Below are 115343 nucleotides of genomic sequence, written 5' to 3' on the forward strand. Positions count from 1 at the left end.
TATCCGAAAAATCAATCCACACCTTTCCTAAATACTCTTTCGGCAATTTGCCGAACTTTACCGCTTCCTTCAGCGTATTTGCCAAGTATAAGGAAGGAACGGTCTGAATTGGCGGAGTCGCATTTAAAATTTGATGGGCTTCCCCCTCCGTAATCATGACCCATGCGGTTCTCCTGATTTCATAATCCCTTCTCAAAAAATCCATGATATCCTCGATACTGTTTTTGGCGATTTGATCACTCATTACAATCAGCTGAATATGGCCCAAATGGATTTTTTCGGCCAATTCCTGCTGCAGGTTGGACAGGGCATCTTTCATCGTATAGCCGTAAGTAACGAGCAGCCAATCCGTATCTCCCGAGTTCGTATCTCCTCCGCCCGGTCCCAGCATGACTTTTCCGGGCACCGCCAACTGTGCCGTCAGTTTATAAATCCTCTGATTTTCCTGTTCCGGAAACTCCCCTTTGCCATGGGTCACTTCCGGCATTTCCGCCGCTTTGCTTTCATCGGCCAAATCGATTGCCAACGCCAAAATGATGGCCCTTTCTTCCAGCTCATAACGGTCCCAGCATCCGCCCAACAATGCGGCGCTCACCAATATAAGAAACATGAAATACTTGTTCATTGCACACGCACCCTTTTTCGAATACGGCCGATGATCAATAAGCCAATTGGAAGGGCGATATAAATAATTAATACGAAAAAGGCGGTGTTGATCCCATAATCATAAATTTCATAAATGTTGTCAGGGATGAGCGCAATCACATATATGAAAGGCACCATGATCGTCGAAATCAGATTGAATTTGTCCGTGCGGAAAATTTCCGCGGTTCCCCGGACAGCCACAAAATAATGGGAAAACAACGTCGTAAAAACGGCGAAAATCCAGGTAATGAGTATAATTGCGTCTATCCTCGATAACACTTCCCCCGGTATTTGGATAATTCGGCTGAGGGAAAGGACGGGCCAATACAATAATTCCAATTCCTGGACTCCAAAAACCCCCAATGTCATGACAATGCAAAAAAGGATGGCCAATCCTCCCAAAAACAGCCCCCAAATCCCGTTTTTCACGCAATTCTCATGGTCCTTTATATAAGGGATCAGCATGGCAACCACAAAATAATTGGTAATCGCCGCCATCATGAGAAAGGCGCCTTTCATAAATTGGAATAAAGAAAGTTCATGGCCGAAAACCGGAAGAAGATGGTACGTCTCCAAATCTTTTATTGAAAAGAGCAGGAAAACCATCGGAATCAATAGAAACGGCAAATAAAAAAAGTGAATGTAAGCAAAAGTGGAAACATTTCGAAAACCGGCCAAAGTGCAAAGAAAGATCATGATGATAATCGAAAATTCGATGGGCGTATTCGGCAATAATCCGCTGGCGAGCACTTCCGCAAATTGCCGCACTTCAAGCCCCATGACAATCATCATCGAAACGATGATCAGGACATTCAATAAGTTTCCTATATATTTTCCCAACAACAACCGGTTGCATCCAATAATTGTATATTCTTTATATTTTTTGCCCAGTTCCGTAATGGCAATCAGGCTAATGGAAGACAAGATTAACCCGACGACACTTGCCAATATCGCCGCTTCCCCTACTTCCGCCACAATGAACCGCGGCAACACCATCAATGGGACACCGATGATTGTGCTTGCAATTATTCCAGCCACCTGAATTGAACTAATGGAATCGGTATGCTTCATCTTTTTTCCCTTTTCCTTTCTTCGAGGAAATTGTAATCTGTATGATCCTCCACCATTTCACCCATGCGGGTCTGATCTTGTGGATAAATATTTTGTGGACGTTTTTTCAATTGATAAAACGGTGCCCGGACAATCGAATCTTTCAAAGCTTTGATATTTAATGGCGCATATGGGGCTATATAAGGGACACCAAAGGATCTTAATGAAAGCATATGGTTGACGACGACCATCAACCCGATTGCAATACCCAACAATCCGAGCGTTCCTGCCAATAGGATGAGTGCGAAACGCAGCATCCGGAACGTGTTGGCCGCATTGTAAGAAGGAACGGCAAAGGAACCGATGGTGGACATGCCGATAATGACCACGGTGATTGGACTGACAAAGCCCGCCTGCACGGCAGCTTGTCCAACGACCAGCACCCCTACGATGGACAAGGCGCCGCCCACCTGTTGCGGCATTCTGACGCTGGCTTCCCTCAACACTTCCATTGACAGTTCCATCATCAATACCTCAAACATGACCGGAAAAGGGATGCTATGCCGGCCGCTGGTAGCAGCCACCACATATTTCGCCGGAATCAATTCCGGATGAAAGGAAATGAAGGTGATATATATGGATGAAAAAGTTAATGAAAATACTAAGGCGATAATGCGGAAAATCCGCACAAAGGATGAAATGACCCAATGCTCATTATAATCTTCCGTTGTTTGATAGAACTGGCTAAACGTGGCGGGAACCACCAATGCGGAAGGACTTCCATTCATTAAAATGGCAACACGTCCTTCCAGAAGATTTCCGACCACTTTTGTCGGCCTTTCCGTATTAATCACTTGCGGGAAAGGGGATTTCGGATTATCTTCAATCATTTGTTCAATGTAGCCGGAATCCAAAATTCCGTCAATCTCAATCGCATCAATTCGTTGCTTCACTTCTTCCACCAATGCCGGATTGGCAATATCTTCTATATAACAAACGGCAACTTTTGTTTTCGTGCGGACGCCTACCTCCGTTTCTTCCACCCGAAATTCCGGAATTGGCAGGCGATACCGCAACAAGGAAATATTGATGGATAATTGTTCGATAAATCCGTCCCTCGGTCCCCGGACAGCCCGTTCCGTATCCGGCTCGTCTATGCTTCTTTTTTCCAGCTGCAGCACATCCAGCTCCAGCGCTTCTAGGCACCCGTCAATGAATACAACCGCTTTCCCTTGCATAATGGCGCAGATGATTTTCGACATATCTTTGACGGTCGTTGTATCGTTATAATACAAAACGTTTTCTATTATATATTGTGGAATCTTGTCTTTGTTTTCTTCCACCATCCGATGTTCTTGCAGCAGCTTGATAATGTCCTGATTGATTTTTTCTTTATCGACCAATGATTGAAAATAGATGATAGCCGATGGAATTTGGTTGAAAAGTTCAAATCTTCGGAAAGAGTAATCCAGATCCTTTTCAAAAATATTTTTCAATAGTTGGATATTGTCTTCAAGGCTGCCGGATATCGGCTTGTTTTTATGCTCATTGACAATCTTGCTTTCCAGGTATCGCAATGTTTGATCCGTATTGTGATTGCTTTTTTTAAAGAACGGCGACAATCACAATCACCTGCCTATCTGTTCCTTTTTTCTTGCTGTTATTATGTTCTGAGAAAAAATTTGCATACATGCATTTTATTTGCTAAAAACGATTTGCTTGATTTCTTATGTAACATATTTTAAGATTTTCTTATTCTTTCCTTCCAATTCAGAAAAAGGGGAATTGCCGATTTGAACACTATGAAAATGGAATCATATAATCGCAATCTCATAGTCAGTATCCTGCTGGCGGCGTCCTTTGTTTCTTTATTGAACCAGACGCTGCTCATTGTCGCTTTGCCATCCATCATGGAGGAGTTTTCCATCACCCCTGGGGAAGCGCAATGGGTGACGACCGGCTTTTTGCTCGCCAATGGAATCATGATTCCGATTACGGCCTTTCTGATTGAAAAGTACAGCAGCAAATGGTTGCTGATTTTTGCCATTGGCATCTTTGCGTCGGGGACATTTGTCGGCGCCGTTACTCCGAATTTTTGGATGCTGATTTTGGCCCGGATTCTCCAGGCGATCGGCGCGGGGATGCTTATGCCATTAATGCAAACGGTCATCTTTTCAATCTTCCCTGTTGAAAAACGGGGGGCGGCAATGGGGGTCAGCGGTCTGGTGATCGGATTTGCTCCGGCTATCGGACCGACCTTGGCCGGTTGGATCATCGACCACTTCTCATGGAGATATTTGTTTTATACCGTTTTACCGTTTACGCTGCTTGTGCTGATTCTCTCCATCTTCTTGATGAAGAACGTGACGAGGCAGAGGGAGAGAAAACTTGACGTTTTGTCGGTCATTTTGTCTTCCTTTGGCTGGGGAGGCATTCTTTACTCGACAAGTTTAGTCGGTTCCTATGGATGGGCAAACCCGAACGTCATGATTTCCATCGTCTTCGGCGCCATATCGTTGTATCTCTTCATCAGCAGACAATTTAAATTGGAACAGCCGATGCTGAATTTCACCGTGTTTCATTCAAAAGAATTTACATTGACGACGATTCTTTCCGTCGTCGTGTTCGGGCTGTTGATCGGGCTTGAAACGATTTTGCCGATTTTCGTGCAAAAAATTCAACACGGCACGGCCCTTACATCCGGTCTGATGCTTTTGCCGGGAGCCGTCATCACCGGAATCATGTCGCCGATTTCCGGCAAACTGTTTGACCGGTTCGGCGCAAAAGGGTTGTCCATCATCGGATTCAGCTGCATGGTGCTTGCGACGATCGGTTATACGCTTATTCATAAAAACACGCCGGTTCCTTTGATTTCTTTCATTTTTGCAATCCAAATGTTCGGATTTTCGCTGATGTCCATGAATCTCATGACTTCCGGCATCAATTCATTGCCGCATGACATGATTGCCCATGGCACGGCGATGCATAACACGATCCGGACAGTCGGCGCCTCCATCTTCACGGCCATGCTCGTTTCCGTGATGAGTTTCGGGAATGTACAGTCTGTTTTGTCCAATGAGGAAATTTATAAAGGCATCAAAATCGCCTTTTTCGTCGCCCTTTGTTTTGCTTTCATCGGATTGTTCCTTTCGTTCTTCCTGACAAAGAAACGGCCTGCAGATGACAAAGATTTGGAAAGCGCTTCCTGACATTTCGGTTATCGTCAAATGAAAAGAGCGAATGGGGAATTTTGAAATTCCCATTCGCCCTTTTTTATTGCTTTTCAAAAATTTCCGGATAAATGGTTTTGGCCAACAATTCAGCGGCTTCCGCGATGCGGGGGCCAGGTCTGTCCAATAAATCCGCCTGCAATTCATAAACCGCCCCGTCTTTGATGGCCTTAATGGACTCCCAGCCTTGTCTGGATTTAATTTCTCCAGCCGGATTATCAACATAGTTTACTGTAGTTATGATCACTTCCGGATTCCGGTTGATGATGTCTTCCTCCGTCACGGAGAACCAGCCTTTTTGATCCGCATAAATGTTTTCAACGCCCGCGGTTTCAATCAACTCCTGCTGGAATGTGCCGGAGCCCATCGTCCAGATGTCCGGAGCTGGCGCGATTTCAAAATACACTCTTTTCTTTTGTATAATCTTGTCGGTTTTTTCTTTCAGCGCTGCCAATTGCCCTTTGATGTTTTCAACAAGTTCTTTTCCTTTATCTTCAACACCCATGGCTTGGGCGATTTGATTGATATCTTTATACACATCCTCAACGGAGCTTGGCGATTGGATGACGAACACTTTCAAGCCCGCCTCTTCCAATTGCTTCACCTGCTCTTCGCCGCCCATTGTATAGGCGAAGATGACATCCGGATTCAGCTCCACGATTCTTTCCACATTAAAGGAAGTCGGGGAACCGACCTTTTCAATATCTTTCACTTTCTCAGGCCAGTTGTCATATTCCGTTACGCCGATGACCTTGTCGCCGACGCCCAATGCAAACAAAATCTCCGTATTGCTCGGCTGCAATGAAATGACCTTTTCAGGCGCTTTTTCGAATTCGATTTCTACGCCCCGGCCATCCACCACCGTATACGATTGTCCGGATTTTTTGTCTTCCGCATCCTTTGTAGCGGCATCTTCTTTGCCGCCGCAACCGGCCAGTACAGCGATTAATAAAAATACTGCCAAGAACCAAATGCGTTTCAATGCAACCCCTCTTTCTATGATTTTTGTGCTTGATATATCAATATTTTTATTTATTTTTTTTTATCAATGCAACCCCTCTTTCTATGATTTTTGTGCCCTTCAAAATAGTATAGAGTGCCAACGAAGAAATTGATCATTTTGGCACTCATGGTGAACATTATACATTACATTCCGGGCATTTTCCATAGATTTCGAATTTATGGGATTCAATGGCATATCCGGGCAGCATCGATTCCAGCATTTCCATCGGGCATAATGATACTTCTTTCACCATTCCGCATTTCATGCATATAAAATGATGGTGGTGGTGATCCACTTCGCAATGCATGCGGAACCGTTTCTCCCCGTTTAATTCCGTTTCTTCCAATATCCCCAGCTCGACAAAGGTTGCCAGATTGCGATAAATCGTGTCATAGCTCATGCCGGGGTAATCTTTTTTCAGCACTTCCAACAAATCGCGGGCAGTCAAATACTTGTCCGTCGCTTCAAACATGGATAAAATGAGCTCCCGTTTATCCGTTTTTTTGTACCCATGGGCTTTCAAGATTTCCCAAGCTTTTTCCCGATTCATTGCTGCGCCCCCTTCTGAACCGCTTTTTTGCATAAGATGACGATGATCAGTATGGCAATGGAAGTAACGACAATTGTACCGCCAGGCGCCAGATCCAGGTAGAATGCGAGGATTAATCCGATAATGACCGCCATTTCCCCGAAAACGACGGAATACACCAGCGTTTCTTTGAATCCTTTTGAAAGCCGCATAGCGCCGGCGACAGGCAAGGTGATGAGGGAGGAAACGAGCAAAATCCCGACAATCCTCATGCTGGCCGCAATTGTCAGCGCCACAATGATCATAAATAAAAAATGGATCATGGTGGCCGGAAGACCGGATGCTTTTGCATATTCTTCATCAAAGGATAGAACAAAAAGTTCTTTATAGAAGATTGTTAAAAATAGCAACACGATGACGGCAATCGCGACGATAATCCACAAATCTTGCCTTGAAACCGCGGATACCGTCCCAAATAGATATCCCATCACATCCGTCGTGAACCCGTTGGCCAGGGAAATGAATACGGCGCTCAATCCGATTCCGCATGACATGATAATCGGGATGGCCAATTCCGAAAAATGTTTATATAAAACTCTTAACCTTTCAATCAGGACGGAACCGAGTATGCTCGCGGCAATCCCGAAATAGATCGGGTTGAAAAAAGCGAGTGCGGCAATATGTTGATTTAATAACAACCCTCCGGTAATTCCCGCCAATGTGACATGCGAAAGGGCATCGGCAATCAATGACATTCTCCGGACAACGATGAATACCCCCAAAAGCGGCGCGATGAAGCCGATGATGATGCCGGAGAGGAACGCATTTTGCAAGAATTCATAATGTAATATCGCTTCGATCATATCCGGTTCTCCTTACACAGCCCGTACGGAATGGCCGTACCATTGGTAAATTTGTTCTTTTGGAAGCAGGTTGTATTCGTCGATGCTTCCATAAAAAAGAATCCGCTGATTCAAAAATGCCACATGGCTGATTTGATTGAAAGGCGCTTCAATATCGTGGGTCACCAAAATAATCGTTAAATGATGTTTCTTATTTAATTCACTCAACATATCATAAAATGATTGAACATGTTTGATATCGACACCGACTGTCGGTTCATCCAGAACCAGAAGTTTCGGCTCGGAAATCAAAGCGCGGGCAATGAACACCCGCTGCTGCTGGCCTCCGGAAAGCTCACCGATCCTGCGGTTGATGAATTTTTCCATGCCAACCGCCTTCAGTGCCTCCATCACTTTCTGCTTCGCATCTTTCGGCATGGGTTTAAAAAGGCCGGCTTTTTTCGTCAGCCCGCTTTGCACCACTTCTTTTACCGTGGCCGGGAAACCCGAGTTGAAGGCATTGGATTTTTGCGAAACATAGCCGATCCATTCGTGATGCTGGAAGTCTGAGATCGGCTCTCCGAAAAGCTTGATCTCGCCTTTCGCTTTCAATAAACCCAAAATTATTTTTAACAACGTGGATTTCCCTGAACCATTCGGTCCTATCAGGGCCAAAAAGTCCCCTTCCTCTACACTTAAGGAAACATTGTTTAATACGGGATTCGATTCATATGTAAATGAAACGTTTTTTAGCTCCACATAAGGTGTTTTCATCATTTCTCTTCTTTCCAATTCAGAATCATTACGATTTACATTCTGTAAGTATACGGGATTTGTTTTTCTTTGTAAAGGTTTCTTGCTTGAAGTTTAGAAAGGATGAGTGGATGAACCATATCATTGAATTTTGGGAGTCTATGTTATCGAAATCCGATAAGGAGATCCGCAAAATGGCGAAGCAATATGGAGTGGATCTGACCATTGAAGAGATCCGCCAGCTTCGCCCATTGGCGCAGCAGGCAAACATTACTTGGCTTGTCACGGGAATTCCCAATTGGGTCTTGAAAGAAGCGGAGCGGATCCTTGGTTACAAGAAATATAAAAAATATAAGAAGATGCTGGACGATTTGAGGTAGGTTTACAGTAGAAAGAGAGCGAATGAAAAGAAGTCATTCGCTCTCTTCTTTTAAGGATGGTCCGCTTTCGGCCGGGTTTGTGGTATGAATCCCCCATCTATCGCCGCTTCTGCTTACGATATCCGCCAAACTTTTGGAATAATCCGCCGTTTTTCATTGAATTTCCGCCAACATTGTGAACATATCCGCCAATCGATAATTGATGGCTGCTTCTGAATCCGATATCCGCCAAATCAGGGGATATCCGCCGATTCCCCCGAAATTTCCGCTAAATTCCGGAATTTATCCGCCAATCCGATTCTTTATTGAACATCCTCCAAACCCAAGCCGCCATACTTCAACCAATCCGCTCCTGAATGGAAACATCAATAATGCTCCACAATCGCTTCCACGGCTTTATCGATATCCTTGATTTTATTTTTCGTTTGGTTTTGCGTCATTACGGCAAAAGCATACATTTTTCCGCTGCTTGCCGTCACATATCCCGCCAACGTGTACACTCCTGAAATATGACCTGTTTTGGCAATCACCCGGTTTTTCAAATGATCCTCCAAGTACCGTTCCCTCAGTGATCCGCCGATTTCCCTGTCCTTTTCTCCACCGAACGGCAGACTGTTGAAAAAGATTGGGAAAAAGGGCTCCTTGCGAACTTTGACCAGCAAATTCGTCAGCTCATTGGCGGTCGTCCGGTTTTTGTGAGAAATGCCCGAACCGTCCTCAAACTGCCAATGTTCCATATTCAGCCCGATGTCTTTTCCGTATTCCCGAATCACTTTCAATCCGTTTTCGAAATCCCCTTTTCCCAATTCTTTTTTCCCCATGGTTTTCACCAAAATGTCCGCGATGCTGTTATTGCTCAATTTCAAAAACGGATTGACGAGATCGGCCAAAGGCATGGATTGTTTCGTGTAAAGCAGCTTTGCGCTTTTTGGAACGGCTTTCCGCCCAATGGACGTGCCCTCGAAAGCGAAACCTTCCTCCTCCAATGTTTTTTTGAACGCAATCAGCGTATTGATGGTCGGATCATGCAACGTGACCCAATCTTTATGGGGAGCGCCCAACGGAATATTGCCCGAAATGACCACTTCGTTCGAATTATATTTGCGGATGATTTCAATCGTGTTTTTTTCTTTTGCGTTCACCGTCTTTGCCTCATTCACAAACACCATGCCGCTATCATTGGGTTCAAATTTGATACGGGGCTTCATTCCGACCGATGTAGGGATGACATGGACGATCATCGTTCCCGCATCATAGTCCCGATCCGGCGACATCGTCAATGCGCTGATCCTTGAAGCATAATAATAGCTTTCGTCCTCTTTGGCCACCCCCGGGGAAAGGGCCTCCCCTTCAAAATAAAAATCATCCCCATATATATTTCCTTTGATGGTGTGCACTCCCAGGAGCTTCAAGATGTCACCGATTTGAGAAAAGTTCCTTTTTTGAAAGGTCGGATCGCCGCTGCCTTTGAAATACAAATCGCCGATAAGTTTATGATCCACAATCTTCCCGTCAACAAATACCGCGGTTTTGAACCGGAAATCCTTCCCCAATGAATGCAATGCACTCGCAGCCGTAAGCAATTTCAAGGTGGATGCCGGCTTCATTGGCGCATCGCCGTTTCTGTCATACAAAATGTCCCCGGTCTCCAGATCGCGGATGGAAACGCTGATGCCGTTTGCGCCCAAATATTGATCGACGGCATCATCAAACGTTTTCGCCTGTATTGGATGAATATAGAAAAAAATAAACAGTATCGTTGATAGCAAGATATTCCTTTTCACCATCACAGCCACCTTCATTCTTTTTTCATTTGCCTCCATTATGCCCAGTTGCGCCTTTTTTTAATTGGAAAGAATCAAAAATTCCGCTATCAAAAATAAAAAGAGCGGGACTTCTCTTTCCCGCTCTTTTTCTCCGCCTCTTAGCCTCGCAATGCTTCAATCCATTCCGGATGAAACTCACCGGTTTTCAACATGTCAATTTCTTCTTTATAAGGCGGCTTTTTATTTTTGGAATCCGGACCTACCCAAGGCGTTTCCAGAATTTTTGGAATGTCTTTGAACGCTTCATGATGGACGATGTAATTTAATACCTCAAACCCAATATGGCCGAAACCGATATTTTCGTGGCGGTCTTTTCTCGCGCCGCGTTCGTTTTTGCTGTCGTTGATATGCACCACTTTGATGCGGCCGATGCCGATGATTTTATCGAATTCCTCCAGCACGCCATCGAAATCTTCCACGATGTTGTAGCCTGCGTCATGAGTATGGCACGTGTCAAAACAAACGGACAGCCGTTCATTATTGGTTACTCCATCAATGATTCTCGCAATCTCTTCAAAGGTTTTTCCGCATTCGGAGCCTTTTCCGGCCATCGTTTCCAGGGCGATTTGCACCGGTGAATCCCCTGACAACACCTCGTTTAAGCCTTCAATTATTTTTTTGATCCCCTTTTCTTCCCCTGCGCCGACATGGGAGCCGGGATGGAGCACGATTTGCGTGGCTCCGATCGCTTCCGTGCGCTCGATTTCCTTTTGCAAAAATTCCACGCCCAACGCGAAGACTTCCGGCTTCACCGTATTGGCAATGTTGATGATGTATGGGGCATGCACGACAATATTGGAAATGCCGTGCTCCTTCATGTGTTTCAGGCCCGCTTCAATATTCAATTCTTCGATGGATTTTCTTCTTGTATTCTGGGGTGCCCCCGTATAAATCATGAACGTCGTCGCCCCGTAAGATGCGGCTTCTTCACTGGCGGCAAGCAGCATTTTCTTGCCGCTCATCGATACATGTGAACCAATTAACATTCTCAATTTCCCTTTCTATCGCTTGCTTTTCTTTTTCAATTTTTTCTTGATTTTTTCCATTTCCATGCGCATTTGCTTCTTATAACCCGGTTTTACCTTTTTCGGTTTCCGCACCAAGGCTTTGGCCACCTTGTCCAATTCGTTGTCCTGCTTCACGCGTTTTTTCCGGGCTTTCCGATCTTTTAATTCAATCCATTCACCGTCTTTGACATCACGGTGTTTGAACGCAACGCCCAGCTTTTCCTCAATGCGGTCCAAATCCTCCTCATCGTCTGGGCCATATAGTGTAATCGCCGTTCCCTCAAGTCTCGCCCGTGCGGTACGGCCAACCCGGTGAACGAAAAATTCCTTGTCTTCAGGGAGCTCATAGTTGATGACGTGGGAAACGCCTTCGATATCAATGCCCCGCGCAGCCAAATCCGTGGCGACGATGTATTGGAATTCCAGGTCGCGGATTTGCTTCATCATTTTCTTGCGTTCCCGCGGCGTCAAATCTCCATGGATTTCCCCCGCATGGATGCCATTGTCTGCCAAAAATGCGGCAACTTCCTCCGCGGTCTTTCTCGTATTGCAGAAGATGACGCAGAGGAACGGATTGATGGCTTGGCAGACCTCGAGCAATTTTTCCTTCCTGTCTTTGGAACGGATCGGCACAAGCAATAATTCAATCCCTTCCGCAACCGGCCTGCGGTCATTGATTTGGATATGCACCGGGGATTCCATATATTTTTTTAGGAAAGGCTGCAATTTTACCGGAATCGTGGCAGAGAAAACATACATTTCCAAATCCTCCGGCATCCGTGCGGCAAACCCGTCGATCTCTTCAATGAATCCCATGTCAAAGGCCAAATCCGCCTCATCGATGACCAAAATGGGGGCCTTATGGACCAAAAGGGCGTTTTCCTTCACCAAATCGTTGATCCGGCCAGGCGTCCCGACCACAATGTGCGGCTGGGTTTTTAATTTTTCCATCAAACGCTGCTTGTCCGTCCCGCCGATCAATAATTTCGCGGTGATTTCCGTACCTTCGATAATTTCTTTCAACCGGTCGAATATTTGGGTCGCCAATTCCCTTGTCGGAGAGGTGATAACCGCCTGCACTTCCTGTTTGTTCACATCGATTCTTTGGACAATCGGCAATAAAAACGCATGGGTCTTTCCCGTCCCGGTATGGGCCTGCCCAATCGCGCTTTTCCCTTCAAGGATGAGCGGTATCATCTCCTTTTGAATCGGCGTCGGCTCCTTGAAGCCGAGCTTTTCAATGGCGTCCATAATAAAGGGGTTGAAATGAAAATCCGTAAAGTTCGACATCTTTCGTACCTCCTAACATACGTAATATTGTAACATTACCGCATAAGAAAGAACAATGATTACAACTTTTAGAGAGAATCGCCCTTATCCTGGGGGAATATAAAAGGACAATGAAGAAAACCGCCCTTACCCGGGTGGAATATAAAAGGACAATGAAAAATATAATGCATAGTACTAAGTCAAGTCTTTCAGCACCGGAGTTGATGATAGCGATTTTTGGAACGGAAAGGAGGAAGGGACATTTTCCAAAATTTAAAAAAAGAAATTGTCGCCATCGAAGTATCCGGCGGAAAACTATTAAACGGCTGCATTGTCGATTCAAGCGACGAACTTATTGTCTTGTATGTGAAAAATAAATTTGTCTATGTTCCCTTTGAACATATTCATTCCTTCTATATAGATACAGAAAATGAGAACAATCTTCAATCTCCTTCAGAAATTCCGGCATTCATTTCAAAAGGAAACGAAAATCTGACATTAAAAAACATCCTTTCCTTGGCGACAGGAATCCATGCGGAACTGATGGTGGCCAAAAACGAACCTTTGCACGGCGTCATCACAAAGGTCCTGGATGATTATATCGTCTTTGAATCGCCCGTCTATAAAAGCATGTTCATCGCCCAGCGCCATTTGAAATGGCTCATTCCTCATTTTCATCAGTTCCCTTATGGCTTGAATGAGCAGGAATTCCTTCATCTATCGTCAAAGAACAGCACAACCTTTCAAAACACCTTCGCCTCCCAAATCGCAAACCTGGCCAATCAGTTCGTCATCCTAAACCTGGGGAAAAACTTTTCCCATATCGGGAGAATCAAAAACGTCAACCACCAGTTGATCACGATTGAAAACGGCAAATCGATTCTCACTTATTTCAATCTCTCCCATATTCAAATCCTCCAATTAGTTTAATAGAAATAAAAAAAGGCTTTCAAGAAAGTTCCCGCCTTCTTAAAAGCCTTTTCTTATTATTTTATTAATGGATTTCCACTTGCTGTTGTTTTAATTCCTCATATTTTGCCACGTCAAATTCCTTTTCCGACTTGGAAATGACGACGGCTGATAATGCATTTCCGATCAGATTTGTAACCGAACGGGCTTCGGACATGAAACGGTCCACCCCGATCAATAGGGCGATTCCTTCAATCGGAATAATCGGAAATGCCGCCAAAGTTGCCGCAAGGGTAATGAATCCGGAGCCAGTAACGCCGGCCGCACCTTTGGAAGTCAGCATCAAGATGGCCAAGATGGTCAGTATTTGCGTCATCGTCAAATCGATTCCGTAAGCTTGCGCGATGAACAAGGATGCCATCGACAAATAAATCGCCGTTCCGTCCAAATTGAAGGAATAGCCAGTCGGCACGACAAGTCCGACCGTTTGCTTGGAGCAGCCGAACCGTTCCAATTTGCGGATCAAAGAAGGCAACGCCGATTCGGAAGAAGATGTACCGATGACGATGAAAATTTCTTCTTTGATATAGGCGATAAATTTAAAAATATTGATGCCATAAAATTTGGCGATGGAACCCAAAATCAAGACGATGAACAAAAACATTGTCGTATAGACTGATGCCATCAGAAGACCCAGATTGGCAAGGGATTTTACACCGAAATTCCCGATCGTGTAGGCCATCGCGCCAAATGCGCCGATCGGTGAAAAAATCATGACCATGCCGACAATTTTGAAAAAGATTTCGGAAACATTTTCAAAGAACGTAATGACAGGCTTGGCTCTTTCTCCGACCGCTGCCGCCGCAAGTCCGAATAACACGGCCGCAAACAACGTCGGCAACAACTCCCCATTTGCCAAAGCGCCAACAAAGTGTTCAGGTATAATGCTCGAAATAAATTCGGCAAATCCATGCCCTGATTCAGCAGCGGCCGATGTATATTTGGAAATGTCGGCATTTTCTGCCGCAGACGTATCAAGCCCTTTCCCCGGCTGGATAATCATTGCAACGACAATCCCGATGGCAAGGGCGAGGGTGGAAACGATTTCAAAATAGAGCAACGCTTTTCCACCGATTTTTCCTACCTTCTTTACATCCCCCATGCTGCCGATTCCAATGACGACTGTCAAGAAAATGATTGGCGCAATCAACATTTTAATTAATTTAATGAACAGATCCGCCAGAATTTTCAATTTTGCGCCAAACTCAGGCCATATGGCACCGACGATGATCCCCAAAATGATTGCGATAATGACTTGAACCGTCAGATTTTTTAAGATTTTCATATCATCATCCCCGTCATAATAGATTTGTTTTTGCTTGAATCTATAATAATAAAAATTATTTGAAAATTAGGGTTTCGTTCATAATAGTTGTTTTGTTTCTTTTGTTCATTCCGAGGAAACCTTCTTTGAACCGTTCGGAATTTCAGCGTTTTTCTTGTTATAACACTGATTTTTTCTTATGAAATTGTTATATAACAAAAATAAAAAAGGCTTCCTTTTTTAAAGGAAACCTTTCATTTTGTTCATTTTGTTCAATAGAAAATTTAATGTACTTTCCCGATTTCTTCCAGCAACATTTTAAAATAATTTCCGTTTATTTTTTTGTTGTATGACTCATAAAGAGGGCTGACCGCTTTCTTCCATTGTCTTTTATTTTCTTCATCCAACTTCATGATTTTTACATCCGGCTCATTGGAAAGCTTCCGCAGATATTCTTCATTGACCTTTTCGGCAAGGGCAAATTGCCAACCCTGCATTTCTTCCAAAGCTTCCAAAATGATTTGTTGGTCCTTTTCTGTCAAACTGTTCCAAAACTCTTCGTTCATCATCACCGCATAAGCCATAATGCCGTGGTTGGACAACGTGATGTAATTTTCCATGGTGTAGAATTTCTTGGAATAGATATTGGAAATTGTGTTTTCCTGTGCGTCAATTAAATGATTCTGGATTTCGTAATATACATCATCAAAATTCAAAGGAACGGGATCTGCATGGAGATATTCAAATTGCTGAGAGATGATGCCGCTGTCCATCGTTCGGACCCGTTTTCCCCGAAAATCTTCCGCGCGGACAATCGGACTGTTGGAAGATATTTGCTTAAAGCCGTTGCTCCAAAAGGTGAGCCCTTTGATATGAAGTTTCGATAAATCCTCCAATAACGCTTCGCTCAGGTCTCCTGTCAAAACGGCTTTCAGCTCCTCATTCGTTTCGATGAGAAAAGGCAAGTCCAATACCTGCCAACTTGGAAGGCGGGATGTCATTTTGGACGTGGTCGGCGCAATCATTTGCACCTCATTGTCCAATAATGCCTCCAGTTCATCATAATCGCTGTGCAAGATGCCGTCCGGAAAAACTTTTACGATGATGCGTCCCCCGCTTTTTTCTTCCACGAGTTCCGCAAACTTTTTGGCCGCCATCCCCTTTGGCGTATTTTCCGCCACGACATGGCTGAAATGGATCACAATTTGGTCGTCCAATCCGACCTGCTCATCATCGTAAGCGATTTTTTCGTTTGAAAACGCTCCTTGCTGGTAGGCGATGAATCCCATAATAAATAGAATCGTCAACACAGCGCAAGCCAAAAAATATTTCATATACGTTTCACCATAATGACATGTAATATAATATGGTTATAGCCATTATGACAAAAAAGCGTCCGGAGGGCAATGAATTGGAAAAAAGAAAATTGTCAATGAACACGAAAATTATGCTCCTGACCTTTTTCATTATTGCCTTCTCCTTTTTTATTGCCGGTACGTTTGTTCTGGGAAGCATGATCAAGGAAAGGGAAAAAGAAATCGGGCAAAGGGCCATGCTGGTGGCAAGGACGGTTGCGAATCTGCCTGAAATCAAAACGGCCCTGTTAAACGATAATTTCCGGGAAGCTTCGAAGAGAATCGATGATATCGTGGATGAAATCCGCACCATCAACCGCGCGGAATATATCGTTGTGATGGACATGGACCGGATCAAATATTCCCATCCATCCAAAAAGCAGATTGGAAGAAAGAGCCGGTCGACCGATTTAAACGCGGCCTTTGCCGAACACTATTATCTTTCCAAAGCAAAAGGAGAAAAAGGAACGACGATTCGGGCATTCGTCCCGATCATGGAGCAAAATAAGCAAATCGGTGTCACGGTTGTCGGCTACTTTCTGCCGACATTCAATGATTTCTTTTCCGAATATTCCAATGAAATTTTCATCACCTTCGCCCTGTCGATGATCTTTAGTACCTTTGGCGCAAAAGCCCTTGGCATGAATATTAAGAAGCAGATTTTCGGCCTTGAGCCCGATGAGATTGCCAAAATGTATGTAGAACGGACGGAAACCTTCAACTCGATGCATGACGGCATTATCGCCATTGATCAGGATATGAAGATCACCATTTTTAATCAAAAAGCTTGCGAAATTTTAGGCGTTGATTTAAAGCCTTCCGAATGCATCGGAAAAAGGATTGAGGAAGTGATTCCGGACACAAGGCTGCCGGAAATCGTCAATACCGAAAAACCTGTGTATGACCAAGAAATTTTTGTCAACAACCACAGCATTTTGAGCAACCGGATTCCCATCGTGGTGGACGGGAAAGTGGTCGGTGCCGTCGCCGTATTCAAAGATCTGACCGCCTTTAAAAAGATGGCGGAAGAATTGACGGGCGTGAAAGCATATGTACAAGCCCTTCGCGTGCAAACCCATGAATACAAAAACAAACTGCATACCATTGCGGGGCTATTGCATTTAGGGCACACCAAACAGGCGTTGGAATACTTGTCGCAAGTTTCAAGCGAGCATGACAATGTCACAAAATTCCTGAATGAACGGATCTGCAATGAAAACATTTCCGGGTTATTATTAGGGAAAATCATCCGGGGCAAAGAATTGGGCATTACCGTGACCATCGACAAGGAAACCCATTTCACCAATTTTCCGGAGAAGCTGGATTACCATGATTTTGTCGTGTTGCTGGGAAATTTGATCGAAAATGCTTTTGATGCGCTAATCGCCGCGGACAGGGAAGATAAAGCAATCCACATCTCGATTGACGACCGGGACGGGGTGCTGGCCATTGAAGTGAGCGACAACGGCATCGGCATGACGGATGAAGTAAAAGCGCGCATTTTCGAAAGGGGCTTCTCCACAAAAGATAATGAAAACCGTGGAATCGGCCTGTTTCTGGTGAAAGAAATTGTGGAAAAAGGAAACGGTGTTATGGAAGTATCATCCGCGCCAGACCAGGGAACGACATTTTTGATTACATTCGATTTATAGGAGGTTTTCATGGCTATAAAAGTTTTATTGATTGAAGATGATCCGATGGTTCGGGAAGTAAACAGGCAGTTTATTGAAAAAGTGGAAGGTTTTAAAGTGATTGCCATGTGCAAAAATGGCGTGGAAGGATTCGAAAAAATCCTTGAATGCAAACCTGATTTGGTATTCATGGATATCTTTATGCCTGAACAGGATGGGATTGCGACTTTAAAAAAAATCCGTTCCAGCAATTTGCCGGTCGATTGCATCGCCGTCACGGCGGCCAATGATATGCAAACCATCCAGCAAATATTGCATTTAGGCGTTTACGATTACATTATGAAGCCATTTACCTTCGAGCGCATGCAGCAAACCTTGTTGAATTATAAAAAATTTAAATTGATCAGTTCGGAATCGCAAATTTTAAACCAGGAAGAATTGGACAACCTGCTCCATCCGCAGACCGGCCATTCCGATGCGGAAACAAAGGACGAACTGTTGCCGGAAGAGCTGCCAAAAGGGTTCAACCGGTCCACCCTAAATAAAGTGATCCACTATCTTCTTGAAGCGGAAAACGGCGCTTCCGCCGATGAAGTGGCAGCAGCCATCGGGGTCGCAAGGGTGACGGCAAGACGGTATTTGGATTTTCTGGAAAAACAAAAAATGGTGAGCGTCGATGCCCATTACGGCGGTGTCGGAAGACCGGTCAACCAATATTTTATCCAGAAGAATAACCTTAAAATGTAGCAATGAAAAAATAAAAAAGGATTTTATATATTAGCGGAATCTAATATATAAAATCCTTTTATTTATTATTCAATTTTAAGGCGGTACCATTGATTATTCCGGCAAAATTTTTGGAACCGGTTTTGGCTCTTTGATCTTTGGAAGAATTTTGTCAAGGGTCACTGAACGTTGAATGACATGGGTCGATGGATCGTTTTTATCAAATTTCTCCAAAAACGAGATGACCTCTTTGACGATCGGCGTCGGTGTCGAAGCGCCCGCCGTCACGGCCACTTTGTCGATATCCATCAGCCACTCAATTTTTAATTCCGATAAATCGGCAATACGGTAAGCCGGTATGCCTGCAATTTCTTCCGACACTTGCTTCAACCGGTTGGTATTGTTGGAGCGCGGATCGCCCACAACAATGAGCAGATCGGCGTCCTTCGCCTGCTGGGCAACCGCTTCCTGGCGCATTTGGGTGGCCATGCAAATTTCTTCATGGACTTCTACATGAGGATATTTTTCTTTTATATAATCCATCAAATGTTTGACGTCCCATTGGCTCATGGTTGTTTGGTTGGTGACAAGCAATTTGTCATTTTGCAGATTCAGATTGTCAATATCTTCTTTATTTTCCACCAAATATACGTGTTCCGGCGCTACACCGATTGCCCCTTCAGGCTCCGGATGGTTTTTTTTCCCGATATATATGATGTCATAGCCTTGACTTACTTTTTCCCGGATCAATTCATGGGTCACCGTCACGTCCGGACATGTTGCATCAATGGCAACAAGGCCTTTTCTTTTTGCAATTTCGCGCACTTCCGGCGATACCCCGTGGGCAGTGAAAATGACCGTCCCTTTATCGACTTTTTCAATGATTTCTTTCCGGTCTTTTCCGTCAAGGGTGATAATCCCTTCTCTTTCAAATGCATCCGTTACGTGTTTATTATGAACAATCATCCCTAAAATGTAGATGGGTCTGGGCAATGTTTTATCCATTGCGGCATTTCGAGCAATGACCATTGCGTCAACCACGCCATAGCAATAGCCGCGTGGACTGATTTTGATGACTTCCATCGTGTCAACTCCTTCTGTTGGTACATAACTTTATTATACCGGAGCTTGACACTGATTACAAAGTTTCTATTTTATATATGGATCAAACGGCGGCTGAAAGATTTTCGGAACGGAAGGCCTCGTTTCATAGGATGGTCTCTGGCTTCTTCCTGTTTGGCCGAATCTTTCGGATCGGGATGATCTTTCCGCTTCTTCCCTTGGTTCATTTCCTTGTGACGGAATCCCTTGGAATCCTTTATATAATTTCCACAATGCCGGCAAATTCCGGAGCATCGGTGCAGCTTGCTGGATATAGGGCTGGAAGCTTTGGGCTGTCGCCAAAAAGCGATTCGCCGTTTCCAAAAGGGTATCCAATCTGGTTGCTCCCTTTGGCATTGGAGGAAAATTGCGTGGAACCGGTGGCGGCAATGGTCCCGGCCGAAAGCCGAATGGCTGCGGCGGTTGAGGGAACTGCGGAGGTGTTGGCGCGAAAAAGTTCGGTCTTATTGGCGGCATCTGGTAATGAAAATGATGTGGTTGCATGGAAATCTCCTTTCTGTTTAATCAATGACGTAAGCTTTCTAAAATAGGATATGCAAGCATTGGAGGAAAGGTACAATACCGGCTGAGGAAGGATGAGGATGCCATTCCTTGCTTGCGAAAAAACACTGCACCCTATTGACAATAATGCCCGGCTATTGGGCCTTTATTCCCCGGTTTGCCATGAGAAAAAAAAATCGGATGAAAACCGCTGACGCTTTCATCCGCTCCTTTTTTCAATTAAATGAAAATAAACGGTTCTGTATTCACTTCCGATTCGATAAATTCAACATCGAATTTCCCTTGGCAGAGGTCTGTCATTTTTTCTTTTACCCCTTTGATCATCACTTTCTCAACATGATGGCCGGGATCGACAATATTCAATCCGATGGCTTGCGCATCCTGTGCCGTATGGTAATACATGTCCCCTGTCACCAGCACGTCGGCCCCTGCCCGTTTGGCGATATGGATATATTTATTCCCGTCACCGCCAAGCACCGCAACTTTGGAAATTTCCTCATCCGGATTCCCTACAATGCGCACCATCGGCACATTTAAGCGTTCTTTCACATACTCGGCAAATTGTCTTAAACTCATCGGCTCCTTCAATGTTCCGATGCGCCCGATGCCATATTCGTTCGTTTCCTGTGCCAGCGTATAAAGATCGTAAGCGGGCTCTTCATATGGATGGGCATTCAACATCGCTTTCAAAATCCGATTTTTCATGGATGCCGGGAAAACGACTTCGATTTTCTCTTCATCGGTTACTTCAATTTCACCTACATCTCCGATATAAGGATTTGCCCCTTCCAAAGGACGGAAACGCCCCTTTCCGTCCGTGGAATAGCTGCATGAATCATAGTTGCCGATTTTTCCCGCCCCTGCTTTTGCGAGAACATAGCGCAGCTCGTCCGCATGATCATCCGGTACGAATACCGCCAGCTTCATTACATTTTCCGAATAGGTTTTCTCCAAAATTTCGCGGTTCTCCAGCTCCAATGCATCGGCAAGCAAATCGTTGACGCCGCCTTCCGCCACATCCAAATTTGTATGGGCCGCATAAACCGCAATATCGTTTTTCAACAGCTTTTCGTATAATTTCCCGCTCGGCGTATCGGTTCTTAAATTTGACAGTTTCCGGAAAATCGGAGGATGGTGAGCAATGATAAGCTGGCATCCCTTTTCAATCGCTTCGTCCGCCACTTCTTCGTTGACATCAAGGGTCACGAGCACCCTGGTCACTTCTTTATTGAGGGTGCCGATGGCAAGGCCGATCGGATCGTTTTCCATGCATGCCAGTTTTTTCGGCGCCCAGCTTTCAAACAGTTGAATAATTTCATTGCCGTTTGGTTTTTTCATGTCTGGATGACCTCCTCGACTAATGCAATTTGGTGAAGGATTTGCCTGCGTTTCTCTTCAATTTCGGGCGTCTGTTCCGCCTTTTCCAATGACTTTAGCACTTGTTTCCAATGCTTCACTTCATGGGTCCATTTTTTCAGGAACACTTCCGACTTTTCCTGGATGAGTTTTTTCCCCATCAAAATTTCCGCTTCCGAAAGCTCCATCGGTCCCCGTTCAAGGACAATAATTTCATAAATCTTTTGATCTTCTTCCACAATCGCTTCATCTAAGATTCTCCATTGATGTTCCAGCGCCCATTCGCGAATGACTTTCGCATGGGTGTTCGGCTGCAGGATGAGCCGGGTAACGGAATTTAATTTATCCGGATTTTTTTCCAAAATCGAGACAATCAGGGGGCCTCCCATTCCTGCGATGGTGATGGCATCCACCTGATCGCCGTCTTCAATCGCTTCCAATCCGTCCGCCAACCTTACCGTGATCAAATGTTCCAGCCCTTCCTCCCTTACTTTCTTGACGGCCGATTGATAAGGCCCTTTTACCACTTCTCCTGCTATGGCCTTTGGCGAGATGCCATTGTGAACCAAATAACATGGCAAATACGCATGGTCTGAACCGATATCCGCCACAATGGCCCCTTTCGGTACAAAGGAAGCGACTTTTTCCAACCGCTTGGAAAGATTTTGTGCATTCATGATGTTCCCGCCTTTTTGTTAATTTCCAGCTCCCATTATATAAAAAAATAAACCCTTAGTCGCCTCTTTTAGCAACTAAGGATTTATGTAATTATTTCAATGAAGTGATGTAGTCAGCAATTTTTTCAGCTTCTTCTTTAGATTTCATTCCTGGAGTCATTGGAGTTCCTTCGATACCGTTTGTAAGAACGTCCACGATACGCTCTTTATCAAGACCAATCAAAGAAGGACCCATGCCGCCTTTCAAATCGGCACCGTGGCAACCGATACAAGTTTGTACAAGCGCTTCATCTCCGCCTGATGCAGTTTCTTCCGTTTTAGTACCCTCATCGCCTTCAGCATTTTCTTTTTGTTTGCCAACACCGTCTAAAGACAGGAAGAAAATAAGTGCGATACCCAATGCCATAATGAGGATATAAGGAACGATTGGGTTGTTTTTCATTTGTTTAACCTCCTTAAAATTCGTCAAAACTCTGATGGTTATAGAATATAGTCAACAACCATTATTGTACTTCATATTTCATAAAACGAAAAGACCTTAACAGCAAGTTTTACATGGAATGTAACAATTTCGACATTTTTTATCAGGCCAATGCTAATAAATATAGCAATATTTCATTGGATTTCATTATTCCCTATCTGAACAAAATTATTTTCAAAAAACAAATTATGTATCAGAAATTACAGAAAGAGCAACAGGTAACCTGCAAGGATCAGAATTCCCAGAACGCCGGAAATCGAGAAATATAACAGCTTCAGTTTGACCCCGGCGACCAGCCACAAAAGGCAATTGGCGATGAGCAAAGCATACAGCATCACGTTATTGTGTTCAAAATAAACGAGGCTTACTTTGACGGAAATCCCCAATATCAATAATGCCGCGGCCACTTGCAATATCGGCGCAATCAAATCCTGCTTCTCGACTAATTTGAAAGCATATACGATCAATAAAACCGTGATGCCTCCCACAATGCCCAAAGCAACCGGGACATAAGAAGTCATGCGGAACAAAAATACCAGTAGGGCAGCCGCTAAAACCATCGTCAACAAGGAGAAAGCCGCCCTTTTCCGTTTTTCCTTTCCCCAGATCGAATTTCCGGAACGGATCTGGTCTTGCAGCCCAACCCCTTCTCCTTCCGTATAGAGGGCCATCAAAAAATCGCAATAATGTTCCGGCAATAGCTTATGCCGTTTCCAAAACAGGATTTCATTTAAAATAATTTCTTTTTTCGGATCATCCATACATAATCTCCAAGATTCTTAAAATTCTTTATTTCCATTGTATATTTTTTTCTAGTTTTCGGCATCGATAGAAAGTAATAAATTTCTATGAAAATTGGTTAAAGTTTTCATATAAAAAGGCACCCAAACAGGGCGCCTTTCCGGATTCAAATCATATCATTATTCAAGGAAATCTTTCAATCGTTTGCTGCGGGATGGATGGCGCAATTTTCTTAAAGCTTTCGCTTCAATTTGACGGATCCGTTCACGGGTTACTCCGAACACTTTGCCGACTTCTTCAAGCGTGCGAGTACGTCCGTCATCTAGGCCGAAACGCAGGCGAAGCACATTCTCTTCGCGGTCAGTCAACGTATCCAGCACATCTTCAAGCTGTTCTTTTAACAATTCATAAGCGGCGTGGTCGGCAGGTGATTGCGCATCATGGTCTTCGATGAAATCGCCTAAATGGGAATCATCCTCTTCGCCAATCGGCGTTTCCAATGATACAGGCTCTTGCGCAATTTTCAGGATTTCCCGGACTTTTTCAGGCGTCAAATCCATTTCTTCCGCAATTTCTTCCGGAGTCGGTTCGCGTCCTAAGTCTTGAAGTAATTGCCGTTGAACGCGGACCAATTTATTGATGGTTTCCACCATATGAACAGGAATACGAATCGTTCTTGCCTGGTCGGCAATGGCGCGCGTAATCGCCTGGCGGATCCACCATGTAGCATAAGTGGAAAATTTAAAGCCTTTACGGTAATCGAACTTTTCAACCGCTTTAATCAATCCCATATTGCCTTCCTGAATCAAATCCAAGAAAAGCATTCCGCGTCCTACATAACGTTTTGCAATGGAAACCACCAATCGCAAGTTGGCTTCCGCGAGTTTCTTGCGGGCTTCTTCATCACCCTGTTCGATCCGCTTAGCCAATTCCAGCTCTTCTTCTGCCGTTAATAAGTCGACGCGTCCGATTTCTTTTAAATACATACGGACAGGGTCGTTGATTTTCACACCAGGAGGAACGCTTAAATCATTTAAATCAAATTCGTCTTCAAGTTCTTCTTCCTGTTTTGCAATCGCTTCGTATTCGAACTCTTCCTTGCCTTCCACCCGAATATCATACTGGCTTTCCAGCTCTTCCGCAAATTGAAAGATATCCTCAGGTTCCAATTCAAACGGTTCGAGTTTTTTGGAAATTTCCTCCATGGAAATTCCTTCGTCCTTCGCTTTTTCCCGAAGCTCATTTTTCGCTTCTTCCAATTTTTTTTCTAAAATTTCTCTTGAACGCTCTGACAAATTGTCCGCCATAAACCTTCCTCCTTTAAAAACCAAATCAATCAAATGGCAGATAAAGTTCTTTTCAGCTCGACTATCCGTTGGACGAGTTCCAACGCTTTCTTATGCTCATGCATCCGTTCGGCTTCCTTGGAATCATGCATGAGTTTTTCGATTTCGAGTTTGATGCGATGTTTTTTCAGCTGTTTCAGGCAATCTTCTATTTCGGCATCTTTAAAATCCGGATCCCGGTCGACCAAAGCAGCTTCCATGACGATCCTCCGAAGCTCGGCATCGTCCAATATTTCCAGAAACCGTTGGTAATCCGGCATGCCATGTTCTTCGTAAAAACCGATCAAACGGACAAATACCGCAATATATTCATCATGTACGAAAGGTTGCGGTTCCTCACTCCGTAAAATGTTGTTCACCACTTCCATATCAAATAACATATGTGAAAGAAGCAGTCTTTCAGCACGTTCTGTCGCATTTAAATTTTTCGGATGAATTTCTTGGCTAACTACTGTATTTTTTTGTTCAGCTCGTTTATAATTTTTAGCAAAGTCAGCATCTAATTTTCTGAATTGTGCATAAATAGCTTCTACGGAAACCTTGGTTTCCTCCGCCAATTCCTTGATGTATAAATCACGTTCAACCGGCGAAGCCCTGCCAACGAGTTGCTCAAGCACTTCCTGGATGTATTGCAAAACATCATTTTCAAATTGGAAATTCTTGTTTCGGCGTGCATACAACATCATGAAAGACATGTAAGTATGCGGTTTTTCGACCATTTGTACAAATGATTCCGGGCCGTATTTTCGGATGTACTCGTCCGGATCCAACTGATCGGGCAGCACAACCACTTCGACATCCATTTGTTCGTTATACAGCAATTCCGCAGCGCGTTTGGCAGCTTCCCAACCGGCATGATCACCGTCGTAACAGATCACTACATTTTGAACTAAGCGTCTTAGCCTTGTGATATGCTCTTTCGTCAAGGAAGTGCCCATTGTTGCCACTGCATTGTCGATTCCGGCTTTTTTTGCAGCAAGTACATCCATGAATCCTTCCATTAAGATGGCCTGACGTTTTTTTCGAATCGGAGCCCTTGCCTTGTCCAGGTTAAAAAGCACTTCGCTTTTCCGAAATATTGGTGATTCAGGACTATTCAAATATTTCGGTTCTGATTCTTTCGCCTCAAGCAGACGGCCTGAAAAACCGATCACCTTTCCAAATTCATCGCAAATCGGAAACATGATCCGTCCCCGAAAGCGATCATAGTAAGTATGGTCCGATTCTCTTTGGATGATGAGTCCGCATTCCGCCATCTCATCGAGGGAAAAACCTTTCCGCTCGAGCAAAACGGCCACCGAATCCCATGCCGGCAAAGAATATCCTATACCATAAGATTCGATATCTTCCTTCGTAAATCCTCTTTTTAGCAAATAATTTAAGGCAATCTCGCCATCTTCCGTGTTCATCAATAAATGATGATAATATTCAGCAACAAATTGATGGGCATTCAACATATTTTCTTCTTTTTGTGAATATCGGCGAAGACGGTTGTCCATACTTTGGTTTTGGATATCCACATGAATCCCGAGCCGTTTCCCCAATTTGGAAACCGCCTCCGGGAAGGATATGTTTTCAATATCCATGACAAAGGTGATGACATTTCCGCCCGCGCCACAGCCAAAGCAATGGAAAATCTGCTTGTCCTCTGAAACCGAAAAAGAAGGTGTATTCTCATTATGGAATGGACACAACCCAAACCAGTTTCGGCCTCGTTTGGTGAGCTGGATATATTCGCCGATGACATCGACTATATCCGACTCTGTTCGGATTTTTTCAATTAACTCTTCCGGGATTTTATTTACCATTCCATCACCAACTTTGTTGCTCCATTACACAATTCGATAAAAATTAAAAAATTCCTCTAAAAAGCGACACAAAAAGTTAATTTTTTTTAAAATAATTGTTAAAGACATTTTTACCACAATTTTGTTATTATAAAACATTATTCAACAAATTTCTATACCCTTTTTTCATTTTTTTAAAAAGCGCAAAAAAACCTCCTGCTCGGAGGGTTTCATGACATATTTTTCAACCGTTCCAACCTTTCGATGATGTCATTCGCTGTTTCCTCAACCGCTTTATTGGTCACATCAATCACTTCGCAGCCCAATTTTTCCACCACTTTATAAAAATAGGCTATCTCCTTTTCAATTCGATCTTTTTTGGCATAAATGGCGTCGTCGCTTAATCCCAAAGCAATCAGCCGCTCTTTCCGGATGGCATGGAGTTTTTCGGGGGAAATGACCAGGCCGAAACACTTTCTCGGATCTACCTGAAATAATTCTTCCGGCGGCTCAACCTCCGGAACGATCGGCACATTGGCCACTTTGTACCGCTTATGGGCCAAATATTGGGAAAGCGGTGTTTTGGATGTCCGCGAAACGCCGATCAGCACCACATCGCTCAGTAAAATTCCCCTTGGGTCCCGTCCGTCGTCATATTTTACGGCAAACTCAATAGCCTCCACTTTTTTGAAATAATCCTCATCCAATTTGTGGACAAGTCCCGGTTCTTCCAACGGCTGTTCATCAAGCTTCCGGCTGAACAACTCAATGACGGGGCCAAGCAAATCGATACAATCGATGTTCAATTGTTGGCATAGGTCCTTCATCAACTGGCGCTTCCGTTTTTCTACAAGAGTAAAAGCGATGATTGCATCCTGCATCACCGCAATTTCGACAATGTTTCTTATATGATCATCGCTTGAAATGTGAGGAAACCTTCTTATAATGACGCCGTCAAAATTGGGCCGAAATTGCGTGGCAGCCGCTTTTACGACCTGTTCGCCAGTCTCGCCAACCGAATCCGATACGACAAAAATTTTTAAGTTTTTCAAATCAGCACCTCTTACAAATCATTGATTTCCGACAATGAAATAAAGGCTTTTGTGATATTTGTCTTTGTCAGACGTCCGACAATCTCCAATCCGTCTTCCCGTTCTTCCACAACCGGCAATGAATCGACTTGCCGCTCAATAAGTTTTTTCGCGGCATGTATAAGCGAATCGTTTTTATGGCAATATACTATATTAGGCATTCTAGTCATGATGATATGAACCGGAATCTTTGTAATCGCCTGCGTTCCAAGGCACGTCCGGAGCAAATCTTTTCTGGACAGCACTCCTTGCAGGCGGGAATGCTCATCCACTACAAATAATGTGCCCACATCTTCCAAAAACATTTGGCAAATCGCATCATAAGCGGTCATATTTTCAGAAACGACGACCGGCAAAGATTGGAAGTCTTTCACTTTTAAATTCATCATGGACTCTGCCACAGAGGCCATGGTTTTTTTGCCCGAATAAAAATACCCGACTCTGGGTCTGGCATCCAAAAAACCTGCCATTGTTAAAATCGCGAGGTCCGGCCGGAGAGTTGCTCTTGTTAAATTCAATTGTTCCGCTATCTTCTCCCCTGTGATTGGACCCTTTTCTTTAACAATCTGCAGAATTTTATCTTGACGTGCATTGAGTTCTATTGGACTCACCGCCTCAATTAGTGTTATACTTTTACTCAAATATTATATACTATTTTTATTACATTTGCTAAGAAAAGTCCTACATGATAAAATAATGTCACAACTAAAACCGACAACAAATCATTAATTTCATATATTCCAGGCGATGACAGGACTATAAGTATCTTTTCAACCAACAGCGAGTAGGGATGGTGAAAGCCTACACGAAAAGAGAAACGGCATCCTGGAGCCTTTTTTCAAAAAAGAGGATTGCATTTCTTTTTGGATGGAATGCAATCAATCGGGGTGGAACCGCGGGTGTCAACAAAGCACTCGTCCCCGGGCGCATTGCCCGGAGACGGGTGCTTTTCTATATTTATAATGATAAAAATATATAAATTGGGAGGAACAAAAATGGCTGTTCAATCAATGGAAACCATCGTGAATTTAGCGAAACAACGCGGATTTGTATTTCCGGGATCTGAAATATACGGAGGCCTTGCCAATACGTGGGATTACGGTCCGCTTGGAGTTGAACTGAAAAACAATGTCAAAAAGGCCTGGTGGAAAAAATTTGTTCAAGAGTCTCCGTACAATGTCGGTCTTGACTCTGCCATATTAATGAACCCGCGCACTTGGGAAGCTTCCGGCCACGTCGGGAATTTCAATGACCCAATGGTCGATTGTAAACAATGCAAAGCCAGACACAGAGCCGACAAATTAATCGAAGAAGCCGCAAAGGAAAAAGGCGACGAAATCATCGTTGACGGCCTGTCTTTCGATAAGATGCAGGAATTGATGAAACAATACGATGTTCACTGCCCGGACTGCGGCGCTCAAGACTTTACGGAAATCCGCCAATTTAATTTGATGTTTAAAACTTTCCAGGGCGTTACGGAAAGCTCCGCAAACGAAATTTATCTGCGTCCGGAAACGGCCCAGGGAATTTTCGTCAACTTCAAGAACGTGCAGCGTTCCATGCGCAAAAAGATTCCATTTGGCATCGCCCAGATCGGCAAATCTTTCCGTAATGAGATTACACCGGGCAACTTCACTTTCCGTACACGGGAATTCGAACAAATGGAACTGGAGTTCTTCTGCAAACCTGGTGAAGATTTAAAATGGCAGGAATATTGGAAGGAATTCTGTAAAAACTGGCTGTTAAGTCTGGGAATGAGTGAAGAAAATATCCGTCTTCGCGACCATTCAAAAGAAGAATTGTCCCACTATTCAGCAGCCACAACGGATATTGAATACAAATTCCCATTCGGTTGGGGAGAACTTTGGGGCATCGCCGACCGGACGGATTTTGACTTGAAACAGCATATGGAATATTCCGGCGAAGATTTCACTTATGTCGATCCTGTTACCAATGAACGCTACATCCCGTATTGCATTGAGCCGTCTGTCGGCGCAGACCGCGTGACGCTTGCGTTTTTATGCGACGCTTATGACGAAGAAGAATTGGAAAACGGGGAAAAACGGACAGTATTGCGTTTCCATCCTGTATTGGCCCCATTCAAGGCCGCGGTCCTTCCTTTATCGAAAAAATTGTCCGAAGAGGCCATCAAAATTTGGGAAGATTTGCGCAAGTATTTCCCTGTTGATTATGACGATACGCAATCCATCGGAAAACGCTACCGGCGCCAGGATGAAATCGGAACGCCATTCTGCATCACGTACGACTTCGATTCAAAAGAAGACGGCAAAGTCACTGTCCGTCATCGCGACACAATGGAGCAGGTGCGCATTCCAATTGAAGAGGTTAAATCCTATATTGAAAAACATTTAGAATTCTAAAAAAAAAAAAGGGGCTGATTAGAAAGCCGGTCTTTCTAATCAGCCCCTCCTTTATTTTCTCCGGGAAGTAGTGCAGTTGCCTTTGCAGCTTTCGGCGATTTCGCAGCTTGCGCAAACCCCTTTTTTGCTTTTCTTGATGGATGAATAAAGCGCCCAAAACGCATAGCCGAAAATAATGACGCCAAGTATGATGCTTACGATCATTGAAAAGCCTTCCTTTCCGTTATTGGCCGATTCCCAACAACCGGCCTCCTTGATAGATAATGAAGGAAATCGTATAGGCCACCATCAGTCCGTAAATGATGGAGAATAACATCCATTTCTTTGAATCCGTTTCCTTTTTAATGGTTGCAACCGTCGCCAAACAAGGCACATAGAGCAAAATGAACACCATGAAACTATATGCGGATAACGGTGTAAAGACTCCGGAAACTATGTGCTGCAAACTTTCTCCGTCCGGCACAAAATAAATGACATTCATCGAAGAAACCACGATTTCTTTGGCAAGGAATCCTGTAAAAAGGCTTGCCGCAGCCTGCCAAGTGCCGAATCCCAAAGGCGCAAACAACGGCGCAATCCATTGGCTGAAGAGGGCCAAGAAACTTTCATCCGCTTCCACATTTGTTCCTGCAGGTCCAACATAGGACAATAGCCATATCACGACCGTTCCGCCTAAAATGAATGTTCCCGCCTTTTTCACAAAACCTTTTCCTTTGTCCCAAGTGCTCCGGAGCAATGTGCGGACTTGGGGAACCCGATATGGAGGCAATTCTATTACAAAAATCGATTCTTCGGTTTTGATAAACAGCGAAAAGATTTTCGCCAAAAGAATTGCAACAACGATGCCAAGAACATAAAGCGAGAGCACAATGAGCGCCTTATGTTGCTCAAAAAAGACGCTGACAAACAAGCTGTAGACCGTCAACCGGGCCGAACAGGACATCATAGGAGTCAAGAGAATCGTCAAAAGCCTTTCTTTCGGATGTTCGATCGTCCTTGCCGCCATAATGCCCGGCACGTTGCAGCCAAAGCCGATGATCAAAGGAATGAACGCTTTCCCGTTCAACCCGACCAGCTCCAAAATCCGGTCCATGATGACCGCAATCCGGGACATGTACCCCGAGTCTTCCAGCAACGAAATAAAGAAAAATAGAATAAAAATTTGCGGTACGAAAACGAGGACTCCTCCGACTCCCCCGATGATTCCTTCGAGAATGAGGCTTTGAATAAACGGCGTGACATGCAATGCCTCCAAAATGATTTCCATGCCCCCTGAAATCGGACCTGAAATTAAACCGTCGAGGAAATCAGACAATGGCGAACCCAGCCAATCAAAGGTCAATTTAAAGATCAAGAACATCAAGCCCAAAAAGGTGATGACGCCGAACACACTGTTTGTCACAATGGCATCAATGATTTCAGTATAGCTCTTTTTATTGACGGATTGCTTCGTCACACAATCAGCCAAAATGGATTGGATGAATTGCTGGCGTCTTTTGAATAAAAACTGGCGGATGGACTTTTCTCCATATCGTTGCTGAATTTTCTTTTCGCAATCCTTGATTAGATAATCTACGAGCGATAAATCCATTATTTCATTCAACTTATTCCGCACAACAAAATTTGCGTCGATCAATTGGATTGCCAGCCATCTTCGGCTGATTTTGCTGTAGCTCGGTAGCAGCCTCATAATTTCTTCAATCAATTTTTCGATTTCCGGACCGTAATCGATTTTAATGGATGAAGTTTTTAATTGGTGTACGGAAAGGTTGTCCAATAAACGATCGCAACCTTTTCCTGTCCGGGCGATGATGGGGATGATGGGTACGCCCAGACGCTCCTCGAGTTTTTCTTGGTCAATGCGGATGCCCTTTGATTTCGCCACATCAATCATGTTCAAGCCGACAATCATTGGTGCCCCGAATTCAAGAAGCTGGATTGTCAGCTGCAAATTTCTTAACAATTGGGAAGCATCCACGATGTTAATGATCCCTTCAAAGGAGCCGTTCATCAAATATTCCGTCGCAACGGCTTCATCTTTGGAAAGCGGGTTGATGGTATAGATGCCGGGCAAATCAATGAGCTGCCCTTTATTATTGGATAAATCCCCCACTTTCTTTTCTACGGTCACGCCGCTCCAGTTGCCGACATAAGCATAGGAATCGGTGAGTATATTGAAGAGGGAGGTTTTTCCTGTATTCGGATTTCCAAATAACGCAAATTCCATCTTATGCTTCCTCCACTTCAATGCATTCGACGTCTTTTTTTCTCAAACTGATCTGTTGGCCGCAAACTTCCAATATATATGGACCGCCAAAAGGCATTTTATGGATGCAAGAAATCTCAACACCTTCAATCACGCCCAAATCCAACAGCCTTTTTTGTACAATCTCGTGCAAGTTTGATAGGTTTTGAATGCGGTATGTTTCCCCCAATTGTCCCTCTGTCAATTTCAATTGGAATTCTCCTCTCAACTGATAATGCGAATCATTAACAATTATATTATAAATGTAATAGTATCGACATAAAATGACAAAAGAACATTTTTTGAATTTTGCAAAGGACAGAAAAAGATTCCATGACCCATCAATCCGCTGCGGAAAACGCTTTGTCCAAGCCGAAAAGCGTATACATTTCAATCTTATTCGTAAATTATATTATATTATTACCGTTTGATATTTTTAAAAAATCTGAATTGTTAGAATTTATGGTGATTATTCATGGAGGCTCCTGTATAATGAAGTTGAGGGGATGGATGTTAGGGGGAATGATCATGTGGATTAGTCAATTGTTACCTTCCAAGAAAGAGGAAAAAATTCAAAAATCCGATGTGTATGACCAATTGCAGGCAATGGTGGGATCCATTTTGAAAAGAGAGGTGCCATCGGGCAATAGCCTCAGCCATTTGCTGTACCATGCAAATGTAAAAATCCAGCAATATCGCCAGGCAGCAGAATATCATCGAAAACGGATCGACATGTCAACGGCCTTGGGCATTTTCCACAAAGAGGCGTACGAATTGGCCATCAAAAAAGGCCGTCATCTCCAGCGTTTGGTGGACAGTTTTATTATGTTAAATATTGAGGATGAACGGGAAAGGATCAACCACCGGATGATGCTTGTGGACGATCGGATTGAAAAACTGTTTATGGAGTTTCAACATCGAGAACAAATCATTCCCGAGATGGAGGAACAGTTTTGGGATACTTTGAAAGAAGATATCATGCCCATTTTATCCGATTTGAATTAGAAGGAAACTTTTGGCGTCTGTTGTTAGACGCCTTTGTCATTTTCCCGATCTTTTTGCAAGGACAGCAAAGCTTCGGATTTTTCCAATTGCTCAATGAAGGAACGGGATTTTAAGCGCATCCCTGTCTGCTCTTCAAAAATCGTGGTGACAATCTTTTTTATGAACCTTTTCGTTTCTTTCTTCAGCTCCAATTTGCCGATTTTTTCAATCGGCACCGTCGCGAACATGCGAATCAATTTCACTTGGGCAGGCGTAAGCCGGATGATGTATGGATCTGTATGGAAGCAGCGGTGGCAAAGAAATCCCCCTTGGGCAAAAGAAAAGGCAAACTCTCCTTCCACCGCTCCACAAGAGGCGCATTGATGCAATATCGGCCTTACCCCGGCATAAGGAAGCAGCTTCCAATCGACAAACAGCGCAATCGCTTCCGGATCATATTCCTCGTCAATGGCATAGAGCGCCTGCCTTAAAACCTCAAACACAAACGGCTCCGGATTCCCTTCTTCAATCAGCCGGTCCACAAGTTCCACTATGTAACTGGCATATGCGGCCCGGATGATATCCGTCTGAATATGCCGCATGGAATGGATCAGCTCGCCTTGCTGCAGCGTCCCCATACCGGTGGTGCGCTGCACAATAAAAATTCCGTGCATAAAGGTTTGGGCAATGGCCGCCAATCTGCTTCTCGGCTTCTTTGCTCCCCGGGCCATGACGGCGATTTTTCCCGCTTCCTTCGTCATTAAAGTGACAATCTTATTGGATTCCCCATAATCCTTTGTTTTTAAAACAATGCCTTCCATTTTGCTGAGCATCATTCGCACTTCCCTTTTTTAGAGGCCTTTTCATCAAATCTGAAAATTTATCTTCCCGCCATTGAAAAAGTAAAATTCGTATAACAAAGAGCGCGCCTTTGTTGGAAAGACCCGCTCCCTCAGGTTAATATTCATCTTCCCGATAGCCGAAGTCACGCAAATAAGTGATTTTGTTCCGCCAATCTTTTTGGACCTTTACCCATAGTTCCAAATACACTTTTGAGCCGAGAAGCATTTCGATATCCCTTCTCGCCAGGGTTCCGATCTCTTTCAGCATGGATCCGCCTTTTCCGATGATAATTCCTTTTTGCGAATCCCTCTCCACCATGATGGTCGCCATCACGTGAACCACGTTTTCATTTTTCTCATCCCGGCGGATTTGGTCAATGACTACCGCAACGGAATGCGGCACTTCTTCCCTTGTCAACAGCAGCACCTTTTCACGGATCAGTTCGGAAATGATGAAGCGTTCCGGATGGTCGGTCACCTGGTCTCTCGGATAATATTGCGGCCCTTCCGGCAAATATTTTTCAATCGTCTCCAGCAGCCGTTCCACATTGTTTCCCTCCAGTGCGGAAATCGGGACGACTTCCGCAAAATCCATCCGGCCGCGGTATTCGTCGATAATTTTTAAAAGATCATCCGGATGGATTTTATCGATTTTGTTGATGACCAAAAAGACAGGCGTATCCGTATCCTGCAGCATTTCCATAATGTATTCGTCGCCTTTTCCGAGTTTCTCCTCCGCATTGACCATGAACAGGATTAAATCCACTTCGCGCAATGTATTTTTTGAAACTTTCACCATAAATTCGCCGAGCTTATGCTTCGGTTTATGGATTCCCGGCGTGTCGATAAAAATCATTTGGCTGTTTTCCCTCGTCAACACGCCTTGGATTTTATTGCGGGTTGTTTGGGGTTTATCGGACATGATGGCGATTTTTTGGCCAATCACGCGATTTAAGAAAGTTGATTTCCCAACATTTGGTCTTCCTATGATGGAAATGAAACCTGATTTGAATCCTTTATTCTCCTGCATCTTCCATATCCTCCGATTTGAATGCATTTGGCAATAATTGTTCTACCGTCGTTTGTGTGATTTTGCCATCCATATTCGCCAAATAAACAGGCATTTCCGGCGGGCAAAATTCCGCCATCACCTGCCTGCAGGCGCCGCATGGGGAGACGGGGGTTTTGGTATCGGCAACGACCAACAGCGCAGCAAATTCCCTTTCCCCTTCCGACACCGCTTTAAAGATGGCCGTTCTTTCCGCGCAGTTCGTAAGCCCGTAACTGGCATTTTCTATATTAGAGCCGGTGAAAATTTTCCCGCTTTTTGTAGCCAATGCGGCTCCGACGGAAAAATTCGAGTAGGGCGCATAGGCCTTTTCTCGGGCGATTTTCGCTTCTTCCAACAATTTTTCCGTTTCCATATGTATGGGAACACACCTCCCTTAGTTATATCCATTTGGGAAGAAAAATGATCAATCCTATAATAACGCTCGCAATCGCGAAGACGAGCACCGCCCCTGCCGCCACATCCTTTGCGGCTTTTGCCATCGGATGGAAGTCCGGCGATGCCATGTCTACAACATATTCAATGGCCGTATTGACCATTTCAAGTCCTATGACAAGGGCAATGGTGATGATTAAAACGAGCCATTCCAACGCGCTTAAACGGGTCCATAAACCGGCAATCACCACGATTACGGCGCTGACCAAATGAAACCGCATATTCCGTTCTTTCGATGCCAGAAGAATGCCTTCAAAGGCAAAGCGGAAGGAACGGAAAAAATTACGCATTCGAATCACGACCCAGTCCGAAAGATGACAGAATTTCTTCCTGTTTTCCAAACATGATCTTCTCTTCTTCCTTCGTCATATGGTCATAACCCAACAAATGCAAAAATCCGTGGACAGCCAAAAAACCGAGTTCCCGTTCAAATGAATGTCCATATTCCTCCGCCTGTTCCCGCGTACGTTCAACGGAAATGATGATGTCGCCGAGCACCCGCGGCATGTCCCCCACAATTTCAATTTCCCCTTCCCCCATTTCCTCCAGGGCAAAGGAAATCACATCTGTCGGCTGATCTTTGCCGCGGTAGTCGCGGTTGATTTCACGAATTTTTTCGTTCGTTACAAAAGTGACGGACACTTCCGCTTCCCCGACATTTTCCAATTTCGCCGCATGTTGCAGCAGGTTTTCGACAAGTTCAATATGTTTTTCGCTTACTTCATTTGTTTCATCCAATAAATCGATTGTTAAACTCATAGTTCCTCCTAAAATATATCATCCAGATGATGAATTGATGTGTCGCGAAATTTTTTGTTCTTGTTTTCGCTCTTCTTTCGGATATTCGATCCGGCTATGAAAGGTGCCGTTCAAAGTTTCACAAAGCACTTTTTCCACAATCTTTAATTCCTTGATGGAAAGATCGCATTCATCAAATTGATTGTCTTCCAGCCGATCTTTGATGATGGAGTGCACTAGGCTTCGGATTTTTTCCGAAGTCGGCTCTTTCATGGAACGGACTGCGGCTTCCACACTGTCCGCGATGCTGATGACTGCAATTTCCTTCGTTTGCGGTTTTGGCCCCGGGTATCGGAAATTCGATTCGTCTTTTAATTTTCCTTCTTCCTTCGCTTTATGCAAGAAATATTTTAACGGACTTGTTCCGTGATGTTGAAGGGCGATATCGATAATTTCCTGCGGCATCCGATGTTTTCTCAAAATTTCCGCGCCATCCGTTGTATGGGCAATGATGATCTCCGCGCTTCGTTCCGGGGGCAGCGAGTCGTGCGGATTGATGCCGGACACTTGGTTTTCGACGAAAAACACAGGTCGTCTCGTTTTCCCGATATCATGATAGTAGCTTCCAACACGGGCAAGCAAGCCATCCGCACCAATCGCCTCGCAGGCCGCTTCCGCCAGGTTGGCCACCATTATACTATGATGATAAGTGCCGGGCGTTTCCGTCAATATTTTCTTTAATAACGGATGGTTCGGATTCGACAGTTCGATTAATTTCATTGTAGACAAAATGCCGAGAGCCGATTCAAAAAACGGCAACAGTCCCATTGTCAATGCCCCGGACAATGTCCCCGAAACAACGGCGGCAGCTCCGTAGAACAACAGCTCCGCAGGATCATAGTGGGATTGGGACATCAATAAATAGACGGCGATAAACAAAACATTCACTGCCACCACAATTCCGCAAGCCTTTAATATATCGGAACGGTTTTTGATGGAATTCATAATATAAAGGCAGGAAAATCCTCCCAGCAAAATGTACAAGGCAATCTCCATCTGCATCACTGCCGAATATCCTTCCTGGAAAACAATTCCCGCGGAGGCCGCCACCATCACCGTCACAAGACTCGCCACTTGCCGGGATGCCAACAGGCTCACCAGCATTGTGGCCAAAGCGGAAGGATAAATAAATGCCACCTGTACATCAAAATCATCCAACAAGCCCGTTATTTCCATCAGCCCGATTGAAAAAAGATAAATGATGACCGTTGCAAGCACTTGCTGGCGTTTCTTCTGCACTTCCGTTTTGCTATGGTCAAACAGAAAATAAAGGAATGCCATTTGCAGCAAAACCAGAATGGCGAGCCCTAAGACCGGTTTGATTGAAGTTTTGTTGTCGGTCATTCCAAGCAACTCCAGCTGGCGGTATTTTTCCCGGTCAATCAGTTCCCCTTCCTGGACAATGATTTGGCCCTGCAAGATGCGGGTCGGCTCCACCGCTTCACGGGCCTGCTGTTTCAGCTCTTCCGTTTTTTCTTTATCCAGTTTTTCCGTTTCAACGATTGCCGCCCTGCCCAGCGTGACATATAAAGGAATGAGCTCTTCATCGATTCCTCCCCCTGAGCGTATTTTGGATTCCAGCCCATCCTGGACGGCGGAAACATTTTCCTTGCGGACAGGCTTCGACAAAGCATCTTGCACAAAGTTTATTAACTTGGTTTGTGCATTGTCCAGCTCTTTTTCATCGGCCGTCAACAACGTCCATAAATGCTCGTCCGTCAACTCGAGGGAATCCTGGCCGTCAGTCACTTCCTTCAATTTCTCTTTCAACTTCCCGATTTGTTCTTCCCTCGATAAATTTTTACCGCCTGCTGAAATATCCTTCCGAACGTCCATTGCAATCTCATAGATTGTTTCAAGAAGCGCTGTCCGGTGTCCGGCAATTTCTTCGTCAAACACATATACCGGTTCAACGGCTTCCTCCGCTTCTTTCCGCTCTTTTTCCGTTTTTTCCACATCTTCCACCGTTTTAACGGCCCGGATTGTTTCGGGTGCCAGTTGAAAGGCTTTGACATCATATGTATCTCCAAGAACATTGCCCAGCATCATGAAAAACTGCAGAGCTCCGGCAATCAATAGGATGACAATCAAAAAGACCCGGAAGCCGAACATATCCAACAAACTTTTCAAATGCTTATCCATAGCGTACCCCCAAAAACTGTATATACCTAGTTTAGCAATTTCTTTTCCGATTTTCATTGATATCATAGATTTTTAAAAAATAAAAATGGGCTGTACCAAAAGCCGATGAACCGGCTTTTCGGACAGTCCCATACCGATTTTCTCATATAAATAGGGCAATTCCAATTAAAAAAACCATAATAATTGCGATGAATCCAATAATAAGACCTACAACGATTGTGAACAGGAGCAGTGTAAAAAATGCTTTCCAGTTTGAAAATTGATGGATTTCGGCAATCGCTGCGATTGAAATGACAATAGCCCAAATGGACGTAACAAATATGGCGAGATTGCTGAGTATTGAAAAGAAAGAAAATCCTTCTCCAGGATATAAAAAGCTGTTTGAATCGATTAAGAACCAAAGAAGATAAATCGGAATTAAAACGATGGACGGCAATGCACTTAAAGCGATCGCTTTAAAAATTTGCTGGTATGTTCCTTTTCCCGCAAACAATTTTCCAAAGAGCCAAATTCCTAAAGCGGAAAAAGCGTTACTGATGACAGCGATGAATGGAGAAGCAATCACCGAGATTAAAATAAGCGCCCAAATAGGGATTTCCGGAAAAATTTCCGGATCATAACTTGAAAAGAATGTGCCGAAATACCCCAAATATAAAATCAAGAATACAAATAAAAGGCTTTTTTCTTGGACTACATAACGGGCCGTTTTCTTGGGATGCATCCAAACGGAGAGAAATGGATTGACTTTCTCGATTGTCGCCGCTTCAATTACTTCGTTCGTTTCCTTTGTTTCATTCATTCAATAACCTCCTAGAAAAATCTTACTCTTTTAGTAAATCATATTATATCCATATAACTCAATAGGAAAAAATAGCCAATTGATGTGAGAAAAATCACACCAATCGGCTCATTTTTCCATCATATTTGGCGGCTTTCCATGTTTATTGCTCTTCTTCTTTGTAGGCTTGAATGATTTTAGAAACAAGCGGATGCCTTACAACATCTCCTGCTTCCAAATACGTAAAATTGATGTCCTTCACATTTTTCAATACCCGTTCGGCGATGATGAGCCCGGATTCCACTTTCTTTGGCAAATCGACCTGGGATTTATCACCGGTGATCACCATTTTGGAACCGAAACCGAGTCGGGTCAAAAACATTTTCATTTGCATCGGGGTTGTATTTTGCGCTTCATCCAAAATGACGAACGCATCATCCAATGTACGGCCCCTCATGTACGCCAACGGAGCGATTTCAATTGTCCCCCGCTCAATCAGGCGCTGCGTATGCTCCGTACCATAAATGTCGTGAAGCGCATCATATAACGGCCGAAGATAGGGATCGACCTTCTCTTTTAAATCCCCCGGCAAAAATCCGAGCGATTCCCCCGCTTCTACAGCCGGCCGTGTCAAAATGATCCGCTTGACCTGTCCATTTTTTAAAGCCTGTGTTGCCAACACGACCGCCAAATACGTTTTTCCTGTTCCCGCAGGTCCAATAGCGAAAACTAATTCATGGGAACGAATGGCCTCTATGTACTGCAATTGACCAATCGTTTTCGCACGGATCGGCTTCCCTGTATAAGTTCTCGCTATTTCCGCATTGTACAATTCGGAAAAATATTCGATGGTGCCCTTATTCACCATTTTAATGGCGCTGACGACATCCCTCAAATCAATGTTGATGCCTTTTCGAATAACTTTTAAAAGCTCTTTCAATAAGGTTGCCGCTTTTTTCTTCTGTTCGGCCTCCCCGATGATCTGGATGGTTTCTCCGCGGGTAATGATGCGGCAGTTGAACGTTTCTTCAATGAGCTTTAAATTTTTATCTCCCATTCCAAGAAGCATCACTGCTTCATTCGGATTTTCCACATGCAACTCTGTCATTTCTTCCGCCATATCTAATCTCCTTGATCAATAGGATATTCTTTCGCAATATTCTCGTTTACCAAAAACAGGACTTTCCCTTTTACTTTATCATCATCGAATGTAACGTGCAAAATATTTTCTTTCTTGATTCTCGTTTTTGGAGGCAGCGATTGCAAAATTTTTTCGTGCAATAGAGGCAAGATAAATGAGTCGATGTGTTGTTCGGAGAGTTCTTGTACAGTTGAGATATAGTTTTGGGTTTTTTTGACTTCGATATAATTTGAAATCCACTTTGGCAATTTGACTTCTTGTAACGATTGTTCTTTCCCCTTCTCTCCATTATTTTTGAATCCAATCGTCCACTTACTTTCAGTAGCAGAAATAAATTGCACTTTTCTCGGAATTTCAAAACTCGTTTCTAGCCAATAGTCGGCAAAAACTTCTCCCTTCGCACCAACGGCCAAATATTCTTCCTCCCCAACCTGAATGACCCCCGATACAAGAACATCCCCTTGGTAAACGGTCATATTCGGCATCACTCTGCGCTCGCCGCTGGTAATGTTGAAATGGGTGATGACTCCGCTTTTAGCGGCAATTAAATGATAGAGCCGGTCACTTTTATTTTTTTTAATTTCCGTAATTGGCGCAAGTTGGGGAACAATGGTGATGCTGCTTCCTTTTTTGATGATATGGACCCAGGATAAGTCGCGGATTTCTTCCATGATGGTTTGTCTAATTTCATGATCCGATACAAGGCGGCGCTTTAACAAGGGCTGATTCAATTTTATTTTTTCCTTGATCACTTTTTCCACTTTTGCCTCGAGTTCAGGCGTTTCCGCTTCCACATCCACATCCCAGACAAACTGTGAGCAAATGATCGGAATCATTACCATCAACGCTAATCCGACGATGGTCCAGCCGGTTTTTTGAAAAATTTTTGATTCCTGCAAATACCGTATTTTCACTTTCAAATGGTATTTTTTCCGCAATTTGCGGACAGCGGCCACATCTCTTTTGGAAATTTCAAATCGCACTTCATCGTCCAAATATTCCAGTTCTTTCACTTTTACGCGATTCTCCTGCAGGCGGCGAATAAATTCATGCACTTTCTCATTGCGGGTTACGCGGATTTCCACAGGACGGCTATCGTATAATTTCATTCTCATTCACCTGACGCTTCATCTCAAAATATTTCAATTCATCAACATGTACTAAAATTTCCTCGTCTTTTAGTACATTGATATGTACTGTGCCAGCCTCGATCGTCACGAGAAAACCTTCATAATAAAACTTGCAGTGATGTTCGGATGCTTCCAAAAATTTGTAGTCACCGATTATACGTAATTGGCGGCAATTCAGCATTTCAATGAAGGGGTCATACTGGAATAATTTTTTCAAAAAAACTGTCCTCCCTTTGAGCAAGTATATGCTCATTAAAGGGAGGACATGAGTTGTTTAACGCTTTTTCGATTTTGGAGGGCCCAAGATTTCCTGTGCAATGACGGCATTCACCAATGCCTCTTTTGATGTCAGGAAGGACAATGGAGACTTTTCCCTGTGCATCGTTTTTTTGGGCAAGACCGTTGTCTCCTTTGGCTGTTCTTTTTTGACGGCTTGCTTGGAAGATGGGCTTGCCGGTTGCTGAACTTCCGGCTGTTTCTCTTTGATTTCGACTTTTTGCACCGTTTCTTTTTTCAGTTCCGCCGCCTCATCTTTCAATTGCTCATAAATTTCCCTTGCGAATTCGTCCAAAGTTTTGATCTCCACTTTCGGCCGGGACTTTTGCGGCCGTATAGGCGGCGTGGACGTTTTTTGCTGCCCTTTTGACTTATTGCTTAGATATGAACCGATAAGCCCAAATATAATGAATAATATTAATGCTTCCAAATATTCACACTCCTTTCCGGAGGAGCATCACCTTATTGCTCTTGCTGATTCTTTGTGACGTTTGCAATGGAATCTCTCATTTTCGTGTCCGCTTCGATGTTTTTATAGTTCATATAATCCATAATGCCCATATTTCCGGAACGCAAAGCTTCCGCAATCGCAAGCGGGATTTGCGCTTCCGCTTCCACCACTTTCGCTTTCATTTCCTGGGTTCTTGCCACCATTTCCTGTTCTTTCGCCACGGCCATCGCACGGCGCTCTTCCGCCTTCGCCTGGGCGATGTTTTTGTCCGCCTGCGCCTGCTCGATTTGAAGTTCGGCACCGATGTTTTTGCCGATATCCACATCGGCAATATCGATGGATAAAATTTCAAATGCAGTTCCGGCATCCAATCCTTTTTTCAATACCGTTTGGGAAATCAAGTCCGGATTCTCCAACACTTTCGAATGGGATTCGCTGGAACCGATTGTGCTGACGATACCTTCCCCTACACGCGCAATCACTGTATCCTCACCGGCACCGCCGACAAGACGGTCCAAGTTGGCGCGCACAGTAATTCTCGCTTTCGCTTTTACTTCAATCCCATTGAGGGCAACCCCTGCAATGAACGGAGTTTCGATGACTTTCGGATTAACGGACATTTGAACCGCTTCCAATACATCGCGTCCTGCCAAGTCGATGGCCGCCGCCCGTTCAAAAGACAGCTCGATGTTAGCGCGATGCGCCGCAATTAACGCATTCACCACCCGATCGACGTTACCGCCGGCCAAGTAATGGGATTCCAATTGGTTGATTGTCACATCCAATCCCGCTTTATGCGCCTTAATCAACGGATTGACAATTCTTCCCGGAATAACGCGGCGCAAGCGCATCCCGATCAACGTCAAAATGCTGACGCGGACACCCGCTGCCAAAGCGCTGATCCACAGGCCAACCGGCACAAATGTAAAGAATACCGCGAGAACAATAATCAATAAAACCAGGCCAATAATCGTCGAGATGAAGACTCCATCCATAAACATCATTCTTTTTCTCCCTCTTTCTCTTTGATTTCTCTTACAACAATGCGCGAGCCTTCCACTTCAATGACTCTCACTTTTTTGTCGGCATCAATATAATTTCCTTCCGAAACCACATCGATTCGTTCATCATTTATCAAAACCGTTCCGGAAGGGCGCAATGGGGTGAGCGTAATTCCTTCTTTCCCGATCAAATCAATGCGGTTGACATTGGATACATAACCTTCTTCCGACGTTGTAGCATCCTTCAATACGAGTTTACTAAAGAGATGCAGGTTCTTTCCGAAAAACTTCACTAATATCACCATTCCTATTATGGCAATCGCCAATGCTATGATAATCGAGTAAGCCATGTGAACGACGCTTTTGCCGGCAAATAAAAGGCTGATGACCATGAGCGCACCGCCTATGACGCCTAAAACACCTCCGGGAACAATAAGCTCGGTGATCAACAAAACAAATCCGATGATAAAGAGAATGAGCGTTTCAAAACCTGCCAATCCGGAAACGATATGGCCGAAGAAAAACAATGTCAATGAAATGATGCCGATTGTTCCCGGCACTCCAAATCCGGGCGAAAACAGTTCGATGGCCAAACCCAGGGCGGCAATCGTCAATAATAGTGTTACCACAACGGGGTTTGTCAAAAACCTTGCGAGCTTATCAAAAAAGGTTTCATGAACCGTCGAAACGTCGCTGCCTTCCAGCCCCGTTTCCGCCAGCAGTTCCTCCAGATTTTGGACTGTACCATCGGAATACTTCACCTGATAGGCTTCATTTGCTGTTAAAGTCAGCAGTTTTCCCTTAGGGCTATTCATTTCGGGCAAATCCGCGCTGGCATCCGCCATCGCCCGGGCATAAAGGGGATTCCGGTTGGCTGACTCTGCTGCTGCCTGCATGTTCTTGATCCATGCGCTATTTGCTTTCTCGCTTGCGGCATTTCCATTCAAATCAATAATTTGCGCCGCCCCCATTGTTGCATTGGGCGTCATATAAATCTCATCCGCATGAAGTGCAAGATATGCCCCGGCCGAAAGAGCCCTGGAGTTAATAAAAGCAATAATTTTTGTCGGTGTTTCATCCATTAATTTGCCGATATCATACGCAACATCCACATAGCCCCCAGGGGTATGTAATTCCAATATGATTGCACGCGCTTTGTTTTCAGTTGCTTCTTGAAAGGAGCGTTTTAAAAATTGCAAAACCCCCTGGTCGATTTCATGGTCGATTGGAATGTGGTATACTTTTTCTTTTGCAAAAGCGCCTGTAGGCCATAAGAAAAATAGAGCCGCAAAAACAAAAATCCACCGCAAAATGCCTGGCTTACCCATGTTCCCCCTCCTTCCCTTCAAAACATTGTTAATAGCTATACGAACAAAGTGTAAAAAATGTTTCAAATTTTTCATATTTCTGCTTATCTATATTGTACCTGAAAATTCTCCGGGATTCCTCATGCATATTTGTCAAACCTTTGTAAAATCTCTTGCGTTGGAACCGGCAAAAATAAAACCCCTGTATTTGAGTTTTCAATCAAATACTGGGGCGTTATTGGCTGAAGTGTATCTTACGCGTGTTACGAACGAAGGGATAATTTAATTAATGGACATTAATTAGACTACCACTTACGTTTACGTGCAGCTTCAGATTTTTTCTTGCGTCTTACGCTTGGTTTTTCATAATATTCGCGTTTTCTGTATTCTTGGATTGTACCGTTTTTAGATACTGTTCGTTTGAAACGGCGAAGAGCATCTTCAAGTGTCTCGTTTTTTCTTACGATCGTTTTAGTCATTCCTTATCCCTCCTTCCGAACACACGTCAATACACGGTAAACATGCGTTTTAATGTGTACCTGAAAAGTATATCGTAATGTAAAATGGAAGTCAATAGTAAAAAACTACAATGTTTCATTTATTATTTTGACGCCGCTGCTTGTACCAATACGTTCCGCACCGGCCTCGATCATTTTCTTCATATCAACAAAACTTCTGATTCCGCCTGAAGCTTTCACGCCAATTTGCTCTCCAACGGTTTTGCGCATCAGCGCCACATCTTCCGCTGTCGCCCCCGCCGTTGAAAAACCGGTAGAGGTTTTAACGAATGCCGCGCCGGCTTCCACCGCCAATTGACATGCTTTAACTTTTTCTTCCTCCGTTAACAGGCAAGTTTCAATAATCACTTTGACCAATCTGCCCGCCGCGGCATCCACCACTTGACGGATCTCTTCCTTCACCCGTTCATAATCACGCGTCTTAAGGAGCCCTATATTGATGACCATGTCGATCTCATCGGCGCCGTTTTCAATTGCCTGTTTTGTTTCAAAAACTTTCGTCTCCGTTGTCGTTGCTCCGAGAGGAAAGCCGACGACCGTGCAAACTTTGACATTCGCACCTTCCAGGAAACGTTTACAGTACTTTACCCAATATGGATTGACGCAAACCGATGCGAATCCATATTTTTTTGCTTCCTCGCATAATTGTTTTATCTGCTCTTTTGTCGCATCCGGCTTGAGCAGAGTATGGTCAATGAATGCAGCATAATTCGTTGCCATCGACAGCGCCCCTTTTTCAGTGATTTATTTTGATCGATTTTTGCTTATGATAACATACGAAATTTTATCATTTTAAGGTGAAAATTGAAAACAGCCAATCCAAACAAAAAGCTGCCGAAGCCACAAACGGCCTTCGGCAGCCACTGGACACAATCCATCATTGCATTTGCTCTTCCAACACGCGCACAAATTGGCCCTCATTGTATGGATAACCGGATTTTGTAATTTTCACTTTCACCAATTTCCCAATCAAATCCGCCGGCCCTTCAAACACTACCCGCAGATAATTGTCCGTATATCCTGACAGCATGTTTGGACCAAACTCTTTTGCGTGTTCTTCCGGAATGACTTCCAAAACATCCCCTTCAAATTGGGAAGCATATTCTTTCGCCAATTGGTCGTTCAATTGAATCAGGCGATGCACCCGCTCATTTTTCACTTCTTCAGGAATTTGGTTTTCCATTCTTGCAGCCGGCGTTCCTGTCCGTTTGGAGTATGGAAACACGTGCAGTTCCGCAAATTTATATTCCTTCACAAAGTTGTACGTTTCCATAAACTCTTCTTCCGTTTCCCCCGGAAACCCGACAATCACATCGGATGTAATCGCGACATTGGGCAACGCTTCTCTGACTTTATTTAATCTTTCCGCAAAGAACGCCATTGTATATTTTCGGCGCATGCGTTTCAATACCGTATCGGAACCGGATTGAAGCGGGATGTGCAAATGGCGGACAATGATATTGGATTCGCGCAAAACATCAATGATTTCGTCTGTAATCTGGGATGCTTCAATGGATGAAATGCGCAACCGTTTGATGCCTTTCACATTCGCTTCAATGTCACGAAGCAGCTGTGCCAGATTGTAATCTTTGAAGTCTTGGCCATAGCCGCCGGTATGGATGCCTGTCAGCACAATTTCCAAATACCCCGCATCCACCAAAGCCTGAGCCTGTTTGATGACCGCCTGCGGATCGCGGGAGCGCATGAGACCCCTTGCCCATGGAATAATGCAGAAGGTGCAGAAGTTGTTGCATCCTTCCTGTATTTTTAATGAAGCGCGGGTACGGTCCGTGAAATACGGGACATCCAATTCTTCAAAGACACGGTTTTTCATAATGTTATGTACGGCATTGATCGGCTGTCTCTCTTTGCGGTACTGTTCAATATAATCAAGCATTTTTGCCCGATCCTGCGTACCGACCACGATGTCCACACCCGGGATTTCCATAATTTCCGCGGGCGATGTTTGCGCATAGCAGCCTGTCACGCAAATGACCGCATCCGGATTTTTGCGGATGGCTCTGCGAATCACTTGACGGGATTTTTTATCCCCTGTATTTGTAACCGTACATGTATTTATCACATAAACGTCTGCTTGCTCTTCAAAATCGACACGTTGATAGCCATGTTGTTTAAACAATTGCCAAATGGCCTCGGTTTCGTAATGGTTGACTTTGCAGCCTAACGTGTGAAATGCCACCGTTTGCAAGGCAGTACACCTCTTTCATTCAAATTCATAGGATATGGCAGAAAGCACATATAAAGGCGCCGTTTCTGCCCGCAAGATTCTTGGGCCTAAAGCAACAGGCATGGCTCCATGTTCCTTCATGGCCTCGATTTCTTTCCTTGAAATTCCGCCTTCTGGCCCAAAAATAAATAAAATCGACTTCGACTCACTATCATACACTTTTTTCAGCTGTTCCGCAAATCTTGTGCGCTTCCCCTTGGCCTCTTCCTCATCAGCCACGAACACTGCATCATAAGATGAAAAGGATTCCAGCAGTTGTCGGAATGAAAGAGGTGGCGAAATCAGCGGGACAAACGTCCGTTGGGACTGTTCCGCCGCTTCCTGCGCAATTTTGGACAATCGTTCGATTTTCCGGCCGCTCTTTTTTTCATCCCATTTCGCAATGGAACGTTCTGCCACAAAAGGGATTAATGCATGCATGCCCAATTCCGTCCCTTTTTGGGCAATGAATTCCAGCTTGTCCCCCTTTGGCAATCCGCAGGCAATATCCACTTGAACGGGCATTTCCGTGGAAGGAACCGTTTCACCCGTTTGTTCCGCGACCACTTCCTGCCCGACGGAAAGAATCGAGCACACATAAGCGGTGCCGTCGTTGACAACAACGATTCGATCCCCTTTTTTCATGCGCATGACTTTCGTGATGTGATGGGCCGGTTCGCCGACAATCGTTATCTGCTTCTGTCCGTTAAAAGGTTCGTTGATAAAATATCGCTGCATTCCGTCCTCCTAAAAGAAGGAGTTGCCTTGCCGACAACTCCGAAAATTATTTTTTCGCAATGATGGATACCCAATCTTCCAACATCAGAACTTCTTCAACGGCAAATCCCGATTTTTCAAGGGCGCTTTTCACTTCTTCTTTTTTTGCCCTGATGATTCCGGAAGTGATAAATGTTCCGCCCGGTTTCAGTACTGCATAGGCATCATCGGTAAACGTCACAATCACTTCAGCCAAAATGTTTGCGACAACAATATCCGCTTCCCTCGTTTCAACCTTATCCAATAAATTTCCTTCATGGACTTCCACAATCTTGTCTACATCATTTAATTTGACGTTCTCGGTTGCCGCCTTGACCGCAATCGGATCCAAATCAAGCGCAATCACTTTACCGGCTCCCAACAGCGCGGCTCCGATGGATAGAACTCCCGAACCGGTGCCTACGTCAATCACGATATCTCCAGGCTTCACCAATTTTTCCAATGCCTGCAGACACATCACGGTCGTTGGATGGGTGCCTGTGCCAAAAGCCATTCCGGGATCCAGTTCAATAATGATTTCATCCGAATTTTTCGGCTCGTAATCTTCCCATGTAGGGACAATGGTGAACCGCTCTGAAACTTTGACCGGATGATAGTATTGCTTCCATGACGTCGCCCAATCCTCTTCGTTCACTTCACAAGTGGTCAATATATTTTTGCCGATATTGATATTGAAATTTTTCAAGTTGGCGATTGCAAGTTTGATCTCCTCGATGGTTTCCGCCAGGAAGCTGGAAGCAGGAAGGTAGGCTTTGACGATCACCCCTTCGGCCGGATAATCGTCCGGATTGAGCTCGTAGATTTCCCCGAATTGATTTTCACGATTTTTCACGATTTCTGATGAATCTTCAATCACCACTCCGCTTGCCCCAGCTTCATGGAAGATATTCGAAACGGCTTCAACCGCTTCATTTGTCGTCAGCACCGATAATTCAGTCCATTTCACTTGCAATCACACTCCAATTTTTCCTCTTCATTCTTTATTTTGATTCACCTTTGAACGTTTTTTTTATCTTGTCAAATAAAGAACTTCCTTGTTCTTCCGGAATATCGCCGCTGATTTCGGCGAATTCACGGAGCAATTGTTTCTGGCGTTCTGTTAAGTTTGTTGGCGTAACCACTATGACATTCACGTATTGGTGTCCCTTGCCGTAGCCATGGATATTTTTTACGCCTTTATCTTTGATTCGGAATTGGGCGCCGGATTGAGTGCCAGGCGGTATTCTAAGTTTCACTTTTCCATAGATTGTCGGAACTTCAATCTCATCACCCAACGCCGCCTGCGGGAAGGTAATTTTCAGATCGTAGTAAATATCGTCGCCTTTTCGTACGAAGTATGGATGTTTGCCAACACTGAAAACAATATATAGATCCCCTGGAGGGCCGCCGTTGATGCCCGGTTCCCCTTGGCCGGCCACGCGCAATTGTTGGCCGTCATCGATACCGGCAGGGATGGTAATTTTAATTTTCTTCCGTTTTTTCACTCTTCCTTTTCCGCCGCAGACCGTACATTTTTCAACAATTATTTTACCAGTTCCGTGGCAGTGGCCACAAGTTCGTCGATTGACAATACGGCCCAATGGTGTGTCAATTGTTTGACTGATTTGTCCTGTACCGTTACATCTGTCGCATGTTTTTGGACTTGTTCCAGGTTTTGCTCCTGTTCCGTGGCATGTTTCACATTCTTCTTCGCGAGGAATTTCAATTTCCGTCTGTTTACCAAATACCGCATCTTCGAAAGAAATGTTCATGCGGAATTGCAAGTCGTCCCCTTTACGCGGTGCATTCGGATCTTTTCTTCGTCTTGAACCGCCAAAGAAACTGTCGAAGATATCTTCAAAGCCGCCGAAACCTCCAAAACCTCCGAAGTCTCCAAAATCGCCGAATCCTCCTCCGCCGCCAAAGCCGCCTTGTCCATTTACGCCGGCATGGCCGAATCGGTCATATTGGGCGCGCTTTTGGTCATCGCTTAACACTTCGTAGGCTTCATTGATTTCTTTGAATTTTTCGGCGGCATCAGGTTCTTTGTTGAGGTCGGGATGGTATTTTTTCGATAATTTCCGATATGCCTTCTTTATTTCATCCTTAGTGGCATCTTTGCTGACGCCAAGGACTTCATAATAATCGCGTTTCATACCTCACACTCGCTCTCTTTTACATAAGGTCTATTTTATCATATATGCTGAAATAATAGTGAAAGTTCTTTCAAACTTTCGATTATGATTTTGTCCTTGCCGCACCGCTTCTTATTAATTCCACATTTTTGGAAGCGTGCGCGAAAACTGCGTAATCTTGAAGTTTGCCAACAATTGTCCCCTATTCATGGAAAAAGTCAAAGACCAATAACGGCTTTGACTTCATCCGAACCATCTATTCAAACAACGAACAGTTCATGAATATGACAAGCCATGTTGATAAAGAAGGGGAAAGGCGGGTTGCGAAGGAGGGTTGGTGGGTGCTCTGGATGGAACCGCCTTTCCTTTTATCAACATGGCGAATTAACAATTTTTAATCATTTATCATCTTTTACTTCTTCAAAGTCTGCATCCACTACACCGTCGTCTTTTTTGCCTTCTCCCTGGTTATCTTGGCTTCCTTGCGCCTGTTGCGCGGCTTGCTGATAAACTTTTACAAGCAATGGCTGAAGAACGCCTTCAAGTTTTTGTTTTGCAGACTTGATGTCATCGATAGAACCTTCTTTTAAGGCTTTGGATAGTTCTTCTTTCGCTTCTGTTACAGATTTCTTTTCATCTTCAGTGATTTTATCGCCCAAATCTTTGAATGTTTTATCCACTTGGAACACTAATTGATCCGCTTCATTGCGAAGTTCCGCTTCTTCTTTTCGTTTTTTATCCGCTTCGGCGTTTTCTTCCGCTTCTTTGATCATGCGCTGGATTTCTTCTTCTGTTAAGCCGGAGTTGGATTGGATAACGATTTTTTGTTCTTTTCCTGTTCCAAGGTCTTTCGCACGCACAGATACGATTCCGTTTTTGTCAATGTCGAATGTAACTTCGATTTGCGGAACACCGCGTGGAGCAGGTGGAATGTCCGTTAATTGGAAACGGCCCAATGTTTTGTTGTCTGCAGCCATTGGACGTTCACCTTGCAGAACGTGAATGTCTACAGTTGTTTGGTTGTCAGCGGCAGTTGTGAAAATTTGCGATTTGGATGTCGGAATGGTTGTATTGCGTTCAATCAATTTTGTAAAGACGCCGCCCATCGTTTCGATACCCAATGAAAGCGGTGTTACGTCCAAAAGCACGATATCTTTCACTTCGCCGGAAATCACGCCTGCCTGGATGGCCGCACCCATCGCCACCACTTCATCCGGGTTGACACCTTTATGAGGCTCATGTCCAGTTTCGCGTTTCACCGCTTCCTGAACGGCCGGAATGCGCGTCGAACCTCCGACAAGGATGACTTTATCGATGTCTTTTGCTGTCAAACCGGCATCAGAAAGCGCCTGGCGGACAGGACCCATTGTGCGTTCCACCAAATCTCTTGTAAGCTCTTCAAATTTCGCGCGGGTTAAAGTAGTTTCAAGGTGCAAAGGACCCTCTGGACCGGCTGTGATGAATGGCAATGAAATTTGTGTAGACGTTACGCTTGATAATTCTTTTTTCGCTTTTTCCGCGGCATCTTTCAAGCGTTGCAAGGCCATTTTATCTTTTGATAAATCGATGCCATGTTCTTTTTTGAATTCTTCAATCAAATAATCCATGATTTTTTTGTCGAAGTCGTCGCCGCCGAGTTTATTATCGCCGGCAGTGGCAAGCACTTCGAATACTCCGTCGCCAAGTTCAAGGATGGAAACGTCAAATGTACCGCCACCGAGGTCGAACACCAAGATTTTTTGATCCTCTTCCAATTTATCCAAACCGTAAGCAAGCGCAGCGGCAGTCGGCTCGTTGATAATCCGCTCCACTTCCAATCCGGCAATGCGGCCGGCATCTTTTGTCGCCTGGCGTTGGGCATCATTGAAGTAGGCAGGAACCGTAATAACCGCTCTCGTTACTTTTTCGCCTAAGTAGTCTTCGGCATAGCTTTTCAAATATTGTAAAATCATTGCAGAAATTTCTTGAGGAGTGTATTCTTTATCTTCAACTTTTACTTTGTAGTCAGTTCCCATGTGAGATTTGATGGAAAGGATTGTATTCGGGTTTGTAATGGCTTGCCGTTTTGCCACTTCCCCTACAAAGCGTTCGCCATTTTTAAATGCGACAGCGGAAGGAGTGGTACGGTTTCCTTCAGGGTTTGGAATGATTTTTGGTTCTCCGCCTTCCAATACGGCTACCACAGAGTTTGTCGTACCTAAGTCAATACCAATGATTTTACTCATATTCAATTTTGCCTCCTATTTCACACACAAATTTGAAATTCTTATTCATTTACAGAAACCATGGATGGTCTTAATACACGGTCTTTCAACTTATATCCTTTTTGCAATTCTTTCAGCACAATGCCGGATTCCTTTTCGGAATCGGACTCTTGCATGATTGCCTGATGGACATTCGGATCGAACGGTTCGCCCACAGCCGGAATCACTTCCAGGCCTTCTTTTTTCACCGCTTCGATCAAAGCGTGATAGACCATCTCTATCCCTTTATATAATGCTTTTGCATCTTCGGACTCCACTTTTACCTCAAGCGCCCGTTCAAAATTGTCAATAATCGGCAACAAATCCGTTAGAAGACTTTGGGCGCGGTATTTTTCAGCCGCCTGCAAATCAAGCTGGCTGCGTCTCCGCAAGTTTTCATAGTCGGCTCTCAGCCTTAAATACCGATCTTCATGCTCCGCTATTTTTGCTTCCAACTCGGCAATTTTCACTGTATATTCTTCCGTCGAAAGCTCTTCCGAAGAACTGTTTTCATCCGCTTTATCCGCCGCTTCCTCGATGTTTTCTCCGGCAAGAGCGGAATTATCAGCTTTGGAAGTTTCAGCTTTTTCTTCATTTGCAGCTGCTGTTTCATCAGCAGTTTCGACTTTCTCTAATGTTTCTTCCTGTTTGCTCTTGTTTTCAGTCGTTTCGGACACTGATAATCCTCCTTACTGTCCATCATTCAATTTTTTCCGATAAAGTTCTCGATAAACCTTTTCTTACCACGTCGAGCAGTGTGACGACCCGCTTATAATCCATCCGCGTCGGACCGATAATGGCAATGGCGCCGTTATGATCTTCCCCGGCAGAATAAGTGGCCGTGATGACGCTGCAGTTTACCACTGCAACATGGTTGTTCTCCGAACCGATGCGGATCGTAATTCCCTGTTTCACAGGCTGGAACAGGGAAATGACTTGATTCTTTTTGTCCATTAGATCCAATAATTGGCGGACTTTGTTAATATCATGGAACTCTGGCTGATTTAACATGTTTGTTTTGCCGCCAAAGTAAATTTTACTATCATTTTCCACAGATGCAACTTTTAACAACGATTGAATGATGGAATCAGCCATATGGACATGTTGTTTTAATACTTCGTACGTTTCTTTTTCCAATTTTGTATGAAGGTGAATCAACGGAACTCCAATAAGACGTTCATTCAATATATTTACAGTTTTTTCTATATCTGAAGAATCAAAGCCTTCAGGCAATGAAATCACTTTGTTTTCTACATGCCCCATATCTGTCACGATAATTGCGACAGCTGTTTGTTTCGAAATAGGAATAATTTGGAAACGCTTGACGCGATGATCCGTTACGCTTGGGCCCAATAAGATTGCCGTATAATTTGTCAAATCGGAAAGAATGCTTGCGGCTTCCCAGATAATTTGCTCAACTTCGACCTTCTGTTTTTCAAAGACGGATTGTATCATTTGAATCTCTTCGACGGACATGCGCATTGGTTGCAACAAATGGTCAACGTAATAACGGTATCCTTTTTCGGAAGGAATGCGTCCTGAAGACACATGCGTTTTTTCTAAATATCCAAGTTCCTCCAAATCCGCCATTTCATTGCGGATTGTGGCAGGTGAATAATTGATTCCTTTTTTCTTTGAAATTTGACGTGATCCTACAGGCTGAGCAGATGTAACAAAATCATCAACAATTACCCGCAAAATTTGCAATTGACGCTCAGTTAACATAAAACCACCTCTGTTAGCACTCGTTTGCAGAGAGTGCTAATGCTATAATTAAATTAACAAAACAATGAATTGGTGTCAATGAAATAACCTACTCGCACAATAAAAATTGCCGAAACACCTCATTGCCCAAAAAGCGCCCTTTTTTCGTCAACCTTATCCTTCCCTCATCTTCCGTCAGCAATCCTTCATTGACCAGTTCGCTGATAATGCCTCCATATTTTTCTTTCATGGAAAAGCCCATTTTCTGTTCGAAGCGTTCGAAGGAAACCCCTTCATTTTTCCGAAGCCCCAAAAACATTTCTTCTTCGCATTTTTCCATTAAGGTCACTTCATGTTGATGGAGAATCGGCAATTGTCCCATATTGACCGCTTGCAAATATTTTTTGATCGGACCATGATTGGAGTAGCGTATGCCTTTGATATACCCGTGGGCCCCGGCACCAAAACCGGCATATTCGTCATTATCCCAATAAATTTTATTGTGGATGGATTGATAGCCGTCCTTTGCGAAATTGCTGATTTCATATTGATGGAGCCCATTCATTTCCATTTTGTCCATCAACATCTCATACATTTTCGCCTCTGTTTCTTCTTCCGGCAAATGGAGCTTTCCCCTCATGTATTGTATGTAGAAAACCGTTTTGGGCTCCACAATCAGTGAATAGGCGGAATAGTGGGGCAAATTCAATGCAAGGGCCTTTTCCAGGGTGTCTTCCCACTGTCCGTCCGACTGCCCCGGAAGCCCATACATCAAATCGATGCTGATATTTTCAAATCCCGCTTTGAATGCATCGTCAATTGAACGATAAACTTGATCAATCGTATGGGTTCTGCCGAGCCGGCGGAGGAGCTGTTCGTCAAAAGATTGAACCCCCAGGCTCAAGCGGTTTACTCCCCCGTTTTTTAAGACCTTTAATTTCTCGATGGTGAGCTCGTCCGGGTTAGCTTCTGCGGTAAATTCCATCACGTCGGTTGTCAAATGTCCGCCAATCAGTTCAAGAAGACGTTCGAGTTGGCTTGGTGAAAGGGCTGTCGGAGTGCCGCCCCCCAAATAGATCGTTTCTATATTTGAAAACTGTTCCGGCGATCGATTCAAAGCCATCGCAATCTCTTTCCCCACCGCTTCGATATATTCATCGACCGGCTGATTGCGAAAATATACTTTATTGAAATCGCAGTAATTGCAGATTTGGTGGCAGAAAGGAATATGGATGTAAACCCCCCGAACCATTCGATCCCTTCTTTCCTATTATTATCTAACTATTGTACATTTTCATCCGTAAAATTCAAAGAAAAACGAAGTGAATCCCCATGCGGATCCACTTCGTCTTCGTTCAGCCGATCGTCATTTTTTATTTTCATCATCCATTTTCAAGACAGCCATAAACGCTTCCTGAGGGATTTCAACGGAACCGACTTGTTTCATCCGCTTTTTCCCTTCTTTTTGTTTTTCAAGAAGCTTGCGTTTCCGCGAAATGTCGCCGCCATAACATTTTGCCAAGACGTTTTTGCGCAGCGCCTTGATTGTTGAACGGGCGATAATTTTCGTTCCGATGGCCGCTTGCACAGGCACTTCGAATTGCTGGCGAGGAATGAGATCTTTCAACTTTTCCACAAGGGCTTTTCCCCGTTCATATGCAAAGTCGCGATGGACAATAAAGCTCAAAGCGTCCACCTTTTCCCCATTTATCAAAATATCCATTTTTACAAGTTTGGATGGCTTGTAGCCAATCAATTCATAGTCAAAAGAAGCATAACCTTTCGTACTGGATTTCAAATGATCGAAGAAATCATACACGATTTCAGAAAGAGGCATTTCATAAATCAGGCTGACGCGCGTTGTATCCAGGTAATCCATATTGATAAAAGTGCCGCGCTTTCTCTGGCACAATTCCATGACAGCGCCAACATAATCATTCGGCACCATAATGGTCGCCCTCACATACGGTTCCAGCACTTGGTCAATTTTTTGGGTCGGCGGCATCAACGATGGATTGTCCACCTTCACCTTTGTGCCATCCGTAAGCTGCACTTCATAGATTACCGATGGCGCAGTTGTGATCAGATCGAGATTGAACTCCCTCTCAAGGCGTTCCTGGACAATTTCCATATGCAAGAGGCCCAAAAAGCCGCAGCGGAATCCGAAGCCCAGGGCCTGGGAAGTTTCCGGTTCGAACTGTAATGCGGAATCGTTCAGCGCCAATTTTTCCAACGCATCCCGCAAATCGTTGTATTTGGCCGTATCAATCGGATAAAGACCGCAGAACACCATCGGATTCAATTTCCGGTAACCCGGAAGCGGCTCTTTCGCCGGACGGTCCGCATGGGTGATCGTATCGCCGACATTCGTGTCACTGATATTTTTAATCGAAGCGGTAATGTATCCGACATCTCCAACCGTCAATTCCTCCATAGGCACGACTTTCGGTGTATGTACCCCGACTTCGACCACTTCATATTCCGCACCTGTCGCCATAAAGCGGATTTTATCTCCGGGCTTGACCGTGCCGTTGACAACCCTTACCAATACGACAACGCCTTTGTAGGAATCATAATAAGAGTCAAAAATCAGCGCCTGCAGCGGTTCGTCCGGATCTCCGGAAGGCGCCGGAATCTTTTCCACGATTTGCTCCAACAGCTCATCGATCCCGATGCCGGCTTTCGCGCTCGCCAGCACCGCATCTTCCGCATCCAGCCCTATCACATCTTCAATTTCTTTGCGCACTTTTTCAGGGTCTGCCGCGGGCAAATCGATTTTATTGATGACCGGCAAAATCTCCAAATCGTTATCGAGCGCCAGATAAACATTCGCAAGCGTCTGAGCCTCGATTCCCTGCGCGGCATCCACGACCAAAATGGCCCCTTCGCAAGCAGCCAAACTTCTGGACACCTCATAAGTGAAATCGACATGCCCCGGAGTGTCAATCAAATGAAAAATATATACGTTTCCGTCTTTTGCCTTGTATTTTAATTGAACGGCATTTAATTTAATGGTAATTCCCCGTTCCCGTTCAATGTCCATGGAATCCAGCAGCTGATCTTTCATTTCCCTTTCGGTTAATGCCTGCGTTTTTTCCAAAATGCGGTCCGCCAACGTGGATTTCCCATGGTCGATATGGGCGATAATGGAAAAGTTTCTGATGCGTTTTTGGCGTTCTAATCGTTCTTCGCGATTCATATCTCCACTCCTAACAAATGCCTCCATGCGACGGGCTTGTCCATATCGCAGGAGGCTTAACCTTTCTCTATCAAAATTGATTTTAGATTTTTCCCAAATGATTATACAAAAAATGATAAACTAAGTTGAATTATACTATGAAGTATAACGAAAGCACAATAATAAACAAGTGTAGTAAATAAAGGAATACAAAATTCTTCAATATACAAAAAAATAGCGTTTAATTATGAAACTTAAACGCTACAAGAAAGAAATGAAAATTATTTTCGGGCCAAGCCGTTTGCTACCGCCTGGGCCAGTACCGCAGCCGTCCGGTACACCTCATCTTCAGTATTGTCGATTCCCCCGATTTCAATTAAAACGAATTCCTTCGCCAGGTCCTGGTTATAAACTCCATCCACTCCGGTCCCTTTTTTCTCAATAATTCCTTTGGAAATATTGGGGATGATTTGATTCATGGCATTGCTGATGGATTGGGCAACCGCTTTATTATGCTTATAGTTCGGATTCTCCGCGCCGATGACAAAAGACGCTTTTGCATAGGAAACGTCTTTATGGACAACGGTCGTTTTATTGCGGGAAGTGGAATCCCGATGAATATCCAGAATCAAATCATAATGATTGTTCTTTAATTCTTCGGCAATATAAGGCCTAGCCGTTTTATATGCTTCATGAAAACCCTTTCCTTTTTGCTTCATGACGTCCATTACATCCACCTGGAGGGTTTTCGCCGAAATCCCGTTCAATCGGAAATAATCTTCGAACAGCTTATGCATCGAAAATAAATTTGTTTTGCTGTCATACACGGCGACCATTCCCTTTTCGTTTTCCAACAATGGCTTATAAGTTTCATGGGAATGGGTAAATACGAGCAGCACTTTGTAAGCGTCTGCCGGAGGCGCAACATCAGACACTACCAAATCATTGGAAGCAAAGAGAATTTTTTCTTCTGGCGCAGCAGGGACAAACTTTTCGTTGTTTGGAAACGGCAAAAGTCCTATCACAATCGGTAACGAGAAAAAGAACAGCAGCGTGAATACAAGTCCTTTAATTTTTCTTACCATAGCATCCTCTCCTTCCACTACGATATGGAAGGAAGAGAATTTTTAGAACTGGTTGACTCTATTCTCTATCCATTGGAAGAGGCAATTGCTGATCAATGTTGAATATTTCGTCATCCAAAGGTCCACTTCTTTAGGAGTGACGATTAATCTTTGGGAATCGGATAAAAGCACTTCTTCGAACAATTGTCTCCGTTCCGCTTTCGACCAGGTCGACCATTCGCCGAATATCGGCCGTACAAGATTTAAATCGACTTCCCCTTCCGTGTCGGAAGTCCATGTTGTGACAGAAAGTTTTCCGGAAGGTCTGTCTTTTTCCTGGATTTTTGTCGCAATGGAACGAAAAACTTTATCCACCGCATCCGCAATGATGACTGTCGCATCCACCACCGTCGGAACCCCGATCGCTGTAACGGGCACCCCCAATACTTCCTTAGAGATTTCAGCCCGTTGATTCCCGACGCCCGAACCCGGATGGATGCCGGTATTTGTAATTTGAATGGTTTTGCATAATCTGGAAGATCCCCTAGTCGCCAATGCGTCGATGGCGAGCACCAGGTCCGGGCGGATTTTTTCAGTCAGCGCATGGACAAATTCGCTTGTTTCAAAGCCCGTTTGTCCCGTAACTCCAGGGGCGTATAAAATGAATTGTTCGACATGGTTTTCCAACTGTCTTGCCTGCATGGCATCAATCGTTAATGGACCGATGGCATCCGGGGTAATCGTTCTGTTTCCAAGACCGATGACCAATACTTTGCTTTCCTTCGTCAGCGGAATGTCTTGATGAATTTCATCAATGTATTTGAGGAAGGATTGTTCCAGCTGCTCCATTCCCTCATGATCTTCAATATTCAGCGAGGGAACCGTCAAAGTGATATATTGCCCCTCTTTTTTTCCTATTTCTTTCGAGCCCTCTTTATTGACAAGCACTTTTGTCACTTTTACCCGTTTCTCGGTATATTCTTCAAAAATGACACCTTCCGACTCATCCAATTTCTCTTTTTGCTGTTTCGTTTGGTGTTGGACGACCTCTTCCGTCTCATCGATCAGGTCTGTTCGATACCAGTTGGTTTCTTGCATTTTAATCACCTCTTTTCTATCATGGTCATTCTGTCAAGTAAATATTCTTTAGTTATGTATTGCAATTATAGGTATCCTTTTGTATAATGTTTTTTGTTGTATTGACAAAAGTTTTAGAGAAATTGTCATCTCGTTGGTTTAGGAGGTGAAAAAATGCCAAATATTAAATCAGCAATCAAACGCGTGAAAACTAGCCAAAAAGCTAATGCTGCAAATTCTTCTGCAAAATCAGCAATGCGCACAGCAGTGAAAAAAGCGGAACAAGCTATCGCAAACAAATCTGAAAACGCTCAAGAATTGGTGGTTTTAGCATCTAAAGCTCTTGACAAAGCTGCAAGCAAAGGAATCATCCATAAAAATACGGCAGCCCGCAAAAAATCTCGCCTTGCAAAAAAATTAGCGAAAGCGAACTAAAATAAAAAGATCAATTGTTCTTACGACAATTGATCTTTTTTCTTGGCATGATCATGCTTCCAAAAAGAAATTAGGCCGCAGTATGATAGCCTAATTTCTTTTTTATATGCCTTCTACAGGCTTTTCATTAAGAACATTTCCAAATATCTTTCCCTGTTTCCCCCGGCCGTTTTCAATTGCAGATCGATTTCAGCAAGCTCATTTAGCGCTTTCAGCAACCGCTCTTCCGTTGGCCGGTCCTTTCTTTCCAGCATCAGCTTTACCCTGTAAGGATGGATTTTTAATTGTTTTGAAATATGGGCTGGCGGGTACCCTTTTTTATGAAGATAATAGACGCTGTTCATCGTTCTGATGTTGTTTGCAAGCAAACCTACCAATTTGATCGGCTCTTCTTTTTGCCGCAATAAATCATGATAGATTTGCAGCGCTTCCGAAACATTGCGGGCAAAATAGGCATTCAGCATTTTAAACGCATCATGTTCAAGGGTTTTGGCGACAAGATCTTCCACCACATCTTTTGTAATGTTGTTTTCTTCTCCCAAATAAAGGGCCAATTTCTCAATCTCCATTTGAAGCTGGTTCATATTTCCCCCGACCATTTCAACGAGCTTGTCCAACGCTTCATCTTCAATCGTTTTCCCCCATCTTGCGGCCTCGCTACGGATCCAGACCGCCAAATCTTTGTCATCGAGGGATTCTGCGTGAAGCATGACGGTTGTTTCCTTCATGAGCTTTGTAATTTTTTTCCGTTCGTCCAGTTTTTCATATGGTGCTGTAAAGATCGTCACCGCAAAATCGGAAGGGTTCTTTAGCCAGTTTTCCAGACGCTTCAAGTCATGGTCGATTTTTTCCGCCCCTTTTTCGGCAGGTTTCAAAAAGGCTGCATTTCTTGCAACAATCAGTTTCCGTTCAGATAGAAAAGGAAAGGTATCCGCTTCTTCCATCACAAAATCGACCGGCGTTTCTTCCAGGTCGAATGTCGTCATTTCCACTTCTTCCTGTCGGCTTAGCGCGTTTTTGATGCGTTGAATGGTTTCATCGATGAAATACGTTTCCTCCCCGTAAATGCAATAAACAGGGTCGATCTTCCCGTCTTCAATCTCTTTCCATACTTTCACAAACATTTCGCAAACCTCCAAGTTGTTCGTAAACAATAGTATACACGATTTGCAGGAAGAACTGTATTTTTTGTATAAAATGTGTCAAAATGAAAGAGAAAAGTAAGAGAATTTCAACAATCTGATATAGCTTTTTATACACTATTGACTTATAATGTTTTTGAGTAGGAGGTTATCATATGGCACATCTTAACGAAAATCATGTGACACATAATCCATTCGAAGGCGAAAATGCTTCTTGCAAACGCAATGATGCAGTAGACGCCGGAGTAGGCTTCTTGGTATCATTCATTTTCTTTGTATTAATGTTCGTTATTGCAATCATTGTTGATGCAGTTGCGTAATTCTTAAAAAATAGAGTGTAGACAAATGTCCGTCTACACTCTATTTTTTATTCCTGTTTGTTGCTTGATGTCACTCTCATCGTCTGATTCTTTACAGTGATTTCAATCGTGCCCGCGTCGCCTGTCGTCATCGTTTTTAAACCGTATTGATGAAACCGTTCCACCACTTCCTTATGAGGATGGCCGAAGCGGTTGTTTTCGCCGGCGCTGAAAATCGTAAGCGCCGGCCGGAACCGTTCAACAAATTCTTCGCTGCTTGATGTCCTGCTTCCATGATGCCCCGCTTTCAGCAAATCCAATTCGGGCAGCGTCGGATATAAAGCGATCAGTTTCCGTTCTCCTTCCGCTTCCAAATCCCCCGTAAACATTGCGTCAAATCCTCCCTTTTTCATGTAAAGAACCAGGGAATCATTATTCCCTTCATACTCTGCATCCTGAGGCCACAGGTATTGAAAGTAAACGTCCCCATCCTTCCATGAATATCCCGCAATTTGTTCTTTGATGGGCACCCGCTGCTTTTTTGCTACGTCCAATAATTCCTTCATCACTGGTTCGGATAAGGAGGAAGGTGACACATGAATCTCTTCCGCCCGAATTTCTTCCAATATTTCTTCCGCCCCTTCCACATGGTCGCTGTCGGCATGGGATAAAATGAATACATCAATTTTGGAAATTCCTTTCCCCTTCAAAAACGGTACGACAATTTGCTTTCCCACCTCAAACGGCTCCCGTTGCTTCCATTCTTCTTGGCCAAAACGCAGAACTCCTCCCGAATCAATCACATATACCTTTCTCCGATATGGGAGTTCAATCACTATGCAATCCCCCTGCCCCACATCCACAAAGTTGATGACAAGATGGGGATTCACTTTTCCCTGGAAATAAAGCAACAACAGCGGAATACATAAAACTGGTACAACTGCTCTCCAATTTGCCCGGCAATCCAGTAAGTATAAAGCAATGAAAATGCTGATATAACAAATGCCCATCAGCAACAAGGATGGCTTTCCTGGCATCCACAGCTGATAAGGCAAGGATTGCAAAAAGAAAGTCATCTTTGCAATCATCATGCGCAAAGGCTCATAAAGTTCAAAAAAACATCGGGAAACTGGGTCTGGGAGAAAGGAAAGAAAGAGAAGTACAATATTGGTTGGCAAGATTGCAAAGGAAAAGAGAGGCACATATATCAGATTGGCGAATAACGAGGAAATGCTTAGTTCATAGAAATGGTACAGCAACAGAGGGTATACAATGATTTGAGAAAAGAAAGTGACATAAAACGATTTCGCCCACCAGGATTTTTGGGTTTGCAGAAAGTTGCTAGAATACACCAGACCGGCCGTTGCCAGGAAAGAAAGTTGAAACCCGATTTGATAAATCGCCCAAGGTTCCAGTAAAACGAAGCCGATAAAACTGATTGCAAGGGCGTCATCCACGGCAAGCCTCCGCTTCCATCGGGAAATCATAAGGAGTTCGGCGACCGCCACCGCTCTCCAGACGGATGGGGCTCCTCCGGCAAGGATTGCATAGCCTGGAAGGAGAGACATAAGCAAAATTGCCGCCAGTTCCCGCCTGATGCGCAGCCGGATCAGACTCTCAAACACAATCCAAGACAACACCGCGATGTGCAATCCGGATATGGCAAACAAATGGGTGATTCCCAGCTTTTGATAAGCCCGTTTTGTTTCATCCTCCACATCTTCCTGCAGGCCGATGAGCAGGGCCTCCGCTTCAGGCGCCAAAGAGGAAGGAAAAGTTTCTTCTATATGTTTTTCAAGAGAAAACCGCATCTGGTTTATAAACTGGTGCAAAGAGCCCGCCGAACCAACATATTGCATCGATTCGACTTTGACAATGCCCATGGCGCCATGACTTTTTAAATAATCATTCATATCAAAGCTGTAGGCATGATGGGGCCTTTTCGGCTCCTCCCATTCACCATCTATCAAAAATTTCCTACCAGCCAAAGGCATTTCTTCAAATCGCCTTTTCTCTTGTTCGGAACGCAATTGATACTTGACGTACACTTTCCTCCCATTTTCGTCTTTCATAAACCCTTTTACAAGATCCCCATTTATTTTATAATCGGCCGTCCATGCGTAAAACCCGGGCAAAACAGCCGGCTTTTCAATTTCATTCAATAGGGACGAAAAATAACCGAAAGATGCGATGCCGGATAATAAAATGGCAGCCATTAGGAAAGGATGAAACTTTTTGTAATGGGCATGTAAAACGATCGGAAAAAGAAGGAGTAAAAACAATGGGGTCTCATGGGCGCCAATGGAGGCAACGAGCACAGCCAAGGCCAAATAAACCCATTTATGTTTCAGATCCAAACAGCTCCTTCACCTTCTGTTCGTACCGGGATAATTCTTTTTCGTTTGCTCCCAATTCACGCAGCTTGTCCAGCAAATCGACCATCAATTGATACTTTTCCTGCCTTAAAAAATCAATTTTTGTCTCATCAAACGGAACATGGACCACTTGCACCCCGGCTTTTTCAAATAATTCGATGGCATAAGGGTCATTTTTATAATCGCTTGCATAGTATACATTTTGGATTCCGGCCTGAATAATGGCTTTGGTGCAATGCAGGCAAGGAAAATGAGTGACATAAATATCCGCGCCCTTCGTCGGAATGCCGTATTTTGCACATTGCAGGATTGCATTCATTTCTGCGTGGATGGTGCGCACACAATGATGATCCCGGATGTAGCATCCCTGGTCGATGCAATGCTCAGCACCGGAAATGGAGCCGTTATAGCCGCCCGCAATAATGCGTTTTTCCCTGACGATTGTTGCTCCGACGCTGAGTCTTGGACAGGTGCTGCGCAATGCCAACAAATGGCTTTGTGCCATAAAATATTGATCCCAAGTAATTCGCTCCATATGATTACCTCCATAGTCATGATTCATCGAAATAACGATTAAACGGTAATGAGGTCTTTCAATTTCTCAAAAGTTTTTTCCCCGATGCCGGAAACATTTTTGATATCCTCGATATGTTTAAATTTTCCATGTTCTTCCCGATACTGGATAATCGCTTTCGCTTTGGAAGGACCGATTCCAGGCAAAGTCGTCAGCTGGGATTCATCGGCCGTGTTGATGTTCACCAGTGTTTCTTTACCGCCGGATGGCTGGGTTTGAGTGAATACTTGTCCAATGGATCGCTGTCCCTCCACATCCGGGGTCTCCCCTTTTTTAGGGATGTAGATCACCATTTCATCCTGCAATTTTTGTGCATGATTAATATATTTGGAATCCGCTTCTTCCAGATATCCGCCCGCCAATTGAATGGCGTCGATAATCCGGTCTTCGTTTGTCAATTCATAGACACCGGGAAATTTTACGGCTCCTTTTACATCCACAACGACTTTTGTTGAAGAGGTTTCTTCCGTTTGAAGGGTTTCGTTGTCAGTGAGAGCTGGCTCTTGAGGAATGGTTGAAATGAGTTCCGCTTCATCTGAATGGTCTTGCTGAAGAAATAAATAAATCCCAATGATGAGGCAAAGGATTCCGGGTGCTGCCAATATTTTTCCATACTTTTTGAGAAAGTCTTGGAAAATCATAGAGCACCCCTCTTCATTGTCAGAAGGTAAATCATATGGAGCTACTTTTATCATATCGATTTACCTTCTTGTTGAAAAGATGCTATTTGACCGCGCGAATGAAAATCCGTTCACTCGTTTCGCAAGGAGCTTTGTTTTCCCAGTCTGCCGTTATGAAAACTTCATCAAACCCGGCTTCTTTTAACCACGCTTCATACATTTCAACCGGGAAAGTTCTTTGAACATGTTGCTCGTCAAAACGTTCATACAGTCCCGTTGAATCATCCAATACAAAAAATGTGATGTCATGTTGAACGGAATGCGGCGCTTCCCTTTTTTCGGTGTACCAAATATAAACGATTTCTCCATCATCATACGTAAAAGGGCTTTCCAAAAAGATTTCGTTCATTTTGTATATGGAATGGATATCAAAAAACAGCTGTCCCCCGGGACGCAAAGAAGCGAAAATCCTTTTGAACGTTTCTTTCACTTGGTGTTCCTCTTGCAAATAATTAATAGAATCAATCGGAATCACAATAACGTCAATATCTGAAAATCCTTCCAGCTCTTCCATCGACATTTGATAGAACGGAATCGCTAAACCGGCTTCCTGGGCCCGCTGCTGGGCAACCGCCAACATCGAATCGGATAAATCAATCCCGCTTACTTTGTACCCTGCCTGTTGAAATAAAATCGATAATGTTCCCGTCCCGCAGCCGACATCCAATAATGCAGGATATTTTGAGCTTGGCGCAAACATGGCTACCCATTCCACATACTTTTCATATGGAATATCCTGCATCAGCACATCATATACTTCAGCAAAACGTCCGTAACTATTCACTTGCTATCGGCACTTCGATTTGTGGTGCATCTCCCCATAAACGCTCCAAATTGTAAAATTGGCGGTCCTCTTTATTGAAAATATGCACAACAACATCGTTCAAATCGATTAATACCCAACGGGCGGCGTCAAAACCTTCGACCCTTTTCACATCAAATCCGTTTTCTTCAACTTTATCGATCACTTCCCTTGCAATTGCCTGGATTTGACGTTCGGAATTGCCGTGGCAAATAATAAAATAATCAGCCAACAAAGAAATATTTTTCATATTTAATACCACAATATCTTCCGCTTTCTTGTCATCCAAAGCTTTATACACTACTTGCAACAAATCCGCCATTAAACAAATTTCAACTCCTTTTGCTGTTTACTAATTATTTTTGTAAAACCATCAGTAAGCTAAACCAAAGATTTATAATAATCGTTGTAACACTCGATGGAATCAGGGAAAATCGGCAATTTGCATTCCACCAAAAAGGCCAGGGAATGACGGATGCATGCCCGCATCGCTTCATCCAGGTCCTGCCGCGCTTTTTCCCTCAAAACCTCAATGCCGTCAAATTTCCGGTTTGGTTCGATCATGTCTGCGATATAAACAATTTTTTCCAACTTAGACATATTTGCCCTGCCCGTTGTATGATAACGGATGGCATTTAGGATATCTTCATCCGTAATGTGAAATTCATTTTCCGCAATCCACGCGCCCACGGGACCGTGCAAAATCTCCGGACCCCAATCCAAAAGTCTGGCATCAAGGCCGTTCTCTCTGACAATCGTTTTCATCCATTCTTCATCCGCATATTTGGCCACATCGTGCAAAATGGCAGCGGTTTCTGCCGCTTTTGTGTCTGCACCGTATTTTTCGGCCAATTGAATTGCCGTCTCCATTACTCCTATTGTATGAATAAATCTCTTTTCCGGCATCCGCGATTTAACTCGTTCCAATAATTCATTTCGCCCCATAAAGACCTTCCTTTCGTATGTATGCTTCCACTTCCGGAGGGAGAAGGAATCTCAGCGTGCCGCCTGTCGCAAACCGTTTGCGAATAAGCGTGGAAGACAGCGCAATTTCTGGAGCTTCAACCATGATAATGTCATAGGACGTCTGAGATTTCGTACCCGGCCTTCTGATTCCGACAAATTTGACAAGCTCCAAAAGCTCGTCGATTTTATGCCAAGTATGAAGAGTATCAATCATATCCCCGCCAATGATGAAATAAAATTCCGTGTCCGGCTCTCTCTCCTTCAAAGCTACCATTGTATCGTAAGTATAAGATACGCCGCCCCGTTCAAGCTCTATTGTTTCAACGGTAAATTCCTTGAACGGTTTCACCAGCAATTCCACCATACGAAGCCGATTTTCGGCCGTCGAATCTTTTGGCATTGTTTTGTGCGGGGCAATGGCATTGGGCATAAAGCGGACTTCATCAAGCTTTAAAGCATGATACACTTCATTTGCCATAATTAAATGTCCGATATGCGGGGGATTGAAAGTTCCCCCCAATATGCCGACTTTTTTCATCATGAACACCCGACTTTAAACATTATTTAGGTAATTGGATTCGTTTATTTTTCGTTGACTCTTTATATAGCACGACCGTGAGGCCGATCAATTGGACAAGCTCGGAATTTGTCCCTTCAGCCAACGCTTCCGCCACTTCATGTTTATCCATTTCGCAATTGTCCAAAATGCGGACCTTTATCAGTTCTCTCGCCTCAAGCGCATCTTCTATTTGGCGAAGCATTTGTTCGTTTACTCCGCCTTTTCCGACCTGGAAAATCGGAGTCAAATGATGGGCCTCCGCCCGCAAAAATCTTTTCTGTTTTCCGGTAAGCATAATTTCCTCCTGGTTGTCTATTTTAATTGTTCCATCAATCTTTTCATCATTTCTTCCGTATCCGGATATTGTCCAAGCCAGTGCTTAAAAGCGATTGCCCCTTGGTGGACAAACATTCCCAATCCTGTCACGATTTTTGCTCCGCGCTTTTCAGCTTCCAGCAAAAATGGCGTCATTAAAGGATTATATACGATATCCGCTGCAATCGCCTCTTTTTGCAGCCCGTCCAGCGAAATTGGAAGCCCGCTTTCCCCGGTGGATAACCCTAACGAAGTCGCCTGAATGACGATGCCGTACTGAGACAGCTGTTTTTCCGCTTCTTCCAGGGAGAGCGCGGTTCCGCTGCCGAGTTCTTGTATGATGCTTTCCGCCTTCGACACGGTACGATTGGCAATATCAACTTGTTTATAGCCATATTCTTTCAATGCAAAAGCAATCCCTCTGCCAGCACCACCTGCACCTATGATCAGCACCTTATTCTCCTTATGCTTTCCAACCGCTTCCTCCAGGGCATGAACAAAGCCGGCACCATCCGTATTATATCCTTTTAATGTGCCATCCTCTTGTCTCACAACCGTATTGACGGCGCCCATTTTTTCTGCCATCGGATCAAGTTCGTCCAAATATTGGATAATCTCTTCCTTATGGGGTATTGTTACATTCCATCCGCTTGCCCCGAGCAATTTTAAAGCGGCCACCGCTTCCCTTAAATTCTCCCTTTTGACATGGATGGGAATATATGCCGCATCGATTCCCATTTCCTGAAACCACGTATTATGCATAAAAGGGGATTTTGAATGTTCAATCGGATCGCCAATCACGGCAAACCATTTTTTCATCTTCCTACCTCTCTCTCTTTAAATTAACGAAGGCCGAACGAATACTTCTACACCTTTTGGTGCATGGCAGGCTACGACGGCCGGCGAATGCTGCACGGTAATCCATCCAAGTCCCGAAATCACAATATCCGTTTTGCCTTGCTTAATGGAAAATTCATGACGGACAAATTCCGGCAACCGGTCCAAATATTCTTCGGAAGGGGGAGACAATAATTTCCCTTTATGTTCCTGATACAATCCGTCCGCTTTTACCAGTTTCGTGCGATGTATAGGCAGATCGTTCGAAACATATATTGTAAATGAATTACGGTTGCCTTTAATGTAGTCAAAACGGGCAAGACCTCCAATAAACAAGGTCTGTTCAGGGTTTAATTGGTACACTTTCGGCTTAATCTCTTTCTTCGGTGTAATATATTTGAGCTCGCTTTCGTGGATATGATGGGCCATTTGATGATGATTGATGATTCCCGGCGTATCGTAAATGGCGGTTCCGTCTTCCAGAGGAATCCGGATCATATCAAGGGTTGTCCCCGGAAAATGGGATGTCGTGATTAAATCTCCTTCGCCGGTAACCTTCTTAATGATGCGGTTAATGAATGTCGACTTCCCTACATTGGTGCATCCTACGACAAAGACATCTTTTCCTTCGCGGTATTGTCCAATCGCTTCGATCACTTCATCCATTCCATATCCTTTATGCGCGCTTACAAGTTTCACGTCAATCGGGAACAAACCGTATTCCCGGCAGGCTCTTTTCAACCAACGGATGACTTTTTCTTTTTTCACCGATTTAGGCAACAAATCCGATTTATTGGCCACAAGCAATACCGGATTGTTCCCGACAAACCGGTGAATTCCCGGAATGAAGCTTCCGTTGAAGTCAAAAATATCTACAATTTTTACAATCAATCCGTCATGTTCGCTTAATCCGTTCAAGATTCTTAAAAAGTCGTCATCCGTCAGGCGGACCGGTTGCAGTTCGTTATAATGTTTCAACCGAAAGCATCTTTGGCAAATGATTTCTTCTTTTTCCAAAGTTTTTGGCGGCGCATAGCCCGGTGCCTCCGGGTCTTCCGTCTGGATTTTGACACCGCAGCCAATGCAAATTGGCATTTCAGTCATTATCTTTCCTCCCACATCGTAATTCCTTTTCGTTTTAAAACATTAAACAACCGTTTTTCGAAAAAGCGGTTAAAGCGCGTAACAAAACCATCCGACTCCGCAACGGGCCGGACCAAAAACGTATAGAGTTCGAGCCGTTTCGCACCAAAAATGTCCGTAAGCAGCTGATCCCCTATCATCGCTACTTCTCTCCTGCTTAATTCCAATTTTTCCAACGCCGCTTTATAAGCCAGCCCCAATGGTTTTTTGGCACGGTACACATATGGAATCTCCAGAGGCTCCGCAAATCGTTTCACCCGCGCTTCGCTGTTGTTGGAAGCAATCACGATGCGGATGCCCGCCTCTTTCATGATTTGCATCCATTCCGCAACTTCCTCCGTTGCATCCTTCCGATTCCATTCAATCAATGTATTATCTAAATCGGTGATCAACCCGCGTATTCCTAACTGATACAATTTTTCAGGAGTTATTTCAAATACAGATGTCACAAATTCATTCGGCAAGAATAACTTATACAATAGCCTTTCCCCTTTTTTACAAAATTTCTTTCCCATTATAGCATATCCCTTCAATTTGAAACCTATGTGGACCCTGCATTCGGCAGCAGTTTCATCCTCAAATATAGTACAACATTTGCAACAATTTCTAAACTATCAAATGTTCAACATTTCTATCAACCATTTCACGCATTTTACTTTTTTCTACAGAATGAGCGCAATTACTCATGTTTGCATAATATAGTACATATAATGTCGAAAAAAGCGGAAAGGATGTGGTCCTTGGGCGGCATATTGGCATCTTTGATTCAGCTTTGGCTAGACATCCCCGCGTTTCTAGGATACTTGAAAGGGCAGGCGTTTCATAAGCCCTTTACATCCGAAGAAGAAGCAGAAGCCATTGAACGTTTTCTTGCAGGAGATGAACAGGCAAGGCTTGATTTAATCGAACGGAATATGAGGCTCGTTGCCCACGTTGTAAAGAAGTTTCATCCACCCCATGAACAGCTGGACGATTATATCTCCATCGGGACCATCGGTTTAATGAAAGCGGTCAGCAGCTATACGCCGGATAAAAAAACCCGCCTTGCCACATACGCAGCCAGATGTATCGAGAACGAAATCCTGATGCACTTGCGGGCACAAAAAAAGGTGCAAAAGGACGTATCTTTGTTCGAACCGATCGGCGTCGACAAAGAAGGACAATCGTTGCAAATCCGGGATATATTGCAATTGGATGAAAAACCTGCCGTTGAAAAAATCGAACAAAAAGAAAGTTTTGAACAACTATACTCCTATCTGAAAACACTGGATCCGAGGGAATTGGAGATTATCATTTACCGCTACGGTTTAAATAACGAAGAACCTTTGACACAAAAGGAAATAGCAAAAAAATTGAATATTTCCCGAAGCTATGTATCCCGCATCGAGAAAAGGGCTCTCGTGAAATTGTACCAGCAGTTTAAACATAATCAAAATGAAAGAGAAAGGGAACGGGAAAAAAAGTAAGACACTGAGCCGGCTCATTATTGGAGCGGCTCAGTTTTATTTTTATAAAAAAGAAAAAGCTCATTTAAATATACATTTAAACGAGCTTATCAGTCATTATTTATCAAATTTTGCTAAATCGCTGCTCGCACCGTACCATGCGATAATCCCTACAAGAGCAGTGATGATGACAGAAACTAACATTAACGTTAATTCCATAACTTAACCTCCTCTAAAATATAACACGCCTACATATATATTACTTTTTTCAAAATCATATCGTCAAGACCTTGTCAAAGCTCATAATTTCTCGATGGTTTTTAGAACAATCTCTGTGGAATGTTTGGCGGCCAAAGGCAAAAACTCCTCAAAGCTGATATTCGATTCTTTTCCCGCAATATCGGATAAAGCGCGAATCACCACAAATGGCGTTTTGAAATGATGGCAAACTTGAGCCACCGCAGCGGCCTCCATTTCGCAGGCTTTCATTTGCGGGAAATGGCTCCGCACCGCTTCCACCCGCTCAGGGTCGCTCATAAATGAATCTCCTGAGCAAATAAGGCCGACGCCATATGTGTGCTCCCCGATTTCTTCCACCGCTTCAACCGCCAATTTCACCAAAGATTCATCCGCTTTGTAGGAAGCCGGCATCCTCGGCACTTGCCCCATTTCATATCCAAAAACAGTGCAATCCACATCATGGTGGCGCACTTCATCCGAAATGACAACGGAACCCACTTCCAGCTCCGGATCATATCCGCCTGCGGAACCTGTATTAATGACTACATCAGGGTGAAATTGATGAAGCAGAATCGTCGTTGTCATGGCGGCATTCACCTTGCCGATGCCGCTTTTTAACAATACGATCTCTTTCCCTTTGTATGTACCAGTAGTATATTCATTGCCCGCAATGGTCATGACCTGTTTATCTTCCAAGGCATCCCTCAAAAGTTCCACTTCTTCTTCCATCGCACCGATTACTGCAATTTTCATTTATTTTTCCTCCTCCATATAACATCTATTCCAAAGTAACGGAAAAGAGGAAAAAGGTCAATTCAGTTCTTATATGTTCCGTTAAGTTGTTTTAATATTTCCACCTTAATTGGAATCCAGCCCGCATTGTCGATCCATTTAATGTGTACCCGGTATTTTTTGGATTGATCCTTTGAAGAAACGACCGCAATTGCCCCTTTTCCTGTCCCATCATTTCTTACGGACCAATAAATGATATCGTCTTCCGGAAGTTCAACCGCATTGCGGATGGTGATCAATTTCTCCTCATAATCGATATGCCCTTCCTGGAATGCGGAAACATGCTCTCCTGTTTGTTTCGTCGGAGTCACTTTCCAATTGTTGTTCACGATGACTTTTTCCACATTGGCGTCCTTCGAAGTCGTCACGATGATATCATCACCGTTTTCAAAGCTGTCAGATGCATCTTCATCCCCAAGCTCTCCCGGCTTTTCGCTTTTTTCATTATTCTTATCATTTTCCCCGGCTTTATTGGATTGTTTCCCTTTTCCCGCTTTCATTTCTTGGATCGTTTCCGCATCTTTTGCTTCCTGCTGTTCATCATTCACGATGAAATACACATTAATGACGATTAATGTAAAGACGATGGCGATCAATATATTCAGAATGCGGTTCATTTTCCGCTTATTGTTTGAAATGCGTCTCATTCTCCGGCTTTTCATTTCTTGATTTTCTTGCGGCATACAATTCCTCCTTTCTACTTTTTACATATTACCAAGAAAACGAGAAAATCCATGATCTTCAATAATTTTTTAAGAAAGTTGTTAAAAAATATTACAAATGAAAAAGTCGACAAATTTTTAAACAAAAATTTGTCGACCGTTTACAAAGCGAAATCATTCGTAAGAAGAACGGATGTTGACGATTTTTACTTCCATCTCGCCGCCTGGAGTCGTGAATTTTACTACATCTCCCACTTTATGGCCCATCAACGCTTTTGCAATAGGCGAATCGTTTGAGATTTTCCCCTCAAACGGATCCGCTTCCGCCGAGCCGACAATGACATATTCTTCTTCTTCTCCATCAGGCAATTCCACGAATGTAACCGCTTTACCCAGTGTAACGATGTCAGCTTCATCTTCGTTTTCTTCAATGATCACCGCATTGCGGAGCATATTTTCGATTGCCGAAATGCGGCTTTCTACGAATGCTTGTTCTTCTTTGGCGGAATCGTACTCAGAGTTTTCGGACAAATCTCCAAAACCGCGGGCCACTTTAATGCGTTCTACGACTTCTTTCCGTTTTTCCGTTTTTAAATATTCCAACTCTTTTTCCAATTTTTCTTTACCAGCCAAAGTCATTGGGTATTGTTTTTCATTTGCCAAGACAATCACTCCTTAAGATACATCGCTTTTTTCCAATGCAGTAATGCATGGAGATGCAATCGTTTTCTCTTGCGCAAAAATGTTCTTCTATATGATAAAACCCGGTTATTAGAAAAGCATATGTCGCGTTGGAATCTTTTAGAAGAACCGACGCACGCCCTCTAATAACCGAATTTTACGACTTAATTTATATAATTGTATGGAATGTTAAAATCATGCAAATAATACAATATCCATCATAGTACACATTGAAGCTTGTTTCAAGAACCATTCTCTATTTTTTATGCCATCTTCTCATCATATTGTATGGATGAAGAGGCTGTTCCACTTTAAATTTCACGATTTGGAGCGGATGGTTTGCCACCTCGATCGGCTCGTTATCCTCATTCCACATTTGGCCGACCGTCATTGTAAAAGTATCAATTTCAGGCCCAAAGAATTCAACCTTATCTCCTGTTTTAAAATAGTTGCGCTGCTGCAAAGTTACCATTTGCGTTTCCTCATCATAGTCAAGCACGAATCCGGCAAAATCCCATTCCGGTTTTTTCGCATGGAAACCATACATTTGCTGTTTATAGCTGGGTTCCCCTTCAAAGAAGGCTGAGGCGGTTGCCCGGTTAGCGCAACGGTCCAATTCTTCCAGCCATTCCCGCTTGATTTTGAAGTTTTCAGGATCTGCGCAATAGCTGTCGATCACTTTGCGATAAACGGAAATCACCGTTGCCACATAGTGGATGGATTTCATGCGCCCTTCCACTTTTAATGAGTCGATTCCCAGTTCTATCATATGCGGAATGGATTCGATTAGTTTTAAATCTTTCGGACTCATCGCAAAAGGGGCATCGCCTTGGTTGAACAAAGGAATTTCATTTCCATCCACATTTTCATACAAGTCATAATCCCAGCGGCAGCTTTGGCAGCATCCGCCGCGGTTGGAGTCGCGGGCGGTCATATGGTTGGATAATACGCAGCGGCCGGAATATGCAATGCACATCGCGCCATGAACAAAGGTTTCAATTTCAATATCCACCTTCTCTTTGATTTGGCGGATTTCCTCTGCGCCTACCTCACGGGCCAGCACAATCCGGTCGAGGCCCTCATCTTTCCAGAATTTCACCGCTTTCCAGTTGGTTGAGGATTGTTGCGTTGACAGATGGATTTCCAGCTCAGGCGCCACTTTTTTGCATGTTTCAATAATTAAAGGATCTGCGACGATAATCCCTTTTACGCCGACGTCCGCGATTGCGCGCAAGTATTCTTCTAATCCCGCCATGTTTTCATTGTGGGCGAAGATATTTGTTGTCACATAAACAACCGTGCCATATTTTTTCGCGAATTCCACTCCTTCGCGCATTTCTTCAATGGTGAAGTTATCCGCATTGGAGCGCAGACCGAATTCCTGCCCGCCGATAAATACCGCATCCGCGCCATAATGGACAGCCACCTTCAATTTTTCGAGGCTTCCTGCAGGCGCGAGCAGTTCAGGTTTTTTCGTAATGACGCGTTTCCCGTTGATCGTTTCACGGATGCTTTCATTTTCGATCAATTGCAACATTCAAGCCCCTCCTTTCTTAATACACCGTTTCTTTATAGATAAATCCGGTATCCAGCGGTCTTAACGGCGGCTGGATGGCCGCGATTTGTTCATATAAATCATCTTTGATTTCATCGTAGGCTTCTTCGCCCAGGTCGAAATAAGCATCGATTGCCTGCCGATAAAGTTTTGTCACGGTAGTAATATATTCTTCCGATTTCAAAATGCCGTCAATTTTAAAGGCATCTATGCCCGCTTCAAAAAACTCCGTCAATTCATCGATCAGACAAATATCATTCGGCGAGAAAATATGCGTTCCGTTCATGTCTTCGTAAATCGGATACCGGTTGTTGCGCTCTTTATCATGCAAAAACATGTTTTTATTTTCTTTGCGGTTCTCGACTTCCATCACTTGGCCGCGATATAGGAAGTAGTTGCCCAACAATTTGCGTTTGGATTGGAAAATGCAAGTCATGCCATGTACTTGCACTTCGATTTCATATTTTGAGTTTTCTTTGATTTCCAAGATTTCATCCAAGGATAATTCCCGGGCCAACACTGTCCGTTTTGCGCCTCTTTCTCCCCAATAATTTACTTGAAACCAGTTTGTGGCAGTCGTTTCCGGATTCCAATGCAGAGGAATCGTAATGCCAAACTCCCTCACGGACACAACGACCGCCGGGTCACCGAACAAAATGGCGTCTGGACCGATTTTTTGGAGCTTTTTCAAATATTCGTCCAATTCCTCCAACCGATCATTATGGAATAAAGCGTTGCAAGAAACATATACTTTCTTTCCAGCTTTGTGGATCATCTCAGTTGCTTCCTTGACTTGGTCGATGTCAAATTCCCCGGCAAGGCGCAAGCCAAAGCGTTGCTCCCCAATGAGGAAAGCGTCAGCTCCTGCCTCAATCAAATCTTTTATATGGGACAGTGACTTTGGAGTCACAAGCAATTCCGGTTTTTTCAAATAACTTCACCTCTTTAAACAAATTAACAAACCATCTCCAACAGGAACGAATGTCGTCTGATAATCGGGATGGTTTTTGATCCATTCGGTAAATTCTTTTAATTTGCGAATCATTGAACGTTTGCCTCTTGGCACTTCCTCTACAGGCATGTCGGAAAGCCCGTGCATATATATATTGTCGATATATATGACTCCCCCGGCCGGCACAAGAGGGGAAAATCTTTCAAAAAACCGCATATTTTGGCCTTTTGCCGCATCTATAAAAACCGCATCAAAAACGGATTGGATATTCGCCACATCTACTTCCAATGCATCTCCTTCAATCACCGTAATCCGGTGCACCGCATCTGACTCTCCGATAAACTGCTTCGCCAGTTGAACGCGCTCACGGTCCCGTTCGATGGTCACTATTCGGCAATCCGGCAAAGCCTGCGCTATGCGGAGCGCTGAATAACCGATGGCCGTTCCTATCTCCAACAGCGTCTTCGGCCGCTGAATCCTTAAAAACTGCTCCAATACTTCCATTGCCGGAAGCTGCATAATCGGAATACGGTGCATTTGTGCATATTGTTCCATTTTTACTAACAGGTCATTCCGGGGATGAAGGAAGGATTCGATAAACTTGTCTGAAAACTCCATGTTTTCTCTCCTTCAGATGCTATATAAAAAAGAAAAAACCAAACATGTTGGCTTTATGATCATTCCCCTATGGAAAATCACATTTAATCATATCACGAAAATGAATGGAAAGCGAATAATCTTTACGATTTTCATCAAAAAAAGGTTCGATTTCATACTAACGTCTGAAATTCTTTGACTTATCAAATGAGAAAATAGCAGTTCAAACCATCGATGGTGAATACTGCTATTTTCCGGAACAATTATTCTTTTTTCTCTTTGTTGCCACTATTATTTATATATTTGCTCTTATTTTTTAAATGCTCTTCATATGTCTTCGCAAAGTGGTTGTTTCCTTCCTTGTCGGCCAAGAAATAAAGATATTCGGTATCCGTCGGATTTAATGCCGCTTCAATGGAAACGATGCCGGCATTGGCGATAGGTCCCGGCGGCAAGCCTGGATTTACATACGTATTATAAGGGTTTTTCACTTTTAAATCTTCATATAGCACCCGGTCTTTATGTTCGCCCAGAGCATATAAAACCGACGGGTCTGTTTGGAGAGGCATGCCGGCTTCCAACCGGTTATAGAATACGCTTGCGATCGTTTCCCGATCCGATTTTGCCGTCGCTTCCTCTTCCAACAGGGATGCGAACGTCAAAAGCGTATGGACGGTCATCTTCTTTTCGGCAATCAACGGTTTATATTCATTGATGACACTATTTGTTTTTTCAATCATTGGCAGTATAATGTCGTCCAAAGAAACGTCTTTTTCATAAAAAGAATATGTCGCGGGGAATAAATAGCCTTCCAACGGATAACGGATGTTTTCATTGAAGATTTCATCCGTTAACAAATCCGGATAAGCGGCCATTACGCCATTGATAAATTCTTCGTTGTTGACCCTCTCCATGAATTGTTCTTTCGTATAGTCGGTGCGCTTTTCGATAATGTTTCCGATCTGTTCTAATGTCATGCCTTCGGGGATTGTGATTTTAAAAACAGGTTCCCTGTAAACTTTCCCTGTTTTTAAGCTTTCCAGAATTTCATCCAGCGTCATGCTTGGCGTCATCGTATAATTGCCTGCCTGGAAGTTGGACTGGTTTTTAAATTTAGCATAATATTTAAATACGGTCGCATTTTTTATGATTCCATGTTCTTCCAGAATCTTTGAAATGGAAGAAATTCCGGAACCCATTGGAATTTCCACTTGTATTTGTTTTTCCGAATCCGGATCGACCGGCTTCAGAGCGCTTTTGATATATAATGTGCCAAAAATGCCGATAACGGCGATACAGGCTAAAACTATGACTGTGACCCTTGTTACAATTCGACGGACCACTTTACCTTCCTGTTTACGCTGCTTTATTTTATCCAACATCTCCTGGTCCACATATTTCCCTCCTATAATGTTTCATACATATGATATAAAATAATGGTAAGATTAACAATATTTAAATATCCCTTAGGCCTCCCGCATCCCTTTTCTATGTATTTTTACGTTTTTTCGCAAGAAAGGTTCGAACCCGGCCGCGCCTTACCGCTAAATGTAAGCGTCCTTCTGCGGTGATGTTCACAATGATTGCAGAAGAACGCTTTTTTACTTACGGACAGCCTTTATCGTTGAATCCGTTCAACGATTTCCTCTATTTTTTTCCATTCTTCCTCCGTTTCAATCGGAAATAGTTCTTCGATTCCCCCGTCCTCTGATTCCTCGAAGCTTGCCGCATATAGTTCGCCATTTTTTCCTTCATCCACTACCGTATAGACGACATATTTTTTTCCGGTCTCTTCAAGTTCAAAACGGTACATGATTTGGCATTCCACTTCGTTTCCGTCTTCATCTGTGGCGAAAAAAGTATTTTGTTCGTCCGTGAAAGCATCCACCAATGTGTTGTAGACTTCTTCCACCATATCCCATTCTTCTTCGCTTTCCAGATCCTGAAAATTCGACATCTCCAGATTTTCATCCGTTTCATAGCGGACAGCGGAAATTTCCCCTGTATCATTTCCGTTTTCATCCAATATGGAATAGATACAATAAGAGTGATCATCCGTATCAAATGTAAACAACACCTTGCATGTTTTGATTCCTTCTTCTGTTTCCAATGTAAATAATGGCTGGTCCATAATTTCCTCCTGATCCATTTTCGATTTTGAGTAATAGTTTGTGGAATGTAGAATATAAAATGATTTTTTCGGGGCAAAAAGCAAGAAAAAAGTAGGCAAGAGACTGCCTACTCTTTCCAATTAATCCTCATCTTCTTCCTCTTCGAATTCTTCCTCCAAAGAGTGGATGACTTCTTCAATCATATCCCATTCTTCTTCCGTTTCAATCGGGAACAATTCCCCTTCTTCCCCATTTTCGCCGGGGATGAAGGAAGAAGCGAAGATTTCGATTTGACCTTCTTCATCTTCCTCTGCACCGACTGGGGTATATAATACATAGGACTTTCCAAATTTCTCCGAATCAAATGTATGAATGACTTCACAAAGCTGTTCGTTTCCGTCTTCATCAATGACGGTAATTTGTCTTTCTTCGAACTCATGATTATGTGCCATGTTGGCCACCTCTTTCTAACAGATTAAGGAAATCTATATCATCCCCGACAAATTGTCTTAAGGACAGTATGAATCAATCTTGCATTTATCTATTCACCCAATTTGGGATGTCACCGGAAGGATCTGCTGTCTAAATACCCCTCCAAAATCATGACAGCCGCCATTTTATCAATCACTTTTTTTCTTTTTTTCCGGCTGACGTCCGCTTCGATCAGCATCCGTTCGGCCGCCATCGTGGTTAACCTTTCGTCCCAAAGAGTGACTGGCAAGTTGAACGTTTCTTCCAACAGTTTTTTATATTTTTCCGAAGCTTCTCCCCGGGGGCCAACGGTATTGTTCATATTCTTTGGATATCCCACCACAAATTCGGTAACCCCATACTCTTCTACCAGTTCTTTAATCCGTTCTAACCCGAATTCGCCCGCTTCCTCATCTATATGAATCGTTTCAATCCCTTGGGCCGTCAATCCCAATGGATCGCTGATTGCTATGCCAATCGTTTTTGCACCGACATCTAAACCCATTATCCTCATTCTGATTTATCCTCTTTATGATGTTTGATATAGAATTTTACAAGTTCCTCCAAAATTTCGTCGCGTTCAAGTTTGCGGATTAAATTTCGTGCATCTTGATGGCGAGGAATATATGCCGGATCACCAGATAACAGGTACCCCACAATTTGATTCGTCGGATTATATCCTTTTTCTTCAAGAGCAGAGTACACTTTTAACATGACTTGCTTGACTTCTTCTTCCATTGATTCTTCCGGAAAACTAAATTTCATCGTTTGATCGAACGAACTCAAGACCAGCACCTCGCTTTCAGAAATAAGGGGTTGGACAGGAAATTCCAGCTCCATTTCCTTTATTATAACTGATACAATGAGCAGGCGAAATAGATTTATTCCCTAGTTTTAAATAGATTTTACGTAATCATATACAGATTGGAGGGCTTCTTCAAGTTTGGAAGCATCTTTTGCGCCGGCCATCGCCATATCAGGTCTTCCGCCGCCCTTGCCGCCGCATTTTTCGGCAACGGATTTTACAATATTTCCTGCATGATACTCTTTTCCGGCAATATCTTTTGTGACGCCCGCACAAAGCATCACTTTGCCGTCATGCACAGCCCCAAGGACAATGACCGCTTTTTCCAGCTTCATTTTTAAGTCATCCATCATTTGGCGAAGCTGATTATTATCTTTTGCTTCAACCCGTGTAGACAATACGGTAATATCCCCGATTTTTTGCGCCGCATCCAAGACGCTTGCTGCTTCAAGGTTTGCCAATTTTTGTGACAATGATTCATTTTCGCGTTGAAGTTCTTTAAACTCCCCTTGCAATCCTTGAATTCGCATCACCAAATCTTTTGGATTTGATTTAAATTGGGCAGCCGCTTCTTGCAGGATTCTTTCTTCTTCTTTCACCGCAAAGTAAGCGCCTTTTCCTGTCACGGCTTCAATGCGTCTTACCCCTGCACCGATTCCGCCTTCGGAAACGATTTTAAATAATCCTATTTCAGAAGTGCGGTTGACATGCAGACCGCCGCAAAGCTCGATGGAATAATCGCTGACTTGTACCACGCGCACGATATCTCCGTACTTTTCACCGAAGAGCGCCATTGCCCCGAGCGCTTTTGCTTCTTCCAGCGGCATTTCTTCGATGACCACTTCAATATCTTCCCAAATTTTTTCATTGACGATGCGCTCAATTTGTTCCAATTCTTCTTTTGTGACTTGTCCAAAGTGCGTAAAGTCGAAGCGCAGACGATCCGGACCTACATAGGAACCTGCCTGATTAGCGTGTTCGCCCAATACATCTTTCAACGCCCGGTGCAATAAGTGCGTAGCCGTATGGTTTTTCACAATCAGCTTACGCTCTTCTTGATTCACTTTCGCTTTTACTTTGTCATTGATGCGCATTTCCCCTGACTCAACGACCACTGTATGAAGATGTTGTCCGTTTGGCGCAAGTTGGACGTCTTTGACTACCGCTCTGAATGCGTCGCCTTCAAGGATTCCGGTATCTGCAATCTGGCCCCCCATTTCCGCATAGAATGGCGTTTCGGCCAAAATGACAAACGCTTCTTCCCCTTCCGATGCCATATCCGCCTGTTGGCCGTTTGCCACTATCGCAGCAACCGTTGTATCGCATTCCGCCACTTCATATCCGACAAAGACTGATGGCACTGTCAAATTTGTCAACACTTCATTTTGCACTTGCATGGAATCAACGTCGGCACGCGCGCTTCTTGCACGTTCCCGCTGTTTCTCCATCTCTTTTTCGAATCCTTCTTCATCAATCGTCATGCCGTGCTCTTCCGCATATTCTTTTGTCAATTCAACCGGGAAACCATACGTATCATATAAACGGAAGACATCTTCACCCGGAATTTCAGTAAGACCCAATTTTTTCTCCCGCTCAACCACTTCATTTAAAATTTCAAGACCGGCATCCAACGTTTCCAAGAAACGGATTTCTTCATTTTTCACTACCCGTTGGATGAATTCACAATTTTGGCTCACTTCCGGATAGAAGTCTTTCATGATTTCTCCTACCACCGGAACGAGTTCGAACATGAACGGCTTCTCAATGCCGATTTGTCTTGCATAACGGACCGCGCGGCGAAGCAAACGGCGGATAACATAGCCGCGTCCTTCGTTGGATGGCAGAGCACCGTCCCCGATCGCAAAGGCGACTGTGCGGATATGGTCTGCAATGACTTTGAATGGTGTATTAATATCTTCCTTATTATTGAAGATTTCTTTCAAATCGATTTCCCCTGGCCGTTTATAACGGCGGTTGGCAAACTCCTCGATTTTTTCAATGATAGGCATGAACAAATCTGTATCAAAGTTTGTCGGTACGTTTTGCACAACGGAAGCCATCCGTTCAAGTCCCATGCCGGTATCGATGTTTTTCTTAGGCAGCGGCGTATAGGTGCCGTCAGGATTATGATTGAATTGGGAGAACACCAGATTCCAGATTTCTAAATAGCGTTCATTTTCTCCGCCCGGGAACAATTCCGGATCGTTTGGATCATTGCCGTATTCCGGACCACGGTCATAGAAAATTTCCGAGTTCGGACCGGATGGACCTTCCCCGATATCCCAGAAGTTTCCTTCAATGCGGATGATGCGTTCTTCCGGCAATCCGATTTCATTTTTCCAAATGTCATAAGCTTCTTCATCTTCCGGATGAATTGTAACGGAAAGCTTTTCCGGATCGAATCCCATCCATTTGGGATCTGTTAAAAATTCCCACGCATAATGGATCGCTTCCCTTTTAAAATAATCCCCGATGGAGAAGTTTCCTAACATTTCGAAAAAAGTATGGTGGCGGGCTGTTTTTCCTACATTTTCAATATCATTTGTGCGGATCGATTTTTGGGCATTTGTAATTCTTGGATTTTCAGGAATTTCACGGCCGTCAAAATATTTTTTCAACGTCGCCACCCCTGAATTGATCCAAAGAAGGGACGGGTCATTGACTGGAATCAATGAAGCGGATGGTTCAATTTTATGGCCTTTTTCAACAAAAAAGTCTAAAAATTTGCGACGAATCTCTGCTGCTTTCATTCGTTTAAACCTCCTGTATTGTTCCTCCTGAATTTTTTTCGCCAAAATGAAAAAAGTCTTCATCCCGGTAAGGGACGAAGACGGATATTTCGCGGTACCACCCTTGTTACAGTTTCCATCGAACCCGCTGCAGGATGAATTACAGCCATTGGAAACTGTCACTCTGGCCACTGTAACGTAAGTGAACGGCAGGGATTAGCTGCACTCTGGAGTAGCTTTCCGCTATTGCCGCTGTGGAGATTCTTTCAGCCCAAGGAATCCCTCTCTTTGCACTTGGCAAAAACGTACTTTCTCCTTCATCGTGTTCCCGATTTTCCATTTTGTTATATTCTCAGTAAATTATATGAAAACCGAAAAATCATGTCAATAAATATAGCAAACGTACCACACTTCTTAATAAGCGGATTCGTTCATATACTGTCCAAAAACAGACGGATAGGGGAGCAGGAATGGAAAATTTGTCTTTGGAATTTTACACCGCACTGATGTCCATTATCTTCATTGATCTTGTGCTGGCAGGAGACAATGCCTTATTGATCGGAATGGTGGCAAAAAATCTTCCGTCAAAGCAGCAAAAGAAGGTTATTGTAGCGGGCACTATTGCCGCCATTTTGATGCGCATCCTCTTTACGCTGCTTGCCGTGAAATTGCTGGAACTCGACGGATTGTTGCTGATTGGCGGCGTGATGCTGGTGTACATTGCGATAAAGTTGCTGGTTTCAGAAGAAAACACCGGCATTCGTCCAGCCTCGAAAACCTTTTTGGGCGCCGTTTGGACAATCATGCTGGCCGATTTTTTGATGGGCATCGACAATATAATCGCCATTGCCGGTGCATCGTCCGGAAACATGCTGCTTGTCGTCATCGGACTTTTAATCTCAATCCCTATTATTGTGTGGGGAAGCACCATCGTTATTCGCATTATCGAAAAATTCCCTGTGGTGATATATTTGGGAGCCGCCATCCTTGCCTGGACCGCATCGAAAATGATCATCCGGGACGCTTATGTGCAGCCCTTTCTTACAAATCCGTTGCCAATTTTGCTGTTTCAAATTTTATTAATTTTGATCGTCGTTTTGATCGGCTTTATTTTGCGTCATCTGAACCGGGAAGCGATCAAGAAATACAAATTCCAGCCATTCAAATAATGTTCCAAAATTTTTAAACAGGAATGAAAGCGGAGGGATATCCTGTGCAACTGATTTTTGAAAATGGCTTGCTACTTTCTACCATCGAAATTTGTTATAAAGGAAAAAGAAAATGCTTGAACCGGGTTGCGATTGATTCCGGCTCCTCCCATTCCTTCATCGACATCGACTCGGTGCAGGATTTGGGAGTTGCCTTTGAAAATGGAGATCCCATCGTCCGCCACTTTGGAATTGGCGGATCGGAATACAGTTTTTCAAAAATCCTGGATTATGTAAAAATAGGTGAAAAAACTTTCCATAAAGTTCCGGTCGATTTTGGCCCTTTGCGGGAATGGGATATTCATGGGCTGATTGGACTTGATATTTTAAAATCCGGGGAGTTTTTATTAGATTTGAAACATTTGAAATTAATAACGATGGATGAAAGAAAATTGGCTTAAAAAATTATAGTAGTACAGGCAAATTGTCTGTACTACTATTTGTATTTGGTGAACAACCCCTATTAAATAACTTTTACGCATATCTCGAGATTACTTCTTGCAGTCTCTGTTCGACGCGGCCGAGATCCGCTTCCGTAATGGTCAGCCGAACGTGGCTTTCATCCACATCCAACATTTCCGCAAACAATCCGCCCAGCCCTCTGGCTTTTCTGTCCACTTCGAGCAGCAATTCCACCGCCCCTTCCCGCTGGGACAAGAAAGCGATTTCCAACTCATCCAACCGTCCTCTGAAAGGACCTGCAACCGGCACAAATTCGAATTCTTGGACAAACGGATAATTTCTTTGGAAACGGTATGATACATGTTCGTTTTCAGCCTTCCGAAGGCGGAATCCCAAATTCTGCGCGGCATCCAATACGGCCAAAGCCATTTTGGACGGACGGACTTCGATATAATCTTTGTCGGTTGAATCCACGCCGCTCTGGATGTCCAGCTCCGTCTTTACCCATACCCTTGAATTTCCGACGGTAGCCGGGGTATCCACCGGCAATTTGAAAGAAAATGGGATGATTTTCGTTTCATTTGAGCGAATGATAAAAGGATTGCAAATTTTGAATTTATGGAAAGCATATGGAACAGAAACTTTCCGATCATCCACTTCTTTAACATACGTTGTATACAATGTTAAATAAATGGTGTTGATTTGTTGATCGACATTTCCCCCATAAACTTCCACTTCGCCCTGAATCGTTTCCCCGGCATAATAGGAAGCTCTCTCCAGCTTTGTATCCACTTTTGCCGATCCTATTCCAATGGTGGCCAACATTTTATTGAAGAACGACATATATAACTCCCCTTACCGCCAAAATTTTTCTTTCCTTCATACGAATGTATGCCGAATAATGTTTCAAAAATCATATTGATTTTTTATATACGAAAAATTTCAAATCATTTTCATATTGTCAGAACACGATTCCAAAAACGAGCTTTTCACTCTGTAAAGCTAAAAACTTGAATCCAAATTAGAAAGGAAATATAATGTAAAAAACCTAGTAAAAATATTAGATTAGGAGGTATTGGAATGGGAACTTATAAAGTTACCGTAGAATTGAACGACCAAAAACAAGCCGTAGTAAAAGCACGTGACCAACAAATCATTTCGGATACAATTCCGCAATTTGGCGGAACAGGCGAAGGAGTTACGCCACCCGAATTGTTGATTGGCGCATTAGGCGCCTGCCAATTGATTACGGCAAAATTGTATGCGAAAAAATTTGGCGTTGATCTTCAACATCTGGCAATCGAGCTGGAAGGGACATCGGAAAAACCGGATGGAACCGTTGGGCTTATTCCGCAAATCAAAGTGAATACAGTGGTTGAATCCAATTCACCGGAAGAGAAAGTACGCGAATTTTTGGAATTTGTTGAGAAAAACTGCTTAATCGCCAATACCCTTTTAAACCAAATTCAAATATCCCGGGAACATGTTACAGTGAAAAAACCGGTTGTGAAGTAATGAAAAATGCAGCCTTGGATTTTTCGGGCTGCATTTCCCTTAATGGACCGGGCATGTTCCCCCTCTTCCTATACAGATTCTTTCTTTGGACGCAACATATGTTTCAACACTTTTCCGGAAGCATTTCTTGGAAGCTGGTCCAGTTCTTCAATTTCTGCCGGCACTTTATATTTGGCAAGTTTAGTCAAACAGTAATTGATAATTTCTTCTGCTGAGAGGGATTTTCCCTTTTTAAACACGATGTACGCTTTAGGCACTTCACCGTACACTTCATGAGGAACTCCGACAACAGCTGCTTCCAAAATTTCAGGAATTTGATATAACACTTCTTCCACTTCAACCGGGTAAATATTTTCGCCTCCGCGGATGATCATATCCTTTTTCCGGTCGACGATATATAAAAATCCTTCTTCATCGAATTTCCCTAAATCTCCTGAATACAGCCAGCCATCCCGGATTGTTTTGGCCGTCTCTTCTGGATTTTTTAAATATCCCTTCATCACCTGCGGACCCTTCACGCAAATTTCGCCCACTTCCCCGACCGGAACTTCTTCGCCATTCGGACCAACAAGCTTGATTTGCGTATTTTTCAACGGCTTCCCGACAGAACCGATTTTATGCAGAGCATGCTCATCGGTCAAGGACGACGCGGCAGGGGTATTTTCTGTTTGTCCATACAAATTTTGCACTTTTACATTTGGAAACGCATCTTTTAATCTTTTTACAAGTTCATATGGCATTGGCGCAGCGCCATAGCAGAATAATCGTAAATTTTGAAAATTATATTCCCCGATTTCCGGTTTATTCAAGAGGATGGTGTACATTGCAGGAACACCGAAAAAGATGGTCGCTTCCGTTTCCACAAGATTTCTTAATGTCCGATCAGGCGAAAAGGCTTCTTCTATGACAACGGTTCCACCCTTGTACAAAGTCGGCACGGCAAACACATGAAGTCCCGCGCAATGGAAGAGCGGCGTACATATATAAGTCCGGTCCTTTTCCGTCAGTTTCATCGAATCGGACCAAATTTTCGCCGTTTCAATCACATTGTTGTGTGTGAGCATAACCCCCTTTGGTTTTCCGGTTGTTCCGGATGTATACATGACAACGGCCGTTTCTTCACCCTCATTTGGAACTCGATTAAAATCGGTATTATTCCCTCTAAGGATTTTTTTAATTTCGGTAGAGGAAATGACGTGTTCAAAACGGTGAACCGTTTGCCTGATGGTCTCTTCAATTTCTTCGTCAAAAAATAGAGCTTTTGCTTCAGAATGTTGGAAAATATAATCCACTTCCGGTGGCGCAAGTTTCGTATTCACCGGCATAATCGTTAATCCGGCCAATTTTGCGCCTAAATAGACCGGCAAGAATAAATCCGTATTGAGCATAAATTGGGCGATGATATCGCCTTTTTTATAGCCCTTGTTTTGAAGATAGGCGGCAACCTTCTTCGCATTTTCATACAATTCTCCATAGGTCATCGTTGTGTTTTCAAAAATGATCGCTTCCTTGGAAGGTTGTTTTAATGCATGTTTTTCCACAATGTCTGTAACAAACATATCCCCAATCCCCCATTTCAGTGCCTGGAGCACTTTTATTTTTCGAATATTCAGACAACTGTATTCAGTATTATTTTATCAATGAAATATATTTGCGTAAACGAGAAATTATGTGTTTATTAAAGAAATTTCAACCATTAATTTATCATAATCTAATAAAGAGTTTTTCCGGGGGTTTATTCACTTACAAACCTGAGTTCATGGCGCACGGATCCGGCAAACCGCATGTTCATATTATAAAAATTCAGTGTCATTAAAGTGGAGCGGAAAGGAAAATTCTCATCCTAAATCTCCATCCGCTCCATTTGAACTTGCACCTATACCACATCATTAAAATACAATACTGTCTTCATGGGATCTCCCAATTTCCGCAGTTTCCAAGTATCTTCCAAATAGATGTCTGCCAGCTTTTCATATTTCCCTCCGTAACGGTCCGCCCATTCGACAGCCACGACACTCTCATACATCCATGCCAGCTTTTGGGAGATGCCTTTGCCCTCATAAGTTTGCGTTTCATCATCCAGGGACACGAATTTTTCCAAATCCTCCGAAAGTTCCATAAGCTTTTCCGACACAATTTCCTTCAGCTTCGAATCCTTCGCTTTTTTCAAACGCTGTTTCATTTCATCGATAAATAATTCATGGGCTTTGTATTTTTTAAATAGGCGGATCACTTCCAATGCCAGGATATTTGCTGTTCCTTCCCAAACGGTGAGCACTTGGGCATCCCTCAATAGTCTTGGCGTTACAAAATCTTCAATGTACCCATTGCCGCCATGAAGTTCAATCGCTTCATGGGCAAAACGGATGGCCTGCTCGGCCGTTTCTTTCTTCATGATCGCGATGTTCAACCGGTTCAAAACGATATCCCGGTCTGTTCCTTCACCGCCTGCCACCCGATCATACAAACGAATCATGTCAAACAGCGTCGCCACTTCGGCGTGCAGCTTGGAAGCCATTTTAGCCAAAGAGTCCCGTATCATCGGATAATTCGTCAGTCTTTGGCCGAATGCCTCGCGGTTGGAAACATAATATTTGGATTCCAATAATGCTCTCCTCATGATTCCCACTGAAGCGACCGCATTGCAGATTCTCGATAAATTCAACGCCTCCAGCATGTAGTAGATGCCTTTTTTCGGATCACCCACCACATAGGCGATGGATCCGTCAAATTCAACTTCGCCGGATGGCACGGCACGGACACCCAATTTATCTTTCAAGCGCCGTATGCGCAGATGATTGAGCGAACCGTCTTCCTTTCTCCAAGGCACTGCAAACAAAGTGAGCCCTTTTGTGCCTTCCGGAGCCCCCGGCATCCGGGCCAGCACCATGGCAACACCGCACATTCCCGCATTGGAGGCAAAATATTTCTCGCCGTATAACCGGTAATGGGTTCCGTCAAATCTTGCTTCAAGAATATTCGCCCCCACATCGGAACCTCCCTGCCGCTCAGTCAAGAAAGTGGCTCCTTCATACAACTCCACTTCACCCGTTGAACATACATGCGGCAAAAATTTCGCCTTCAACTCTTCATCCGCATAATGGTCCAGCAAATACGCCGTTGCCATTGTCAAAGTAACAGGACAATAAAAGCCCGGTTCCGCATGGGACAACAAATAACCTTGTGCAAAGCTGTAAACATAATTGCCCTTTCTTCCCAGCTGCGGAATTTCTTTATGCACATAGCCGACTATTCCGGTGTTGTACGTTTGTTCTACGGTCTTTTTGTATCCTTCATTCACCCAAATTTCCGATACTTCTTCTCCGTATTTGTCGTAGCGGATCAGGCGGGGCTCCCCTTCCCGGTCCGTATGCTTTGCCCGCGCATCAATCTCGCCGCATACCAGCGCCCCGAAGTCTGCCAGTTTTTCCAACGCATATTCATAAAACTCTTCATCAAGCATTTGTTCCAATATTTTTTGCAATGTATCATCGCTTGAGAAAAAGTTTGTCTCTTTTTCTGCCACCACATTTTGCAGCACTTTCATTCTACCATCGCCTGCACTTTCAATTGTTGTTTTAAAATTTTTCCGGATGCATTTCTCGGAAGCGCTTCCACTTGTTCGTACAGCCTCGGCACTTTATATTTGGCAAGATGCTCCGATAAATACGCTTTCAATGCTTCCACGTCAATTGGCGTTTTAGCGGCAAACACCGCTTTCACCGTTTCCCCCCATTCGGGATGCGGGACTCCGATGACCGCCACTTCATGAATTCCTCCAAACTCCAAAATCCGGTCTTCGATTTCTTTCGGATAAATATTGACGCCCCCGGAAATAATGACGTCTTTTTTCCGATCAACCACCCAAATATACCCATCTTCATCGCAGCGGGCCAAATCGCCTGATTTCAGCCACCCGCCGATAAATGCCTGTTTCGTTGCTTCTTCATCCCGATAGTAGCCGACCATGTTTCCTTCGCCATATAGTACAATTTCCCCTATTTCGCCGACTTTGACGTCTTCCCCGTTTTCATTCACAATGCGGATTTCCGTTCCGAAGGCCGCCCGCTTTCCGATGCTGCCCGCTTTATCTTTGTGTTCATATCCGAATAGAATTGTCCCGCTTGGCCCTGCTTCCGTTAAACCATATACGCAAGTCAAATTATCCGTTTTGAACGCCTGTTGTATATGGCGCACTTCTTTTTCGGATAACGGCGCCCCGCCATAAATCCACCATTTCATGGAAGACAGATCGGCCGTTTGCAATTTAGGATGGGATGCCGTAACCAAATAGGCAACCGGCGCTCCGAAGAAGTGGGTTGTTTTTTCCTTTTCCACCATGTCAATAAGTAAATCTGGCGTGAAAGTAGGTGTGAGTACGTTTGTTGCCCCTACCAGCACGGCGGACATCAGGAATAAATGCAGTGGAGCCGAGTGTGTCAGCGGCATCATCAGCAACATCCGGCTTTCCGGCTTCACTTCCATTTCTATGGCAATCATATGGGCAACCGCCAATATATTGCGATAGGTGAACAAAACGCCTTTTGGCTTCCCAGTTGTTCCGGATGTATAAAGGATCGTAGAATAATCGTCTTCTTTCAACAGACAGCTGATTTCTGCGTTATCCGACTTTTCGATCAGCCCGTTATAGTCAAGCCACCCTTCTTTTTCGGCACCGGTTTTGATTTTGATTTCGACATTTTGGAGATTTTCGACGGATGCAAAGACCGCTTCATGTACAATGATGGCTTTTGCTTGGGCATGATCCGCCACATATTCCACTTCCGGTAAGGTGAATTTGGCGTTCACCGGCACGACAATGGCGCCAATACGTTGGACGGCAAAATAACTTACGACAAATTCCAATACATTCGGCATGAAGATGATGACTTTATCCCCCTGTTGGATGCCCAGCCCTAGCAAAGCATTGCCCAACCGGTTAACCTGCTCGTCCAATTCTTTATACGTCACCCGCCGGCCTTGGCAAATCACCGCCTCGTTCTTTGGATATTTGCGCGCATTTCTGGCCAATAGCATTGAACTATTCATGTGACATCCTCCCCCTTTAATTTTGCCAGTTTTTCGGTAAATGACGAATGCAGCTCCACCAATTCCCTTTTCAATTGGGTCAGCTCCTTAATTTTTTCTTCAATTTCTTTGATTTTCTGTTCACCGTATTCCACGGTTTTTTCCAGTTGCTTAATGCCTGTACGGTCACGATCAAAGAGCAGTATCATCTCCTTTATTTCATCCAGTGAAAAGCCGTATCTTTTGCCGCGCATGATAAGTTTCAATTTGGCAATTTCTTTTTTTGAAAAGGTGCGTAAATTGGAATGGGTGCGATTTGGTGAAAGCAGTCCAATTTCTTCATAATATCTCAGGGTTCTTGGTGTGATATTGAATTCCTTTGCCACTTCCTGTATCGTTTTCATCCCTTTCACCCCCGAATTTGGCTATATTGTATCATTGACGTTAACGTAAACATCAAGTGAATTTGTTAAATTTTTTGAATATTTATAATCTTGAATTTCAATTAATATATTACCTTTTTTTCAGTTTGATAGACAAAAAATAAGCGGCAGCAATGAGCCGCCGCTTCCTTTTTCCTTGGAAAACATGTGCAGTTTTTGATCAGCCGGGGCGGCCCCAATTGTCATGGTTCAACAATGGTTCCGGCCTGCCCCTCCAGCGCATCGAGCGCTTTGTCCAAAGAGGTGATGATGGAAATCCTTCCCGGTTTCGATTCCACAAATTTGATTGCCGCCTCCACTTTTGGAAGCATGCTGCCTTCTTCGAAATGGCCTTCCTCAATAAATTTCTTCAATTCGCCTGTTGTCACGCTTCTGAGGGGCCGCTGATCCGGACGGCCAAAATTCAGAAATACATGATCCACATCCGTCAAAATCAGCAGAATGTCCGCATTGATCAATTCCGCCAGTTTTTCCGCCCCCAAATCTTTGTCAATCACCGCTTCCACTCCGACATATTTATGGTCTTCCCTTATAACCGGGATGCCTCCCCCTCCCGCGCAAATGACAATGAAATCCATATTGACAAGCTTTGCAATAACATTGTGTTCAATGATGTTCATTGGCTGCGGGGATGGCACCACTTGCCGCCAACCTCTTCCAGGAAACTCCCGATACACTGCGCCGGTCTGCTTCATTAGTTGCTGCGCTTCTTCCCATGTATAATATGGTCCAATCGGTTTTGTCGGATTTTCAAAGGCCGGATCATGCGGATCCACTTCTGTCCTTGTAATGATGGATGCCACGTCTTTTTCGATTTCCTGCTCCCTCAACGCATCATCCAATTCCTTTTCGATCCAGTAGCCGATCATCCCCTGGCTCATGGCTCCGCAAGTATCCAATGACATTGGGGGAATCCCCTTTGTTCCGGCTATTTTTTGTTGCAATAAAATGTTGCCAACTTGTGGACCGTTCCCATGGGTAATCACCATTTGATGGCCCAGTTTCTCAATTTCCACCAATAAGGAAACGGTCTTCCGTATGGCCTGTCGCTGGGCCTCTTCCGAACCGTCCCCAATCTGAATGGCATTGCCTCCTAATGCGATGACCACTTTCTTTTGTTCCTTCACCTGCTCCACATCCCATCAGAAATCAATTTTTCCTGTGAAAATTTCCGCTAATGCAACAACCGCAAGAATCACGAAAATGATCATCAATGCAATCTCGAACGCCGTATCTTTCCGGGTGACGCCATATTCCTTCTGGGTGTATTTATAAATTAAAATGCCCGGTGCATATAGCAGCATGGTCAGCAACAAATAATCCAGCCCGCCTGCATAAACGAGCCAAATTGTGTAGATGCTGGCGATGATGCCGATGATGAATTGTTTTCTGTTTTCCTTAATAGAAACCAGCTTCACCTGATAGAATGCCGATAACATATAAGGTATGAGTATGGCGGAAGAAGCCAGGCTGAACATAAAATTGTATGCTTTGTCCGTAAAGAGCAAGGTAATCAAGAAAACTTGCACCAAACCGTTTGTCAGCCACAGGGAATTTACCGGGGCCTTATTGATGTTTTCCTTTGCCAGCCATTTTGGGAACACCCGGTCCTTTGCGGCTTCATAGGGCAATTCCGCGGCAAACAGCGTCCAACTCAGCCAGGCTCCCAATATGGAAATGATCAATCCCATGTTAATGAATACAGCTCCCCATTTTCCCACCACCGCTTCGAATACATAGGCCATGGTCGGGGTTGGAAGTGCCGCAAGTTCTTCCCTTGTCATTACCCCCATCGAAACGATTGTAATGAATACATAAATCAATAAAACGCTGATTAAGCCGATGACTGTCGCTTTACCGACATCCGATTTGCTTTTTGCCCTTGCCGACATGACAACGGCCCCTTCCACTCCGATAAATACCCATAACGTCACAAGCATCGTGCTTTTCACCTGGGAAGCGACACTGGACCAGGAGAATCCTCCGCTGCCCCAAAATTCAAAGGTAAATTTGTCAATGTTAAAGAAGAAGAGGGTAATCAGGATAAACAGGAAAATCGGTATCACTTTGCAGATTGTCGTAATGGTGTTAATAAAAGCCGCGGAGTGTACGCCCCGGAGCACAAGAAAATGAACGCCCCATAATAATACCGATGCCCCGATAATGGAAGCGACATTTTGCCCTCCCTCAAAAACCGGAATAAAGTAACCGATGGAAGACATGACAAGCGTCGCATAGGCAATGTTTCCGAGCCAGGCAGACAGCCAATATCCCCACGCACTGCTGAATCCTAAAAATGGTCCGAACCCTTCTTTGGCATAGCTATAAATCCCGCTGTCCAAATCCGGCTTATGAATGGATAGATATTGAAAGGCAAGTCCCAGCGCAACAATCCCGATGCCGGTAATGATCCAACCAATCAGGATGGCGCCGGCATTGGCACCGAGAGCCATATCACCGGCCAAGTTGAATGCGCCGCTGCCAATCATTGAACCGACAACTAGCGCGATTAATGCAAACAGCCCCAATTGTTTTGATTCCTTCATTTTAAGGCACCTCACTTGGAAAGGGAGCATAAACCTGCCCACTTTCATTTTTTATTCCAGATCTTTTCTTACCAACGGCATGCTCATGCAGCGTGGCCCTCCCCTGCCCCGCGATAATTCCGAACTCGGCACTTCAATCACTTCTATTCCATTTTCTCTTAATAATTGATTCGTCACATAGTTTCGGTCATAGGTGATGACTTTTCCCGGCGCAATCGCCAAAGTATTGGAACCGTCATTCCATTGTTCCCGGGGACCTGCGATGATGTCGCCTCCTCCGCATGGAATCAACAAAATTTCTTTAAGTTCCAAGACTTCCTTCAACGTTTCCAACAGATTGGTTTTGTGGGCAATATTCAATGTTTCCGGATCTGATCCTTGTCCAAGGACGTAAATATCCATTTCACCATTTGAATCCTGGATGGCGGAATGAATGGTAAATTTATCAACATCAATCATCGTAAAGACTGTATCCAGATGCATATAAGCACGGCTCTTCGGGATTTCGACAGCGAGGACGCGTTTGACGGAATTTTGGTTGTTGAAAAGATTTAAGGCAAAACGTTCGATGGATTTGGCAGCAGTGCGGGCGCTGATGCCGATGGCGATCGTATCTTTGGACAATACAAGCACATCGCCGCCTTCCAATGGGTAATCGAAGTCACGGTTGAACCAGATGGGGATTTCCTGATTTTTAAAGCGGGGGTGATAGTTCACAATATAATCGATGAAAAGGGATTCACGTTGTCTCGCGGGTTCCCTCATTTTATTGATGGCCAAACCGTTGCCCACTACGGCTGCAGGATCTCTTGTAAAATAGAGGTTCGGCATCGGGTCCAGATAAAATGGATAATGGCTTGTGAGGATTTCATATAAATGTTTTTTCTTGATGTGTTCGATTTCATCTTTGCGTACTCCGGCAATGATTTTTTTGATCATTTCGGGAGTGTCGAAGGACAACAAATACTCCGAAATGACATAGAACGAATCATCGACGGAAATCTTTGATTCGGTCAAAATGTCATGCACAAATTGTTCCTTGATTTCTTCCGAATGCAAAGCTTCGGAAAGCAAATCCGTCAAATAGAGAACTTCAATTTCATTTTCACGCAAAGTTTCCGCAAAAACATCGTGTTCTTTTTGAATGATCGGCAAATAGGGTATATCGTCGAAAAGAAGACGCTGCAAATATTCCGGTGTCAAATTTTCCACTTCCTCTCCCGGACGATGAAGCAGCACTGTCTGAAGTTTTCCGATTTCCGATGTAACATTTACCGCATTTTTCATTGAGATCCGCCTCCGGTATCGCTTCCATACGAAATAGAAGCTGATATTTTTAGAAATTACGTTAGGAAAACATTAGGTAAGCGCTTACAAAATGAATGGTTAGAATTGATCGAAATGTAAAAAAATAATTCTTATATATTTCTAGTATATAATGTAATAACTTCATAAATAAGTGAAATTTTGTTGAACCTTTGTCCCTCCTTTCTGCCAAATCAAAGGATGCCCCTTTCCGCTCTAACATTTTATTAATATAATTTCGGATTACAAAAAATAGAGCGGATGAGGAAAGAATTTCCCCATCCGCTCTGTAATTATTATATTTGAACTGCAAAATCTCCGAAAAAGGGACTACTAATTATATTTCCTTTTAAGGATGATGGCATCAATTGCACCCGGCAGGATTGTCGGGATGCTGGCCATCAAAAGTATGAACAGCCAATCCAATAATCGAATCGGAGCTGTCGAGAAAATTGGCTGCAATGCCGGTATATAAATGACGATCAACATTAAAACAAGGGAAGATGAAACCGCCCAGACAAGATACCGATTGCCGAATGGATTTCGTGAAAAAACCGATTTATTGGAGCGGCAATCAAATACATGAATCAATTGGGCCATCACAAGGGATGCAAAGGCTGCCGTTTGGGCATATACCAAATCATCCGGATGATTTTCAAGCGTCACCAAGAAAACGGCCAGCGTGACAATGCCGATTAGAAGCCCCCGTGAAATGACTTTCCAGCCAAGCCCCCTTGCGAATATTCCTTCCTTAGGATCCCGCGGCTTGCTTTTCATCAAATCTTCTTCCGGCTGGTCGACCCCTAAAGCCATCGCGGGCAGGCCATCTGTGATAAGATTTACCCACAAAATATGAATTGGAATCAAAGGCAAAGGCAATGCACAAATAATCGCGAAAATCATCACAAGCATTTCACCGACATTGGAAGCAAGGAGATATCGAATAAATTTGCGGATGTTTTCATAAATGTTGCGCCCTTCTTGAATGGCCGCTTTGATTGTTGCAAAATTATCATCCAAAAGGATCAGGGACGAAGACTCTTTGGCAACATCAGTACCAGTAATTCCCATTGAAATGCCGATATCCGCCGCTTTAATGGCGGGTGCATCATTTACCCCGTCGCCCGTCATCGCAACAATATGTCCCTTCCGTTGAAGGGCATTGACTATTTTCAATTTATGTTCAGGAGAAACTCTTGCAAATACGGCAACATCTTCCACGACCTTTTCCAATTCTTCCACGGACATTTTGGCCAACGTTCTTCCATCTATTATCATGCTATCCTCTTGATAAATCCCCAGCTCTGCGGCAATAGCTTTGGCTGTAATCAAATGATCCCCGGTAATCATGATGGTTTTGATGCCGGCTTTTTTGCATTCTTCCACCGCTTCTTTCACTTCGGGTCTTGGCGGATCGATCATTCCTTCCAGCCCCATAAACGTAAGTCCTGATTCCGCTTCTTCCGCCCCGGAGATGGAAACATCCGGCGGCAACTCTTTATAAGCGATTGCCATTGTTCTTAATGCCCGGGAATTCAAATCATCAATGGCAGATCGAAGGGATTTCTTCATTTCGAATGTCAGAGGCTGCGCTTTTCCGTCCCAGATTATATGGCTGCTCACATTTGCCAATACGTCCGGAGCCCCTTTCGCAATGACCAATTGTTTTCCGTCCGGATCTTTTACGATCATCGACATCATTTTCCGTGCGGAATCAAAGGGAAACTCTTGAAGGACGGTATAGTCCACCAGCAATTGATGGCGGTCAAATCCCGCCTTCATCGCCGCAACCAGCATCGCGCCTTCCGTCGGGCTGCCGTCTAATACATATTCATCGCCTTTTTTCCTCACTTCGGCATGGTTGCAAAGCATGCCGTACATCAGCATTTGAAGAAGAACTGGTTCTTTTTGGATATCGACCGGCGAACCATCGTGATAAAAAGCCCCTTTAGGAGAATAGTCCGATCCGTCGACTGTCCAGGTCTTCCCGCCGATCCATAGATGAGTGACCGTCATTTTATTTTGCGTCATTGTTCCCGTCTTATCTGAACAGATGACCGTTGCCGTGCCAAGGGTTTCGACGGCCGGCAGTTTCCGGACAATGGCGTTCTTTTTGATCATTTGCGTAACCCCGAGGGAAAGAACGATGGTCACTATGGCAGGGAGCCCTTCCGGAATGGCTGCCACCGCCAAGGAGACCCCTGTCAACAGCATTGTATAAAGGTCGCGGTCCTGAATGACGCCGATTACAACGATTAAAATCGTCAACAACGCTGCGACGACAATGAGGATTTTCCCCAATTGTTTTAGCCGTCTTTGCAAAAGGGTTTCAAAAGATTGGGCAGCCTTTTGCATTAATCCTGAAATTTTCCCCATTTCCGTTTCCATGCCGGTTCCGACGACAATGCCCTTTCCGCTGCCCCGCGTAACAAGGGTTCCCATAAAGGCCATATTTCTCATGTCTCCGATTCCGGGTTCCTCTTCGTCCAATGGATCCGTTGTCTTCTCGACCGGAACCGATTCTCCGGTAAGAGGAGATTCTTCGATTTCAAGGCTGATTGATTCCATAATGCGGACATCCGCTCCAATCCGGTCACCGCTTGAGAACCGGATGACATCCCCCGGAACCAGTTCCCTGGATGGAATCTTCATCCATTCGCCATTTCTCAATACATTCACTTGAGGAGCAGACAATTTTTGGAGTGCCTCCAGCGCCCTTTCCGCTTTTCTTTCCTGAAAAAAACCCAAAAACGCATTTATGATGACAATCGTCAAAATGGTTATGGCATCTGCATACTCTCCCAAAAACAATGAGATCAAGACGGCAACCAGCAAAATGATAACTAGAAAATCCTTAAATTGACGGAAAAAAAGCCATAGGTCCGATTGCTTTTTATAAATCTCGAGTTCATTGTAACCATATTGTTCCAGCCGTTTTTTCGCTTCCTGTTCTGTCAATCCTTCAAACAAATTGGTATTTAGGCTTTTTTCCACTTCACTGACGTTCATCGTATGATAATTCATTGGCAAATTCACTCCCTCTACCCTGAAGAGGCTCCAGCACTACTCTTCAAACAAATCACCAGTTGAAAACGGAGGAAATTATATTAATAAAGATTCCGTTGATATTAGATTACCATTTCTTTTACATTTGTACCCTAATATTCTCTGGATTTTCCTGCAAATGAGCGAATTTTAATATAATCGTCAAAAACTTTTTATTTTTCTTGAATGAATCGCGAATAAGGAGAGGGTCATCCGTCCATAAAAAATGTTTGGACGTTTGACACAGATTTCTTTTCGGGAGATGAAGAAATGTTGGGAAAATAAAAAGAATATTCGCCACCCCTCGTGACAAACTAAAGCCATGGAGGTGTAAAAATGAGCAACAGAGAAAAGAAAAATTTAAGCGGCAATTTCAGCGATGAGCAAGCCGTCAGAAAACAATTGTCCAGGGAGTTCGATCATGAACTGGCAAACGAGCCGTTGACACCGGAAGAAAAGTTTAACAATAAAAAAACGAAAAAAAGGCAGTAGAGAAGAAAACAAATGCCATCCCTCATTATTTTTCCACAAAAATTACTTTCTTCTACTATTAGGAAACGAACGAACCCCCATCCCTGATTGATGGGGCTGTTTCTTATTGAAAACACTTAATCTTTGCCCAGATGATCATTTTCATCGGCTCTGATCCATTTTCGCTTTACATCCTCGTCCAAACAATCAAGACGGTGAAAATAATTTGCCACGGTTTCAAAGTCCATATTTTCCTCATCATTGATATCAATTTTACGCAATGCATCATTGACGATGCCCGCGGCTTCTTCTCCCAGTTCAAATAGAGTGTTAAAGGCTCTTAACCGGACGAAAGGATCTTTATCAAAAAGAGCCGTTCCCAATTTTTCCGCCGGCAACAGCTCATTTAAGTATGCATAAGGATCTTCAAATCGGGCGCAATGGATTTTCTCTTTTGCTTCCTCAAATGTGCGTCCCAACCATTCATCCCCTGCAAAAATCCCTTCGTCTTTCTGGGATAGGCTGTCCAAATCAATTTCAACGAAACGGCAATTTTTTACAATGAAATATTGATTGTCCGGGTTCAGCGATGCAACATAGCCGCTCCACGATCCGATTTCACCGGGTTCGCTATAAATGGCCGGACGGTATAAACAATTTGCTGTGACATCTTTGAAATATATCGTGCATTCTTCGTGAGGGCAGCCGAAGCCGGAAATGATTCTCAATCCGAATCCGTCTTCGGATGAATCCAGTTCATCATGCAGATAATATCCTTCCAGATTCCCTTCCATTTTTGCATCATGAAAAACCAGCTGCACGATGGATTCCTTTGTAAATCCGCCGTCCATATTGAGCAAAAGGACAATATCATTCCCTTCTTGTTCGGCCTTCAAAATTTCACCATCATGCAAAGACTCGATAAAAACATTTTGGACAGAAGGCTGGAAATTTTGGATGATTCTATAACGTTTTTTAGTAATAACCCCGCTGTTTTCAATAAACCGGTCGATTGTTTCATTGCACCATTCTTCAAATTCATTCATTAAATCATTATTGGAAAATAACGTCCGTTCCAGTATTTCCTTTTGAAATTTTTGCGGGATGACATCCAAATAATTGGCCAAATCTTCATATAACTTCTCTTCCAATTCGGAATCAAACTCTTCCCCGAAAGGAAAAAGATTCGCCGCCTGGAAGACTTTTTGCCGCTCCCGAGTCAAGTAAAACATGGTTCCACCTCTTCTGTATAGTTGAACTACCATATATTCTAATGAGATTTTTGAATAATCTCCAGACTATTGTTTTATAATCTTATTTTTACTGAGTGTGTACATAAAAAAATTATGTAAACCAATAAAAAGTTGTTTGTTTCTTAAAAAGAGCCGTACAAAAACTCCATAAACCCTTTTATGGGGCTATGGAGTCTGAAATATCCTCTATTTTTCCATAAATATTATAAATTTTCCTTTCGCTATTCCGCTATTGACGTCTTTTCCTCAATTTCAACCGTTTTTGATTTGATCAAAAGGTGGGACATCAGGACCCCTCCTACGGCCAATAGGGATATGGCATTTATGATGAGATTTGTATCGATTAAACAAATTCCCGCTGCCAATAATAAAATCCTTTCGGCCAGGAATGTTTGTCTAATCAGGTAGCCTTTCAATCCCGCCGCCAAAGCAATCCCTCCGATGATTGCCGTTGCGCCTGCAAAAATATATTCGCCAACGGTTCCGCCGGTCAATAGCAAAGTCGGATTGAAGATGAAGAAGAAAGGCACAATAAACCCCATCAGCCCCAACCTTACGGATTCCATTCCCACTTTATTCGGAGATTCTCCCGCAATTCCCGCCGCTGCGTAGGCAGCTAAAGCAACGGGAGGGGTAATGCTGGATAGCGCCGCAAAGTAGAAGGCGAACATATGGGCAGCAATCGGTACAACCCCCAATTGCGCCAAAATCGGAACGGAAATCGTTGCCACGATAATATATGCCGCTGTCGCCGGCACTCCCATTCCCAGGACAATGCTGATCAAAGCGGTCAATAAAGCTGCCATCAGCACACTTTCCCCGGCAAAGCTGATTACATTATTGCCGATAATTAAACCGACACTTGTCAATGTAATCGTGGCAATCACAATCCCTACAATAGCGCAGGCAATACCGACGCTGATTGTGCCTTTGACCCCTTCCACTATGGAATCAATGATCGCGGACAAACCCATTCTGGTACTTTTGCGGATGGCTGCCGCAGGAACAACGGAAAGCATGGAGATGATCGCCGCATATAACGGCGAAAATCCGGTAAATAACAAAATAAGCAACAGCATCAATGGAATGGATAAATGGCCGCCCTCTTTCAGCACTTTTTTGGCGTTTGGTATATTTTCTTTTGAGATTCCTGATAACCCCATCTTTTTCGCTTCAAAATGAACCATCATGAACAGCGTCAAATAATACAGGATGGCCGGAATAATACCCGCCAGGATGATGATGGAATAAGATACGCCCATGTATTCGGCCATGATGAAAGCAGCCGCGCCCATTACAGGAGGCGCAATCAATCCTCCCGTAGAAGCCACCGCTTCCACGGCCCCTGCAAACTTCTTGGAATAGCCCGCTTTTTTCATCATCGGAATGGTCACCGTACCTGTCGTCACAACATTGCTCACCGCACTGCCGCTGACCGTCCCCATTAATGCACTTGCAAAAACCGCCACTTTTGCGGGTCCCCCTGCAGTCCTGCCTGCGATAGTCAATGCCAGTACATTGATAAAATCCGAAAATCCGCTGTTTTTTAAGAAGGCACCAAATAAAACAAACACAAAAATATAAGTTGCAGAAACGCCCAAAGCAGTTCCGAATATTCCTTGTCCACCCCAATACATCAGGTTGACGACACGTTCAATACTGAATCCGTAATGCCCCAGCAATCCGGGAATATAAGCGCCAAAAAAATTATACAGCAAGAAGAATAAAGCGATGAGCGTCAAGCCCATTCCCACGACGCGGCGGCTCGCCTCAAACAATAAAATTAATGCCAAAATTCCCACATAAATATCAAAGGTTGTATTCTCTCCCGCGCGATCCCGCACAAAGACGTCGTAGGTGATCAACAAATAAGAGATGACAAAAATGGATAACACAATGCACACAATATCTGCGATCGTCGGCAGCTTCCGCGTGCCGACGCTCCTTTTCGTTGCCGGATAAAAAATAAAGCTGAACAGGAGCAGAAACCCTAAATGCCATGCCCGGAATTTTACGGCATCCATGATGCCAAATGTATTCATGTAAAGTTGGAAAATGGTCCAAACAACCGCCAAAAGCACGACGATTTTTCCAAAAACCCCTACATACTTTCTTGAATGGAGCGATTTCTCCTCCACTTCCACCAATTGTTGAACATCCACATTCAGTTCATTTTTTGTTACCATTGAATCCCCCCTATTCCACTACTCCAATTTCCCGGTAATATTTCAAAGCTCCTGGATGTATCGGCACTCCTGCAGTGCCTTCAACAGCCTTTTTCGGATCAAACTGTTTTGCGATGCTGTATGATTTACTAAGTTCTTCAACGTTTTCCCAAAGCAGCTTGGTCAGCTGATAAGCGGATTCTTCCGAAACACTTTCGTCAATCACGATGGCACTATATTGTCCGATGGTAATAATGGGCTCGGATTGTTTATCATATGTGTTTGGTTCGATGACATATTTAAAATTCCATGGATATTTTTCAGTCAATTTATGAATCGCTTCCTCCGAAAAACTGAGAACTTTAGTATCAAGTGTGGATATTAATTCCGTCGTCGCTGCTGACGGCACACCGGAATAGATATTAACGGCATCTACCTGGCCGTTTCTCATCAAATCCGTCGCTTCCGTAAATCCGACATAATTCCCCTTTACTTCATCGGGTTCTATTCCATGGGCTTCCAACACCAGTTTGGATTCGATTTCGGTTGCACTCCCAGCCGCGCCAAAAACAAAACTTTTTCCCTTCAAATCTTCGATCGTTTGGATACGTTTGTCGTTTTTTGCCACAATATGGCTGACGTTCGGGTAGAGATTGGCCAGGATGCGGACTCCTTTGTACGGTTTCCCTTTGAAGGAGCCGGTTCCATTGTATGCTTCGTAAGCAAAATTAACGGTTGTAAAGGCGATATTCGCCTCTCCTTTGCTCATCAGCTTCAAGTTTTCAATACTTCCATTTGACGCTTGGGAGGCCACTCTTTTTTGCATTTCGTTCGTCCACAATGTCGACAGACCCGCCCCCAGCGAATAATAAACCCCTGTCGTTGTTCCGGTCGTAAAGATCAAAGGTTCCCCATACCGTTCAGCATTGCTTTGACACCCCAAAAGCAGAACGGCACCCATCAGCATCGCGATAAGAAATTTCCCCTTCATCCCCATCCCTCCAAAAATTTTTTTTATCCGTTTACTATTTCAAACGGGTTAAATTAACTATTTCAATCGATGAAATAATAGATAAATGCATGAAATCTTCTTTTTTACGCACAGGCGGTAAACATTACCGTATTTTGTACAGAAATTTTAATTTTCCGAACCGAATCCCGTCAATTATTTTCGAAACAAAAATTTCTACAAAAAAACCATATTATCTGTCGAAATACCAATTCCGCTAAAAAACCGAAGACGCTGTTGAGCAACCAAATAAAAAAAGCCTGCAAAACAATGTTTGCAGGCTTCAAAAAAATTAACAAAACTTCCGATTGGATGAGTAAAAAAACGGGGCGAATATCAATTCGCTCCGTTTTAATGTCTTCCTGTTATGTTACTTGAGGTAAGCCATCTCTTCCGCTTTTTGAAACTGTGCTTTGTGCAATTTTGCGAACACGCCGTTTAAAGCGAGCAGTTCTTCATACGTCCCTTCTTCTTCAATGCCATTGTCCGTGACAACAAAGATCCGGTCCGCATTGCGGATCGTCGCCAGCCGGTGGGCGATGACGAGCGTTGTGCGGTTTTTGGACAGCTCGTTCAACGAATTTTGGATCATCATCTCGGTTTCCGTATCGAGCGCGGAAGTGGCTTCATCCAAAATCAGGATCGGCGGATTTTTCAAAAACATCCGCGCGATGGCGAGCCGCTGCTTTTGACCCCCGGACAATTTCAGGCCGCGCTCGCCTATTTGAGTATCATACCCGTCAGGAAGCGATTCAATGAAATCCTTCAAATGCGCCTTTTCGGCTGCGGCCTGAATTTCTTCAAAGCTGGCGCCCAAACGGCCATATTCGATATTTTCGCGGATGGTTCCCGTAAAAAGAAACACATCCTGTTGGACAATGCCGATTTGTTGCCGGAGGGATTTTTGGGTCATATCCCTTATATCGATGCCGTCTATGGTGATGGAACCTTCATCCACATCATAGAAGCGGGGAATCAACGAACAGATGGTCGTCTTTCCTGCCCCGGACGAACCCACGAAAGCGATGGTCTGCCCAGCTTTAATATCAAAAGAAACATTGTTCAATACGGGTTTTGTCTCATCATATCGGAACGATACATCTTTGAATGAAATATTGCCTTCTAAATGCGGGACGGCAATGGCATTTTCCCGGTCCTTGATTTCCGGTTCCTGCCTGAGCATTTCGCGGAACCGCTTAAAGCCCGCCATCCCTTTTGGATAAAGCTCCAACAACGCGCTGATTTTATCCACCGGTTTGATCAATACGTTCGTATATAAAACGAAACTTACCAATTCGCCGTAGGACAATTTGCCGTTGTAGCTCAGCCAGGCGCCGACCACCAAAATGACCAGCGTGAGAAGCCGGGTCATAAAATAGATGCTTGAATGGGTCCCCGCCATCACTTTATAAGCATAAAGCTTGGCTGATTGGAAAAAGCCGTTTTGCTTGCGGAAACGGTCCATTTCAAACTCTTCGTTCGTAAATGCCTTTACCACACGGATTCCCGAGATGCTGTCCTCCACTCTCGCATTGACATCGGCAATTTTGCTGTACATCTCTTTCCAGGCATTGTTCATTTTCGTATTGCAATAAGTCACGAGCCAAATCAAAAACGGCATGAAGACAAGGGCAATCAACGCAAGGGGCGGATTGATCTGGAACATGATCACAAATGCCCCGATGAATGTCATCATGGCAATAAAGAAATCTTCGGGACCATGATGGGCAAATTCCCCGATGTCAAACAAATCGTTCGTAATCCGGCTCATAATGTGGCCGGTTTTAGTATTGTCAAAAAATTTAAAGCTTTGTTTTTGGATATGATCGAATAAATCCCGGCGCATGTCCGTTTCAATATTGATGCCAAGCTTGTGCCCCAAATAATTGACAACAAAGTTCATGAACGTGCTTAACAAATACACAAGCAGCAACAATATGTTCACTTGCACAATTTTTCCCCAATTGCCTTCCGGTAACAACGTATCAATGAACCATTGCACCGCAATCGGGAAAAACAAATCCAAAACGGCCACTAAGACGGCACAAGAAAAGTCGATGATAAATAAGCGTTTATGCGGTTTGTAATATGAAAAAAATGCTTTAACATCTGGTTTCCCTTTCTATCCATATTCATATCACAAATTATACAAAAAATTGTTCCAAATTGATAATATTTTTCATTTACCAAAAACGGCAAAACAAAAGGCAGGAGAGTCAGGTCTCCTGCCTGCTTGCTTTGAAATTTCCATCATCCGACGCTTACAATTCCGATCCAATCGCACCATTCAAATAATCATGAGCTATAAAAGCGAATGCTTTTTGGATGTTGAAGAGCGCCCTTTCGTCTATATCGAAGTTTCCATGGTGATGCGGATATTGGGTTTCTTCCCTTTCGTTCCTTGAACCGACTTTAAAGTATGTGCCCGGCTTCTCCAATAAGAAATAGGCAAAATCCTCCGCTCCCATGGAAGGGGTTTGTTCGATGACCGCTTCCTCTCCAAAACCTTCCATCAAGGCCCGCTTCACTTTTTCTGTTTGTTCCGGATCGTTATAAAGGGCCGGATAGCCGAATAAATACTCAATCTCAGATTCAATATTATGTGCTGACGAAATCCCTTTCGTAATTTGTTCGATCCGATTTTTTATGTGGTGCCGTACTGATTCATCGTATGTCCGCACCGTTCCTTCCAAAAACGCGTTTTCGGCGATTACATTGAAGGCCGTTCCCGATTGAAACTTCCCGATCGTCACAACGGCTGAATGCAATGGATTGATATTGCGGCTGACAATCTTTTGGAGGCCCGTGACCAATTCAGCTCCTGCCACCAACGCGTCCACGGCTTCATGCGGACGGGCCGCATGCCCTCCAAGGCCTTTCAAATGGATTTTAAAATGATCCACGGCCGCCATCTGATAACCCGGACCGATTGCCACCTTCCCCACTTCTAGCGAAGAATCCAAATGGGCGGCAAATACGTAATCGACGTCCTCCAAAATATTTTGCGCAATCATTTCCTTAGCCCCGCCCGGCGGTTTTTCCTCCGCATGTTGGAAAATCAACAAAATGTTTCCTTTCAGAAGATGCCGATGCTTTGAGACGCTTTGGCAAATCCCAATAGCGCCGCCGTATGGCCGTCATGCCCGCATGCATGGGATACGCCTTCTTTTTTTGAAGCATAGCTCACCTTTTTTAAATCCTGAATCGGCAATGCATCAAAGTCCGCACGGAAGGCAACGGTTTTTCCGGGTTGCCCCCCTTCGATCTTTGCAACTAATCCTGTTCCTCCGACATTCCTTTGGACCGTCAATCCAAAGTCCTCCAACTTTTCTGCGATGAATTTGCTCGTTTCATGCTCCTCAAAGGAAAGTTCCGGATGCTGGTGCAAATGACGCCGCCATTTAACTACATCATCAAATGAGTGTTCAATCTCACGGATCAAGTTCGTTAATTCCAATTGGTTGACAATGTTTCCCAATATCCCCTCACCCCTATCCTTATAATTCCTATAATAAAACTTATGATTATAAAAAGATTATATTCTTGAAAACACGAAAAAACAAATATTTCAAATAAAATTCAATCTTTCTACTAAAAAAATATACAAGTTATGAAAAAAAAAGTAATATTTTATCAAAAATCTATCATGTATTGAAAACTCTTCTTTTTTAATTATGAAAATTTATTGTCAGGAGCATTTTTTTATTATTCTATTCATAATTAATTAATATTCTAAATTCTATTAATTGTTTGCGGAAAGTATCGAAGAAATGGCAAAAGAAAACTCCCCATATTTTCAATAAATCGAATTACTGAAAGGATGATTTGATTGATTACAGTACTGGAAGGATCGCTGTTATACACGCCGGATGAAGCCACGGTTCAAAACAGCGAATTGACCCGCTACAAACAATGGCTGCGGGAGCACTACGGCTACCAGTTTGATTCCCACCAGGCATTATGGGATTGGTCCACCACAGAAACGGAAGAATTTTGGAAATCCATTTGGGAATACTGTGAAGTGGTCCATAGCCGGCCGTATGACAAGATTTTGTCCGGCAATGAAATGCCTTTTGTCAAATGGTTTCAAAATGCCCATTTAAATTATGTGGACCAGATCTTTCGCAATAAAGAACTTCCGAATCCTGCAATCATTTATAAAGCCGAAAATCAACCGCATCAAACGGTTTCGTGGAAAACGCTGTACGAAGATGTGGCGGCGCTGGCCCATTATATGAAAAAACTTGGAATACAAAAAGGGGACCGGGTGGCGGCATATGCACCAAATATCCCCGAAACCGTCATCGGCTTTTTGGCCTGTGCAAGCATCGGCGCGATTTGGTCGGTGGCCTCTCCGGATTTTGGGGTGGGCAGTGTCGTTGACCGTTTTAAACAGATTGAACCGAAACTTCTTATTGCCGTCAACGGCTGCCAATACAACGGGAAGATATATGACAAAATGGATACCATCCGCCATCTGCTCGAAGAAATCCCGTCCATTGAACATTGCATCCTCATCCAGAATGCCGGGGAACAGCCGGAACTGTCTCCAAACATGATTCATTGGGCGGAAGCGGTAAAAGAAAAAAACCTGGAACTTGAAAGTGAACAGGTGGAATTCAGCCATCCATTATGGATTTTATACTCTTCAGGCACTACCGGTTTGCCTAAGCCGATTGTCCATTCCCACGGAGGCATCATTCTCGAACATTTAAAATCCCTGAAGCTTGAAGGGAATATCGGAAAAGACGACCGTTTTTTCTGGTTTACGACAACCGGTTGGATGATGTGGAACTTCCTGATCAGCGGATTGATGGCGGGAAGCACCATAGTTTTATATGATGGCAGTCCAAGCTACCCGGACCTTTCCGCATTATGGAGCTATGCGGAAGAAGCGGGCATTACGGTTTTTGGGACAAGCGCGGCATTTATCGATTCTTGCATGAAACAAAATTATCGTCCAAATCGGCATTTTTCATTCCCTGAATTGCGGGCGGTCTTCTCAACCGGTTCGCCTTTATCCGCCAATGGCTTTAAATGGGTTTACGATTCCGTGAAAAAAGACATCTTGCTTGTTTCCTTGAGCGGAGGCACCGATGTTTGCACGGGATTCGTCGGAGGAAATGTCTGCCTCCCTGTCAGAGCAGGAATCATTCCGGCACGTTCCCTGGGCGCAAAAGTGGAAAGCTATGATGAAGAAGGCCGTCCGATCATCGGCTCCGTCGGCGAGCTCGTTGTCACAAAACCGATGCCATCGATGCCGATTTATTTCTGGAAAGACCAGGACTACAGCCGATATCTTGACAGCTATTTCAGCACGTATCCAAATGTTTGGAGACACGGAGACTGGATTCAGATCAATGAAGATGGCAGCTGCATCATCTACGGACGTTCCGATGCGACAATCAACCGCTCCGGTGTGCGGATGGGAACAAGCGAAATATATAAAATTGTTGAATCCTTCCCGGAAATCAGGGACAGTTTGGTCGTGGATTTGGAGTATAAAGATCGGCCGTCCTGCTTATCTTTATTTGTCGTCATGCAAAATCCCGGCCAATTTAACGATGCATTCGTCCAACAATTGAAGGATGCCATCAGAAAAAATTTGTCTCCACGCTTTGTACCCGATCAAATCCATGTCATTGAAGAAGTGCCGAAAACGCTGAACGGAAAGAAATTGGAAGTGCCGATCCGGAAAATTTTGCTCGGTATGCCGGCAAATAAAGCCATCAACAAAGATGCCGTCGCAAATCCGAGAGCGCTGGACTTTTTCATTGAATTAAGCAAAACATACAACCATTGAACGTTTTGAGGCGCTGCCCATTGTGCAGCGCCTCTTTGCATGGGAAACCGGATTCCCTGATGCTGAACAAAAGACTTCCAAATCAAGATGCCTTCACATCCCGTTCGGAAGTCTTATGTTAAAAAGGGTTAGGAAGTTTTGCTATTCACTGTGCCGCGTGCCAAGTTGTTTAAACGATCGGCCAACCCCAATCCGTGTACCGGTTTTTCCTCATTGCCGTTGATCACTCTTTCTAATAAGCTTTGGCTCCATTCATATGCATATGCACCATGTTCGGAGTAATCGAGTCCGGCAATTTCTTCTTCGCTTGAAACGCGGATTGGATAGATGTAATTGATCACGACCGTAATGACGCTGACAAGCAAGAAAGTATACACTAAAACCGCTAAAACACCGAGCGCCTGGATTCCCAGCTGAGACGCTCCTGCGCCATAGAACAAACCGCTTGAAGTCGAGAATAAACCTACCGCAAGTGTTCCCCAAATGCCGCAAATGCCATGGACAGCAATGGCTCCTACCGGGTCATCCACACGGAGTTTCGCATCCAGGAAGCGGACACCTTCCACTAATAAAATCCCTGACACTAATCCCACAACAATGGAACCCGGGATTGAAATATCCGCCGCACCTGCCGTAATTCCCACTAAACCGCCTAAAACGCCGTTCAATGAAATGGAAGGATCGATTTTTCCGAAACGGATTCTTGTATACAATGCAGATGCCACAAATGCTGCAGATGTGGAAAGCAATGTTGTCGCAATGACGTTAGGCACCAGGCTTGTATCTGCAGCCAGTGTGCTGGCGCCGTTGAATCCGAACCAGCCCAGCCATAGAACGAATACTCCAAGGGCCCCTAATGGAATGTTATGGCCCGGAATGACGTTGACCTTTTTGCCTGTGTATTTTCCGATACGAGGCCCGAGGAAAATGACCACCGTCAATGCTGCAATGCCGCCTGTTAAATGTACCACCGTAGAACCGGCAAAATCAGTGAATCCCAATTGGGCAAGCCAGCCATCTCCGGACCAAACCCAATGGCCGATAATCGGATAAATGACTATGCTCATTCCAATGGCAATCAACATATAACTTAAAATATGAATCCGTTCGGCAACTGCTCCGGATATAATGGTGATGGACGTCGCTGCGAACATGGCCTGGAAAATGAAAAAGTCGATATCCTCTCTTCCCGATAGGAAAAATCCGTTTGTTCCGACCACACCGCCGGCCGAATCCCCAAACATAAGGCCAAAACCGACGAGATAATATAAAATTGATACCAGGCTGATTGTCAAAAAGTTTTTCATAATGATGTTCAAAGAGTTTTTCGCTCTTGTGAACCCTGTTTCCACCAAGGTAAATCCGGCATGCATGAAAAACACCAATATGGCACCCAACATGACCCAAACCAAGTTAACGGATAACTCCAAAGACTCCACTGTCGGCTCTGCAGCATAGGCTGGCAGTGCGACAAGCAACAACAAAGGAATAATTGAACCAATTTTTTTCAACATCTCTTCTCGACTCCCCTCATCTCAGATAATCGCTTGTTTCCCATGTTCACCTGTCCGGATCCGAATGGCTTCTTCCACAGGAATAATAAAAATTTTTCCATCACCTACCGATCCTGTATTGCATGTTTTTTGGATAACTTCCACAACTTCCTCCACTTGCTCATCATCCACTACCACTTCAATTTTCAGCTTCGGCAGAACTTTTATTTCGAAGGTTGTTCCCCGAAATAAACCTTCCACCCCCTTTTGTTTGCCGGTACCGGCGGCTTCCGTTACCGTCATGCCGCCGATTCCGATGGAATAAAGATTATCCCTCAATTCTTTGAACACCTCTGGACGCGTGATGACCTCAACTTTTTTCATGAATCGTCCCCCTTTAATATAAAGTGATATAACGTTCACGTTCCCATGGATGTACGCTGATTCTGAATTCATCCCACTCCAACCGTTTGGCTGCGATAAAGTGGGTAGTAATATGTTCTCCCAGCGCCGCTTTGATCACTTCGTTTTGTTCCAATGCATCAAGCGCTTCTTCCAGGCTGGATGGAAGACTTTTAATGTTCAGGTCTTCTAACTCTTGCTCATTCATTTTGTAAATATTGGAGTTTACAGGTTCGCTGAGAGTCAACTTGTTTTTAATGCCGTCTAACCCTGCAGCAAGCATGACTGCTAATGCGAGATATGGATTTGCGGATGGATCCGGGTTTCTTAATTCAATTCGTGTACTTAATCCACGGCTTGCAGGAACGCGTACAAGAGGACTGCGGTTTTTGCCTGACCAAGCGATATAACAAGGAGCTTCATATCCTGGAACTAACCGCTTATAGGAATTTACTGTCGGGTTTGTGATGGCAGCGAAACTGTAAGCATGTTTTAAGATTCCTGCCAAATATTGTTTCGCTGTTTCACTCAAACCAAGTTCATCATTTTCATCATAGAAGGCATTTTCATTTCCCCGGAAAAGTGATTGGTGGCAGTGCATTCCTGAACCGTTTACCCCGTAGAGAGGTTTTGGCATGAATGTTGCATGTAATCCATGTTTTCTGGCAATGTTTTTCACGACTAATTTGAACGTTTGGATATTGTCAGCTGTTTCGACCGCATTTGCATATTTGAAGTCAATTTCATGTTGCCCAGGAGCAACTTCGTGGTGAGAAGCTTCAATTTCATATCCCATTTGTTCCAAAGTTAAAACGATATCACGGCGGCAGTTTTCGCCCAGGTCTGTCGGAGCCAAATCGAAATATCCGCCCTGGTCGTTTAATTCCATTGTCGGATTGCCGCTTGGATCTGCTTTAAACAGGAAGAATTCCGGTTCCGGACCTACGTTCATGGCAGTGAATCCAAGCTCGTTTGCCTCTTTTAATACCCTCTTTAAAGCCCCGCGGGGATCTCCAGGGAAAGGTGTGCCATCCGGCAAATATACATCGCAAATTAACCGGGCAACCTTTCCGTATTCTGTTTCCCAAGGGAAAATGAGCCATGTATTTAAATCAGGGTATAAATACATATCGGATTCTTCAATTCTTACAAATCCTTCAATGGAAGAACCGTCGAACATGATTTTGTTGTCCAACGCTTTTGGCAATTGGCTCAAAGGAATTTCAACGTTTTTGATAATTCCGAACAGGTCTGTAAATTGCAACCGGATATATCGGACATTTTCCTCTTCTGCGATTCTTAGAATGTCTTCTTTTGTGTAATTTCTTTTCATGAATAATTCCTCCTTAAATTTTTTATTCGCCTGATGCTTTTAACAACTTTTCTTTTGTGAAATCTTCCAATTTGAATTCACCATGGCAGATGTATTCCGCCTTTCCTTTCATCCATACATGGTTGTTCTCATCCCAACGTATTTCCAGATCACCCCCCGGCAAATGAACGGTTATGGATTGGTCCTTTTCAATTTTATTGTTCAGAGTGGCAGCGACTACCGCCGCGCAAGCTCCTGTACCGCAGGCCATCGTGATGCCCGAACCCCTTTCCCACACCCGATAGTCGAGTTCATTCGGCTTTTTGACGGCCACTACCCCGACATTCACTCTTTCAGGGAAAATGTCGGAATGTTCAATCATCGGACCAATCTTATCAAGAGGCACCTTATGGACATCATCGACAAACATGATGGCGTGGGGATTGCCCATTGAAACACAGGTTAAGCGGTATTGATTTCCGCCGATTTCGAATGGTTCATTGATGGTCATTGTCATCGGCTCTCCGATCATCGGAATCATGGTCTTTAACAATTTCGGTTCGCCCATATCAACCGTGACATATTCCACTTCTTTCTTCTTTTCGGAAATATGGACTTCCACAATTCCTCCAAGCGTTTCGATGGTAAAACTTTCCGAATCTACAAACTGATGATCGTACAAATATTTCGCTACACATCTCAATCCGTTGCCGCAATTTTTTCCCTCAGACCCGTCCGCGTTAAAAATCCGCATCCGGAAGTCGGCCACTTTGGAATCACAAATGAGAATCATACCGTCGGAACCAATGCCAAATCTCACATCCGAAAGATTTCTGGCAAGTGTTGGAAGCGAATCTTCCTCCAAAGTGTTTTCCAATAGATTGATGAAGATGTAATTATTGCCTAGGCCATGCATTTTCGTAAACAGCATTTTGATCACCCTCTTGAAAATATGAACCGATCTCTTTTCAACCTTCTTTCAATCTCTCTCATCACTTGTTTTTCCTCTTCTTCCGTATCGGCTTCGAATGTAACGGAAAATCTTATGAAGCGTCCTGCATCATCCCAAGGAACGGTTGATATGAGATGTTCACGTATGAGGTATTGGGAGAAATCCTCCGCCGTTTGGAATGACGGACCTTCTTTAATGCCGACCGGCGCTTCGGCATATAAGTAGAAGGAGCCTTTCGGTTTCTCCGCTTGAAAACCGCACCCCCGCAAAACTTGGACGAGCATTTCGTGTCTGCGGGAATATTTTTTGGCCGTTTGTTCCGTGATTTCAGGATGAGCCAATGCAAAACTTGCGGCTTTCTGAATGGGGATAAACTGTCCCGAATCGCTATTGTCCTTGATCGTTTGAAAGGCTTTGACCAGCTTCGGATTTCCTGCAATAAACCCGATTCTCCAGCCCGTCATATTGAAGGATTTGGATAATGAATGGATTTCTACCCCGACCTCCTTCGCTCCCGGCACGGATAAAAAGCTGAGCGGCTTTTCTCCGTCAAACATGAGAGCGGCATATGCTGCATCGTGGACAACGATGATTTGATTGTTTCTTGCAAATTCGACGACTTCCTCAAAAAATTCCTTCGAGGCAACTGCACCTGTCGGATTATTCGGATAATTCAGATAAATCATTTTAGCTTTCTTCAATACTTCCGGATCGATTTGATCCAGGCGGGGCAAAAATCCGTTTTCTTTTAATAGCGGGAGGTGAACAACTTCCCCCCCAAAATATTTTGTATACGTGCCCAGCACGGGGTAACAAGGGGACGGCATCAAGGTAATGTCGCCGGGATTGATGAAAGCGGCCGGCAGGAGGCTGAGCCCTGATTTTGAACCGATAACGTGGTTGATTTCCGTTTCGGGATCCAGATCCGGCACCCCGAACACTTCCGCCATGTAGCGGGAAGCGGCTTCCTTGAATTCCGGGATCCCATTGTCCGAATAAAACCGGTTTTCCGGTTTTGCCGCTTCTTCATACAGTTTTTCGACAACCCTCATATCCGCCATCGCATCCGGCTCCCCGACTCCCAAATCGATCAAAGGGACATGAGGCTTTTCTTTGATGGCCGCCCGTTTGGCCCGCTTAATTTTTTCGAATTTGAATATTTCTTCCTTCAGACCGAAAGAGGGGCCTCCAATCCGGTCGGCAAATAATTGCTGGATATAATCTGTTGCTTGCACCATATCCCTCCTAAAATGATAAGTTTACTTTACTTGTTACATATCGGTGGCATCTTTTTGCGGCTTCTTTCCCTTCCTGGATCGCCCATACGATTAAACTTTGGCCTCTTCTGGCATCTCCGGCCACAAAGACATTTTCCAGATCCGTTTGATAGGAACGGCTCTTTCTTAATCCGCCCACATCAATGTTTAATTGATCGAATAGTTCCCTTTCCGGCCCTTCAAATCCGATGGCAATCAAAACAAGCTGCGCAGAAAGCACTTTTTCGGTGTTCGGTATCGGTTCACGGATTTTTTCGCCTTTTTCATTGAATGTGGTTTTTATGCCGACAGTCTTGACAGCAACGAGCCGGCCTCCATCATCCCCGATAAATTCCAAAGCCGAAGTTGCAAATAGTCTTGGATCGTCGCCGAATTTTGCTTTTGCTTCTTCTTGTCCGTAGTCCAATTTATAAATAAGCGGATATTGTGGCCAAGGATTATCCGGTGCCCGTTCTGCAGGGCGTTTTGGATAAATATCCAATTGAACGACACTTTTGCAATTTTGCCTTAGTGCGGTAGCGATACAATCGACTGCCGTATCACCGCCGCCGATGACCACGACATCTTTTCCTTCCGCAGAAATGTATTGCCCATTTTTCAAGTCGGAATCCAATAAACTTTTTGTATTGGAATGCAAATATTCCATCGCAAAATGAATGCCTTTCAAATTTCTGCCCTTCACATCCATGTCCCGCGGTTTTGTTGCTCCTGTGCAAAGAATGACTGCATCAAATTCTTCTTTTAAACGTTCGATGGAGTAATCTTTTCCTACCTCCACATTCGTCAAGAAGGAAATGCCCGATTCTTCCATCAAGCGGATTCTGCGATCAACAACATGTTGTTCAATTTTCATTTTTGGAATTCCGTACGTAAGAAGTCCTCCAACCCGGTCGCTTCTTTCAAAAACGGTCACCGAATGGCCATAGTTGTTTAATTCATAGGCGCAAGCCAAACCTGCTGGACCTGAACCGACAACGGCGATCTTGATTCCTGTCCGTTGTTTTGGAATCTGCGGTTTTACCCATCCTTCTTCAAAGGCTTTTTCGATGATCGCCCATTCAATGCTTTTGATGCTTACCGAGCT

At 43.9% G+C, this 115343-nt stretch carries 110 protein-coding genes, 1 pseudogene and 1 other annotated feature (2 of these 112 cut by a window edge); of the genes and pseudogenes, 16 read left to right on the forward strand and 95 right to left on the reverse strand.

Annotated elements, in window-relative coordinates; genetic code table 11:
* The 3 genes in view from FKZ59_RS03255 to FKZ59_RS03265 are tightly spaced (each overlapping or abutting the next) and all read right to left on the reverse strand, a layout consistent with a single transcriptional unit that may run on beyond the window.
* On the reverse strand, positions 1-625 hold the 5' portion of the coding sequence (locus tag FKZ59_RS03255) for a Ger(x)C family spore germination protein (protein WP_141601310.1). It extends 575 nt beyond the left edge of the window; only the first 625 of its 1200 coding nucleotides appear in the window; its start codon is at positions 623-625; its stop codon lies off the left edge, out of view.
* Positions 622-1716, reverse strand: a complete 1095-nt coding sequence (locus tag FKZ59_RS03260) for a GerAB/ArcD/ProY family transporter (protein ID WP_141601311.1) — start codon at positions 1714-1716, stop codon at positions 622-624. The genes FKZ59_RS03255 and FKZ59_RS03260 overlap by 4 nt, the downstream gene beginning before the upstream one ends.
* Complete coding sequence (locus tag FKZ59_RS03265) at positions 1713-3317, reverse strand: spore germination protein (RefSeq protein WP_141601312.1); 1605 nt, start codon at positions 3315-3317, stop codon at positions 1713-1715. Before FKZ59_RS03265 ends, FKZ59_RS03260 begins: the two co-directional genes overlap by 4 nt.
* A 171-nt stretch (positions 3318-3488) precedes the next feature.
* On the opposite strand from FKZ59_RS03265, the gene FKZ59_RS03270 reads away from it, so the two are divergent.
* Positions 3489-4904, forward strand: coding sequence for an MDR family MFS transporter (locus FKZ59_RS03270; protein ID WP_141601313.1), 1416 nt, complete (start codon positions 3489-3491; stop codon positions 4902-4904).
* A 64-nt stretch (positions 4905-4968) separates the two neighbouring features.
* Here the strand turns inward: FKZ59_RS03270 and FKZ59_RS03275 are convergent, their stop codons facing one another.
* The 4 genes from FKZ59_RS03275 to FKZ59_RS03290 all read right to left on the reverse strand — a co-directional run bounded on the left by FKZ59_RS03275 (position 4969) and on the right by FKZ59_RS03290 (position 8073).
* On the reverse strand, positions 4969-5907 hold the full coding sequence (locus tag FKZ59_RS03275; RefSeq protein ID WP_141601314.1) for an ABC transporter substrate-binding protein: 939 nt from the start codon (positions 5905-5907) through the stop codon (positions 4969-4971).
* A gap of 157 nt (positions 5908-6064) precedes the next feature.
* On the reverse strand, positions 6065-6478 hold the full coding sequence (locus tag FKZ59_RS03280) for a Fur family transcriptional regulator (protein WP_141601315.1): 414 nt from the start codon (positions 6476-6478) through the stop codon (positions 6065-6067).
* Positions 6475-7320, reverse strand: a complete 846-nt coding sequence (locus FKZ59_RS03285; protein ID WP_141601316.1) for a metal ABC transporter permease — start codon at positions 7318-7320, stop codon at positions 6475-6477. The genes FKZ59_RS03280 and FKZ59_RS03285 overlap by 4 nt, the downstream gene beginning before the upstream one ends.
* A gap of 12 nt (positions 7321-7332) precedes the next feature.
* Positions 7333-8073, reverse strand: coding sequence for a metal ABC transporter ATP-binding protein (locus FKZ59_RS03290; RefSeq protein WP_141601317.1), 741 nt, complete (start codon positions 8071-8073; stop codon positions 7333-7335).
* Between the two features lie 173 nt (positions 8074-8246).
* On the opposite strand from FKZ59_RS03290, the gene FKZ59_RS03295 reads away from it, so the two are divergent.
* Positions 8247-8432 (forward strand): isopropylmalate synthase, encoded by a 186-nt coding sequence (locus tag FKZ59_RS03295; protein WP_141601318.1) that lies wholly within the window; start codon positions 8247-8249, stop codon positions 8430-8432.
* 365 nt (positions 8433-8797) lie between these two features.
* Here FKZ59_RS03295 and dacB read toward each other — a convergent pair whose 3' ends face one another.
* The 3 genes from dacB to FKZ59_RS03310 form a co-directional block, all read right to left on the reverse strand.
* Entirely contained in the window at positions 8798-10216 is a 1419-nt protein-coding gene (gene dacB, locus FKZ59_RS03300) for a D-alanyl-D-alanine carboxypeptidase/D-alanyl-D-alanine endopeptidase (RefSeq protein ID WP_181733162.1), read from the reverse strand.
* 140 nt (positions 10217-10356) lie between these two features.
* Complete coding sequence (locus tag FKZ59_RS03305; protein ID WP_141601320.1) at positions 10357-11244, reverse strand: deoxyribonuclease IV; 888 nt, start codon at positions 11242-11244, stop codon at positions 10357-10359.
* Between the two features lie 15 nt (positions 11245-11259).
* Positions 11260-12555 carry a DEAD/DEAH box helicase gene (locus FKZ59_RS03310; protein WP_141601321.1) on the reverse strand — a complete coding sequence of 432 codons (1296 nt, stop codon included), beginning with the start codon at positions 12553-12555 and terminating at the stop codon, positions 11260-11262.
* A 216-nt stretch (positions 12556-12771) separates the two neighbouring features.
* Between FKZ59_RS03310 and FKZ59_RS03315 the strand changes: the two genes are divergently transcribed.
* Positions 12772-13464, forward strand: coding sequence for a hypothetical protein (locus FKZ59_RS03315; RefSeq protein ID WP_141601322.1), 693 nt, complete (start codon positions 12772-12774; stop codon positions 13462-13464).
* A 64-nt stretch (positions 13465-13528) separates the two neighbouring features.
* On the opposite strand, the gene dctA is transcribed toward FKZ59_RS03315, so the two are convergent.
* Both dctA and FKZ59_RS03325 read right to left on the reverse strand, forming a co-directional pair.
* Complete coding sequence (gene dctA, locus FKZ59_RS03320; RefSeq protein ID WP_141601323.1) at positions 13529-14788, reverse strand: C4-dicarboxylate transporter DctA; 1260 nt, start codon at positions 14786-14788, stop codon at positions 13529-13531.
* A gap of 263 nt (positions 14789-15051) precedes the next feature.
* The gene (locus FKZ59_RS03325) at positions 15052-16101 is read right to left on the reverse strand and encodes a DctP family TRAP transporter solute-binding subunit (RefSeq protein ID WP_141601324.1); all 1050 of its coding nucleotides are present in this window, start codon (positions 16099-16101) and stop codon (positions 15052-15054) included.
* 98 nt (positions 16102-16199) lie between these two features.
* On the opposite strand from FKZ59_RS03325, the gene FKZ59_RS03330 reads away from it, so the two are divergent.
* Together FKZ59_RS03330 and FKZ59_RS03335 are read left to right on the forward strand one after the other, a co-directional pair.
* Positions 16200-17774, forward strand: a complete 1575-nt coding sequence (locus FKZ59_RS03330) for an ATP-binding protein (protein ID WP_246045813.1) — start codon at positions 16200-16202, stop codon at positions 17772-17774.
* A 9-nt stretch (positions 17775-17783) separates the two neighbouring features.
* Positions 17784-18500 carry a response regulator gene (locus FKZ59_RS03335; protein ID WP_141601326.1) on the forward strand — a complete coding sequence of 239 codons (717 nt, stop codon included), beginning with the start codon at positions 17784-17786 and terminating at the stop codon, positions 18498-18500.
* A 93-nt stretch (positions 18501-18593) separates the two neighbouring features.
* On the opposite strand, the gene FKZ59_RS03340 is transcribed toward FKZ59_RS03335, so the two are convergent.
* Both FKZ59_RS03340 and vrrA read right to left on the reverse strand, forming a co-directional pair.
* Positions 18594-19562 carry a 4-hydroxy-3-methylbut-2-enyl diphosphate reductase gene (locus tag FKZ59_RS03340; protein WP_141601327.1) on the reverse strand — a complete coding sequence of 323 codons (969 nt, stop codon included), beginning with the start codon at positions 19560-19562 and terminating at the stop codon, positions 18594-18596.
* A gap of 66 nt (positions 19563-19628) precedes the next feature.
* Positions 19629-19916 carry a VrrA/YqfQ family protein gene (gene vrrA, locus FKZ59_RS14655; RefSeq protein WP_181733163.1) on the reverse strand — a complete coding sequence of 96 codons (288 nt, stop codon included), beginning with the start codon at positions 19914-19916 and terminating at the stop codon, positions 19629-19631.
* Between the two features lie 35 nt (positions 19917-19951).
* On the opposite strand from vrrA, the gene FKZ59_RS14660 reads away from it, so the two are divergent.
* Positions 19952-20131, forward strand: a complete 180-nt coding sequence (locus tag FKZ59_RS14660; RefSeq protein WP_181733164.1) for a hypothetical protein — start codon at positions 19952-19954, stop codon at positions 20129-20131.
* A 190-nt stretch (positions 20132-20321) separates the two neighbouring features.
* On the opposite strand, the gene FKZ59_RS03350 is transcribed toward FKZ59_RS14660, so the two are convergent.
* From FKZ59_RS03350 to FKZ59_RS03385, 8 genes are all read right to left on the reverse strand, one after another.
* The gene (locus tag FKZ59_RS03350; RefSeq protein WP_141601329.1) at positions 20322-21440 is read right to left on the reverse strand and encodes a Nif3-like dinuclear metal center hexameric protein; all 1119 of its coding nucleotides are present in this window, start codon (positions 21438-21440) and stop codon (positions 20322-20324) included.
* A complete protein-coding gene (locus FKZ59_RS03355) occupies positions 21437-22135 on the reverse strand; it encodes a tRNA (adenine(22)-N(1))-methyltransferase (protein WP_141601330.1) in 699 nt (232 codons plus the stop codon). The genes FKZ59_RS03350 and FKZ59_RS03355 overlap by 4 nt, the downstream gene beginning before the upstream one ends.
* 91 nt (positions 22136-22226) lie before the next feature.
* Positions 22227-22577: a c-type cytochrome gene (locus tag FKZ59_RS03360; protein WP_141601331.1), complete on the reverse strand. Its 351-nt coding sequence runs from the start codon at positions 22575-22577 to the stop codon at positions 22227-22229.
* Positions 22578-22816: 239 nt separating this feature from the next.
* A complete protein-coding gene (locus FKZ59_RS03365) occupies positions 22817-23377 on the reverse strand; it encodes a hypothetical protein (protein ID WP_141601332.1) in 561 nt (186 codons plus the stop codon).
* Positions 23378-23536: 159 nt separating this feature from the next.
* Positions 23537-24664 carry an RNA polymerase sigma factor RpoD gene (gene rpoD, locus FKZ59_RS03370; protein WP_141601333.1) on the reverse strand — a complete coding sequence of 376 codons (1128 nt, stop codon included), beginning with the start codon at positions 24662-24664 and terminating at the stop codon, positions 23537-23539.
* 29 nt (positions 24665-24693) lie between these two features.
* Positions 24694-26511, reverse strand: a complete 1818-nt coding sequence (dnaG, locus tag FKZ59_RS03375) for a DNA primase (RefSeq protein ID WP_141601334.1) — start codon at positions 26509-26511, stop codon at positions 24694-24696.
* A 209-nt stretch (positions 26512-26720) separates the two neighbouring features.
* On the reverse strand, positions 26721-27542 hold the full coding sequence (locus FKZ59_RS03380) for a pyruvate, water dikinase regulatory protein (protein ID WP_141601335.1): 822 nt from the start codon (positions 27540-27542) through the stop codon (positions 26721-26723).
* Between the two features lie 11 nt (positions 27543-27553).
* Complete coding sequence (locus FKZ59_RS03385; RefSeq protein ID WP_141601336.1) at positions 27554-28192, reverse strand: helix-turn-helix transcriptional regulator; 639 nt, start codon at positions 28190-28192, stop codon at positions 27554-27556.
* Positions 28193-28576: 384 nt separating this feature from the next.
* Between FKZ59_RS03385 and FKZ59_RS03390 the strand changes: the two genes are divergently transcribed.
* Positions 28577-29962: a glycine--tRNA ligase gene (locus FKZ59_RS03390; protein WP_141601337.1), complete on the forward strand. Its 1386-nt coding sequence runs from the start codon at positions 28577-28579 to the stop codon at positions 29960-29962.
* A 51-nt stretch (positions 29963-30013) separates the two neighbouring features.
* Here FKZ59_RS03390 and FKZ59_RS03395 read toward each other — a convergent pair whose 3' ends face one another.
* Genes FKZ59_RS03395 through FKZ59_RS03405 form a run of 3 tightly spaced genes read right to left on the reverse strand, consistent with a single transcriptional unit; the run spans position 30014 to position 32418 of the window.
* Positions 30014-30166, reverse strand: coding sequence for a FeoB-associated Cys-rich membrane protein (locus tag FKZ59_RS03395; protein ID WP_141601338.1), 153 nt, complete (start codon positions 30164-30166; stop codon positions 30014-30016).
* A gap of 19 nt (positions 30167-30185) precedes the next feature.
* Positions 30186-32189 (reverse strand): ferrous iron transport protein B, encoded by a 2004-nt coding sequence (gene feoB, locus FKZ59_RS03400; RefSeq protein WP_141601339.1) that lies wholly within the window; start codon positions 32187-32189, stop codon positions 30186-30188.
* A gap of 1 nt (position 32190) precedes the next feature.
* Complete coding sequence (locus FKZ59_RS03405; RefSeq protein WP_141601340.1) at positions 32191-32418, reverse strand: FeoA family protein; 228 nt, start codon at positions 32416-32418, stop codon at positions 32191-32193.
* 317 nt (positions 32419-32735) lie between these two features.
* Here FKZ59_RS03405 and FKZ59_RS03410 point away from each other — a divergent pair, with 317 nt between their 5' ends.
* Complete coding sequence (locus tag FKZ59_RS03410) at positions 32736-33212, forward strand: hypothetical protein (protein ID WP_141601341.1); 477 nt, start codon at positions 32736-32738, stop codon at positions 33210-33212.
* 23 nt (positions 33213-33235) lie between these two features.
* Here FKZ59_RS03410 and recO read toward each other — a convergent pair whose 3' ends face one another.
* The 26 genes from recO to gpr all read right to left on the reverse strand — a co-directional run bounded on the left by recO (position 33236) and on the right by gpr (position 59484).
* Positions 33236-34024, reverse strand: coding sequence for a DNA repair protein RecO (gene recO, locus FKZ59_RS03415; RefSeq protein ID WP_141601431.1), 789 nt, complete (start codon positions 34022-34024; stop codon positions 33236-33238).
* A gap of 124 nt (positions 34025-34148) precedes the next feature.
* Complete coding sequence (era, locus tag FKZ59_RS03420; protein WP_141601342.1) at positions 34149-35063, reverse strand: GTPase Era; 915 nt, start codon at positions 35061-35063, stop codon at positions 34149-34151.
* On the reverse strand, positions 35050-35457 hold the full coding sequence (locus FKZ59_RS03425) for a cytidine deaminase (RefSeq protein WP_141601343.1): 408 nt from the start codon (positions 35455-35457) through the stop codon (positions 35050-35052). The genes era and FKZ59_RS03425 overlap by 14 nt, the downstream gene beginning before the upstream one ends.
* 25 nt (positions 35458-35482) lie before the next feature.
* Positions 35483-35827, reverse strand: a complete 345-nt coding sequence (locus tag FKZ59_RS03430) for a diacylglycerol kinase family protein (RefSeq protein ID WP_408057432.1) — start codon at positions 35825-35827, stop codon at positions 35483-35485.
* Positions 35820-36296, reverse strand: coding sequence for an rRNA maturation RNase YbeY (gene ybeY / locus FKZ59_RS03435; protein WP_141601344.1), 477 nt, complete (start codon positions 36294-36296; stop codon positions 35820-35822). The genes FKZ59_RS03430 and ybeY overlap by 8 nt, the downstream gene beginning before the upstream one ends.
* 18 nt (positions 36297-36314) lie before the next feature.
* A complete protein-coding gene (locus tag FKZ59_RS03440) occupies positions 36315-38477 on the reverse strand; it encodes an HD family phosphohydrolase (RefSeq protein ID WP_141601345.1) in 2163 nt (720 codons plus the stop codon).
* A gap of 142 nt (positions 38478-38619) precedes the next feature.
* The gene (locus FKZ59_RS03445; RefSeq protein WP_141601346.1) at positions 38620-39276 is read right to left on the reverse strand and encodes a YIP1 family protein; all 657 of its coding nucleotides are present in this window, start codon (positions 39274-39276) and stop codon (positions 38620-38622) included.
* A gap of 142 nt (positions 39277-39418) precedes the next feature.
* A complete protein-coding gene (locus tag FKZ59_RS03450) occupies positions 39419-40375 on the reverse strand; it encodes a PhoH family protein (protein WP_141601347.1) in 957 nt (318 codons plus the stop codon).
* Positions 40376-40377: 2 nt separating this feature from the next.
* Positions 40378-41505 (reverse strand): sporulation protein YqfD, encoded by a 1128-nt coding sequence (locus tag FKZ59_RS03455; RefSeq protein ID WP_181733165.1) that lies wholly within the window; start codon positions 41503-41505, stop codon positions 40378-40380.
* The gene (locus FKZ59_RS03460) at positions 41489-41743 is read right to left on the reverse strand and encodes a hypothetical protein (RefSeq protein ID WP_141601349.1); all 255 of its coding nucleotides are present in this window, start codon (positions 41741-41743) and stop codon (positions 41489-41491) included. The genes FKZ59_RS03455 and FKZ59_RS03460 overlap by 17 nt, the downstream gene beginning before the upstream one ends.
* Before the next feature lie 57 nt (positions 41744-41800).
* Positions 41801-42232, reverse strand: a complete 432-nt coding sequence (locus tag FKZ59_RS03465; protein ID WP_141601350.1) for a hypothetical protein — start codon at positions 42230-42232, stop codon at positions 41801-41803.
* A gap of 32 nt (positions 42233-42264) precedes the next feature.
* Positions 42265-43257, reverse strand: a complete 993-nt coding sequence (gene floA / locus FKZ59_RS03470) for a flotillin-like protein FloA (protein WP_281279183.1) — start codon at positions 43255-43257, stop codon at positions 42265-42267.
* Positions 43254-44582: an NfeD family protein gene (locus FKZ59_RS03475; protein WP_141601351.1), complete on the reverse strand. Its 1329-nt coding sequence runs from the start codon at positions 44580-44582 to the stop codon at positions 43254-43256. Before FKZ59_RS03475 ends, floA begins: the two co-directional genes overlap by 4 nt.
* 284 nt (positions 44583-44866) lie before the next feature.
* Complete coding sequence (rpsU, locus tag FKZ59_RS03480; protein WP_141601352.1) at positions 44867-45040, reverse strand: 30S ribosomal protein S21; 174 nt, start codon at positions 45038-45040, stop codon at positions 44867-44869.
* 105 nt (positions 45041-45145) lie between these two features.
* Positions 45146-45799 (reverse strand): deoxyribose-phosphate aldolase, encoded by a 654-nt coding sequence (gene deoC, locus FKZ59_RS03485; RefSeq protein ID WP_141601353.1) that lies wholly within the window; start codon positions 45797-45799, stop codon positions 45146-45148.
* A 157-nt stretch (positions 45800-45956) separates the two neighbouring features.
* The gene (gene mtaB, locus FKZ59_RS03490; RefSeq protein ID WP_141601354.1) at positions 45957-47288 is read right to left on the reverse strand and encodes a tRNA (N(6)-L-threonylcarbamoyladenosine(37)-C(2))-methylthiotransferase MtaB; all 1332 of its coding nucleotides are present in this window, start codon (positions 47286-47288) and stop codon (positions 45957-45959) included.
* Positions 47289-47303: 15 nt separating this feature from the next.
* Entirely contained in the window at positions 47304-48044 is a 741-nt protein-coding gene (locus FKZ59_RS03495) for a 16S rRNA (uracil(1498)-N(3))-methyltransferase (protein WP_141601355.1), read from the reverse strand.
* Between the two features lie 46 nt (positions 48045-48090).
* Positions 48091-49029, reverse strand: a complete 939-nt coding sequence (gene prmA, locus FKZ59_RS03500; protein ID WP_141601356.1) for a 50S ribosomal protein L11 methyltransferase — start codon at positions 49027-49029, stop codon at positions 48091-48093.
* Positions 49030-49063: 34 nt separating this feature from the next.
* Complete coding sequence (gene dnaJ / locus FKZ59_RS03505; RefSeq protein ID WP_141601357.1) at positions 49064-50218, reverse strand: molecular chaperone DnaJ; 1155 nt, start codon at positions 50216-50218, stop codon at positions 49064-49066.
* 377 nt (positions 50219-50595) lie between these two features.
* On the reverse strand, positions 50596-52422 hold the full coding sequence (gene dnaK, locus FKZ59_RS03510; protein ID WP_141601358.1) for a molecular chaperone DnaK: 1827 nt from the start codon (positions 52420-52422) through the stop codon (positions 50596-50598).
* 41 nt (positions 52423-52463) lie between these two features.
* Positions 52464-53117, reverse strand: a complete 654-nt coding sequence (grpE, locus tag FKZ59_RS03515) for a nucleotide exchange factor GrpE (protein WP_141601359.1) — start codon at positions 53115-53117, stop codon at positions 52464-52466.
* A gap of 22 nt (positions 53118-53139) precedes the next feature.
* Positions 53140-54165: a heat-inducible transcriptional repressor HrcA gene (gene hrcA / locus FKZ59_RS03520; protein WP_141601360.1), complete on the reverse strand. Its 1026-nt coding sequence runs from the start codon at positions 54163-54165 to the stop codon at positions 53140-53142.
* Between the two features lie 88 nt (positions 54166-54253).
* Positions 54254-55396 (reverse strand): radical SAM family heme chaperone HemW, encoded by a 1143-nt coding sequence (gene hemW / locus FKZ59_RS03525; protein ID WP_141601361.1) that lies wholly within the window; start codon positions 55394-55396, stop codon positions 54254-54256.
* A gap of 114 nt (positions 55397-55510) precedes the next feature.
* Positions 55511-57343, reverse strand: coding sequence for a translation elongation factor 4 (gene lepA, locus FKZ59_RS03530; protein ID WP_141601362.1), 1833 nt, complete (start codon positions 57341-57343; stop codon positions 55511-55513).
* A 260-nt stretch (positions 57344-57603) separates the two neighbouring features.
* On the reverse strand, positions 57604-58407 hold the full coding sequence (gene spoIIP, locus FKZ59_RS03535) for a stage II sporulation protein P (RefSeq protein ID WP_141601363.1): 804 nt from the start codon (positions 58405-58407) through the stop codon (positions 57604-57606).
* 42 nt (positions 58408-58449) lie between these two features.
* A complete protein-coding gene (gpr, locus tag FKZ59_RS03540) occupies positions 58450-59484 on the reverse strand; it encodes a GPR endopeptidase (RefSeq protein ID WP_141601364.1) in 1035 nt (344 codons plus the stop codon).
* A gap of 153 nt (positions 59485-59637) precedes the next feature.
* On the opposite strand from gpr, the gene rpsT reads away from it, so the two are divergent.
* Positions 59638-59898, forward strand: a complete 261-nt coding sequence (gene rpsT, locus FKZ59_RS03545) for a 30S ribosomal protein S20 (RefSeq protein ID WP_141601365.1) — start codon at positions 59638-59640, stop codon at positions 59896-59898.
* 113 nt (positions 59899-60011) lie between these two features.
* On the opposite strand, the gene holA is transcribed toward rpsT, so the two are convergent.
* A complete protein-coding gene (gene holA, locus FKZ59_RS03550; protein ID WP_141601366.1) occupies positions 60012-61022 on the reverse strand; it encodes a DNA polymerase III subunit delta in 1011 nt (336 codons plus the stop codon).
* Between the two features lie 173 nt (positions 61023-61195).
* Here holA and FKZ59_RS03555 point away from each other — a divergent pair, with 173 nt between their 5' ends.
* Positions 61196-61360: a YqzM family protein gene (locus tag FKZ59_RS03555; RefSeq protein ID WP_141601367.1), complete on the forward strand. Its 165-nt coding sequence runs from the start codon at positions 61196-61198 to the stop codon at positions 61358-61360.
* Positions 61361-61407: 47 nt separating this feature from the next.
* Here the strand turns inward: FKZ59_RS03555 and FKZ59_RS03560 are convergent, their stop codons facing one another.
* The 11 genes from FKZ59_RS03560 to FKZ59_RS03610 form a co-directional block, all read right to left on the reverse strand.
* A complete protein-coding gene (locus FKZ59_RS03560) occupies positions 61408-63696 on the reverse strand; it encodes a DNA internalization-related competence protein ComEC/Rec2 (protein ID WP_246045805.1) in 2289 nt (762 codons plus the stop codon).
* On the reverse strand, positions 63680-64249 hold the full coding sequence (locus FKZ59_RS03565) for a ComE operon protein 2 (protein ID WP_141601368.1): 570 nt from the start codon (positions 64247-64249) through the stop codon (positions 63680-63682). Before FKZ59_RS03565 ends, FKZ59_RS03560 begins: the two co-directional genes overlap by 17 nt.
* A gap of 38 nt (positions 64250-64287) precedes the next feature.
* Positions 64288-64929 carry a helix-hairpin-helix domain-containing protein gene (locus FKZ59_RS03570; RefSeq protein WP_141601369.1) on the reverse strand — a complete coding sequence of 214 codons (642 nt, stop codon included), beginning with the start codon at positions 64927-64929 and terminating at the stop codon, positions 64288-64290.
* Positions 64930-65011: 82 nt separating this feature from the next.
* A complete protein-coding gene (locus FKZ59_RS03575) occupies positions 65012-65752 on the reverse strand; it encodes a class I SAM-dependent DNA methyltransferase (protein ID WP_246045807.1) in 741 nt (246 codons plus the stop codon).
* On the reverse strand, positions 65745-66092 hold the full coding sequence (gene rsfS / locus FKZ59_RS03580) for a ribosome silencing factor (protein ID WP_141601370.1): 348 nt from the start codon (positions 66090-66092) through the stop codon (positions 65745-65747). The genes FKZ59_RS03575 and rsfS overlap by 8 nt, the downstream gene beginning before the upstream one ends.
* A gap of 59 nt (positions 66093-66151) precedes the next feature.
* Positions 66152-66715: a bis(5'-nucleosyl)-tetraphosphatase (symmetrical) YqeK gene (gene yqeK / locus FKZ59_RS03585; RefSeq protein WP_141601371.1), complete on the reverse strand. Its 564-nt coding sequence runs from the start codon at positions 66713-66715 to the stop codon at positions 66152-66154.
* Positions 66702-67274 carry a nicotinate-nucleotide adenylyltransferase gene (locus FKZ59_RS03590; RefSeq protein ID WP_141601372.1) on the reverse strand — a complete coding sequence of 191 codons (573 nt, stop codon included), beginning with the start codon at positions 67272-67274 and terminating at the stop codon, positions 66702-66704. The genes yqeK and FKZ59_RS03590 overlap by 14 nt, the downstream gene beginning before the upstream one ends.
* A 22-nt stretch (positions 67275-67296) precedes the next feature.
* Complete coding sequence (yhbY, locus tag FKZ59_RS03595; RefSeq protein ID WP_141601373.1) at positions 67297-67590, reverse strand: ribosome assembly RNA-binding protein YhbY; 294 nt, start codon at positions 67588-67590, stop codon at positions 67297-67299.
* A 17-nt stretch (positions 67591-67607) separates the two neighbouring features.
* The gene (aroE, locus tag FKZ59_RS03600; protein WP_141601374.1) at positions 67608-68429 is read right to left on the reverse strand and encodes a shikimate dehydrogenase; all 822 of its coding nucleotides are present in this window, start codon (positions 68427-68429) and stop codon (positions 67608-67610) included.
* Between the two features lie 18 nt (positions 68430-68447).
* Positions 68448-69551 (reverse strand): ribosome biogenesis GTPase YqeH, encoded by a 1104-nt coding sequence (gene yqeH / locus FKZ59_RS03605; RefSeq protein ID WP_141601375.1) that lies wholly within the window; start codon positions 69549-69551, stop codon positions 68448-68450.
* Positions 69551-70069, reverse strand: a complete 519-nt coding sequence (locus FKZ59_RS03610; protein ID WP_141601376.1) for a YqeG family HAD IIIA-type phosphatase — start codon at positions 70067-70069, stop codon at positions 69551-69553. Before FKZ59_RS03610 ends, yqeH begins: the two co-directional genes overlap by 1 nt.
* A 261-nt stretch (positions 70070-70330) precedes the next feature.
* Between FKZ59_RS03610 and sigK the strand changes: the two genes are divergently transcribed.
* A complete protein-coding gene (sigK, locus tag FKZ59_RS03615; RefSeq protein ID WP_141601377.1) occupies positions 70331-71056 on the forward strand; it encodes an RNA polymerase sporulation sigma factor SigK in 726 nt (241 codons plus the stop codon).
* Positions 71057-71335: 279 nt separating this feature from the next.
* Here the strand turns inward: sigK and mtnN are convergent, their stop codons facing one another.
* From mtnN to alaS, 12 genes are all read right to left on the reverse strand, one after another.
* On the reverse strand, positions 71336-72028 hold the full coding sequence (gene mtnN / locus FKZ59_RS03620) for a 5'-methylthioadenosine/S-adenosylhomocysteine nucleosidase (protein WP_141601378.1): 693 nt from the start codon (positions 72026-72028) through the stop codon (positions 71336-71338).
* Positions 72029-72090: 62 nt separating this feature from the next.
* Positions 72091-72750 (reverse strand): YrrS family protein, encoded by a 660-nt coding sequence (locus FKZ59_RS03625; protein WP_141601379.1) that lies wholly within the window; start codon positions 72748-72750, stop codon positions 72091-72093.
* 153 nt (positions 72751-72903) lie between these two features.
* Entirely contained in the window at positions 72904-73392 is a 489-nt protein-coding gene (greA, locus tag FKZ59_RS03630) for a transcription elongation factor GreA (RefSeq protein WP_141601380.1), read from the reverse strand.
* A 274-nt stretch (positions 73393-73666) separates the two neighbouring features.
* Complete coding sequence (locus FKZ59_RS03635; protein ID WP_141601381.1) at positions 73667-74947, reverse strand: peptidase U32 family protein; 1281 nt, start codon at positions 74945-74947, stop codon at positions 73667-73669.
* A gap of 16 nt (positions 74948-74963) precedes the next feature.
* Entirely contained in the window at positions 74964-75896 is a 933-nt protein-coding gene (locus tag FKZ59_RS03640; RefSeq protein WP_141601382.1) for a peptidase U32 family protein, read from the reverse strand.
* 6 nt (positions 75897-75902) lie between these two features.
* The gene (locus FKZ59_RS03645; protein WP_141601383.1) at positions 75903-76535 is read right to left on the reverse strand and encodes an O-methyltransferase; all 633 of its coding nucleotides are present in this window, start codon (positions 76533-76535) and stop codon (positions 75903-75905) included.
* 242 nt (positions 76536-76777) lie between these two features.
* Positions 76778-77896 carry an endolytic transglycosylase MltG gene (gene mltG, locus FKZ59_RS03650; RefSeq protein WP_141601436.1) on the reverse strand — a complete coding sequence of 373 codons (1119 nt, stop codon included), beginning with the start codon at positions 77894-77896 and terminating at the stop codon, positions 76778-76780.
* Between the two features lie 236 nt (positions 77897-78132).
* Positions 78133-78645: a DUF1292 domain-containing protein gene (locus tag FKZ59_RS14665; protein ID WP_181733166.1), complete on the reverse strand. Its 513-nt coding sequence runs from the start codon at positions 78643-78645 to the stop codon at positions 78133-78135.
* Positions 78646-78765: 120 nt separating this feature from the next.
* Positions 78766-79077, reverse strand: coding sequence for a DUF1292 domain-containing protein (locus tag FKZ59_RS03660; protein ID WP_141601384.1), 312 nt, complete (start codon positions 79075-79077; stop codon positions 78766-78768).
* Between the two features lie 110 nt (positions 79078-79187).
* The gene (gene ruvX, locus FKZ59_RS03665) at positions 79188-79610 is read right to left on the reverse strand and encodes a Holliday junction resolvase RuvX (protein ID WP_141601385.1); all 423 of its coding nucleotides are present in this window, start codon (positions 79608-79610) and stop codon (positions 79188-79190) included.
* A complete protein-coding gene (locus FKZ59_RS03670) occupies positions 79607-79882 on the reverse strand; it encodes an IreB family regulatory phosphoprotein (protein ID WP_141601386.1) in 276 nt (91 codons plus the stop codon). The genes ruvX and FKZ59_RS03670 overlap by 4 nt, the downstream gene beginning before the upstream one ends.
* Before the next feature lie 108 nt (positions 79883-79990).
* Positions 79991-82651: an alanine--tRNA ligase gene (gene alaS, locus FKZ59_RS03675; protein WP_141601387.1), complete on the reverse strand. Its 2661-nt coding sequence runs from the start codon at positions 82649-82651 to the stop codon at positions 79991-79993.
* Positions 82652-82718: 67 nt separating this feature from the next.
* Positions 82719-82960: a binding site (T-box leader), on the reverse strand.
* Between the two features lie 140 nt (positions 82961-83100).
* Here alaS and FKZ59_RS03680 point away from each other — a divergent pair.
* Positions 83101-83799 (forward strand): TerC family protein, encoded by a 699-nt coding sequence (locus FKZ59_RS03680; protein ID WP_141601388.1) that lies wholly within the window; start codon positions 83101-83103, stop codon positions 83797-83799.
* A 44-nt stretch (positions 83800-83843) separates the two neighbouring features.
* Complete coding sequence (locus FKZ59_RS03685; protein ID WP_141601389.1) at positions 83844-84239, forward strand: retropepsin-like aspartic protease; 396 nt, start codon at positions 83844-83846, stop codon at positions 84237-84239.
* Positions 84240-84312: 73 nt separating this feature from the next.
* On the opposite strand, the gene FKZ59_RS03690 is transcribed toward FKZ59_RS03685, so the two are convergent.
* Complete coding sequence (locus FKZ59_RS03690; RefSeq protein ID WP_141601390.1) at positions 84313-85083, reverse strand: sporulation protein; 771 nt, start codon at positions 85081-85083, stop codon at positions 84313-84315.
* Positions 85084-85320: 237 nt separating this feature from the next.
* On the opposite strand from FKZ59_RS03690, the gene FKZ59_RS03695 reads away from it, so the two are divergent.
* Entirely contained in the window at positions 85321-85755 is a 435-nt protein-coding gene (locus FKZ59_RS03695) for an OsmC family protein (protein ID WP_141601391.1), read from the forward strand.
* 68 nt (positions 85756-85823) lie between these two features.
* Here the strand turns inward: FKZ59_RS03695 and FKZ59_RS03700 are convergent, their stop codons facing one another.
* The 8 genes from FKZ59_RS03700 to FKZ59_RS03735 all read right to left on the reverse strand — a co-directional run bounded on the left by FKZ59_RS03700 (position 85824) and on the right by FKZ59_RS03735 (position 98101).
* Complete coding sequence (locus tag FKZ59_RS03700; protein WP_141601392.1) at positions 85824-87314, reverse strand: class I adenylate-forming enzyme family protein; 1491 nt, start codon at positions 87312-87314, stop codon at positions 85824-85826.
* A 317-nt stretch (positions 87315-87631) separates the two neighbouring features.
* Entirely contained in the window at positions 87632-89302 is a 1671-nt protein-coding gene (locus FKZ59_RS03705; RefSeq protein WP_141601393.1) for an acyl-CoA dehydrogenase family protein, read from the reverse strand.
* Positions 89299-90804, reverse strand: a complete 1506-nt coding sequence (locus tag FKZ59_RS03710) for a class I adenylate-forming enzyme family protein (RefSeq protein ID WP_141601394.1) — start codon at positions 90802-90804, stop codon at positions 89299-89301. The genes FKZ59_RS03705 and FKZ59_RS03710 overlap by 4 nt, the downstream gene beginning before the upstream one ends.
* Positions 90801-91187, reverse strand: coding sequence for a MerR family transcriptional regulator (locus FKZ59_RS03715; RefSeq protein ID WP_141601395.1), 387 nt, complete (start codon positions 91185-91187; stop codon positions 90801-90803). Before FKZ59_RS03715 ends, FKZ59_RS03710 begins: the two co-directional genes overlap by 4 nt.
* A gap of 221 nt (positions 91188-91408) precedes the next feature.
* On the reverse strand, positions 91409-92353 hold the full coding sequence (gene arcC / locus FKZ59_RS03720) for a carbamate kinase (protein ID WP_141601396.1): 945 nt from the start codon (positions 92351-92353) through the stop codon (positions 91409-91411).
* 15 nt (positions 92354-92368) lie between these two features.
* Positions 92369-93772 (reverse strand): arginine-ornithine antiporter, encoded by a 1404-nt coding sequence (gene arcD / locus FKZ59_RS03725; RefSeq protein ID WP_141601397.1) that lies wholly within the window; start codon positions 93770-93772, stop codon positions 92369-92371.
* A 51-nt stretch (positions 93773-93823) separates the two neighbouring features.
* Complete coding sequence (gene arcA / locus FKZ59_RS03730; RefSeq protein WP_141601398.1) at positions 93824-95059, reverse strand: arginine deiminase; 1236 nt, start codon at positions 95057-95059, stop codon at positions 93824-93826.
* Positions 95060-95410: 351 nt separating this feature from the next.
* Positions 95411-98101, reverse strand: coding sequence for a cation-translocating P-type ATPase (locus tag FKZ59_RS03735; RefSeq protein WP_141601399.1), 2691 nt, complete (start codon positions 98099-98101; stop codon positions 95411-95413).
* Between the two features lie 357 nt (positions 98102-98458).
* Here FKZ59_RS03735 and sspO point away from each other — a divergent pair, with 357 nt between their 5' ends.
* Positions 98459-98614, forward strand: coding sequence for a small acid-soluble spore protein O (gene sspO, locus FKZ59_RS03740; protein ID WP_141601400.1), 156 nt, complete (start codon positions 98459-98461; stop codon positions 98612-98614).
* Positions 98615-98730: 116 nt separating this feature from the next.
* Here sspO and FKZ59_RS03745 read toward each other — a convergent pair whose 3' ends face one another.
* From FKZ59_RS03745 to FKZ59_RS03765, 5 genes and pseudogenes are all read right to left on the reverse strand, one after another.
* The gene (locus FKZ59_RS03745) at positions 98731-99825 is read right to left on the reverse strand and encodes a DUF4085 family protein (RefSeq protein ID WP_181733167.1); all 1095 of its coding nucleotides are present in this window, start codon (positions 99823-99825) and stop codon (positions 98731-98733) included.
* A gap of 242 nt (positions 99826-100067) precedes the next feature.
* The gene (locus tag FKZ59_RS03750) at positions 100068-102032 is read right to left on the reverse strand and encodes a TRAP transporter permease (RefSeq protein WP_141601402.1); all 1965 of its coding nucleotides are present in this window, start codon (positions 102030-102032) and stop codon (positions 100068-100070) included.
* 10 nt (positions 102033-102042) lie between these two features.
* A complete protein-coding gene (locus FKZ59_RS03755; RefSeq protein ID WP_181733168.1) occupies positions 102043-103002 on the reverse strand; it encodes a TAXI family TRAP transporter solute-binding subunit in 960 nt (319 codons plus the stop codon).
* A 388-nt stretch (positions 103003-103390) separates the two neighbouring features.
* Positions 103391-105082, reverse strand: a complete 1692-nt coding sequence (locus tag FKZ59_RS03760; protein WP_141601404.1) for an ABC transporter ATP-binding protein — start codon at positions 105080-105082, stop codon at positions 103391-103393.
* Between the two features lie 199 nt (positions 105083-105281).
* Positions 105282-106207, reverse strand: a pseudogene (locus tag FKZ59_RS03765) (M20 metallopeptidase family protein).
* Between the two features lie 642 nt (positions 106208-106849).
* Between FKZ59_RS03765 and FKZ59_RS03770 the strand changes: the two are divergent.
* Positions 106850-108823, forward strand: a complete 1974-nt coding sequence (locus tag FKZ59_RS03770) for an acetoacetate--CoA ligase (protein ID WP_141601405.1) — start codon at positions 106850-106852, stop codon at positions 108821-108823.
* A gap of 128 nt (positions 108824-108951) precedes the next feature.
* On the opposite strand, the gene FKZ59_RS03775 is transcribed toward FKZ59_RS03770, so the two are convergent.
* The 6 genes in view from FKZ59_RS03775 to FKZ59_RS03800 are tightly spaced (at most 22 nt apart) and all read right to left on the reverse strand, a layout consistent with a single transcriptional unit that may run on beyond the window.
* Positions 108952-110337 (reverse strand): ammonium transporter, encoded by a 1386-nt coding sequence (locus FKZ59_RS03775; RefSeq protein ID WP_141601406.1) that lies wholly within the window; start codon positions 110335-110337, stop codon positions 108952-108954.
* Positions 110338-110358: 21 nt separating this feature from the next.
* Positions 110359-110700, reverse strand: coding sequence for a P-II family nitrogen regulator (locus tag FKZ59_RS03780; protein WP_141601407.1), 342 nt, complete (start codon positions 110698-110700; stop codon positions 110359-110361).
* 13 nt (positions 110701-110713) lie between these two features.
* Positions 110714-112051 (reverse strand): type I glutamate--ammonia ligase, encoded by a 1338-nt coding sequence (gene glnA, locus FKZ59_RS03785; RefSeq protein WP_141601408.1) that lies wholly within the window; start codon positions 112049-112051, stop codon positions 110714-110716.
* 22 nt (positions 112052-112073) lie between these two features.
* A complete protein-coding gene (dapF, locus tag FKZ59_RS03790) occupies positions 112074-112961 on the reverse strand; it encodes a diaminopimelate epimerase (RefSeq protein ID WP_141601409.1) in 888 nt (295 codons plus the stop codon).
* A 5-nt stretch (positions 112962-112966) separates the two neighbouring features.
* Entirely contained in the window at positions 112967-114220 is a 1254-nt protein-coding gene (locus tag FKZ59_RS03795) for an LL-diaminopimelate aminotransferase (RefSeq protein WP_141601410.1), read from the reverse strand.
* Positions 114221-114227: 7 nt separating this feature from the next.
* A protein-coding gene (locus FKZ59_RS03800; RefSeq protein ID WP_141601411.1) for a glutamate synthase subunit beta crosses the window boundary here: on the reverse strand, positions 114228-115343 show its 3' portion. Its footprint extends 360 nt past the window's final position; 1116 of the gene's 1476 nt are visible here — the last part of the coding sequence; the start codon falls outside the window, past its right edge — the gene reads right to left on this strand; the stop codon is at positions 114228-114230.

The sequence above is a fragment of the Ureibacillus terrenus genome, from assembly GCF_006569205.1.
In the GTDB taxonomy this organism is placed as follows: domain Bacteria; phylum Bacillota; class Bacilli; order Bacillales_A; family Planococcaceae; genus Ureibacillus; species Ureibacillus terrenus.

Coding starts and splice junctions, on each gene's coding strand:
- FKZ59_RS03260 (WP_141601311.1), bottom strand. CDS start 1,716: ATGAAGCATACCGATTCCATTAGTTCAATTCAGGTGGCTGGAATAATT.
- FKZ59_RS03280 (WP_141601315.1), bottom strand. CDS start 6,478: ATGAATCGGGAAAAAGCTTGGGAAATCTTGAAAGCCCATGGGTACAAA.
- FKZ59_RS03285 (WP_141601316.1), bottom strand. CDS start 7,320: ATGATCGAAGCGATATTACATTATGAATTCTTGCAAAATGCGTTCCTC.
- FKZ59_RS03290 (WP_141601317.1), bottom strand. CDS start 8,073: ATGAAAACACCTTATGTGGAGCTAAAAAACGTTTCATTTACATATGAA.
- FKZ59_RS03295 (WP_141601318.1), top strand. CDS start 8,247: ATGGCGAAGCAATATGGAGTGGATCTGACCATTGAAGAGATCCGCCAG.
- FKZ59_RS03305 (WP_141601320.1), bottom strand. CDS start 11,244: ATGTTAATTGGTTCACATGTATCGATGAGCGGCAAGAAAATGCTGCTT.
- FKZ59_RS03310 (WP_141601321.1), bottom strand. CDS start 12,555: ATGTCGAACTTTACGGATTTTCATTTCAACCCCTTTATTATGGACGCC.
- dctA (WP_141601323.1), bottom strand. CDS start 14,788: ATGAAAATCTTAAAAAATCTGACGGTTCAAGTCATTATCGCAATCATT.
- FKZ59_RS03325 (WP_141601324.1), bottom strand. CDS start 16,101: ATGAAATATTTTTTGGCTTGCGCTGTGTTGACGATTCTATTTATTATG.
- FKZ59_RS03330 (WP_246045813.1), top strand. CDS start 16,200: ATGAACACGAAAATTATGCTCCTGACCTTTTTCATTATTGCCTTCTCC.
- FKZ59_RS03335 (WP_141601326.1), top strand. CDS start 17,784: ATGGCTATAAAAGTTTTATTGATTGAAGATGATCCGATGGTTCGGGAA.
- FKZ59_RS03340 (WP_141601327.1), bottom strand. CDS start 19,562: ATGGAAGTCATCAAAATCAGTCCACGCGGCTATTGCTATGGCGTGGTT.
- FKZ59_RS03350 (WP_141601329.1), bottom strand. CDS start 21,440: ATGAAAAAACCAAACGGCAATGAAATTATTCAACTGTTTGAAAGCTGG.
- FKZ59_RS03355 (WP_141601330.1), bottom strand. CDS start 22,135: ATGAATGCACAAAATCTTTCCAAGCGGTTGGAAAAAGTCGCTTCCTTT.
- FKZ59_RS03360 (WP_141601331.1), bottom strand. CDS start 22,577: ATGAAAAACAACCCAATCGTTCCTTATATCCTCATTATGGCATTGGGT.
- FKZ59_RS03365 (WP_141601332.1), bottom strand. CDS start 23,377: ATGGATGATCCGAAAAAAGAAATTATTTTAAATGAAATCCTGTTTTGG.
- rpoD (WP_141601333.1), bottom strand. CDS start 24,664: ATGGCGGACAATTTGTCAGAGCGTTCAAGAGAAATTTTAGAAAAAAAA.
- dnaG (WP_141601334.1), bottom strand. CDS start 26,511: ATGGTAAATAAAATCCCGGAAGAGTTAATTGAAAAAATCCGAACAGAG.
- FKZ59_RS03390 (WP_141601337.1), top strand. CDS start 28,577: ATGGCTGTTCAATCAATGGAAACCATCGTGAATTTAGCGAAACAACGC.
- FKZ59_RS03395 (WP_141601338.1), bottom strand. CDS start 30,166: ATGATCGTAAGCATCATACTTGGCGTCATTATTTTCGGCTATGCGTTT.
- feoB (WP_141601339.1), bottom strand. CDS start 32,189: ATGGAATTTGCGTTATTTGGAAATCCGAATACAGGAAAAACCTCCCTC.
- FKZ59_RS03410 (WP_141601341.1), top strand. CDS start 32,736: ATGTGGATTAGTCAATTGTTACCTTCCAAGAAAGAGGAAAAAATTCAA.
- recO (WP_141601431.1), bottom strand. CDS start 34,024: ATGCTCAGCAAAATGGAAGGCATTGTTTTAAAAACAAAGGATTATGGG.
- era (WP_141601342.1), bottom strand. CDS start 35,063: ATGCAGGAGAATAAAGGATTCAAATCAGGTTTCATTTCCATCATAGGA.
- FKZ59_RS03425 (WP_141601343.1), bottom strand. CDS start 35,457: ATGGAAACGGAAAAATTGTTGGAAGAAGCGAAAATCGCCCGAGAAAAG.
- FKZ59_RS03430 (WP_408057432.1), bottom strand. CDS start 35,827: ATGCGTAATTTTTTCCGTTCCTTCCGCTTTGCCTTTGAAGGCATTCTT.
- ybeY (WP_141601344.1), bottom strand. CDS start 36,296: ATGAGTTTAACAATCGATTTATTGGATGAAACAAATGAAGTAAGCGAA.
- FKZ59_RS03440 (WP_141601345.1), bottom strand. CDS start 38,477: ATGGATAAGCATTTGAAAAGTTTGTTGGATATGTTCGGCTTCCGGGTC.
- FKZ59_RS03445 (WP_141601346.1), bottom strand. CDS start 39,276: ATGAATGAAACAAAGGAAACGAACGAAGTAATTGAAGCGGCGACAATC.
- FKZ59_RS03450 (WP_141601347.1), bottom strand. CDS start 40,375: ATGGCGGAAGAAATGACAGAGTTGCATGTGGAAAATCCGAATGAAGCA.
- FKZ59_RS03455 (WP_181733165.1), bottom strand. CDS start 41,505: ATGAAATTATACGATAGCCGTCCTGTGGAAATCCGCGTAACCCGCAAT.
- floA (WP_281279183.1), bottom strand. CDS start 43,257: ATGATGTTTATGGATGGAGTCTTCATCTCGACGATTATTGGCCTGGTT.
- FKZ59_RS03475 (WP_141601351.1), bottom strand. CDS start 44,582: ATGGGTAAGCCAGGCATTTTGCGGTGGATTTTTGTTTTTGCGGCTCTA.
- rpsU (WP_141601352.1), bottom strand. CDS start 45,040: ATGACTAAAACGATCGTAAGAAAAAACGAGACACTTGAAGATGCTCTT.
- deoC (WP_141601353.1), bottom strand. CDS start 45,799: ATGGCAACGAATTATGCTGCATTCATTGACCATACTCTGCTCAAGCCG.
- FKZ59_RS03495 (WP_141601355.1), bottom strand. CDS start 48,044: ATGCAGCGATATTTTATCAACGAACCTTTTAACGGACAGAAGCAGATA.
- dnaJ (WP_141601357.1), bottom strand. CDS start 50,218: ATGAAACGCGATTATTATGAAGTCCTTGGCGTCAGCAAAGATGCCACT.
- dnaK (WP_141601358.1), bottom strand. CDS start 52,422: ATGAGTAAAATCATTGGTATTGACTTAGGTACGACAAACTCTGTGGTA.
- hrcA (WP_141601360.1), bottom strand. CDS start 54,165: ATGTTAACTGAGCGTCAATTGCAAATTTTGCGGGTAATTGTTGATGAT.
- hemW (WP_141601361.1), bottom strand. CDS start 55,396: ATGGTTCGGGGGGTTTACATCCATATTCCTTTCTGCCACCAAATCTGC.
- lepA (WP_141601362.1), bottom strand. CDS start 57,343: ATGAATCGCGAAGAACGATTAGAACGCCAAAAACGCATCAGAAACTTT.
- spoIIP (WP_141601363.1), bottom strand. CDS start 58,407: ATGGTAAGAAAAATTAAAGGACTTGTATTCACGCTGCTGTTCTTTTTC.
- gpr (WP_141601364.1), bottom strand. CDS start 59,484: ATGCAAGAAACCAACTGGTATCGAACAGACCTGATCGATGAGACGGAA.
- rpsT (WP_141601365.1), top strand. CDS start 59,638: ATGCCAAATATTAAATCAGCAATCAAACGCGTGAAAACTAGCCAAAAA.
- holA (WP_141601366.1), bottom strand. CDS start 61,022: ATGTTTGTGAAAGTATGGAAAGAGATTGAAGACGGGAAGATCGACCCT.
- FKZ59_RS03555 (WP_141601367.1), top strand. CDS start 61,196: ATGGCACATCTTAACGAAAATCATGTGACACATAATCCATTCGAAGGC.
- FKZ59_RS03565 (WP_141601368.1), bottom strand. CDS start 64,249: ATGGAGCGAATTACTTGGGATCAATATTTTATGGCACAAAGCCATTTG.
- FKZ59_RS03570 (WP_141601369.1), bottom strand. CDS start 64,929: ATGATTTTCCAAGACTTTCTCAAAAAGTATGGAAAAATATTGGCAGCA.
- rsfS (WP_141601370.1), bottom strand. CDS start 66,092: ATGGCGGATTTGTTGCAAGTAGTGTATAAAGCTTTGGATGACAAGAAA.
- yqeK (WP_141601371.1), bottom strand. CDS start 66,715: ATGGGGCGAAATGAATTATTGGAACGAGTTAAATCGCGGATGCCGGAA.
- FKZ59_RS03590 (WP_141601372.1), bottom strand. CDS start 67,274: ATGAAAAAAGTCGGCATATTGGGGGGAACTTTCAATCCCCCGCATATC.
- yhbY (WP_141601373.1), bottom strand. CDS start 67,590: ATGCTTACCGGAAAACAGAAAAGATTTTTGCGGGCGGAGGCCCATCAT.
- aroE (WP_141601374.1), bottom strand. CDS start 68,429: ATGAAAAAATGGTTTGCCGTGATTGGCGATCCGATTGAACATTCAAAA.
- yqeH (WP_141601375.1), bottom strand. CDS start 69,551: ATGACTGAAATGCCAATTTGCATTGGCTGCGGTGTCAAAATCCAGACG.
- mtnN (WP_141601378.1), bottom strand. CDS start 72,028: ATGAAAATTGCAGTAATCGGTGCGATGGAAGAAGAAGTGGAACTTTTG.
- FKZ59_RS03625 (WP_141601379.1), bottom strand. CDS start 72,750: ATGCCGCAAGAAAATCAAGAAATGAAAAGCCGGAGAATGAGACGCATT.
- FKZ59_RS03635 (WP_141601381.1), bottom strand. CDS start 74,947: ATGTTGCAATTGATCGAAAATGAAAGCATCCGTGAAACGATCAACGGG.
- FKZ59_RS03645 (WP_141601383.1), bottom strand. CDS start 76,535: ATGGAGTTTTCAGACAAGTTTATCGAATCCTTCCTTCATCCCCGGAAT.
- mltG (WP_141601436.1), bottom strand. CDS start 77,896: ATGTTGGATAAAATAAAGCAGCGTAAACAGGAAGGTAAAGTGGTCCGT.
- FKZ59_RS14665 (WP_181733166.1), bottom strand. CDS start 78,645: ATGGACCAGCCATTATTTACATTGGAAACAGAAGAAGGAATCAAAACA.
- FKZ59_RS03660 (WP_141601384.1), bottom strand. CDS start 79,077: ATGGCACATAATCATGAGTTCGAAGAAAGACAAATTACCGTCATTGAT.
- ruvX (WP_141601385.1), bottom strand. CDS start 79,610: ATGAGGATAATGGGTTTAGATGTCGGTGCAAAAACGATTGGCATAGCA.
- alaS (WP_141601387.1), bottom strand. CDS start 82,651: ATGAAAGCAGCAGAGATTCGTCGCAAATTTTTAGACTTTTTTGTTGAA.
- FKZ59_RS03680 (WP_141601388.1), top strand. CDS start 83,101: ATGGAAAATTTGTCTTTGGAATTTTACACCGCACTGATGTCCATTATC.
- FKZ59_RS03690 (WP_141601390.1), bottom strand. CDS start 85,083: ATGTCGTTCTTCAATAAAATGTTGGCCACCATTGGAATAGGATCGGCA.
- FKZ59_RS03695 (WP_141601391.1), top strand. CDS start 85,321: ATGGGAACTTATAAAGTTACCGTAGAATTGAACGACCAAAAACAAGCC.
- FKZ59_RS03700 (WP_141601392.1), bottom strand. CDS start 87,314: ATGTTTGTTACAGACATTGTGGAAAAACATGCATTAAAACAACCTTCC.
- FKZ59_RS03705 (WP_141601393.1), bottom strand. CDS start 89,302: ATGAAAGTGCTGCAAAATGTGGTGGCAGAAAAAGAGACAAACTTTTTC.
- FKZ59_RS03710 (WP_141601394.1), bottom strand. CDS start 90,804: ATGAATAGTTCAATGCTATTGGCCAGAAATGCGCGCAAATATCCAAAG.
- FKZ59_RS03715 (WP_141601395.1), bottom strand. CDS start 91,187: ATGAAAACGATACAGGAAGTGGCAAAGGAATTCAATATCACACCAAGA.
- arcD (WP_141601397.1), bottom strand. CDS start 93,772: ATGAAGGAATCAAAACAATTGGGGCTGTTTGCATTAATCGCGCTAGTT.
- arcA (WP_141601398.1), bottom strand. CDS start 95,059: ATGAAAAATGCGGTAAATGTTACATCGGAAATCGGAAAACTTCAGACA.
- FKZ59_RS03735 (WP_141601399.1), bottom strand. CDS start 98,101: ATGAATTATCATACGATGAACGTCAGTGAAGTGGAAAAAAGCCTAAAT.
- sspO (WP_141601400.1), top strand. CDS start 98,459: ATGAGCAACAGAGAAAAGAAAAATTTAAGCGGCAATTTCAGCGATGAG.
- FKZ59_RS03745 (WP_181733167.1), bottom strand. CDS start 99,825: ATGTTTTACTTGACTCGGGAGCGGCAAAAAGTCTTCCAGGCGGCGAAT.
- FKZ59_RS03750 (WP_141601402.1), bottom strand. CDS start 102,032: ATGGTAACAAAAAATGAACTGAATGTGGATGTTCAACAATTGGTGGAA.
- FKZ59_RS03755 (WP_181733168.1), bottom strand. CDS start 103,002: ATGAAGGGGAAATTTCTTATCGCGATGCTGATGGGTGCCGTTCTGCTT.
- FKZ59_RS03775 (WP_141601406.1), bottom strand. CDS start 110,337: ATGTTGAAAAAAATTGGTTCAATTATTCCTTTGTTGTTGCTTGTCGCA.
- FKZ59_RS03780 (WP_141601407.1), bottom strand. CDS start 110,700: ATGAAAAAAGTTGAGGTCATCACGCGTCCAGAGGTGTTCAAAGAATTG.
- glnA (WP_141601408.1), bottom strand. CDS start 112,051: ATGAAAAGAAATTACACAAAAGAAGACATTCTAAGAATCGCAGAAGAG.
- dapF (WP_141601409.1), bottom strand. CDS start 112,961: ATGCTGTTTACGAAAATGCATGGCCTAGGCAATAATTACATCTTCATC.
- FKZ59_RS03795 (WP_141601410.1), bottom strand. CDS start 114,220: ATGGTGCAAGCAACAGATTATATCCAGCAATTATTTGCCGACCGGATT.